The organism is Fictibacillus aquaticus (genome assembly GCF_002245695.1).
In the GTDB taxonomy this organism is placed as follows: Bacteria; Bacillota; Bacilli; order Bacillales; family Fictibacillaceae; genus Fictibacillus; species Fictibacillus aquaticus.
Genome location: NZ_NOII01000002.1, coordinates 55293 through 167835, shown reverse-complemented (window position 1 = coordinate 167835; position 112543 = coordinate 55293). Strand labels below are relative to the sequence as shown.

General features: G+C 44.1%; 132 protein-coding genes and 7 tRNA genes (2 of these 139 only partly in view). 118 read left to right on the top strand and 21 right to left on the bottom strand.

Annotated elements, in window-relative coordinates:
* Positions 1–54, bottom strand: partial view of a 30S ribosomal protein S20 gene (rpsT, locus tag CGZ90_RS08760; RefSeq protein ID WP_094252003.1) — the 5' end (the start) only. The gene continues 213 nt to the left of window position 1, outside the view; 54 of the gene's 267 nt are visible here — the first part of the coding sequence; its start codon is at positions 52–54; its stop codon lies beyond the left edge, outside the window.
* Positions 55–201: 147 nt separating this feature from the next.
* On the opposite strand from rpsT, the gene gpr reads away from it, so the two are divergent.
* The 34 genes from gpr (at position 202) to CGZ90_RS08590 (ending at position 34014) form a co-directional block, all read left to right on the top strand.
* Positions 202–1311 carry a GPR endopeptidase gene (gpr, locus tag CGZ90_RS08755; RefSeq protein ID WP_094252002.1) on the top strand — a complete coding sequence of 370 codons (1110 nt, stop codon included), beginning with the start codon at positions 202–204 and terminating at the stop codon, positions 1309–1311.
* Positions 1312–1371: 60 nt separating this feature from the next.
* The gene (locus CGZ90_RS08750) at positions 1372–1719 is read left to right on the top strand and encodes a DUF3679 domain-containing protein (protein ID WP_094252001.1); all 348 of its coding nucleotides are present in this window, start codon (positions 1372–1374) and stop codon (positions 1717–1719) included.
* Between the two features lie 139 nt (positions 1720–1858).
* The gene (lepA, locus tag CGZ90_RS08745) at positions 1859–3682 is read left to right on the top strand and encodes a translation elongation factor 4 (RefSeq protein WP_094252000.1); all 1824 of its coding nucleotides are present in this window, start codon (positions 1859–1861) and stop codon (positions 3680–3682) included.
* A gap of 80 nt (positions 3683–3762) precedes the next feature.
* Entirely contained in the window at positions 3763–4902 is a 1140-nt protein-coding gene (gene hemW, locus CGZ90_RS08740) for a radical SAM family heme chaperone HemW (RefSeq protein ID WP_094251999.1), read from the top strand.
* Positions 4903–5014: 112 nt separating this feature from the next.
* On the top strand, positions 5015–6046 hold the full coding sequence (hrcA, locus tag CGZ90_RS08735; protein ID WP_094251998.1) for a heat-inducible transcriptional repressor HrcA: 1032 nt from the start codon (positions 5015–5017) through the stop codon (positions 6044–6046).
* A 33-nt stretch (positions 6047–6079) separates the two neighbouring features.
* Positions 6080–6655: a nucleotide exchange factor GrpE gene (grpE, locus tag CGZ90_RS08730; protein WP_094251997.1), complete on the top strand. Its 576-nt coding sequence runs from the start codon at positions 6080–6082 to the stop codon at positions 6653–6655.
* Between the two features lie 38 nt (positions 6656–6693).
* Positions 6694–8523, top strand: a complete 1830-nt coding sequence (gene dnaK, locus CGZ90_RS08725; protein WP_094251996.1) for a molecular chaperone DnaK — start codon at positions 6694–6696, stop codon at positions 8521–8523.
* Between the two features lie 139 nt (positions 8524–8662).
* Positions 8663–9769, top strand: a complete 1107-nt coding sequence (dnaJ, locus tag CGZ90_RS08720; RefSeq protein WP_094251995.1) for a molecular chaperone DnaJ — start codon at positions 8663–8665, stop codon at positions 9767–9769.
* A 35-nt stretch (positions 9770–9804) separates the two neighbouring features.
* Positions 9805–10746: a 50S ribosomal protein L11 methyltransferase gene (prmA, locus tag CGZ90_RS08715; protein ID WP_094251994.1), complete on the top strand. Its 942-nt coding sequence runs from the start codon at positions 9805–9807 to the stop codon at positions 10744–10746.
* A gap of 16 nt (positions 10747–10762) precedes the next feature.
* On the top strand, positions 10763–11515 hold the full coding sequence (locus tag CGZ90_RS08710) for a 16S rRNA (uracil(1498)-N(3))-methyltransferase (RefSeq protein ID WP_094252451.1): 753 nt from the start codon (positions 10763–10765) through the stop codon (positions 11513–11515).
* A gap of 5 nt (positions 11516–11520) precedes the next feature.
* Entirely contained in the window at positions 11521–12867 is a 1347-nt protein-coding gene (gene mtaB, locus CGZ90_RS08705) for a tRNA (N(6)-L-threonylcarbamoyladenosine(37)-C(2))-methylthiotransferase MtaB (RefSeq protein WP_094251993.1), read from the top strand.
* Between the two features lie 126 nt (positions 12868–12993).
* On the top strand, positions 12994–13668 hold the full coding sequence (gene deoC / locus CGZ90_RS08700; RefSeq protein WP_094251992.1) for a deoxyribose-phosphate aldolase: 675 nt from the start codon (positions 12994–12996) through the stop codon (positions 13666–13668).
* Positions 13669–14065: 397 nt separating this feature from the next.
* On the top strand, positions 14066–14239 hold the full coding sequence (rpsU, locus tag CGZ90_RS08695; RefSeq protein WP_094251991.1) for a 30S ribosomal protein S21: 174 nt from the start codon (positions 14066–14068) through the stop codon (positions 14237–14239).
* Between the two features lie 18 nt (positions 14240–14257).
* On the top strand, positions 14258–14701 hold the full coding sequence (locus CGZ90_RS08690; protein WP_094251990.1) for a GatB/YqeY domain-containing protein: 444 nt from the start codon (positions 14258–14260) through the stop codon (positions 14699–14701).
* A gap of 130 nt (positions 14702–14831) precedes the next feature.
* Positions 14832–15146 carry a sporulation protein YqfC gene (gene yqfC, locus CGZ90_RS08685; protein WP_094251989.1) on the top strand — a complete coding sequence of 105 codons (315 nt, stop codon included), beginning with the start codon at positions 14832–14834 and terminating at the stop codon, positions 15144–15146.
* Positions 15143–16336 (top strand): sporulation protein YqfD, encoded by a 1194-nt coding sequence (yqfD, locus tag CGZ90_RS08680; RefSeq protein ID WP_094251988.1) that lies wholly within the window; start codon positions 15143–15145, stop codon positions 16334–16336. The genes yqfC and yqfD overlap by 4 nt, the downstream gene beginning before the upstream one ends.
* A gap of 5 nt (positions 16337–16341) precedes the next feature.
* Entirely contained in the window at positions 16342–17313 is a 972-nt protein-coding gene (locus CGZ90_RS08675; protein ID WP_240515395.1) for a PhoH family protein, read from the top strand.
* 218 nt (positions 17314–17531) lie between these two features.
* Positions 17532–19571 carry an HD family phosphohydrolase gene (locus CGZ90_RS08670; protein ID WP_240515394.1) on the top strand — a complete coding sequence of 680 codons (2040 nt, stop codon included), beginning with the start codon at positions 17532–17534 and terminating at the stop codon, positions 19569–19571.
* Complete coding sequence (gene ybeY / locus CGZ90_RS08665) at positions 19568–20032, top strand: rRNA maturation RNase YbeY (protein WP_094251986.1); 465 nt, start codon at positions 19568–19570, stop codon at positions 20030–20032. The genes CGZ90_RS08670 and ybeY overlap by 4 nt, the downstream gene beginning before the upstream one ends.
* A 1-nt stretch (position 20033) precedes the next feature.
* Positions 20034–20423, top strand: coding sequence for a diacylglycerol kinase family protein (locus CGZ90_RS08660; RefSeq protein WP_094251985.1), 390 nt, complete (start codon positions 20034–20036; stop codon positions 20421–20423).
* Between the two features lie 4 nt (positions 20424–20427).
* Complete coding sequence (locus CGZ90_RS08655) at positions 20428–20826, top strand: cytidine deaminase (protein ID WP_094251984.1); 399 nt, start codon at positions 20428–20430, stop codon at positions 20824–20826.
* Positions 20819–21727 (top strand): GTPase Era, encoded by a 909-nt coding sequence (gene era / locus CGZ90_RS08650; protein ID WP_094251983.1) that lies wholly within the window; start codon positions 20819–20821, stop codon positions 21725–21727. Before CGZ90_RS08655 ends, era begins: the two co-directional genes overlap by 8 nt.
* Positions 21728–21826: 99 nt before the next feature.
* Positions 21827–21964, top strand: coding sequence for a YqzL family protein (locus tag CGZ90_RS08645; protein ID WP_094251982.1), 138 nt, complete (start codon positions 21827–21829; stop codon positions 21962–21964).
* Between the two features lie 36 nt (positions 21965–22000).
* A complete protein-coding gene (recO, locus tag CGZ90_RS08640) occupies positions 22001–22747 on the top strand; it encodes a DNA repair protein RecO (protein WP_094251981.1) in 747 nt (248 codons plus the stop codon).
* 94 nt (positions 22748–22841) lie between these two features.
* Complete coding sequence (ccpN, locus tag CGZ90_RS08635; RefSeq protein ID WP_094251980.1) at positions 22842–23489, top strand: transcriptional regulator CcpN; 648 nt, start codon at positions 22842–22844, stop codon at positions 23487–23489.
* A 17-nt stretch (positions 23490–23506) separates the two neighbouring features.
* Positions 23507–24325 (top strand): pyruvate, water dikinase regulatory protein, encoded by an 819-nt coding sequence (locus CGZ90_RS08630; protein ID WP_094251979.1) that lies wholly within the window; start codon positions 23507–23509, stop codon positions 24323–24325.
* Between the two features lie 602 nt (positions 24326–24927).
* Positions 24928–25404, top strand: coding sequence for a YaiI/YqxD family protein (locus CGZ90_RS08625; RefSeq protein WP_094251978.1), 477 nt, complete (start codon positions 24928–24930; stop codon positions 25402–25404).
* A gap of 58 nt (positions 25405–25462) precedes the next feature.
* Complete coding sequence (gene dnaG / locus CGZ90_RS08620; RefSeq protein WP_240515393.1) at positions 25463–27265, top strand: DNA primase; 1803 nt, start codon at positions 25463–25465, stop codon at positions 27263–27265.
* A 42-nt stretch (positions 27266–27307) separates the two neighbouring features.
* Positions 27308–28441: an RNA polymerase sigma factor RpoD gene (gene rpoD, locus CGZ90_RS08615; protein WP_094251976.1), complete on the top strand. Its 1134-nt coding sequence runs from the start codon at positions 27308–27310 to the stop codon at positions 28439–28441.
* 287 nt (positions 28442–28728) lie between these two features.
* Positions 28729–29868, top strand: coding sequence for an acyl-CoA dehydrogenase family protein (locus CGZ90_RS08610; RefSeq protein WP_094251975.1), 1140 nt, complete (start codon positions 28729–28731; stop codon positions 29866–29868).
* A gap of 35 nt (positions 29869–29903) precedes the next feature.
* Positions 29904–31511, top strand: a complete 1608-nt coding sequence (locus CGZ90_RS08605) for an AMP-binding protein (protein WP_094252449.1) — start codon at positions 29904–29906, stop codon at positions 31509–31511.
* A 246-nt stretch (positions 31512–31757) separates the two neighbouring features.
* Positions 31758–32102, top strand: coding sequence for a cytochrome c550 (gene cccA, locus CGZ90_RS08600; protein ID WP_094251974.1), 345 nt, complete (start codon positions 31758–31760; stop codon positions 32100–32102).
* An 89-nt stretch (positions 32103–32191) separates the two neighbouring features.
* Positions 32192–32896: a tRNA (adenine(22)-N(1))-methyltransferase gene (locus tag CGZ90_RS08595; RefSeq protein ID WP_094251973.1), complete on the top strand. Its 705-nt coding sequence runs from the start codon at positions 32192–32194 to the stop codon at positions 32894–32896.
* The gene (locus tag CGZ90_RS08590; protein WP_094251972.1) at positions 32893–34014 is read left to right on the top strand and encodes a Nif3-like dinuclear metal center hexameric protein; all 1122 of its coding nucleotides are present in this window, start codon (positions 32893–32895) and stop codon (positions 34012–34014) included. Before CGZ90_RS08595 ends, CGZ90_RS08590 begins: the two co-directional genes overlap by 4 nt.
* Positions 34015–34076: 62 nt before the next feature.
* Here CGZ90_RS08590 and CGZ90_RS08585 read toward each other — a convergent pair whose 3' ends face one another.
* Together CGZ90_RS08585 and vrrA are read right to left on the bottom strand one after the other, a co-directional pair.
* On the bottom strand, positions 34077–35021 hold the full coding sequence (locus tag CGZ90_RS08585; protein WP_094251971.1) for a 4-hydroxy-3-methylbut-2-enyl diphosphate reductase: 945 nt from the start codon (positions 35019–35021) through the stop codon (positions 34077–34079).
* Between the two features lie 114 nt (positions 35022–35135).
* The gene (gene vrrA / locus CGZ90_RS08580) at positions 35136–35936 is read right to left on the bottom strand and encodes a VrrA/YqfQ family protein (RefSeq protein ID WP_094251970.1); all 801 of its coding nucleotides are present in this window, start codon (positions 35934–35936) and stop codon (positions 35136–35138) included.
* Positions 35937–36131: 195 nt separating this feature from the next.
* On the opposite strand from vrrA, the gene CGZ90_RS08575 reads away from it, so the two are divergent.
* Together CGZ90_RS08575 and CGZ90_RS08570 are read left to right on the top strand one after the other, a co-directional pair.
* Positions 36132–37418 (top strand): DEAD/DEAH box helicase, encoded by a 1287-nt coding sequence (locus CGZ90_RS08575; protein WP_094251969.1) that lies wholly within the window; start codon positions 36132–36134, stop codon positions 37416–37418.
* Between the two features lie 26 nt (positions 37419–37444).
* Complete coding sequence (locus CGZ90_RS08570; protein WP_094251968.1) at positions 37445–38350, top strand: deoxyribonuclease IV; 906 nt, start codon at positions 37445–37447, stop codon at positions 38348–38350.
* A 61-nt stretch (positions 38351–38411) separates the two neighbouring features.
* Here the strand turns inward: CGZ90_RS08570 and CGZ90_RS08565 are convergent, their stop codons facing one another.
* The 3 genes from CGZ90_RS08565 to CGZ90_RS08555 form a co-directional block, all read right to left on the bottom strand.
* Complete coding sequence (locus CGZ90_RS08565; RefSeq protein WP_094251967.1) at positions 38412–39203, bottom strand: TIGR00266 family protein; 792 nt, start codon at positions 39201–39203, stop codon at positions 38412–38414.
* Between the two features lie 144 nt (positions 39204–39347).
* Positions 39348–39611: a DUF2624 family protein gene (locus CGZ90_RS08560; protein ID WP_165766819.1), complete on the bottom strand. Its 264-nt coding sequence runs from the start codon at positions 39609–39611 to the stop codon at positions 39348–39350.
* Between the two features lie 236 nt (positions 39612–39847).
* Entirely contained in the window at positions 39848–41116 is a 1269-nt protein-coding gene (locus CGZ90_RS08555; protein WP_094251965.1) for an NCS2 family permease, read from the bottom strand.
* Between the two features lie 280 nt (positions 41117–41396).
* On the opposite strand from CGZ90_RS08555, the gene CGZ90_RS08550 reads away from it, so the two are divergent.
* The 10 genes from CGZ90_RS08550 to CGZ90_RS08505 all read left to right on the top strand — a co-directional run bounded on the left by CGZ90_RS08550 (position 41397) and on the right by CGZ90_RS08505 (position 48595).
* Positions 41397–42146, top strand: a complete 750-nt coding sequence (locus CGZ90_RS08550) for a metal ABC transporter ATP-binding protein (protein ID WP_094251964.1) — start codon at positions 41397–41399, stop codon at positions 42144–42146.
* Between the two features lie 5 nt (positions 42147–42151).
* Complete coding sequence (locus CGZ90_RS08545; protein WP_379675178.1) at positions 42152–43009, top strand: metal ABC transporter permease; 858 nt, start codon at positions 42152–42154, stop codon at positions 43007–43009.
* A 38-nt stretch (positions 43010–43047) separates the two neighbouring features.
* Positions 43048–43965 carry a metal ABC transporter substrate-binding protein gene (locus CGZ90_RS08540; RefSeq protein WP_094251962.1) on the top strand — a complete coding sequence of 306 codons (918 nt, stop codon included), beginning with the start codon at positions 43048–43050 and terminating at the stop codon, positions 43963–43965.
* 136 nt (positions 43966–44101) lie between these two features.
* Positions 44102–44767 (top strand): HAD family hydrolase, encoded by a 666-nt coding sequence (locus CGZ90_RS08535; RefSeq protein WP_094251961.1) that lies wholly within the window; start codon positions 44102–44104, stop codon positions 44765–44767.
* On the top strand, positions 44764–45627 hold the full coding sequence (locus tag CGZ90_RS08530; RefSeq protein WP_094251960.1) for a YitT family protein: 864 nt from the start codon (positions 44764–44766) through the stop codon (positions 45625–45627). Before CGZ90_RS08535 ends, CGZ90_RS08530 begins: the two co-directional genes overlap by 4 nt.
* 137 nt (positions 45628–45764) lie before the next feature.
* Entirely contained in the window at positions 45765–46535 is a 771-nt protein-coding gene (locus CGZ90_RS08525) for a metal ABC transporter ATP-binding protein (protein ID WP_094251959.1), read from the top strand.
* A 17-nt stretch (positions 46536–46552) separates the two neighbouring features.
* Positions 46553–47419, top strand: coding sequence for a metal ABC transporter permease (locus tag CGZ90_RS08520; RefSeq protein ID WP_205727385.1), 867 nt, complete (start codon positions 46553–46555; stop codon positions 47417–47419).
* Entirely contained in the window at positions 47409–47825 is a 417-nt protein-coding gene (locus CGZ90_RS08515) for a Fur family transcriptional regulator (RefSeq protein WP_094252448.1), read from the top strand. Before CGZ90_RS08520 ends, CGZ90_RS08515 begins: the two co-directional genes overlap by 11 nt.
* Before the next feature lie 58 nt (positions 47826–47883).
* A complete protein-coding gene (locus tag CGZ90_RS08510; protein WP_094251957.1) occupies positions 47884–48096 on the top strand; it encodes a DUF1540 domain-containing protein in 213 nt (70 codons plus the stop codon).
* A 136-nt stretch (positions 48097–48232) separates the two neighbouring features.
* Positions 48233–48595 (top strand): hypothetical protein, encoded by a 363-nt coding sequence (locus tag CGZ90_RS08505; protein ID WP_094251956.1) that lies wholly within the window; start codon positions 48233–48235, stop codon positions 48593–48595.
* Positions 48596–48771: 176 nt separating this feature from the next.
* On the opposite strand, the gene ispG is transcribed toward CGZ90_RS08505, so the two are convergent.
* Positions 48772–49884, bottom strand: coding sequence for a flavodoxin-dependent (E)-4-hydroxy-3-methylbut-2-enyl-diphosphate synthase (gene ispG, locus CGZ90_RS08500; RefSeq protein WP_094251955.1), 1113 nt, complete (start codon positions 49882–49884; stop codon positions 48772–48774).
* An 88-nt stretch (positions 49885–49972) separates the two neighbouring features.
* Positions 49973–50290, bottom strand: coding sequence for a LysM peptidoglycan-binding domain-containing protein (locus CGZ90_RS08495; RefSeq protein ID WP_094251954.1), 318 nt, complete (start codon positions 50288–50290; stop codon positions 49973–49975).
* Between the two features lie 170 nt (positions 50291–50460).
* On the opposite strand from CGZ90_RS08495, the gene CGZ90_RS08490 reads away from it, so the two are divergent.
* The gene (locus CGZ90_RS08490; RefSeq protein WP_379675179.1) at positions 50461–51327 is read left to right on the top strand and encodes a DUF1002 domain-containing protein; all 867 of its coding nucleotides are present in this window, start codon (positions 50461–50463) and stop codon (positions 51325–51327) included.
* 113 nt (positions 51328–51440) lie between these two features.
* Here the strand turns inward: CGZ90_RS08490 and CGZ90_RS08485 are convergent, their stop codons facing one another.
* Positions 51441–52205 (bottom strand): DUF1189 domain-containing protein, encoded by a 765-nt coding sequence (locus CGZ90_RS08485; RefSeq protein WP_165766818.1) that lies wholly within the window; start codon positions 52203–52205, stop codon positions 51441–51443.
* Positions 52206–52381: 176 nt separating this feature from the next.
* Here CGZ90_RS08485 and CGZ90_RS08480 point away from each other — a divergent pair, with 176 nt between their 5' ends.
* The 10 genes from CGZ90_RS08480 to CGZ90_RS08435 all read left to right on the top strand — a co-directional run bounded on the left by CGZ90_RS08480 (position 52382) and on the right by CGZ90_RS08435 (position 57046).
* Positions 52382–53986: a Na/Pi cotransporter family protein gene (locus tag CGZ90_RS08480; protein WP_094252446.1), complete on the top strand. Its 1605-nt coding sequence runs from the start codon at positions 52382–52384 to the stop codon at positions 53984–53986.
* Positions 53987–54055: 69 nt separating this feature from the next.
* The gene (locus tag CGZ90_RS08475) at positions 54056–54544 is read left to right on the top strand and encodes a DUF456 domain-containing protein (protein WP_094251952.1); all 489 of its coding nucleotides are present in this window, start codon (positions 54056–54058) and stop codon (positions 54542–54544) included.
* A 143-nt stretch (positions 54545–54687) separates the two neighbouring features.
* Positions 54688–54762, top strand: a tRNA-Asn gene (locus tag CGZ90_RS08470).
* Between the two features lie 4 nt (positions 54763–54766).
* Positions 54767–54843, top strand: a tRNA-Met gene (locus CGZ90_RS08465).
* A gap of 43 nt (positions 54844–54886) precedes the next feature.
* Positions 54887–54962: transfer RNA gene (locus CGZ90_RS08460), tRNA-His, on the top strand.
* Between the two features lie 24 nt (positions 54963–54986).
* A tRNA-Ile gene (locus CGZ90_RS08455) sits at positions 54987–55063 on the top strand.
* 10 nt (positions 55064–55073) lie between these two features.
* A tRNA-Ser gene (locus tag CGZ90_RS08450) sits at positions 55074–55166 on the top strand.
* 163 nt (positions 55167–55329) lie between these two features.
* Positions 55330–55406 (top strand) — tRNA-Met (locus CGZ90_RS08445).
* Between the two features lie 73 nt (positions 55407–55479).
* Positions 55480–55555, top strand: a tRNA-Phe gene (locus CGZ90_RS08440).
* Between the two features lie 879 nt (positions 55556–56434).
* Positions 56435–57046 (top strand): superoxide dismutase, encoded by a 612-nt coding sequence (locus CGZ90_RS08435; protein WP_094251951.1) that lies wholly within the window; start codon positions 56435–56437, stop codon positions 57044–57046.
* A 48-nt stretch (positions 57047–57094) separates the two neighbouring features.
* On the opposite strand, the gene CGZ90_RS20715 is transcribed toward CGZ90_RS08435, so the two are convergent.
* Complete coding sequence (locus tag CGZ90_RS20715) at positions 57095–57268, bottom strand: hypothetical protein (RefSeq protein ID WP_165766817.1); 174 nt, start codon at positions 57266–57268, stop codon at positions 57095–57097.
* 199 nt (positions 57269–57467) lie between these two features.
* Here CGZ90_RS20715 and CGZ90_RS08425 point away from each other — a divergent pair, with 199 nt between their 5' ends.
* The 7 genes from CGZ90_RS08425 (at position 57468) to phoU (ending at position 65571) form a co-directional block, all read left to right on the top strand.
* Positions 57468–58742: an MFS transporter gene (locus tag CGZ90_RS08425; protein ID WP_094251949.1), complete on the top strand. Its 1275-nt coding sequence runs from the start codon at positions 57468–57470 to the stop codon at positions 58740–58742.
* 100 nt (positions 58743–58842) lie between these two features.
* On the top strand, positions 58843–60882 hold the full coding sequence (locus CGZ90_RS08420) for a peptidoglycan D,D-transpeptidase FtsI family protein (protein ID WP_094251948.1): 2040 nt from the start codon (positions 58843–58845) through the stop codon (positions 60880–60882).
* Between the two features lie 270 nt (positions 60883–61152).
* Complete coding sequence (locus tag CGZ90_RS08415; RefSeq protein ID WP_094251947.1) at positions 61153–62112, top strand: PstS family phosphate ABC transporter substrate-binding protein; 960 nt, start codon at positions 61153–61155, stop codon at positions 62110–62112.
* A 99-nt stretch (positions 62113–62211) separates the two neighbouring features.
* Complete coding sequence (gene pstC / locus CGZ90_RS08410; protein WP_094251946.1) at positions 62212–63162, top strand: phosphate ABC transporter permease subunit PstC; 951 nt, start codon at positions 62212–62214, stop codon at positions 63160–63162.
* Positions 63162–64040: a phosphate ABC transporter permease PstA gene (gene pstA / locus CGZ90_RS08405; RefSeq protein ID WP_094251945.1), complete on the top strand. Its 879-nt coding sequence runs from the start codon at positions 63162–63164 to the stop codon at positions 64038–64040. The genes pstC and pstA overlap by 1 nt, the downstream gene beginning before the upstream one ends.
* A gap of 21 nt (positions 64041–64061) precedes the next feature.
* Positions 64062–64889, top strand: coding sequence for a phosphate ABC transporter ATP-binding protein PstB (gene pstB / locus CGZ90_RS08400; RefSeq protein ID WP_379675148.1), 828 nt, complete (start codon positions 64062–64064; stop codon positions 64887–64889).
* 22 nt (positions 64890–64911) lie between these two features.
* Positions 64912–65571 carry a phosphate signaling complex protein PhoU gene (gene phoU / locus CGZ90_RS08395; protein WP_094251943.1) on the top strand — a complete coding sequence of 220 codons (660 nt, stop codon included), beginning with the start codon at positions 64912–64914 and terminating at the stop codon, positions 65569–65571.
* A gap of 52 nt (positions 65572–65623) precedes the next feature.
* Here the strand turns inward: phoU and CGZ90_RS08390 are convergent, their stop codons facing one another.
* Positions 65624–66097 (bottom strand): MltG/YceG/YrrL family protein, encoded by a 474-nt coding sequence (locus tag CGZ90_RS08390; RefSeq protein ID WP_094251942.1) that lies wholly within the window; start codon positions 66095–66097, stop codon positions 65624–65626.
* Positions 66098–66121: 24 nt separating this feature from the next.
* Positions 66122–66313 (bottom strand): hypothetical protein, encoded by a 192-nt coding sequence (locus CGZ90_RS08385; protein ID WP_094251941.1) that lies wholly within the window; start codon positions 66311–66313, stop codon positions 66122–66124.
* 356 nt (positions 66314–66669) lie between these two features.
* On the opposite strand from CGZ90_RS08385, the gene CGZ90_RS08380 reads away from it, so the two are divergent.
* The 5 genes from CGZ90_RS08380 to rpmG all read left to right on the top strand — a co-directional run bounded on the left by CGZ90_RS08380 (position 66670) and on the right by rpmG (position 74743).
* Complete coding sequence (locus CGZ90_RS08380; protein ID WP_094251940.1) at positions 66670–67314, top strand: DUF4912 domain-containing protein; 645 nt, start codon at positions 66670–66672, stop codon at positions 67312–67314.
* A gap of 11 nt (positions 67315–67325) precedes the next feature.
* Positions 67326–70112 carry a 1,4-alpha-glucan branching protein domain-containing protein gene (locus CGZ90_RS08375; RefSeq protein WP_094251939.1) on the top strand — a complete coding sequence of 929 codons (2787 nt, stop codon included), beginning with the start codon at positions 67326–67328 and terminating at the stop codon, positions 70110–70112.
* Positions 70109–72520: a sugar phosphate nucleotidyltransferase gene (locus CGZ90_RS08370; protein WP_094251938.1), complete on the top strand. Its 2412-nt coding sequence runs from the start codon at positions 70109–70111 to the stop codon at positions 72518–72520. Before CGZ90_RS08375 ends, CGZ90_RS08370 begins: the two co-directional genes overlap by 4 nt.
* Positions 72521–72522: 2 nt before the next feature.
* The gene (locus tag CGZ90_RS08365; protein WP_094251937.1) at positions 72523–74487 is read left to right on the top strand and encodes a glycoside hydrolase family 15 protein; all 1965 of its coding nucleotides are present in this window, start codon (positions 72523–72525) and stop codon (positions 74485–74487) included.
* Between the two features lie 106 nt (positions 74488–74593).
* Entirely contained in the window at positions 74594–74743 is a 150-nt protein-coding gene (rpmG, locus tag CGZ90_RS08360) for a 50S ribosomal protein L33 (RefSeq protein WP_094251936.1), read from the top strand.
* Between the two features lie 100 nt (positions 74744–74843).
* Here rpmG and CGZ90_RS08355 read toward each other — a convergent pair whose 3' ends face one another.
* From CGZ90_RS08355 to CGZ90_RS08335, 5 genes are all read right to left on the bottom strand, one after another.
* A complete protein-coding gene (locus CGZ90_RS08355) occupies positions 74844–75989 on the bottom strand; it encodes a site-specific integrase (protein ID WP_165766816.1) in 1146 nt (381 codons plus the stop codon).
* A gap of 98 nt (positions 75990–76087) precedes the next feature.
* The gene (locus tag CGZ90_RS08350; protein ID WP_094251934.1) at positions 76088–76960 is read right to left on the bottom strand and encodes a TIR domain-containing protein; all 873 of its coding nucleotides are present in this window, start codon (positions 76958–76960) and stop codon (positions 76088–76090) included.
* A 21-nt stretch (positions 76961–76981) separates the two neighbouring features.
* Complete coding sequence (locus CGZ90_RS08345; protein WP_094251933.1) at positions 76982–77560, bottom strand: ImmA/IrrE family metallo-endopeptidase; 579 nt, start codon at positions 77558–77560, stop codon at positions 76982–76984.
* Between the two features lie 21 nt (positions 77561–77581).
* Positions 77582–78190: a hypothetical protein gene (locus CGZ90_RS08340; RefSeq protein ID WP_094251932.1), complete on the bottom strand. Its 609-nt coding sequence runs from the start codon at positions 78188–78190 to the stop codon at positions 77582–77584.
* An 87-nt stretch (positions 78191–78277) separates the two neighbouring features.
* The gene (locus tag CGZ90_RS08335) at positions 78278–78700 is read right to left on the bottom strand and encodes a helix-turn-helix domain-containing protein (RefSeq protein WP_094251931.1); all 423 of its coding nucleotides are present in this window, start codon (positions 78698–78700) and stop codon (positions 78278–78280) included.
* Between the two features lie 168 nt (positions 78701–78868).
* Between CGZ90_RS08335 and CGZ90_RS08330 the strand changes: the two genes are divergently transcribed.
* Positions 78869–79105 (top strand): helix-turn-helix transcriptional regulator, encoded by a 237-nt coding sequence (locus CGZ90_RS08330; RefSeq protein ID WP_094251930.1) that lies wholly within the window; start codon positions 78869–78871, stop codon positions 79103–79105.
* A 52-nt stretch (positions 79106–79157) separates the two neighbouring features.
* Positions 79158–79382 (top strand): hypothetical protein, encoded by a 225-nt coding sequence (locus CGZ90_RS20475; protein WP_133063569.1) that lies wholly within the window; start codon positions 79158–79160, stop codon positions 79380–79382.
* Here CGZ90_RS20475 and CGZ90_RS08325 read toward each other — a convergent pair.
* Complete coding sequence (locus CGZ90_RS08325; RefSeq protein WP_094251929.1) at positions 79336–79584, bottom strand: hypothetical protein; 249 nt, start codon at positions 79582–79584, stop codon at positions 79336–79338. The two genes, CGZ90_RS20475 and CGZ90_RS08325, sit on opposite strands and share 47 nt — an antisense overlap.
* A 302-nt stretch (positions 79585–79886) precedes the next feature.
* Here CGZ90_RS08325 and CGZ90_RS08320 point away from each other — a divergent pair, with 302 nt between their 5' ends.
* From CGZ90_RS08320 to CGZ90_RS08265, 15 genes are all read left to right on the top strand, one after another.
* Entirely contained in the window at positions 79887–80084 is a 198-nt protein-coding gene (locus CGZ90_RS08320) for a helix-turn-helix domain-containing protein (protein ID WP_338032230.1), read from the top strand.
* 95 nt (positions 80085–80179) lie between these two features.
* Complete coding sequence (locus CGZ90_RS08315; RefSeq protein ID WP_094251927.1) at positions 80180–80704, top strand: hypothetical protein; 525 nt, start codon at positions 80180–80182, stop codon at positions 80702–80704.
* Positions 80701–80991, top strand: coding sequence for a hypothetical protein (locus CGZ90_RS08310; RefSeq protein ID WP_094251926.1), 291 nt, complete (start codon positions 80701–80703; stop codon positions 80989–80991). The genes CGZ90_RS08315 and CGZ90_RS08310 overlap by 4 nt, the downstream gene beginning before the upstream one ends.
* Complete coding sequence (locus CGZ90_RS08305) at positions 80988–81332, top strand: hypothetical protein (protein WP_094251925.1); 345 nt, start codon at positions 80988–80990, stop codon at positions 81330–81332. The genes CGZ90_RS08310 and CGZ90_RS08305 overlap by 4 nt, the downstream gene beginning before the upstream one ends.
* A 165-nt stretch (positions 81333–81497) precedes the next feature.
* Entirely contained in the window at positions 81498–81833 is a 336-nt protein-coding gene (locus CGZ90_RS08300) for a hypothetical protein (RefSeq protein WP_094251924.1), read from the top strand.
* 17 nt (positions 81834–81850) lie between these two features.
* Positions 81851–82099, top strand: coding sequence for a hypothetical protein (locus CGZ90_RS20710; protein WP_165766815.1), 249 nt, complete (start codon positions 81851–81853; stop codon positions 82097–82099).
* Positions 82029–82184, top strand: coding sequence for a DUF6906 family protein (locus tag CGZ90_RS21295; protein ID WP_420841352.1), 156 nt, complete (start codon positions 82029–82031; stop codon positions 82182–82184). Before CGZ90_RS20710 ends, CGZ90_RS21295 begins: the two co-directional genes overlap by 71 nt.
* Before the next feature lie 38 nt (positions 82185–82222).
* The gene (locus CGZ90_RS08295; protein ID WP_094251923.1) at positions 82223–83095 is read left to right on the top strand and encodes a DUF4373 domain-containing protein; all 873 of its coding nucleotides are present in this window, start codon (positions 82223–82225) and stop codon (positions 83093–83095) included.
* The gene (locus CGZ90_RS08290) at positions 83095–84387 is read left to right on the top strand and encodes a replicative DNA helicase (RefSeq protein WP_094251922.1); all 1293 of its coding nucleotides are present in this window, start codon (positions 83095–83097) and stop codon (positions 84385–84387) included. Before CGZ90_RS08295 ends, CGZ90_RS08290 begins: the two co-directional genes overlap by 1 nt.
* Before the next feature lie 14 nt (positions 84388–84401).
* Positions 84402–84752 (top strand): hypothetical protein, encoded by a 351-nt coding sequence (locus tag CGZ90_RS08285; RefSeq protein WP_094251921.1) that lies wholly within the window; start codon positions 84402–84404, stop codon positions 84750–84752.
* A complete protein-coding gene (locus CGZ90_RS08280; RefSeq protein ID WP_094251920.1) occupies positions 84749–84940 on the top strand; it encodes a Fur-regulated basic protein FbpA in 192 nt (63 codons plus the stop codon). Before CGZ90_RS08285 ends, CGZ90_RS08280 begins: the two co-directional genes overlap by 4 nt.
* Positions 84940–85386, top strand: coding sequence for a single-stranded DNA-binding protein (gene ssb / locus CGZ90_RS08275; RefSeq protein WP_094251919.1), 447 nt, complete (start codon positions 84940–84942; stop codon positions 85384–85386). Before CGZ90_RS08280 ends, ssb begins: the two co-directional genes overlap by 1 nt.
* An 18-nt stretch (positions 85387–85404) precedes the next feature.
* Positions 85405–85962, top strand: coding sequence for a dUTP diphosphatase (locus CGZ90_RS08270; RefSeq protein ID WP_094251918.1), 558 nt, complete (start codon positions 85405–85407; stop codon positions 85960–85962).
* The gene (locus CGZ90_RS20705; protein ID WP_165766814.1) at positions 85962–86099 is read left to right on the top strand and encodes a hypothetical protein; all 138 of its coding nucleotides are present in this window, start codon (positions 85962–85964) and stop codon (positions 86097–86099) included. Before CGZ90_RS08270 ends, CGZ90_RS20705 begins: the two co-directional genes overlap by 1 nt.
* 12 nt (positions 86100–86111) lie before the next feature.
* On the top strand, positions 86112–86846 hold the full coding sequence (locus CGZ90_RS08265) for an NUMOD4 domain-containing protein (protein ID WP_094251917.1): 735 nt from the start codon (positions 86112–86114) through the stop codon (positions 86844–86846).
* A gap of 47 nt (positions 86847–86893) precedes the next feature.
* On the opposite strand, the gene CGZ90_RS08260 is transcribed toward CGZ90_RS08265, so the two are convergent.
* On the bottom strand, positions 86894–87130 hold the full coding sequence (locus tag CGZ90_RS08260) for a hypothetical protein (protein ID WP_094251916.1): 237 nt from the start codon (positions 87128–87130) through the stop codon (positions 86894–86896).
* Between the two features lie 147 nt (positions 87131–87277).
* Between CGZ90_RS08260 and CGZ90_RS08255 the strand changes: the two genes are divergently transcribed.
* The 30 genes from CGZ90_RS08255 to CGZ90_RS08130 all read left to right on the top strand — a co-directional run bounded on the left by CGZ90_RS08255 (position 87278) and on the right by CGZ90_RS08130 (position 110237).
* The gene (locus tag CGZ90_RS08255; protein WP_094251915.1) at positions 87278–87472 is read left to right on the top strand and encodes an XtrA/YqaO family protein; all 195 of its coding nucleotides are present in this window, start codon (positions 87278–87280) and stop codon (positions 87470–87472) included.
* Positions 87473–87614: 142 nt separating this feature from the next.
* On the top strand, positions 87615–87776 hold the full coding sequence (locus CGZ90_RS20700; protein ID WP_165766813.1) for a hypothetical protein: 162 nt from the start codon (positions 87615–87617) through the stop codon (positions 87774–87776).
* Positions 87777–87793: 17 nt separating this feature from the next.
* Positions 87794–88252, top strand: coding sequence for an ArpU family phage packaging/lysis transcriptional regulator (locus CGZ90_RS08250; RefSeq protein ID WP_240515392.1), 459 nt, complete (start codon positions 87794–87796; stop codon positions 88250–88252).
* Positions 88249–88791, top strand: coding sequence for a site-specific integrase (locus CGZ90_RS08245; protein WP_094251914.1), 543 nt, complete (start codon positions 88249–88251; stop codon positions 88789–88791). The genes CGZ90_RS08250 and CGZ90_RS08245 overlap by 4 nt, the downstream gene beginning before the upstream one ends.
* Before the next feature lie 779 nt (positions 88792–89570).
* On the top strand, positions 89571–89933 hold the full coding sequence (locus CGZ90_RS08240) for an HNH endonuclease (protein WP_094251913.1): 363 nt from the start codon (positions 89571–89573) through the stop codon (positions 89931–89933).
* 168 nt (positions 89934–90101) lie between these two features.
* A complete protein-coding gene (locus CGZ90_RS08235) occupies positions 90102–90491 on the top strand; it encodes a phage terminase small subunit P27 family (protein ID WP_094251912.1) in 390 nt (129 codons plus the stop codon).
* Positions 90472–92166, top strand: coding sequence for a terminase large subunit (locus CGZ90_RS08230; protein WP_094251911.1), 1695 nt, complete (start codon positions 90472–90474; stop codon positions 92164–92166). Before CGZ90_RS08235 ends, CGZ90_RS08230 begins: the two co-directional genes overlap by 20 nt.
* Positions 92167–92175: 9 nt before the next feature.
* Positions 92176–92343, top strand: coding sequence for a hypothetical protein (locus CGZ90_RS20695; RefSeq protein ID WP_165766812.1), 168 nt, complete (start codon positions 92176–92178; stop codon positions 92341–92343).
* A 6-nt stretch (positions 92344–92349) separates the two neighbouring features.
* Positions 92350–93561 (top strand): phage portal protein, encoded by a 1212-nt coding sequence (locus CGZ90_RS08225; protein WP_240515391.1) that lies wholly within the window; start codon positions 92350–92352, stop codon positions 93559–93561.
* Positions 93551–94282 (top strand): head maturation protease, ClpP-related, encoded by a 732-nt coding sequence (locus CGZ90_RS08220; RefSeq protein WP_094251910.1) that lies wholly within the window; start codon positions 93551–93553, stop codon positions 94280–94282. Before CGZ90_RS08225 ends, CGZ90_RS08220 begins: the two co-directional genes overlap by 11 nt.
* A 33-nt stretch (positions 94283–94315) precedes the next feature.
* Positions 94316–95416, top strand: a complete 1101-nt coding sequence (locus CGZ90_RS08215) for a phage major capsid protein (RefSeq protein WP_165766811.1) — start codon at positions 94316–94318, stop codon at positions 95414–95416.
* Between the two features lie 16 nt (positions 95417–95432).
* Positions 95433–95717, top strand: coding sequence for a head-tail connector protein (locus tag CGZ90_RS08210; RefSeq protein WP_338032228.1), 285 nt, complete (start codon positions 95433–95435; stop codon positions 95715–95717).
* A gap of 15 nt (positions 95718–95732) precedes the next feature.
* Positions 95733–96080, top strand: coding sequence for a hypothetical protein (locus CGZ90_RS08205; protein WP_094251907.1), 348 nt, complete (start codon positions 95733–95735; stop codon positions 96078–96080).
* Complete coding sequence (locus CGZ90_RS08200; RefSeq protein ID WP_094251906.1) at positions 96067–96441, top strand: phage head closure protein; 375 nt, start codon at positions 96067–96069, stop codon at positions 96439–96441. Before CGZ90_RS08205 ends, CGZ90_RS08200 begins: the two co-directional genes overlap by 14 nt.
* Positions 96434–96820 (top strand): HK97-gp10 family putative phage morphogenesis protein, encoded by a 387-nt coding sequence (locus tag CGZ90_RS08195; RefSeq protein ID WP_094251905.1) that lies wholly within the window; start codon positions 96434–96436, stop codon positions 96818–96820. Before CGZ90_RS08200 ends, CGZ90_RS08195 begins: the two co-directional genes overlap by 8 nt.
* Positions 96817–97197, top strand: coding sequence for a tail completion protein gp17 (gene gp17, locus CGZ90_RS08190; RefSeq protein ID WP_094251904.1), 381 nt, complete (start codon positions 96817–96819; stop codon positions 97195–97197). Before CGZ90_RS08195 ends, gp17 begins: the two co-directional genes overlap by 4 nt.
* A 3-nt stretch (positions 97198–97200) precedes the next feature.
* Positions 97201–97776, top strand: a complete 576-nt coding sequence (locus tag CGZ90_RS08185) for a major tail protein (RefSeq protein ID WP_094251903.1) — start codon at positions 97201–97203, stop codon at positions 97774–97776.
* Positions 97777–97843: 67 nt separating this feature from the next.
* Entirely contained in the window at positions 97844–98176 is a 333-nt protein-coding gene (gpG, locus tag CGZ90_RS08180) for a phage tail assembly chaperone G (protein WP_094251902.1), read from the top strand.
* A gap of 2 nt (positions 98177–98178) precedes the next feature.
* Complete coding sequence (locus CGZ90_RS20690) at positions 98179–98352, top strand: hypothetical protein (RefSeq protein WP_165766804.1); 174 nt, start codon at positions 98179–98181, stop codon at positions 98350–98352.
* Positions 98353–98363: 11 nt separating this feature from the next.
* Positions 98364–101954 (top strand): phage tail tape measure protein, encoded by a 3591-nt coding sequence (locus CGZ90_RS08175; RefSeq protein ID WP_094251901.1) that lies wholly within the window; start codon positions 98364–98366, stop codon positions 101952–101954.
* Positions 101951–102760 carry a phage tail family protein gene (locus tag CGZ90_RS08170; RefSeq protein WP_094251900.1) on the top strand — a complete coding sequence of 270 codons (810 nt, stop codon included), beginning with the start codon at positions 101951–101953 and terminating at the stop codon, positions 102758–102760. Before CGZ90_RS08175 ends, CGZ90_RS08170 begins: the two co-directional genes overlap by 4 nt.
* A gap of 12 nt (positions 102761–102772) precedes the next feature.
* Positions 102773–104482, top strand: a complete 1710-nt coding sequence (locus tag CGZ90_RS08165) for a hypothetical protein (RefSeq protein ID WP_094251899.1) — start codon at positions 102773–102775, stop codon at positions 104480–104482.
* A gap of 67 nt (positions 104483–104549) precedes the next feature.
* Positions 104550–106853, top strand: coding sequence for a phage tail protein (locus CGZ90_RS08160; RefSeq protein WP_094251898.1), 2304 nt, complete (start codon positions 104550–104552; stop codon positions 106851–106853).
* 2 nt (positions 106854–106855) lie between these two features.
* On the top strand, positions 106856–107026 hold the full coding sequence (locus tag CGZ90_RS20685; RefSeq protein ID WP_165766809.1) for a hypothetical protein: 171 nt from the start codon (positions 106856–106858) through the stop codon (positions 107024–107026).
* A gap of 51 nt (positions 107027–107077) precedes the next feature.
* Complete coding sequence (locus CGZ90_RS08155) at positions 107078–107521, top strand: phage holin family protein (RefSeq protein ID WP_094251897.1); 444 nt, start codon at positions 107078–107080, stop codon at positions 107519–107521.
* Entirely contained in the window at positions 107522–108529 is a 1008-nt protein-coding gene (locus CGZ90_RS08150; RefSeq protein WP_094251896.1) for a peptidoglycan-binding protein, read from the top strand. It abuts the gene before it with no gap.
* A gap of 184 nt (positions 108530–108713) precedes the next feature.
* Positions 108714–108965 (top strand): type II toxin-antitoxin system HicA family toxin, encoded by a 252-nt coding sequence (locus CGZ90_RS08145; protein ID WP_094251895.1) that lies wholly within the window; start codon positions 108714–108716, stop codon positions 108963–108965.
* Between the two features lie 2 nt (positions 108966–108967).
* Positions 108968–109516 (top strand): type II toxin-antitoxin system HicB family antitoxin, encoded by a 549-nt coding sequence (locus tag CGZ90_RS08140; protein ID WP_205727384.1) that lies wholly within the window; start codon positions 108968–108970, stop codon positions 109514–109516.
* A gap of 3 nt (positions 109517–109519) precedes the next feature.
* Complete coding sequence (locus tag CGZ90_RS08135) at positions 109520–109936, top strand: hypothetical protein (RefSeq protein ID WP_094251893.1); 417 nt, start codon at positions 109520–109522, stop codon at positions 109934–109936.
* A gap of 16 nt (positions 109937–109952) precedes the next feature.
* Positions 109953–110237 (top strand): hypothetical protein, encoded by a 285-nt coding sequence (locus CGZ90_RS08130; RefSeq protein WP_094251892.1) that lies wholly within the window; start codon positions 109953–109955, stop codon positions 110235–110237.
* Between the two features lie 27 nt (positions 110238–110264).
* Here the strand turns inward: CGZ90_RS08130 and CGZ90_RS08125 are convergent, their stop codons facing one another.
* Entirely contained in the window at positions 110265–110480 is a 216-nt protein-coding gene (locus tag CGZ90_RS08125) for a hypothetical protein (RefSeq protein ID WP_094251891.1), read from the bottom strand.
* Entirely contained in the window at positions 110462–110662 is a 201-nt protein-coding gene (locus CGZ90_RS08120; protein WP_240515390.1) for a helix-turn-helix transcriptional regulator, read from the bottom strand. The genes CGZ90_RS08125 and CGZ90_RS08120 overlap by 19 nt, the downstream gene beginning before the upstream one ends.
* A 167-nt stretch (positions 110663–110829) precedes the next feature.
* On the opposite strand from CGZ90_RS08120, the gene CGZ90_RS08115 reads away from it, so the two are divergent.
* Positions 110830–112239 (top strand): FtsK/SpoIIIE domain-containing protein, encoded by a 1410-nt coding sequence (locus CGZ90_RS08115; protein WP_094251889.1) that lies wholly within the window; start codon positions 110830–110832, stop codon positions 112237–112239.
* A protein-coding gene (locus CGZ90_RS08110; RefSeq protein ID WP_094251888.1) for a replication-relaxation family protein crosses the window boundary here: on the top strand, positions 112181–112543 show its 5' portion. The gene runs 219 nt beyond the window's last position; the window shows 363 of its 582 coding nt (coding positions 1–363); its start codon is at positions 112181–112183; its stop codon lies beyond the right edge, outside the window. The genes CGZ90_RS08115 and CGZ90_RS08110 overlap by 59 nt, the downstream gene beginning before the upstream one ends.

Genomic DNA, 112543 nt, shown 5'->3' with positions numbered 1-112543 from the left:
ACGACGCTTATCGTTTGTTTTTACGCGCTTAATCGCTGATTTAATGTTTGCCAATCCGTTCACCTCCCTATGTAATATCGCAACCGTTCGTTGCAAAAAATAGGACACAAGGTATTTTATCAAAGTAAATTATTAATTGCAATACAAGAATGAAAAGCGGTGCAGAAGGAAAAAATAATACGCAGAAAGAGGTGGGTTTTTATGGGAAAAGATATCGATCTGAGCCGTTTTTCTGTAAGGACGGATCTGGCAGTTGAAGCGACTGATATGCTGCTGAAAGAGCAGGAAATCGTCAATAAAAGCAGCATAGAAGGAGTAATTATTAAGGAAAAAGATGATGACGGCATAAAACTCGTCCGCGTCGAGATAGATGAAAAAGGAGCCGAATCAACGGGAAAAAAAGCAGGAATCTATTTGACTTTTGAGGTGCAGGGCATCCGTGAGAAAGACTCTAAGCTGCAGGAAAGAGTACAAGAAGTGTTCGCGAGGGATTTTCACAGTTTTTTAGAAGAACAAGGCATACAAAAAGACGATACGTGCCTGGTAGTCGGACTTGGCAACTGGAATGTAACGCCGGATTCCCTAGGACCGCTAGTACTCGAAAATCTCCTTATCACGAAACACTTGTTTGAGCTGTCGCCAGAAAATGTTCAGGAAGGGTTCCGGCCAGTATGTGCGATATCGCCTGGTGTAATGGGCATTACAGGGATTGAGACAAGCGATATCATTGACGGGATCGTCAAGCGTGTGAAGCCTGATTTTATCATCGCGATAGACGCTCTTGCCTCTCGCTCACTCGAACGGATCAATACGACGATACAAGTTTCCAATACAGGAATTCATCCCGGTTCAGGGGTCGGCAATAAAAGAAAGGAATTAAGCATAGAAACGCTTGGCATTCCGGTGATCTCGATCGGCATTCCGACTGTTGTAGATGCGGCGACGATCACAAGCGATACGATCGATTTTATTCTGAAGCATTTCGGCCGGGAGATGAACGAAGGAGATAAGCCTTCTAAGGCGCTGACTCCTGCAGGTATGAGTTTCGGGACGGTAAAAAAGCTTACGGATGATGACTTGCCCGAAGATGAGCACAGAAAAAACTTTCTTGGCATTATCGGAACGCTCGAGGAGGATGAGAAACTGCGGCTAATACGTGAAGTGTTATCTCCGATCGGACATAACCTTATGGTTACTCCTAAGGAAGTCGATGTGTTTATTGAAGACATGGCGAATGTTCTTGCCAACGGGTTAAATACGGCCTTGCATAAACAAGTAGATAAAAATAATGCATCTTCATATACTCATTAAGAATAAAGTTATAGGACAAGCATAAAATTATAAAAATAGCCTTTGCGGGAGGCGCTTCACATGGCGAAATTTATGCTGAAAAGTTTGCTGCTCGGAGTTCTGCTGTTCCTAGGAATTCTCTTTGGCATGCAAAAAGCGCATGATGAGATGAGAGAGATGAAAGGAACAGACGGGAAGCAGACCATCGAAGCGCCATTATTCGAAAAACACACAGAGGTGGAGGCTTCATCGCCGTCAGGTGAACCTCAATTTGAGACTGAGAAAAAACAGCTGCAGCAAGAAAAGTCATTTAATTTCTTTTCTTTTCTCGGGCAAAAAGCGACAGCTCTTGTTACAGTGTTCTTTCAGGCAATCATTTCAGCGGTATCTTTTGTGATAGAAGAACTGATCGGATTACTATCACTGTAAGCCTTTCCTAAGGAAGGGCTTTTTCACATTCTGCTGCAAAAGCAGGGGGCCATCGCAGGATAGTGATTGAATAACATTTTCTGTATTGATATAATTGAACTTAGTGACTTTTCCTAAATGTGCAGGAGTGAACGAAAACATGAACCGAGAAGAAAAATTACAACGCCAGTCAAGAATCCGCAACTTTTCAATTATCGCCCATATCGATCATGGGAAATCAACGCTTGCGGACCGAATATTAGAAAAAACGAGCGCGCTGTCACAGCGTGAGATGAAAGAGCAGCTCTTAGATTCAATGGATCTTGAGCGTGAGCGCGGAATTACCATTAAGTTAAACGCAGTGCAGCTTCAGTATAAAGCGAGGGACGGGGAGACATACATCTTCCACCTTATTGACACACCGGGGCACGTCGACTTTACATACGAAGTTTCCCGAAGCCTTGCTGCATGTGAAGGGGCACTGCTTATCGTGGATGCAGCGCAAGGAATCGAGGCGCAGACACTTGCCAACGTATATCTGGCACTTGAGAACGATCTCGAGATTCTGCCTGTCATTAATAAGATCGATCTTCCGAGTGCGGAGCCTGAACGAGTCCGCCAGGAAGTTGAAGATGTGATCGGACTTGATGCCTCTGAAGCAGTTCTTGCATCCGCAAAAGCTGGCATCGGAATTGAAGAAATTCTTGAGCAGGTAGTTGAAAAGGTACCTGCTCCTGCAGGAGATCCGGATAATCCGCTTCAAGCTCTGATTTTCGATTCCCTATACGATCCATACCGCGGAGTTGTGACATATATCCGTATCGCAGAAGGTACTGTAAAAGTTGGCGATAAAATCAAGATGATGGCTACAGGTGCAGAATTTGAGGTGCTTGAGCTGGGAGTCTTCACGCCTAAATCCGTAAAGAAGGATTTTCTTACAGTAGGTGATGTAGGTTTCCTTGCAGCTTCTATTAAAAATGTAGGAGACACTCAGGTTGGTGACACGATTACAAGCGCGGTCAAGCCGGCTGCAGCACCTCTTCCTGGTTACCGCAAGATGAATCCAATGGTATATTGCGGATTGTATCCGGTTGATACTGCGAAATACAACGACCTGCGTGAAGCGCTCGAGCGCCTTGTGCTGAATGATTCTGCGCTTCAGTACGAGCCGGAAACTTCACAGGCACTCGGATTCGGCTTCCGCTGCGGCTTCCTCGGCCTGCTTCACATGGAGATCATCCAGGAGCGGATCGAGCGTGAATTCAATATTGATCTGATCGCTACAGCACCAAGCGTTATTTACAATGTAACGATGACAAACGGAGAAAGCATCGTAGTCGATAATCCGGCTAACATGCCTGAAGCGCAGTCGATCAGCACGGTTGAAGAGCCGTATGTGAAAGCATCGATCATGACACCGAACGATTACGTGGGTGTGATCATGGAAATCTGCCAGAAAAAGCGCGGGGTGTTCCAGACGATGGACTATTTGGAAAACAACCGTGTTAATGTACTGTATGAGATCCCGCTTTCAGAAATCGTTTATGATTTCTTTGATCAGCTGAAATCAAGTACGAAAGGATACGCCTCCCTTGATTACGAGCTGATTGGCTATAAACCATCCAAGCTTGTGAAGATGGAAATTCTATTGAATAACGAAAAAATCGACGCACTTTCTGTTATCGTTCATAAAGACTTTGCTTATGAACGAGGAAAAGCGGTCGTTGAAAAATTAAAAGAACTTATACCGCGCCAGCAGTTTGAAGTGCCGATTCAAGCGGCGATTGGGCAAAAAATCATCGCCCGTTCCAATATTAAAGCCCTGCGCAAGAACGTTTTGGCTAAATGCTATGGCGGTGACATCTCGCGTAAAAGGAAATTGCTTGAGAAGCAAAAAGAAGGTAAGAAGCGCATGAAAACAATCGGACGAGTGGATGTGCCTCAGGAAGCATTTATGGCCGTTCTCCGCATGGACGATAACTAAACCAAAAAACGAACAAAGACCGCTGGTGAAACTCAGGCGGTCTTTGCATCGTTAAGAGAACAGAAAGGAAGGTGATTTCTTTGCCTAAAGCTGCTTATTTTCATATACCGTTCTGTGTGAATATCTGTCATTATTGCGACTTTAATAAAGTTTTTTTAAAAGGCCAGCCGGTGATGGAGTATCTGGCTTGCATGGATACAGAAATGGAGCGCACGATTCAAAAGTTTCCTTATGAAAAAATGGATACTCTTTTTATTGGCGGAGGAACACCGACTGCTCTCAGTGCAGAGCAGCTGGATATATTTCTTGCGGCGGTGGCCAGACACTTTCCTGTTTCTGATGTGAAGGAATATACGGTAGAAGCCAATCCAGAGCAAACGACGAAGGAAAAGCTAGAAGTGCTTAAAAAACATGGAGTGAACCGCTTGAGCATCGGCGCGCAGGCGTTCCAGCCATCACTGCTCAAAGAACTGGGACGGACTCATCACGCAGGCCATGTGGAACAGACTGTTTCTGAAGCGAAGGCAATCGGCATCGATAACCTGTCAATCGATCTGATGTTTGGGCTTCCAGGTCAGACAATGGATATGTTTAAAGAAACCATCGCTGCTGCATTGGCATTAAATGTTCCTCATATTTCTTCTTATTCTTTACAGGTAGAGCCGAAAACCATCTTTTATATCCGTTCGCAAAAAGGCGATTTGAAGCTTCCTCCTCAGGAACTTGAAGCGGAAATGTTTGAATACCTTATGACAGAGCTCGAACGCAATGGTTATCATCAATATGAAATCAGTAATTTTGCAAAACCAGGTTATGAAAGCCTTCATAATCTGCAATACTGGGACAATAACGAATACTATGGAATCGGAGCCGGGGCGCACAGCTACATGAACGGTGTGAGAAGAGTAAATGCCGGCCCCCTTAAGAAATATATGAATCTTGTTCAGGAGAACGGCTTTCCTTATACAGAAGAAAACAAGCTGACTGAAGCAGAAAGAATGGAAGAAGAACTGTTCATGGGGCTCCGTAAACGTAAGGGGATCTCATCCAGGACATTTGAAGCGCGTTACGGCAAGCCGCTGTGCGATGTTTTCGGACGCCAAATAGAGATGCTTATCGACAGAGGACTGTTAGAGAAAGACGGGGATTGGATCCGCCTTACACACTCTGGAATACTTCTTGGCAATGAAGTTTTCAGTGAATTTATTAGTGCGGTATAAATGATTGACAATAGCACTTTACTTTTGGTAATTTATATTTAGAATTTAGCACTCGCTTCAAATGAGTGCTAATAAAAAGTTAAAAGCAAATATTTGCAGAGAGGTGAGGGCAATGCTGACAGACCGTCAATTGTTTATTTTGCAGGTTTTAATCGATGATTATATCCTTCATGTTGAACCGGTCGGCTCCCGTACCATCTCAAAAAGAGAAGATGTATCTTTTAGTCCCGCTACGATCCGCAATGAACTCGCAGATCTTGAAGAACTAGGTTTTATTGAAAAAACACACACTTCATCCGGACGTATTCCTTCAGAAAAGGGATACCGCTTCTATGTTGACAATCTGCTTCCTAAAACTCCGCTCCTTCGGGAAGATCTTGAACGGCTGCAAAGCATGTTCACGGATAAAGTGGAAGAAACTGAAAAGCTTTTCGATGAATCAGCCCGTATTTTGTCAGAACTGACAAACTATACGGCTGTAATCCTTGGTCCTCAGGCTTACGATATGACGTTGAAGCATCTGCAGATCGTTCCGATCACAGGGAACATGGCTGTAGCCATATTCATTACTAATACTGGCCATGTGGAGAACAGGCATATTATGCTTCCTGATGCTGTTGAACCAGGGGATCTTGAAAAGCTTGTCAACATACTGAACGAAAGATTATCCGGTGTCCCTCTCGTTGAACTGGACAGCCGATTGAAAAGTGAAATCAGCAGTGTCTTGCATTCTCATGTCAGAAGCTTTGAAAATATGCAGGATGCACTTTCTAAAATGCTGCGATGGTCGAAGAAAGATAAACTGTTTTTCGGCGGAAAGACTAATATTCTTTCTCAACCCGAATTCAAAGACGTAGAGAAAGTTCGCGCCGTGCTGGAAATGCTCGAAACAAAAGACCTGATCCGTCACCTTGTGGCAGAGCCATCTGACGGTATTACGGTTAAAATTGGACGAGAAAACCAGCTTGAAGCTGCGCATAACTGCAGCATCATCAATGCTTCATATTCGGTGCACGGCAAGCATCTGGGGTCTATCTCATTGATCGGCCCGACACGCATGGATTACAAACGCGTCATCATGATGCTCGATATGCTGTCGAGTGAAATCTCAGCCAGGCTGACAAACCGTTTTAGCCAGTGGTAGAACGCGCTTATCTTTTTGGGGAGGTGACAAAGCATGAAACACGAAGATCAAATCAACCAGCAGACAGAAGAAGAAGTATCTAATTTAGACACAGAATCTGATGATAGCGTGGAATTTGAGGCAGAAAACTCTGGATTTGAACCAGAAGTCACTGCAGAAGAGGCACGTATCGCGGAACTTGAAAAGCAGCTTGAAGAAAGCAGCCAGCGTCTCCTCCGCGTGCAGGCGGACTATGATAATTTCCGCCGCCGAACGAGAGAAGAACAAGCGGCAAGCTTGAAATATAAGTCGATGAGTCTGATCGAGCAGCTATTGCCTGCTCTGGATAACTTTGAACGTGCGCTGCAGTTTGAATCTGATAATGAGCAGACCGCAAACCTTCTTTCAGGAATGAGTATGGTCTACCGCCAGATTCAAGAAGCATGCAAGAATGAAGGTCTTGAACAGATCGACACCATCGGACAGACATTCGACCCTAATCTTCACCAAGCTGTAATGCAGGTAGAAGATGAATCGTTCGAAAAGAACACCGTAGTTGAAGAACTGCAAAAAGGCTACCGCCTGAAAGACCGAGTCGTAAGGCCGGCAATGGTAAAAGTCAACGCATAAAAAGGCGGGGGCTACATAATGAATTGGAGGGTATTTCAATGAGCAAAATTATTGGTATTGACCTTGGAACAACAAACTCCTGTATCGCTGTAATGGAAGGCGGAGAAGCTGTCGTTATCCCGAACCCTGAAGGAAACAGAACAACTCCATCTGTTGTTGCGTTTAAAGACGGAGAACGTTCAGTGGGGGAAGTGGCTAAGCGCCAGGCAGTAACGAACCCTAACACGATCATGTCTATCAAGCGTCACATGGGGACGGATTATAAAGTAGAAGCAGAAGGAAAAGAGTATACTCCGCAGGAAGTTTCTGCAATCATCCTTCAAAAATTGAAGTCATACGCTGAAGACTATCTTGGTGAGAAAGTTGAGCGTGCGGTTATTACAGTTCCCGCATACTTTAATGATGCACAGCGCCAGGCTACAAAAGATGCCGGCCAGATCGCAGGTCTTACTGTTGAACGTATCGTTAACGAGCCGACAGCAGCAGCTCTTGCTTATGGACTTGAAAAAGACGAAGATCAGACGATTCTTGTATTCGACCTTGGGGGCGGAACGTTTGACGTATCCATCCTTGAGCTTGGAGACGGGTTCTTCGAAGTTAAAGCAACTCACGGAGATAACAAGCTAGGCGGAGATGATTTTGACCAAGTTATTATCGATTACCTTGTAGCTGAATTCAAGAAAGAAAACGGCATTGACCTTTCAAAAGACAAAATGGCTCTTCAGCGTTTGAAAGATGCTGCTGAAAAAGCGAAGAAAGATCTCTCTGGTGTAACAACGACACAGATTTCTCTTCCTTTCATCACAGCTGATGCTTCAGGACCTAAGCACTTGGAAGTGTCATTATCGCGTGCAAAGTTTGAAGACCTTTCTGCAGAATTGGTAGAGCGTACAATGGGGCCGACACGCCAAGCGCTTAACGATGCCGGCATGTCTCCATCTGATATTGATAAGGTAATCCTTGTCGGCGGTTCTACTCGTATTCCTGCTGTACAGGAAGCGATCAAGAAATTTACAGGCAAAGATCCTCATAAAGGCGTTAACCCGGATGAAGTGGTAGCACTTGGTGCTGCTATTCAAGGCGGAGTCCTTGCTGGTGATGTGAAAGACGTCGTTCTATTAGATGTAACACCGCTATCACTTGGAATCGAAACAATGGGAGGCGTGTTTACTCGTCTGATCGACCGCAACACTACGATTCCTACGTCCAAATCACAAGTGTTCTCAACAGCAGCAGACAACCAGACTTCTGTAGACATTCATGTCCTCCAGGGTGAGCGCGAGATGGCAGCACACAATAAAACGCTTGGACGTTTCCAATTGTCAGACATTCCTCCTGCTCCGCGGGGAATTCCGCAGATCGAAGTCAGCTTTGACATCGATGCGAATGGTATCGTAAACGTTCGTGCGAAAGACATGGGGACAAATAAAGAACAATCGATCACAATTAAATCTTCATCAGGTCTATCTGATGACGAGATCGAACGCATGGTAAAAGACGCGGAAGAGAACGCTGAAGCAGATAAGAAAAAGCGTGAAGAAGTTGAAACACGCAACGAAGCGGATCAGCTGATCTTTACTGTAGAGAAGACGCTGAAAGACCTTGAAGGAAAAGTGGACGAAGCTGAAGTTGCTAAAGCTCAGGAAGCGAAAGAAACATTGAAGAAAGAACTTGAAGGCGGAGATATCGAAGCTATCAAGACTGCGAAAGACGCACTTAACGAAATCGTTCAGCAGCTTTCTGTTAAGCTTTATGAAGATGCAGCAAAGCAGGCGCAAGCTGCTCAAGGTGAAGAAGGCCAAGCGAAAAAAGATGACAACGTAGTCGATGCTGAGTTTGAAGAAGTAGACGACAGCGAAAAGAAGTAATTAAAGTGATGAAAAGTCAAAGTCAGGCATATCTTGGCTTTGGCTTTTTTTACTGACAAGAGAGCTTTATAGTCCTTGAGTCTCTTGGTTTATGATGGTAAGATAATTTTTATGTGAAATGAGCGGGAGTTGATTTCTTTTGAGTAAACGAGATTATTATGAAGTTCTTGGTTTAGGAAAAGATGCATCAAGTGATGAGATCAAGAAAGCTTATCGTAAACTGGCACGACAGTATCATCCCGATGTTAATAAAGAGGCGGATGCTGAGGAAAAGTTTAAAGAGGTAAAAGAAGCATACGAAACGCTGAGCGACAGCCAGAAAAAGGCGCATTACGACCAGTTTGGCCATACTGACCCGAATCAGGGCTTTGGCGGAGGCGGGGATTTTGGCGGCTTTGGCGACATTTTTGATATGTTCTTTGGCGGCGGCGGAGGACGCAGCCGCAACCCGAACGCACCTCGTCAAGGGAATGACCTTCAATATTCCATGAGGCTGTCGTTTGAAGAAGCGGTTTTTGGTAAGGAAACAGAAATTCAGATACCAAAAGAAGAAGACTGCGGCACTTGCCACGGTTCAGGAGCAAAGCCTGGCACAAAGCCGGACACATGCTCTCATTGCGGTGGCTCAGGACAGCTTAACGTGGAGCAAAACACGCCGTTCGGCCGCATCGTAAACCGCAGAGTGTGTCAATACTGCTCTGGTAAAGGGAAGATTATTAAAGAAAAGTGCGGCACTTGTCATGGAGCCGGAAAAGTCCGCAAAACGAAAAAAATATCAGTCAAGGTCCCTGCAGGTGTCGACAACGGCCAGCAGATCAGGATGTCAGGCCATGGCGAGCCAGGAGTCAATGGAGGTCCTTCAGGAGATCTTTATGTTGTGTTCCAAGTTGCTCAACATGAATTTTTCGAGCGTGATGGAGATGATATCTATTGCGATATGCCGATCACGTTTGCTCAGGCAGCACTCGGCGATGAAATCGAAGTGCCTACTTTATATGGAAAAGTGAAACTGAAAGTACCTGCGGGCACACAGTCGGGTACTCACTTCAGGCTTCGAGGAAAAGGCGTGAAAAATGTTCACGGCCGAGGTCAGGGTGATCAGCATATTCAGATCAAGGTCATCACACCAACTAAGCTGACGGAAAAACAAAAACAGCTTCTCCGCGACTTTGCTGAGATCAGCGGATCGACGCCGGATGAACACAATGACAGTTTTTTCGATAAAGTTAAGCGTGCTTTCAAGTGAGAATAACCTGCTAATTCAAGGGATGGAGTGATTGGATGAAATGGTCTGAAATCAGTATTCACACAACACAAGAAGCTGTCGAGCCTGTGTCTAATATATTGCACGAGGCAGGAGCGAGCGGAGTCGTGATCGAGGACGTCGCTGACTTAATGAAAGAAAGAAATTCTGTTTTCGGTGAGATCTATCATCTCAATCCAAACGACTATCCGGCAGAAGGTGTTATCTTGAAAGCTTATTTGCCGGTAAACAGCTTTTTGGGAGAAACAGTGGAAGAGATCAAGCAGGCTGTCAACAACCTTATTACTTTTGATATCGACCTTGGGGCAAACATGGTGTCTATTTCAGAAGTGAATGAAGAAGAATGGGCGACTGCTTGGAAAAAATACTATAAGCCAGTTAAAGTTTCTGAGAAAATCACTATTACCCCGACTTGGGAAGACTATAGCCCTGTAAGTTCAGACGAACTGATCATTGAACTTGATCCGGGAATGGCGTTTGGCACAGGTACTCATCCAACAACAGTGATGAGTCTTCAAGCACTCGAGAAATACTTGAAAACTGAAGATAAAGTAGCCGATGTTGGGACAGGTTCCGGAGTTTTAAGCATCGCAGCTGCTTTGCTCGGTGCCTCCTCTGTTGATGCCTTTGACCTTGACGAAGTGGCTGTAAACAGCGCCAGACTGAACATTAAATTAAACAAAGTTCAGCAGACTGCACATGCTAAACAGAATGATCTGCTAAAAGGAGTAGAAGGACCATACGATGTAGTGGTCGCAAACATCCTTGCAGAGATTATCCTTCGTTTCACTGACGATGCTGCCAATGTTTTAAAGCCTGGGGGATACTTCATCACCTCGGGCATTATTCAAGGGAAAAAGCAGGATGTAAAAGATGATATGGCAAGAGCAGGGTTTACTATCGTAGAAGTGCTCGAGATGGAAGACTGGGTTGCTATCATCTCACGAAAAAACAGTTAAGAAAGTTGGTACAGTCATGCAGCGCTATTTTATAAAACCGGAGCAGAAAACAGGGGTGCACATCACGATCACTGGGGATGATGCGTCACATATAGCTAGAGTGATGAGGATGGCACCAGGAGATAAGGTCGTTTGCAGCGACAATTCAGGGATGTCCATGGTGTGCGAACTTATTGATGTCACTCCTCAACAAGCGGAATGCAAGGTTCTCGAAACTTATGAGGACCGTTCCAGTCTGCCGGTAAGCGTCTGCATCGCGCAAGGTCTTCCTAAGGGAGACAAGCTCGATATGATTGTCCAAAAAGGCACTGAGCTTGGGGCTTCATCATTTTTTCCTTTTTCATCTTCCCGGGCTATCGTTAAATGGGATGAAAAAAAGGGCGCAAAAAAAATAGAACGTCTTGGAAAAATTGCTAAGGAAGCAGCGGAACAAGCACACCGCTCGGTCGTCCCGGCCGTGCATTCCCCAGGTTCTTTTCAAGATTTGCTAAATATGGCGGAACAGTATACTATTAAAATCGCTGCATATGAGGAAAGCGCCAAAAGCAGTGAACATTCATTGTTTGCTGCTGCTCTCAGCAATGCCAGCCCAGGAGACTCTATTTTATGTGCAGTCGGTCCTGAAGGCGGCTTGTCAGAAAGAGAGGCTGCTGCTCTCGAGTCGCACGGTTTTCTGCTGTGCGGTCTCGGTCCAAGGATTTTAAGGACCGAAACAGCATCTTTGTATATGCTTTCTGCTATTTCTTATCATTTTGAATTAATGGGGTGAGGTTTATGCCATCCGTTGCATTTCATACATTAGGGTGTAAAGTTAATCATTACGAAACTGAAGCCATCTGGCAGCTTTTTAAGGCAGAAGGCTATGAAAGAGCAGAGTTTGAACACTCTGCCGATGTTTATGTAATCAACACGTGTACTGTAACCAATACTGGAGATAAAAAGAGCCGTCAGGTTATCCGCAGAGCGATCCGTTCTAATCCGGATGCTGTTATCTGTGTGACAGGATGTTATGCCCAGACTTCTCCTGCGGAAATCATGGCCATTCCTGGCGTTGACGTGGTTGTAGGAACACAGGACCGGTCGAAGATGCTCTCTTATATCGAGCAATATAAAGAAGAACGGATGCCGATCAACGGCGTCAGCAACATCATGAAGGCACGCCTTTATGAAGAACTCGATGTTCCTGCTTTCACGGACAGGACGAGAGCGTCCTTGAAAATACAGGAAGGCTGTAACAACTTCTGTACCTTCTGCATAATCCCATGGGCTCGCGGTCTTCTTCGTTCACGCAAGCCCGAAGAAGTTCTTGCTCAGGCTCAGCAGCTGGTTGATGCCGGCTATAAAGAAATTGTCCTGACAGGAATTCACACTGCCGGCTACGGCGAAGATATGAAGGATTACAATTTTGCGATGCTGCTTTCAGATCTGGATGAAAAAGTTCATGGACTTAAGCGAATCCGTATCTCGTCCATCGAAGCTAGCCAGATCTCAGACGAAGTGATCGATGTTATCAGGCGTTCAGATAAGGTTGTGCCTCATCTTCATATTCCGCTTCAGTCTGGCTCCAATACTGTTCTTCAGCGTATGAGAAGAAAATACAGTATGGAAATGTTCGGAGAGCGTCTGGACCGCTTGAAGGAGGCTTTGCCTGGATTAGCCGTCACATCAGATGTGATTGTAGGGTTCCCAGGCGAAACAGAAGAAGAATTTATGGAAACATATGATTTTATCCGTGATCATCAGTTTATGGAGCTTCATGTTTTCCCTTATTCAAAGCGTACAGGGACTCCTGCTGCCAAAATGGATGATCAGGTTCCTGAGGATGTTAAAAATGAACGCGTGCATCGATTGATCGCTCTTTCAGATCAGCTTGCCAAGGAATATGCCTCTGCATACGAAGATCAAGTTGTTGAGGTAATTCCTGAAGAAGAGTCGAAAGAGATGCCCGGTTATTTTGTCGGCTATACACCGAACTATCTTAAAGTCGTGTTCCGCGGCAGTGAAGACATGATCGGCAAATTGGCAAAAGTAAAAATCACAAAAGCTGGATACCCTTATAGTGAGGGTCAATTTGTGAAAATTGAAGACGAGTTATTCCTTCAGCAAGCCTCCCAGGCTTAATTTCAGTTCAATCCCGGCCCAATGCCGGGTTTGTTTTATGTGGCATCCATTATTTTCTCGATTTTTGTCGAAAGTTTTGTTATGATACGAAAGTAAAAATTTTATTTGAAAGAAAGGATGGTTTGCATGACTAATGTAAACATCGCAAAAATGATCGACCACACAGCTTTAAAAGCTGAAACAACTAAAGAACAAATCCTCACTCTTTGCCAAGAAGCAAAAGAGTATAACTTTTTTTCTGTCTGCGTAAATCCTACTTGGGTATATACTGCATTTGAAGAATTAAAAGGTTCCGATGTAGCTGTTTGTACAGTTATCGGGTTCCCTCTTGGAGCGAACACTCCTGAAGTAAAAGCATTCGAAACAAAGAATGCGATTGAAAACGGAGCAACAGAAGTGGATATGGTCATCAACATCGGCGCACTCAAAGACGGCAACTATGAGCTTGTTGAAAAAGACGTGCTTGCTGTAGTTGAAGCAGCGAAAGGAAAAGCATTAACTAAAGCAATCATCGAAACTTCACTTCTTACGGATGAAGAAAAAGTTAAAGCGTGTGAGATTGCCGTTAAAGCAGGAATCGATTATGTTAAAACATCTACTGGCTTCTCTACTGGCGGAGCAACAGTTGAAGACATTCGCTTGATGCGCAAGACAGTAGGTCCTGACATCGGTGTTAAAGCTTCTGGAGGCGTGCGTGACCGTGCAGGCGTTGAAGCAATGATCGAAGCAGGTGCTACACGTATTGGAGCAAGTGCAGGCGTTTCTATCGTAAAAGGCGAAACAGCAAAAACAGATTACTAAAAAAGATCGAAATCAGGAGAAATTATTCTTTCTCCTGATTTTTTTGTTTTCTTACAAATGAGTTTTGGTACCATCTAGTCGATATATAATGACTGCTTAGAATGCTTTAAAGCATGATCTCAAAATTTTTCACAAAAAAAATTTATGCAAACCTTGCTCCAGATCAATGATTACATAATATTTTTATTAAGACATTAGACGGGTTACAGTGCCTGCATTTTATATCCTGCAAACTCAGCTGCACACGTAAAACGAGATCAGCATAAAGGATGAAAACAACATCTTGTCATCTCAAAAAAGGAAGTTGACCGTCTGGGCAGGATATATTATAATATCCTAAGATATGTGACGCATTCTTACTTATTCTGTAAGGGTGGTCTGGAGGGAGGGATATACAATGTCAGAAACTCGTGTTCGCAAGAACGAATCCATTGAAGATGCTCTTCGTCGTTTTAAAAGATCCGTTTCCAAAGATGGAACTTTGGCTGAAGTTAAAAAGCGCAAACATTACGAAAAGCCTAGCGTAAAGCGTAAGAAGAAGGCTGAGGCAGCTCGAAAGCGCAAGTTCTAAGAGAGGGTGTTACAGCCTATGAGTCTTCTTGATCAACTCAATCAAGATATGAAGCAAGCGATGAAAGACAAGAATAAGCAAAAGCTTTCTGTAATCCGTATGGTGAAAGCATCCATTCAAAACGAAGCCATAAAGACTGGCCGCGATTTGAACGAGGAGGAAGAGCTTAATGTCTTGACTCGCGAAATGAAACAAAGAAAAGACTCCCTCCAGGAATTTGAAAAAGCAGGCCGCGACGATTTAGCGTCCAGCTTAAAAGAAGAGATTGTTGTTCTGACTGATTATATGCCGGCACAGCTTTCCGAAGATGAGCTAAACGAGATTGTAACATCAACCATTGCGGAAGTTGGGGCATCCTCCAAAGCTGACATGGGAAAAGTGATGGGCGCCCTTATGCCGAAGGTAAAAGGGAAAGCAGACGGCGGACTTGTCAATCGTCTCGTCCAGCAGCATTTATCTTAATAACAACGAAACAGCGCCTTGCGGATAATCCGCAGGGCGTTTTTATATGTTCTTTTCTCTTTGTTTTCACTTCTAAATGTGATAGTTTACCCCCTTCGCTCATAAAAATGAATGAGAAGGGGGTTTTTTTATGTCAAAGTGGCGGCAGCAGGTCAGTAAATGGATGATGCAGAAAATGGACCTCCCGGCTGATGTAGTCATGGACTTGCCGAGAATTACGATGATTGGCCAGCTGCATATATACATTGAAAATCATAGAGGTGTGCTCGCTTTTTCCAACGAAGAGCTGAAGCTGAAACTAAAGCAGGGCGTACTGGTAATAGAAGGGGAGGGCTTCTTGATAAAGACAGTAATGCCGGAAGAGATATTGCTTGAAGGCAAAATATCTGGTGTGCGCTTTTCGGATCAGCAAGTGCAGGAAAGAGGAAAGGGGGCGAGCAGATGAAAGCAGGGTGGAATGAGAAGCTTGGCGGTTATGTGAAGATTGCGGTAGTCGGTCCTGGAGGGAACCAGTTTTTGAATGACTGCATGGAAAAGCGGCTCCCTGTCTGGGACATAAGAAGGGTATCAGAATCTTCCTTCACCTGCAGTCTTCCGTTATCACGGGTAAAAGAGGCTAGGGCAATACTTAAAGGCACGAAAACGAAAATAAGGTTCATTGAAAAGAAAGGAACACCATTTCTTGTTAAAAAGCTTTGGAAAAGGAACGGCATCATTATAGGACTAACTTCATTTTTGGCTATCTTGCTTCTTTTATCAAATATGGTCTGGAATATTAATGTGACAGGAGCAAATGCTAAGACGGAATACGAGCTTCGTAAAGCAGCAGCAGCTATAGGGGTGAAAAAAGGAAAGCTGATTTTTTTCCTTCCGGATGCAAGGCAGCTGCAAAAAAAGCTGACCGATCAGATGGATAACGTTACGTGGATTGGTGTTACCCAAAAGGGGACAGCCTATCATTTTCAGGTAGTTGAAAAAGAACTGCCGTACAAGCCTCCTGTCCACGGTCCGCAGCACCTTGTCGCTGCAAAGGATGCTGTCATACACGATCTGTTCGTTGAGAAGGGACAGCCTCTTATCAGGGTAAATGATTCTGTTAAAAAAGGATCGCTGCTCGTATCAGGATACATCGGAAAAGACAAGCATGCGAAGCTTGTCAGTGCAAAAGGCAAAGTGATGGGAGAAGTATGGTATCAGTCTCAGGTGGAGATCCCTCTTTCCACAACATTCAGCACTTATACAGGCAAGAAAACGGATCATCATTTTATTTCTTTCGGAAAATTGCCTGTTCCAGTTTGGGGGTTTTCTAAGGATGATTATAAACATTCCACAAAAAGCAGGGATGAAAAAAATGTGCGTTTTCTGAAATGGGAGATACCTGTTTCTTACGTAAAAGAGCAGGTCAGGGAAACGGATGGAGTAAAAAGAGAATACTCTGCTGAGGAAGCGGAAAAAGTGGCAAGGCACATGGCTTCGCAGGATCTTCTTAAAAAGCTGCCTGAAGGAGCAGAGATATTGGAAGAAAAGGTTTGGCGCAAATCCCTTTCAGATGGTAAAGTTAAACTAACGATGCTGTATCTGGTAATTGAAAACATTGCATCTGTACAACCTATACCTATCCAACAAGGAGAATGAGTAGTTTGTCAGAAACGAAAAAGCTAAATCGTTTACATCTGGAAAATCCAAGTGAAGCACTTGCCCTTTTCGGACCGAACGATGCCTACTTAAAAGTGATTGAAGAAAAACTTGGTGTGGCTATTTTCACTAGAGGAGAAGCTGTTTCCATCTCTTCTGCCGATGAAAGAAAGATGGCGCAGATTGAAGATGTTCTTCTCGTCCTTTTAGGGCTGATCCGTAAAGGAATACATATTTCTGAACGGGATATCGTGTATGCCATCCAGCTGTCTGAAAAGGACCTGCTCGAGGAACTTACAGAGCTATATGAAGAGGAAATCACACAGACTGCAAAAGGAAAATCCATTCGTGCCAAGACGCTCGGACAGAGGCATTATGTGTCTGCATTGAAAAAAAGAGACATGGTGTTCGGGATTGGACCGGCAGGAACAGGGAAAACCTATCTTGCTGTCGTGATGGCAGTATCGGCTCTAAAGGAAGGCAGGATAAAGAAGATCGTCCTCACCCGGCCGGCAGTAGAAGCCGGTGAAAGCTTGGGCTTCCTTCCTGGTGACCTTAAAGAAAAGGTCGATCCATACTTGCGTCCTCTCTATGATGCCCTGCATGACCTTCTAGGAGCTGAACATACGGAGAGACTCATCGAACGCGGGATTATTGAAATAGCGCCATTAGCCTATATGAGGGGCCGTACGCTTGATGAATGCTTCGTCATCCTCGATGAAGCCCAAAATACGACGCCTGAACAGATGAAAATGTTCCTGACCCGTCTCGGCTTCGGCTCGAAAATGGTGGTGACGGGGGACACGACACAAATTGATCTGCCAAAAGGAAAGCAGTCCGGCTTAAAAGTAGCAGAAAAAACTCTTTCTCTTGTTCCTGGCATCGCTTTCATTCAACTGAGGCAGCTGGACGTAGTAAGACACCCGCTCGTGCAAAAAATTATTTCTGCTTATGAACAAGAAGAGTCTTCGGTTTAAACATTGCGGAAAAATTATTTAAGGCTGTCCTGCGTTATCGCCAGGGCAGCCTTTCTTTTGCATAAAGGTGAATTAGATACCAAGAATGTCCACTTTTTGTTAAAATGTTCAAAAGAAGGTTTTTGTAGGGGGAACCGTAATTGAAACAATGGCGTCAATACCTTAATTCAGTCAGAATAAATATGTTACTCGCATGGTTTTTTATAGTAGGAGCTGTTATGTTTACAGTCATGTTCAGCAATGTTACCCCAGAAAAAGTGGATGTTACTTTGCTTGAGCCTTCACCTGCGGATATACGTTCTCCTAAGGCGGTTATTCTTGAAAACGAGACAGAAGAAAGAAAACGCAAAGCAGAAACAGCTGTTGAAGACATTTATTATTATGATAAAGGCGCTGGGTTGGAACAGGCGCGGAAGCTTACAGAGTTATTGGATGCAATCCAAAAAATAAACGAAGTAGAAGCAAAAAAGAAAAAAGATGAAGCGAAGCTGACCATGGATGAAAAGATTTCACAGATCAATGATGTGAAAGGAGATGCTCAGGTCTCTCCTGCATCCCTCGGTGTTTTGTTCAATGCTTCAAGTGACAGGCTGGAATCGGTTAAGACTCTTTCAACGTCGGTCATCAGCTCTTTGATGAACGAGGAAATTGAGCTGAGCAAGGTGCAGACTGCAAGAGAAAACGCTGAACAGATTATCAGCCAGAACGCCTCATACCCAGATGATCTGAAGGATGCAGCAGTAGAGCTGACCCAGTCTTTCATTATCCACAACAAAGTGCTTGATTATGAAAAAACGAGGGTAAAACGAAAAGAAGCGAGAGACAGTGTTCAGCAGGCAGAGATTAAGGAAGGTGAGGTCATTGTATCTGAAGGAGACCTTGTAACTGCTGAAGTGTACAAGCGGCTCGAACTAGCAGGATTGACAAGCAAGAAAATCAGCTACAAACCTTTTATCGGCCTTCTCCTTTTTATCATCCTTTTACTAGCTGGCTTATATTATTTTGTGAAAGACAGCTTTAATAAAGATAACAATAAGAAGCATGCTGTCATATACGTGATTTTGTTCCTTTTTTCTCTTATCATGATGAAGGTCGTCAGCCTTGCGGGGATTTCCGGCCACATGTATCTTTATTTTATCGTTCCGATCGCAGCAGGGACCATGATGCTGAAGATGCTTTTCAGCGAACAGCTGGCGCTTGTGACGAATATCGTTCTATCTCTTTGTGCAGCTCTGATCTTTAATGAAAATTCGGCAAGCAGCTTTAATTTTGTGATGGCACTTTATATATTAATAAGCGGCATTGCCGGAGTGGTTTACCTAGGAAAGAAGCATATTAAGAATAAAATTATCAGAGCAGGTTTTTTTGTATCATTCGTAAACATCTGCAGTGTTCTTTTTATCCTTCTTGTTCAGGATGGCACGTACTCTGCTGCAGAAACAGGGGCTGAACTTGGTGCCGCTTTTATATCCGGCTTTTTGTCATCAGTTCTTACACTCGGGCTGCTTCCAGTGATCGAATCATGGTTTGGGATTCTCTCGACAGCAAAATTAATTGAGCTATCCAACCCGAACCACCCACTCCTGAGAAAAGTGCTGATGGAAGCACCAGGCACTTACCACCACAGCATCATGGTGGCCAACTTGTCTGAGGCGGCCTGTGAATCAGTCGGAGCGAACGGTCTCCTGGCCAGAGTTGGATCGTATTATCACGATGTCGGCAAGGCTAAACGGCCTCATTTTTTTATCGAGAATCAGATGAACATGGAGAATCCTCATGACAAGATCGCACCTCATTTGAGCAAGACGATCATCACTGCTCATCCTTATGATGGTGCCGACATGATACGAGAGTTTAAACTGCCCAAAGAGATCGTTGATATTGCTGAACAGCATCATGGCACGACATTGCTTAAATATTTCTACCATAAAGCGTGCCAGCAGTCTGACAAAGAAATCAGCGAGAGCGAATTCAGATATCCCGGTCCGAAAGCACAGACGAAAGAGACGGCTATCATTGGTGTTTCTGATGCAGTCGAAGCGGCTGTCCGGTCTCTGAGCAGGCCAACGCCTGTGAAAATCGAACAGATCATCAAAAAAATCATCGCTGAACGGCTAGAAGACGGGCAGTTCGATGAATGTGACATCACACTGAAAGAACTGGATACAGTTGCAACGACGCTGAGTAATACGCTAAAAGGGATCTTTCATTCCCGAATCGAATATCCTGAAGAAATGAAGAAGGTGGAACCGAAATGATTTTGCATATCGATTTTTTAGATGAGACAGATAAACTGACAGACAAAGATAAGGAATTCATATCAACTGTTTTAGAGAAAGCGGCTGTTATAGAAAATACAGGAGCTGCAGAGGTATCTGTCACGTTTGTTACCCGTGAACGAATTCAGGAAATTAATTCTGAATATCGAGGGAAAGATAAGCCGACAGATGTTATTTCCTTCGCGATGGAAGAAGGAGATGAAGAACTTCATATCAAGGGTGCTGATCTGCAAAGAATGCTGGGCGACATTATAATCTGCCATGACGTTGCGAAGGATCAGGCTGAAGACTATGGGCATTCAATCGACCGCGAGCTAGGTTTTCTGGCAGTACACGGATTCCTTCACCTGCTTGGTTATGACCATATGACAGATGAGGAGGAAAAAATCATGTTTTCAAGGCAAGAGGAGATTCTTTCCTCTCTGAAACTGGAGCGGTAAAATGAGGTTTTCTGTTGGGAAACTGTTTAAAAGCTTCGCGTATGCAGCGTCAGGAATACGATATGCCTTCAGTTCAGAGCAAAATTTCAGGATTCACTGCATTGTCAGCATCGCGGTCATTACAGCAGCCGCGGTGCTTGATTTTTCGTTATGGAAATTTTGTCTGCTGTTATTCATAATTGGTGCTGTACTGGCGTTAGAGCTTGTCAATACGGCGATAGAAAAGGCTGTAGACCTTGTCACGAAGGAGCTTCACCCAACAGCCAAAATAGCAAAGGATGCTGCAGCAGGCGCAGTTTTGGTTTTTTCGCTTTTTGCTGTTATAATCGGTTTACTGCTATTTTTTCCGCCGGCAGTAGAAATCATAAAGCAATGGAACGCTGGAAGGTGATATCATGGATAAAAAACAATTGATGGAAGAAGCGAAGCGCGCACGCGAACTTGCTTATGTCCCGTATTCAAAGTTTAAAGTAGGGGCAGCCCTTTTAACTGCAGATGATAAAGTGTATATTGGCTCTAATATTGAAAACGCTGCCTACAGCCTGTGCAACTGTGCTGAACGCACCGCTTTATTTAAAGCGTATTCAGAAGGCGACAAAAATTATAAAGCGATGGCAGTTGTCGCAGATACAAAGCGCCCAGTTCCGCCGTGCGGAGCGTGCAGGCAAGTTATATCTGAGCTTTGTCCTCCTGAGATGATAGTTTATTTGACTAACCTGAACGGAGATGTGCAGGAAATTACTGTAAAAGAACTGCTGCCAGGAGCTTTTTCCGCGGAGGATTTAAATGATTAAAGAGAATTACAAATCCGGTTTTGTCACGATAATCGGCAGGCCGAATGTCGGTAAATCGACATTGCTCAATAAGGTGATAGGCCAGAAAATCGCCATTATGAGCGACAAGCCTCAGACAACAAGAAATAAAATCCAGGCGGTGTATACGAGAGAAGACGCGCAAGTGGTTTTTATCGATACACCGGGTATTCACAAGCCGAAGCACAAGCTAGGTGACTTCATGACGAAGATCGCCCAGCAGACTTTGAACGAAGTGGATCTGATTCTATTTGTCATCAATGCGGATGAAGGATACGGGCGCGGTGACCAGTTCATCATCGATCGTCTTGAAAATGTTCAAAGTCCCATATTCCTAGTAGTGAACAAGATTGATCTTGTTCACCCTGACAAGCTTCTTCCGCTCATAGATGATTACCGGAAAAAGCTAAATGTTGCCGAGGTCATCCCTATTTCTGCTCTTCAAGGAAACAACGTTAGCACATTGATGGATCAGATTCTTTCGTATATGGAAGAAGGACCGCAATATTATCCGGAAGACCAAGTGACAGATCATCCTGAAAGGTTCATCACTGCTGAGCTGATCAGAGAAAAAGCATTGCACTTGACTCGCGAGGAGGTTCCTCATTCTATCGCCGTTGTGATCGAACAGATGAAAGAACGAGAGGGAGGACGCGCCGTTTTTGTCCAGGCTGCCATCATTGTCGAACGCGATTCACAAAAAGGCATCGTCATCGGCAAGGGTGGGAAGATGCTCAAGGAAATCGGGCAGAGAGCAAGGAAGGACATTGAGACCTTGCTTGGCACAAAAGTATTTCTTGAACTGTTCGTTAAAGTGCAGACCGACTGGCGCAATAAGCAAAAACAGCTGAGAGAGTTCGGTTTCAGCCAAGACGAATATTAAAGAAAAATTGGGAAATTTTCCATCACATGTTAAACGGCAATAACGGCAACCTATATATAACAGAGTGAACAAAACAATGCAGAAGGGTGTGGCTTGTCCATGAAGGATTTTACCTGGAAAGTGTTTTGCGAAACAGGTAACATTGATACCTATTTATTGTTTAAAGAGCTCGAAGGCGAAGGCGATTTTTCTTTTACATTCAAAGCTGAAGAAAGTGAAGATCTGCCTTTGCAGTAATAGGATGCCTCATCCCTATGGGTGGGAGTGATTGATTTGATTATCAAGGCGGAAGGAATCGTGATTAAAACGGTTCCATACGGCGAATCAAATGTCATCGTTACATTATTTACAAGAGAAGCTGGGAAAATAGGCGTAATGGCGAGAGGGGCTAAAAAAACAAAAAGCCGCCTCTCTTCTGTTGTGCAGCTTTTTACATATGGAATGTACGTTTTTCAAAAGGGATCAGGCCTTGGCACATTGAATCAGGGAGAAGTGCTTGAAAGTTTTCGATCGATTCGGGAAGATCTTATTAAAACTTCTTATAGTGCTTATATTTCGGAACTGCTCGATAAAGTGGCTGAAGGAAATAAGAAAAACCCCTATTTGTTTGAACATTTTTATCAATCTCTTCGATTCATTGATGAAGGAACGGACCCTGAAATCATTACCCTGCTCTTTGAAATGAAGATGCTGATGATAGGCGGGGTCAAACCGCAAGTTTCACAATGCGTACAGTGCGGAACGCAGGAAGGGGACTTTGTCTTCTCAGTAAGGGAAGGCGGTTTCCTTTGCAGCCGGTGCATGCATCAGGATCCTTACCATCTGAAGCTGTCAGCTGGGGCTGTCAAAATTTTATACCTGTTCTCTAACCTCGATATCAGCAGACTTGGAAATGTATCTGTAAAAAAGGAAACAAAAAAAGAGCTTCGTGCCGTAATGGATGCGTATATGGAAGAGTACCTTGGCGTTTTTTTGAAGTCAAAAAAGTTTTTAAACCAGCTGAATCAGTTTGAACTTTGACCTGCACATGATTGCAGGTTTATTTTTTTCCCATTTTGACAGGTAAATAGGTTATAATATTTCGTAAGAGTATAACACATTTGAAGAAGCCAGGGTGGTGTTAACGATCGAACTCAATAAAAGGCAGGAAAAGATACTAAGCATTGTAAAAGACCGCGGCCCTATCACAGGCGAGCAGATTGCCGAAAAGCTAGAGCTCACACGCGCGACTTTAAGACCGGATCTAGCAATTTTAACGATGGCTGGATATCTTGACGCGCGGCCGAGAGTCGGCTATTTTTATACAGGAAAGACAGGTTCTCAGCTTCTGACCGAAAAAGTGAAAAAGATTAAAGTTGGCGAGTATTCCTCTATGCCAGTCGTCATACAAGAATCAGCCACCGTGTATGAAGCGATAGTGACGATGTTCCTTGAAGATGTTGGAACGCTGTACATCAGCAATAAAAGCGGACAGCTTGCCGGAGTCGTATCACGGAAGGATTTGCTTCGCGCGAGTATGGGAAAGCAGGACATGAACACGATCCCCATCAATATTATCATGACAAGAATGCCTAACATCACGTACTGTTTCAAAGAAGATTATTTGCTTGAAGTCGCGCATAAGCTGATTGACAAGCAGATCGACGGCCTTCCTGTAGTTAAGCAAGCTGAAGATGGAAAAGGTCTAGAGGTAGTTGGAAGGGTAACGAAAACAAACATCACAAAAGCGTTTGTTGAGCTTGCCAGAGATGAAATTATATAAAGCAAAAGGAGGCAGTTATGGTTTCTGATCGCCCCATTGTATACGTCGTTTCCGATTCTGTAGGCGAAACGGCTGAATTAGTTGTTAAAGCGGCAGCAAGCCAATTCAATTCCGGCGGGATTGAAATTAAGCGTGTGCCCTATGTAGAAGATACTCAAACAATCGAGGAAGTGATCTCGCTAGCTTCGGAATGCAGCGGAATCATCGCTTATACACTCGTTGTTCCTGCGATGAAGCAGCATCTTGAAAGAAGGGCGGCAGAAGCTGGCGTATCGGCTGTTGACATCATGGGCCCAATGATGAATCAGCTTCAAATCAGGCTGAAGCAGACGCCCAGGTACGAGCCAGGTGTAGTCCATAAGCTTGACGATGATTATTTTAGAAAAGTAGAAGCGATTGAGTTTGCAGTTAAATACGATGATGGCCGCGATCCGCGGGGAATCCTCAAAGCGGATGTCATACTTATCGGAGTTTCCCGTACATCTAAAACTCCGCTGTCTCAATATTTGGCTCATAAGAGATTGAAAGTAGCCAACGTGCCGATCGTCCCAGAAGTGGAACCTCCTGAAGAACTCTTTACGGTCCCTTCTCATCGCTGCTTTGGTCTTAGAATCACACCGGAAAAGCTGAACGATATTCGAATAGAAAGACTGAAGGCGCTTGGACTGAATGCAGAGGCAAACTACGCCAACATTAGCAGGATTAAGCAAGAACTGGACTATTTTAATAAAACCATTGACAAGATCGGATGCCGAGTTGTTGATGTTTCAAACAAAGCGGTGGAAGAATCAGCGAATCTCATATACAATCTATATCAGGGAAAAACGTATAAATAAACGCGGAAAGCAGTCCGCGTTTTTTTATTTGGCTGTTTTCGCAAGTTATATTGAAATGAAAGAATTCAGAGAAGTAGTTGATCTCCGTTTCAGGTGCACGCTTTCCGCGGGGCGGGCGGTGAGCCCCTTTGCCGCTACGCGCCCTAAAGGGTCTCACCTGTCCCACTAGTCCCGCTGGAGTCGGCACCTTACACTCCGATCAACTTTATCGATGATGTATTCGAGAGGATCAAGCGAATATGCCAGCCACAGCGATTAATCCTCAAATTGAAAAAGCCATGAATTAGGTGTTGAAGATACACTTCAGTGGCAACTCCGCTGAACTTTCTACGAATAAACCGTTTAATAGCAACACTCTTTTTGAAAAGAGTCTTTTTTTATGATTTCCTTGGCTGCGCTTCAGCGAGAAATCTTTAAATTTTTTTCGGTAGTTTTTGCTGGTATTTAGCCTGATGGTTGCTTATAATATAATATTGTGATTAAAAGTGCGAATTTTGTCCTAAAATAAAGATTAATAGCATTATCAGGACAGCAAAATGTGTTTTTCTTCGACAAAATAGAATGAATGAAGGATTCTGGAGAAGTTTGTAGAACTTAACACTATGAAAAATTCAAACAAAAAGCGAATGATAATAGATGCCGATGCATGTCCGGTTTCTGTAAAAAAAGCCGTATTGGACATATGCCGCCAATCTCATGCTGATCTCATCTTTGTTGCTTCACTCGCTCATGCTGGTTCTGAGCGGTTAGGCGGGAAATGGGTTTTTGTCGATGCAGTTAAAGAAGAGGCAGATATGTACATTATCAACCATTCTGCAAAGCATGATATTGTTGTCACGCAGGATTATGGACTTGCCAGTCTGCTTCTTCCGAAGGGTGTGCATGTGCTTTCACCAAGAGGAAGAATTTATACTGAATTTAATATCGGCAATCTCCTTCAAGACCGCTACCTGTCAGCGAAAGCGAGAAAGGCGGGAAGCAGGACGAAGGGACCTCCAAGATTTACCGAAGAGGATTTAATGAGTTTTACTTCTTCACTGAAAAAAATATTGTCGAATGACGAAGGAATTGACAGCTGAAGCACGAATTCTTATAAGCTGTCAGAAAAGAAGAAGAAGCGAGTTAGCGGTGAAAACATTGGAACGAATACCTGAAGAAACGATTGAACAAATTAGGACTTCGAATGACATTGTTGATGTCGTGAGCGAATATGTCTCTTTAAAGAAGCAGGGCCGGAATTACTTTGGCCTTTGCCCCTTTCATGGTGAAAAATCGCCATCTTTTTCAGTCTCGCCCGACAAACAGATTTATCATTGCTTTGGATGCGGATCTGGAGGAAACGTTTATTCGTTTCTAATGAACATAGAAGGGTATACATTTATCGAGGCTGTTTCACAGCTTGCCCAGAAAACGGGGATAGAACTCCCGAACGCAGCAAGCCGCACCGAGAGAAATGGACAGAAAGATGAGAAGAAAGAGATGGCTGGCATTCACGAACTGCTGTCTAAGCTCTACCACCATCTGCTCACGAAAACGGCTCATGGGAAACAGGCACTCGAATATTTGGTCAAGCGCGGCTTTACAGAGGACGTGATTACCAGATTTCAGATCGGGTATGCTCCTCCTGCGTGGGATACTGCGGTATCTTTTCTGCAAAAACGGGAGCAATCTCTGCTGCTTGCTGAACAGGCTGGATTGCTGGCAAAAAGACAGTTTGACGGAAAGCATTTTGACAGGTTCCGAGACAGAATCATGTTTCCGATCCATGACCGTAACGGCACAGTTATCGCGTTTGGCGGAAGGGTTCTTGGCGATGATGAGCCGAAATATTTAAACAGCCCGGAAACAAAAATCTTTCAAAAGGGCAAAAACCTTTATAACCTGCATGCCGCCCGGCCGGAAATCAGAAAGACTCAGCATGCTGTTGTTTTTGAAGGCTATGTTGATACGATCGCTGCATATCGGGCGGGAGTGCTGAACGGAGTGGCCACACTCGGTACATCATTGACCGAAGAACAGGCAGCAGTTTTAAAACGGAATGCTCAAACAGTCACAATATGCTATGATTCTGATCGCGCTGGTGTAGAAGCCGCTTTTCGTGCTTCTCAAATCCTCGAAAAAGCAGACTGTGCGGTGAAGATCGCACAAATGCCCGATGGGATGGATCCTGATGACTATATCCAGAAATATGGCTCTGACAAATTTGTCACGGATATAATAGGGGCGAGCATGACGGTTATGGGATTTAAGATTCGATATTATCGAAGGGGCAAAAATCTCCGGGATGAAGGAGAACGGATGCTCTATATCGAAGAAATCATTAAGGAGATATCCGCGCTGCCTAAGGCGGTTGAACGGGACCATTATCTCCGTCAGATAGCATCTGAATTTAACCTTTCTCTCGACGCGCTTAAGCAGCAGCAAGGTCAAATGCAGCGGCAGTTTAAAAAGCAGCAGGATAGCAGCCCTAAAAACAGGGATAATAAATTTAAAGTACAGACCCTTATGCAGAAGCCGCTGCTGCCAAAACACCATAACGCTGAACGTATGCTCTTGGCATACATGCTTAAAAGCGCGGAATATGCCCAAAGGATTCAAGAGGAGCTTGAAGAGGGGTTCAACCTTGAAGAGCATCAGGCACTGGCTGCCTATCTGTATGCTTTTTACGAGGAAGGCCATGCTCCTGACATCGGGCTGTTCGTGCAGAGAGTGCATGATGAGAAACTCAGAAAAATCGTGACAGAATTGGCCATGCTGACCATCAGCGATGAAATGAGTGATCAAGCATTTTATGATTATATTAAAAGAGTTTCTTCCTATCCTTTACATGTAAAGGTTCAGGAAATGGAAAGCCGGAGAAAAGAAGCGGAACGGCAGCAGGATTGGGCCGGTGCCGCCAGGATTGCAGTAGAAATTCTTGAACTCAAAAAATTATTATAGAGCGTTTCAGCTTTTTGCGATGCAGTGGAAGGAGGGGATCGAATGGCTGAAAAACCAAACCGTCAGGCGGCGGAAGGCGAATTAACCATCGATCAAGTTAAAGAACAGTTAGTTGAAGCAGGTAAAAAAAGAGGCGGCTTAACATTTAAGGAAATCACGAATAAACTTGCCCCGTTTGATCAGGATTCTGAACAGATGGATGAGTTTTTCCATTACCTTGAAGAGCAAGGTGTAGAAGTTAATGATGAGACCGATTCTGATGATGACGAAGATGAAGATCCTAAATTTGTCATCGGAAAAGAAGAAGAGGAATTCGATCTGAACGACCTCAGCGTTCCTCCAGGGGTAAAGATTAACGACCCTGTACGGATGTATCTTAAGGAAATCGGGCGAGTAGACCTGCTATCTGCTGAGGAAGAAATTGAGCTTGCTAACCGGATTGAAGATGGTGACGAAGAAGCGAAAAGAAGGCTCGCTGAAGCAAACTTACGTCTCGTAGTAAGTATTGCAAAGCGCTATGTCGGACGTGGAATGCTGTTTCTTGATCTGATTCAAGAAGGTAACATGGGTCTCATTAAAGCGGTAGAAAAATTTGATTACCGCAAAGGATTCAAGTTCAGCACATATGCAACATGGTGGATCCGCCAGGCTATCACTCGTGCGATTGCCGATCAGGCTCGTACGATTCGTATACCGGTTCACATGGTAGAGACGATCAACAAGCTGATTCGTGTTCAGCGCCAGCTTCTGCAAGACTTAGGAAGAGAGCCTTCTCCAGAAGAGATCGGTGCAGAGATGGAGCTCACGCCGGATAAAGTCAGGGAAATCCTGAAGATTGCACAAGAGCCAGTTTCTTTGGAAACTCCAATTGGGGAAGAAGACGATTCTCATCTTGGTGATTTTATTGAAGACCAGGACGCTCTTGCCCCTTCTGAAGCTGCTGCTTATGAACTGCTTAAAGAACAGCTGGAAGATGTACTTGATACACTGACAGACCGTGAGGAAAATGTTCTCCGTCTGCGTTTCGGACTTGATGACGGGCGGACGCGTACACTGGAGGAAGTCGGGAAAGTCTTCGGCGTCACCCGCGAGCGTATCCGTCAGATAGAAGCAAAAGCCCTCAGAAAACTGCGCCATCCAAGCCGCAGCAAACGTTTAAAAGACTTTTTAGAATAAAAATATTTGCTATGCAGAGGCCTGCCGGTTCCGGCAGGCTTTTTTATTTTGTTTTTTATAGCAAAAACTCGATTTGCCGTCATTTACTTTATTTTACTTATTATCCAGTTTTAATGCAAACAGCGTTTTTTTATTTTGTATTAAAAGTAATATATCACAGAGGGTGGCTGGATAAGAAGTCAGAAAGGAATAAATAGTTTTAATCTTGTAAAAATTAGTCTCGTGTATCTATAATTATATATGAAAGCGGATACAAAAATGAAGCAGACAAAGGTGGGTTAACAGCGATGAACTTTACATTGACAGAAGAACAAACGATGATTCAAAAAATGATCAGAGAATTTGCAGAGGAAGAAGTGGCTCCAGGTGCGGAGCAGAGGGATAAAGAGAAGCGCTTTCCTAAAGAGATTTTCGAAAAGCTCTCAAAGCTGGGGATGATGGGGCTGCCGTTTCCGGAAGAGTATGGGGGAGCCGGAGCAGATACGATGAGTTTTGCGATAGCTGTAGAAGAACTCAGCCGTGCATGCGGTTCAACAGGAATCACTTATTCAGCGCACGTCTCGCTTGGCGGTGCGCCGATTAATTTATTCGGCACAAAAGAACAGAAAGAAAAGTATCTTGTTCCGATTTGTACTGGTGAGTCTATGGGGGCGTTCGGTCTAACTGAGCCTGGAGCAGGTTCTGATGCAGGAGGAACTGAAACAACAGCAGCAGAGCGTGACGGAGAATGGCTAATCAATGGAAGCAAGTGCTACATCACGAATGCCAGTTATGCTAAGCATCTTGCCCTTACAGCCGTTACGGGCAGGAGCGGGCAGGATAAAGAAATTTCTGCGATCATTGTTCCGACGGATGCATCTGGCTTTAAAGTCATCGATAACTATGAAAAAATGGGACTTCATTCTTCCAACACGACTGAGCTAGTTTTAGAGGATGTAGCGGTTCCATATGAAAACCTTTTAGGCAAAAAAGGAGAAGGATTCAAGCAATTCCTCGTAACTCTTGACGGAGGCCGTATCGGTATCGGCGCGATGGCTGTAGGAATAGCACAGGCTGCCTACGAGAAGGCGCTTTCTTATGCTCATGAGAGAAAGCAGTTCGGGCGATCCATCTCTAAATTCCAGGCTATCCAGTTTAAGCTTGCTGACATGGCGATGAAAATTGAGCTGGCAAGGCTGATGGTCTATAAAGCAGCGTGGCTGAAGGATCAAGGGAAAAAGTTCTCTAAAGAAGCTTCGATGGCTAAATTATATGCTTCTGAAGCATGTATGCAAATTTGTTCAGAGTCTGTACAGATTCACGGCGGTAACGGTTATATGAGAGATTATCATGTTGAACGTTATTTCCGTGATGCAAAGCTTCTTGAAATCGGAGAAGGCACATCTGAAGTGCAGCGCATCGTCATCGCGCGTGAGATTGGCTGTTAAATTCAAAAAATGATGGGGGTGTCGTTTTGGCGGATTTGATGGAAGTGACGGTGGGAGAATGCTTGAGACAGCAGGCCATGACTTTTAAGGACCAGGAAGCGGCCGTGTACAGCTCGCTTGGCATCCGCTGGACATATGAGGAGTTCTGGGATTTGACGGCAAAGGCAGCTAAAGGGCTGATCGCTATGGGGATAGAAAAGGGAGATCATATTGCGGTATGGGCGACCAATGTGCCAGAATGGCTTATCCTTCAATTTGCTTCGGCGAGGGCTGGCGCAGTTCTCGTAACAGTCAATACCAACTATCAGAGCGCAGAACTGGAATACTTGCTCAAACAGTCTGATTCAAAGGCAATCTTTTTCATTGAATCATTTCGTGATACATCGTATAAGACCATCATTGACGGCATAAGAAAAGATTTGAAGAGGTTTCCTAAACTGAAGCATTTTGTCGCCTTGGATTTCCATAACTCTGTATACAGCAGCTGGGAAGAAATGCTCGAATCCGGGAATAGAATCGAAGACAGCGAACTTGAACAAATAGAGATGTCACTCTCGTGTGATGAAGTCATCAACATGCAGTATACTTCGGGAACGACAGGGTTTCCGAAGGGTGTTATGCTGACACATCGAAATATCGTGAATAATGCCAGACAGATCGCGGCCGCTATGAACCTTACAAATGAAGACACCCTCTGTATTCCTGTGCCATTTTTTCATTGTTTCGGATGTGTGCTTGGCGTTCTGGCAGCAGTCTCTGTCGGGGCAAAGATGGTGCCGCTCGTCCAGTTCGATCCGCTTGAAGTGCTAGAAACAGTCGAAGTGGAAAAATGCACAGCGCTCCACGGTGTTCCTACCATGTTCATCGCGGAACTCAACCACCCGCGTTTTGCAGACTTTGATTTATCGTCACTTCGAACAGGTATTATGGCGGGTTCGCCATGTCCGGTCGAGGTGATGAAGAAAGTCATCAGCGATATGGGAATGAATGAAGTGACAATCGCCTACGGTCAGACTGAAGCATCTCCCGTTATCACCCAGACTACTACAACAGATACACTTGAGCGTAAAGTGGAAACTGTCGGGAAGAAACACCCTCAGGTTGAAGTGAAAATTGTTGACCCATCAACCGGAAATGAAGTACCGCCTAATTCCCAAGGAGAACTATGCACGAGAGGCTATCATGTGATGAAGGGCTACTACAATATGCCTGAAGCTACTGCTGAAGCCATAGATGATGGCGGATGGCTGCATACGGGCGATCTTGCGACAATGGATGAAGAGGGTTATATCAGAATCACAGGCCGTTTGAAAGATATGATTATCAGAGGCGGAGAAAATGTTTATCCAAGAGAGATCGAAGAGTTCCTGTATTCACATCCAGCTGTAATGGATGTGCAAGTTATCGGTGTGCCAGATGAAAAATTCGGCGAAAGAGTAGCAGCATGCATCAAACTTAAAGAAAACATGAAACTGACAAAAGAGGAACTGGTCAGCTATTGCAGAGGCAAAATTTCCCGCCATAAAATTCCTGAACATATCCTTTTTGTAGAGAATTATCCGATGACAGCATCGGGTAAAATTCAAAAATATAAACTCAGAGAACAGGCAGTGCACAGCTTTTCGGAGGGACAGAAGGTCTAAATAAAACCGCGCTTCATGCGCGGTTTTATTCGTGCTGTAAGACAGATACACCTGAAGAATAATGACGGAGCATATATTCTGGCAGAATAAAACCGCACGATGATTATGAATAAATGATGAAAAGTTTACTTCCCCCTTTTCTTCCAACTTTTTTTAAAGTAAAATAAGAAATGGATTGTTAGCACTTACATAATGTTTGCTATTAAGACAACAAATGCGGGAACAGAAGAAGGAGGAAGTCATTTCATGAAACGTAATCCACTTTTGCCATTTTCAATTATCGGTGTGATTGGAATTATTTTGATTATTACTTTGTCATCCATCGGTATCCATAATGCAGATCAGGCGAAAAAGGATAAAGAACAGGCTGCAATGGACCCAGAAGCGATCTTCAAACAAAACTGCTCGTCATGCCACGGACAAAACCTAGAAGGCGGAGCTGGGCCTGCTCTTGACAAGATCGGCGGAAAGTATGACAAGGCGCAAATCGCTGATATCATCCGCAACGGTAAAGGTTCAGGAATGCCTGCTGGTGTAGTAAAAGGTGAAGAGGCAAAAATCATCACTGAATGGCTTGCTGAGAAAAAATAATCGACAAAAGCTTCTTGTGAGTCTGCAAGAGGCTTTTTTCATTTATAATGGTTAAAATAAATTGGAATGAAGACGATGGAGGATGCAACTTGAACGAACAAAATTTATCAATTAGGCTGACGGCTGTGGCCAACCATGTAGAACAAGGGATGAAAGTAGCGGATATCGGTTCTGATCATGCTTATCTGCCATGCTATCTGGCCATTCATAAAAAGATTCCGTTTGCTGTCGCTGGGGAAATAACGGACGGACCGCTTATGTCGGCGAAAGAACAGGTAAAGAGTCTTGGCTTCGATAATATGATAGATGTAAGAAAGGGAGACGGCTTAGAGGTCATCGAACCTGGAGAAGTACATGCGGTGACCATATGCGGAATGGGAGGTATCCTCATCGCATCCATTTTAGAAAACGGAAAAGAAAAGCTTGAAGGCGTTTCTAAACTAATCCTGCAGCCGAACGTTGCTGCTCGATGGGTGCGGGCATGGCTGGATAAGGAAGGATGGGTTCTTTCGGCCGAAGAAATCTTGAAAGAGGATGGCAAGATTTATGAAGTGCTTGTTGCAGAAAGATCAGGTAACAGCCCATACTCACAGGATGAAAAAGAGAAAGAATTGCTGTTCGGTCCATATTTATTAAAAGAAAGAAGCGGCGTTTTCAAGGAAAAGTGGACGGGTGAACTGAATCAGTGGAAAAAGATTTTAAGCCAGATGAACAATAGCGGTTCACCTGAAACAGAACAAAGGAAAAAAGAACTTCAAGATAAAATTAAGATGGCTGAGGAGCTTTTATCATGACAAAATGGGCGAGTGTACAGCATTGCATCTCAATACTCGAGTCGTTCGCCCCAAAGCGCTATGCTTATGAGGGCGATCCAATTGGGCTGCAGGTTGGCACGTTACAGAAAAAGACAACAAAAGTTATGATTGCGCTGGACGTTTTAGAAGAAGTAGTAGATGAAGCGATTGAAAAAAAGGCAGATCTGATCATCGCGCATCATCCTCTTATGTATATTCCTCTAAAAAGAATAGATACGTCTACAGCTAAAGGAAGAACCATTCAAAAGCTGCTGCAGCATGATATTACGGTATATGCTGCTCACACTAACCTGGATGTGGCAGAAGGAGGGGTTAACGACTGGCTAGCGGATGCTTTAAAGCTGCAAAATCGTGCCGTCCTGCAGTCATCATACGAAGAAGAACTTCTAAAACTCGCTGTATTTGTGCCTGCTTCTCACGCTGAACGTGTACGTGAAGCGTTAGGAAATGCGGGTGCTGGACATATCGGACAATATAGCCACTGTTCGTTTACAACAAACGGCACAGGAAATTTCATGCCCCTTGAAGGATCTTCGCCGTTTATTGGCAAACAAGGAATTATGGAATCGGTGGAAGAGGTCAAAATTGAAACCATTTTGCCTGCAAGTATCCTTAATAAAGCAGTAAGCGCGATGCTTAATGCACATCCATACGAAGAAGCGGCTTATGACATTTATCCTGTTAACAACCCAGGTCAAAAGCTCGGTATTGGCCAGATAGGCACCTTGCCATCGCCTATGAACCTGGAAGAACTGGCTGCTCACGTAAAAAACGCCTTCAGCCTTAAAGCTGTCCGCGCCGTCAAAGGCCATGACCGCCCTATTCAAAAAATAGCGGTCGTTGGAGGAGATGGGAACAAGTTTATTAAAGGTGCCATCAGCAAAGGGGCAGATGCTCTGATTACTGGCGATATTTATTACCACAACGCGCATGATGCAATGGAAGAAGGACTTACTGTTATTGACGCAGGTCACAATATTGAAAAGATCATGAAACACGGTCTTCAGCGAGTGATCGATGAAGGGCTGAAAAAAGATCATTATTCCACAGAGGTCATCGTATCAGAAATTCATACAGATCCGTTTACATTTGTATAAAGAGAAAAAACGCCTGACAGACTGAAACCTGTCAGGCGTTCTCATTTAATACGAGCAATAGATTAAGGCTTAGTTTTTACTTTTGGAAGAATTTTTTCAAGAGCCACTTTTCTCTCGCGAAGCCACGTTTCTGGCTGCTCATGGTCAAACTTCTGCAAGAAGTCGATTACTTCCTTCGTAATCGGAGTAGGAGTGGATGCACCAGAAGTTACGCCTACTTTTTTTACGTTCTGAAGCCATTCGAGCTGTATTTCAGATACGTCAGCGATCCGATAGGCTGGAGTACCGGCGATTTCTTCTGAAACTTGGGCAAGACGGTTAGAGTTATTGCTTCGTGGATCTCCGACGACCAGCACTAGATCGCATTCCTTAGCCTGCTCGGCCACCGCTTCCTGTCTGACTTGAGTTGCAAGACAGATTTCTTTGTGCACTTCAGCATGCGGGTATTTTACGAGCAGCTGCTTGATGATCTCTGCTACATCCCACTGGCTCATTGTCGTCTGGTTGGTGATGAGAATTTTATCAGATGCCAAGTTCAGTGATTGAATGTCATCGGGAGATTCAATCAGGTGAACAATGTGCGGAGCGATCCCGATGGCACCTTCAGGTTCGGGGTGTCCTTTTTTTCCAATGTAAATAACCTCATATCCTTGCTGTTCTTTTTCCCGGATCAGGTCGTGTGTCTTGGTCACATCTGGACAGGTTGCATCAATCTCGTGCAGCCCTTTTTCATGAGCGATTCTGCGGACTTCCGGAGAAACGCCGTGAGCAGTATATATGACAGTTCCTGTTTCGATCTCACGTATAATATCGAGGCGGCTCGTGCCGTCCAAGGTGATGATGCCTTCTTCTTCAAACGCGTCGGTGACATGTTTATTGTGGACGATCATTCCTAAAATATATATTGGTCTTGGCAAGTCAGGATTCTTGGCAGCCTGCCGGGCTAGAACCATCGCATCCACTACACCGTAACAATAGCCTCTAGGGGATATCTTTAACACTTCCATTGTTTTTTCTCTCCTTTGAATAAAATGTAAAGACAGCAGAATCTGCTGCCTTAGGAGAATGTTTATCCATTTATATTATAAAGGAGAGAGAGCATTTACTCAAATAAGCGATTTTTAAATATAAAGCTTGGGCTTTGAGGAAAGAGTTCCTTTGTTAGGATTCTTTTTTGGACGGGGTCGTAAAGGCTTTACTTCTCCTATTGTAAAGTCTTCATTTTTGGGTTTTTCGGTAATGTCTTTGTTTGATTCAGCTGTGATTTCTGGGGCTGATATAGGTTTTTCTTCTTTTGCTGTTTTTACGGCAGCCTCTAGTTCTTCTTTGAATTTTTGCTTCTTAAATAGGGACCGCGATTTTCCGGAAGCAGCCAGTTTATTTTTCTTAAAAGATGGCCGAGTATCTTCTTCCTCTGCTTGTTCAATGGATTCAGCTGCAGCAGTCTTTATAGATTTCTTGTTTTTATGCGCGGCTGCCGGTCCGGCAATCACGGTTTTTTCAGCAGCTTTTTCCTGTCCTGGTTCTTCATTATTATCAGCAGGTTCGGCGGAAGTTTCGGAATCGGGTTCTTGAACTGCTTCTGTTTCAGCTGCCTCTTCTTTGCCCGCGGTACCGTTTTGATAATCTTTTAGCATCGTCATGAGTGAAGGCAGATTTCTCATCATCGGTCCGTACTGCTTTACCATCGGGCCCATCGTTTCGGCAACCTTTAGGACTTTCTGCACATTGTCAAGCATGGAAAAAACGCTGGTTCGTGCAGGAATCCCCCCTGTGCCGATTGCGCCGAACATCCGGTTTAACGGATCATGGTGTGTTTGCATGCCTGGAATTGGCGTCCTGAAGGGGGCATGCATGCCGTGTGGCGGCTGAAAAGAGGAAAACGGGCTGCGGGAAGGGGGATATGGCGGAAACGGGTGCATAATTCACCCTCCTTTCAAAAATATTAAGCTCATAATAGCATATGATGAAAACGCCCGCGGGTGAGTCATTAACAATGGGCACTGAAAAATAACCGTCTATGTATAGGATTTATTTGAACTTAAATGGCGGAAATGCAAAAGTTACTCTATAATACTAAAAGTGGGTTTAAGAAAAAAAGAAGTCAGGTGAATAATATGAAATCAGCCTTCGAACGGCTAAAAATAAACAGTGATTTACAGAATTCGCTAGAGAAGATCGGCTTTAAAAGTCCAACAGACATCCAGGAGCGTGTGGTTCCGGCTATTATCAACGGGTTTGACATTATCGGCCAATCACAGACGGGCTCTGGTAAGACGATGGCCTTTCTGCTTCCGATACTCGAAAAAATCAATATCGATAAAGAAGAAGTGCAGGCGGTCATTACAGCACCGACAAGAGAGCTCGCCCAGCAGATCTACAATGAACTGGACAAGGTGATCGCGTTTCTTCCTGAAGAAAAACAGCCGGATGCCCGGCTTCTAGTAGGCGGTACAGACCGCAAACGAATGGCGGACAAGCTGAAGAACGTCCCCCATCTTGTTGTCGGAACTCCCGGTAGAATCAAAGATCTCATTTCTAACCAGCAGCTGAACGTTTTTACTGCCAACATCCTTGTTGTGGATGAAGCGGATCAGATGCTCGACATGGGCTTTATCGAGGATGTAGACCAGCTCGCTTCACGTATGGCGGCAGACCTGCAGATGCTTGTTTTCTCAGCAACGATTCCTGAGAAACTGCAGCCTTTCTTGAAAAAATATATGGAAAATCCTCGCCACGTGCATGTTGATCCGGCACAGACTACAGCGAGTGATATCAAGCATGTACTGCTGCCGGTAAAACATAAGGAAAAGCTTTCGTATCTGATTAAGGCAGCGAAAGACTTTAATCCTTATTTTGCGATCGTGTTTGTGAACACGAAGAAGATGGCCGATGAGGTGGCCGATGCGATGCTAGCAGCTGGATTGAACGCAGAAAGGCTTCACGGCGATGTTCAGGCCAGAACGCGAAAGAATATCATGAAGCGGGTTCAGAACGTTGAGTTTCAGTTTCTAGTGGCGACAGATCTTGCGGCACGCGGTATCGACATTAAAGGTGTCAGTCATGTTATTAACTACGAGCTTCCGAAGGATCTGGACTTTTATATCCACCGTTCAGGAAGGACTGGACGAGCAGGTATGTCAGGTATCAGTGCAACGCTAGTTGAGCCTTCTGATCAGTTTGCTATCCAGAAGCTTGAAGCGCGCAACATCTCTTTCTCTCAAGAAGAGTACAAAAACGGCGAGTGGGTAGAAGTGAAGCGCAAATCCTCTAAGAAGCCGGCTGCAAAAGCAGAAGACGGAGTATTCGTACCAAGGCCGAAGAAAGTAAAGCCTGGATATAAAAAGAAAATGGAAGCAGAAAAGAAACGAATCGTGAAGAAAATTAACCGCAAAAAGAAATAAAAGCTTTAAAAACAGGGGGAATGATCATGCTTCGACTAGGATCACATGTTTCAATGAGCGGGAAGAAGATGATGCTTGCAGCAAGTGAAGAGGCACTTTCGTATGGCGCCAATACATTCATGGTCTATACAGGCGCTCCTCAAAATACGAGAAGAAAACCGATTGAAGAGCTTAACATCGAGTCAGGACTTCGTCATATGCAGGAAAACGGCATTGCGGATATCGTCGTTCATGCTCCGTATATCATCAATATCGGAAATGCCGTAAAGCCTGAAACATTTGAACTTGGGGTTGATTTCCTGCGCCGCGAGATTGAAAGAACCGATGCGATCGGCTCTAAGCAGATTGTTCTTCATCCAGGAGCTCATGTGGGAGAGGGTACGGAAACTGGCATAAAGAAAATTATCGAAGGTCTTAACGAGGTTCTCACTAACGAGCAGTCAGTTCAAATCGCTTTAGAGACGATGGCAGGAAAAGGTTCGGAGTGCGGCCGGTCATTTGAAGAGATCGCGGCCATTATCTCAGGCGTTACTCATAATGAGAAACTTTCCGTCTGCTTTGACACTTGCCACGTTCATGACAGCGGCTATGACGTTGTTAACGACTTTGACGGAGTGCTGGATCAGTTTGATAAGATCGTTGGGATCGACCGACTGAAGGTCCTTCATATCAACGATTCTAAGAACGAAAAAGGCGCAGCAAAAGACCGGCACGAAAACATCGGTTTCGGCCATATCGGCTTTGATGCGCTGAGTTATATCGTCCATCATCCTCAGCTGCAGAGCGTGCCGAAAATACTGGAGACACCTTACGTGGGTACGGATAAAAATAATAAAAAGCCGCCTTATAAGCTTGAGATCGAGATGCTGAAGGCGAAGACCTTTGATCCGGAACTGCAGCAGAAGCTGCTTGGCGATACGGTCAGCTTATAATAAACAGAGGCAGACTCCAAATAAACGGGGGCCTGCCTCTTTATTATTTTTCCTTTATCAATCAGTCGCCGCTGAAAACGTCAAAAATGCCTTTTGCCAGACTGCCTTCATCTTTTGCGCCAAGCCTGCTCGGTGCAGCTGCGAACACACGGCTCGCCAGACGGCTGAACGGAAGGGATTGTATCCATACAGTTCCTGGTCCGCGAAGGGTTGCGAAGAATAAGCCTTCTCCGCCGAACAGTGCTGTTTTAACGCCTTTCACCATTTCAATGTCATACGATATTTCGCTCGTCATCGCGACAAGACATCCAGTATCGACACGCAGTACTTCTCCGTGTGAAAGCTCTTTTTTATGGATAGTCCCGCCCGCATGGACGAAGCTCATTCCATCGCCTTCAAGCTTCTGCATAATAAATCCTTCGCCCCCGAAGAATCCTGCGCCAATTTTTCTTTGCAGTTCGATTCCGACGGATACTCCTTTCGCTGCTGCAAGGAAGGAGTCTTTCTGGCAGATAATTTTACCGTTATACTCGCTCAAATCCATAGGAATAATCTTGCCTGGATAAGGAGAAGCGAATGAAACATGCTTCTTTTCATGGGAAGTATTCGTGAACGTAGTCATAAACAGACTCTCTCCAGTTAGTACACGTTTCCCGGCACTAAAGAGCTTACCCATAAGGCCGCCGCCTGCTGCAGCTGATCCATCGCCGAATATCGTTTCCATATGAATGCCGTCTTCCATCATCATCAAGCTGCCGGCTTCCGCTACTACGGTCTCGTCCGGATCTAGCTCAACTTCAACAAACTGCATGTCATCGCCGTAAATTTTGTAATCAATTTCATGATTGTTCATTACTAAAGCCCCCCATTGTAATTACATCTCATAGTATATATTAAAATATAGATGTTTTTTTAGCGAATATTAGCGGATGAAAAGTGAATGAGGGAGTTTCGTTAATTGCAGCAAAAAAAATGCAGCAAGCTGCATTTTAAGGGGCTATTTCCTATCTAAGTATGAGTTGATCAAGTATTGAATATAGTTAGCTTTTTCCTGGCTGACTTCTCTGGCGATGGTGGCGATGATCTGCTGCCGCTGGGCGGCATTTGAAATATCGATCCGCTGTCTTCTAAGTATTAATACGACTTGCTCAGCTTCTGCTCTGGATAATGGAAACTGGTAATCAGAAGCAAGAGTCATCAGTTCCTGCGGAGTTATGCTGTTTAATTTCTGGTTGATAAAATGAAGCATGATTGGATTCATTTTTCTCCCTCCCGTCATTTTCTAGCGTATGAAGCGGACAGCGAGAAAGTGCCTAGTAATTTATTTCACTTTTAAAAAGTCCAGATTTTAAACTAAGAGGAGATACGACGGCAGCAAAAGTTTTGGTGAATAGTATAGGGGCAGCTAATTGACTTCGCGAGTCATTTAAGTTTTATTTAGTTCGATTTATGAAAAAAACGCCCTTTGATGACATCATCAAAAGGGCGTTTCGTTTTTCAAACCATGCTGTGAAACACAAAATTGATAAAGAACAAGACTGCGATCACAACTAAAGGAATCGGAACTTGTTTATGCTTTCCTGCAGCAAGTTTCAGGAGAGGATAAGCGATGAACCCAAATGCCAGCCCGTCAACAATGCTGTAAGTGAGCGGAATAAGCGCTATGATCAGAAAAGCAGGGAACCCTTCCGAAAAGTCGGAAAGCGGGATGTGCTGTATCTGCTGGACCATAAGTCCTCCGATTATAATAAGAACTGGCGCGATCGCTCCATCTGGAATATATGCCAAGTATGGAGCAGTAAAGATTGCAAGCAAGAACATCAGACCAGCGACAAGACTTGTTACGCCGGTTCTGCCGCCTTCTGCGATGCCGGCAGCACTTTCTACAGTGGAAATGGTCGGACTTGTTCCAAACACACCGGATACAACTGTAGAAGCAGCATTTGCCTGAAATGCTTTTGGAAACTTCTCTTTATCAGGCAGCAGCCCATGAAGAAGACCCATGTTCTCGAACGTGATGATCATCGTAAGCGAAAACGTCGCAATCCAGAATGGCAGCTGCAGGATACCGCTAAAATCTGCCGCCATGAACAGTTCTCCGAACGGCTTCAGTGATAATGAACCGGAAGACTGCCCAGATGGGCCAGCAATTCCGAACAAATATCCGATCGCTGTAGTAGCTGCGATGCCAATAATAAATCCGCCTTTAATATTTCTTAGAAACAGAAACATCATCAGCACAAGACCAATCACCGTCAGGATGGCGTCAGGTTCGTTTAAATGACCCAGCTTAACGAACGTGGAATCACTTTTTTCAATGATGCCGCCTTTTTGCAGTCCGATGAACGCCAAGAATAATCCGATTCCGACTGTGATGCTGTGCTTCAGAGATTCTGGTATGCTTTTTGATAATATGTCTTTGATTCTAGTTCCTGCTGCAATCATGAAGAAAACACCAGACAAGACTACGGCTGCAAGCGCCTCCTGCCAAGAAAGATTCATTCCCTGCACGATTGTATAGGTGAAAAACGCATTAACTCCCATCCCTGGGGTCAGTATAATCGGGGCGTTCGCATAAAAAGCCATCATAAGACATCCGGCAACTGAAGTGAAGATGGTCGCTAGCAGGACACCTTCATACGGAATGCCGGCATCCGCCAATATCATCGGATTAACGATGATAATGTATGCAATCGTAAAAAATGATGTAAATCCTGCAAGTATCTCCTGCTTCAAAGAATGCCCGTCTAAACGTATGCCTTTCATAATTTCCCTTCTTTTTTTCTTATCCCTCACCCACCCAGCGGAATTTAAGCCGCCAATAACAGATTATAAAACACAATAAGAAATTTGGCTATAAAAAATCATTTACAAATTTGACTCTGGCTTATATACTTTGATTAACAAAAAAAAGTTGCGCGAAGGAAACATTTGTTGTCACGTTCATGCTCTAAGGAGCATACATTAGACCATCTGTTTTATTTTTTAGGAAAATGTTGCCCTTGCGCAATAATCGTGGACACGGAAAAGAGAGGGGCTATTTAAAATGAGTGACGCACTTCAAGTCGACCAGATGTATGTCTCTTATCAGGGAAATCAGGTTGTCAAAGATGTTACCTTTTCAGTTGGAAACGGCACGATCGTAGGTATTATTGGGCCGAACGGAGCCGGGAAATCTACATTAATGAAAGCGGCACTTGGATTGATCCCGAAAGACAAGGGAGAAGTACTGGTGAACGGAAAGCCGCTGAAGCAGTCACAGAAAAAGATCGCGTATGTTCCACAGCGCAGTGATATCGACTGGGATTTTCCGATCACGGTCATAGATGTTGTTCTGCTCGGAACATATCCTACCCTAGGGCTATTCAAGCGCCCAGGGAAATCGGAGCGTGCATGGGCAGCAGAATGTCTCAAAAAAGTGGGCATGCAGAATTTTGCCACAAGACAGATCGGGGAATTATCAGGAGGACAACAGCAAAGGGTGTTCCTTGCAAGAGCTCTAGCTCAGAAAGCGGAACTGTTTCTTCTAGATGAACCGTTTGTTGGAATCGATGTGGCGAGTGAGGAAACCATCATTCAAATATTAAGGGAGCTTAAACGGGAAGGAAAAACGATTATCGTCGTTCACCACGACCTAAGTAAGGCGGAATCGTATTTTGATCATCTCCTTCTGCTTAACCAGGAACTTATTCATTTCGGCACCTCTAGTGACGTGTTGAAGCCGGAAGTGATCACTAAAGCATACAGCAATCAGTTTTCATTCTTAAATAAAAGCGGGCAGGTGAATTGCACATGAGTTTTATGGCATTTTTAGAAGCGCTGTTTCAATATGAGTTCCTTCAGAAGGCATTGTGGACGTCTGTCATGGTGGGCATTATCTGCGGTGTTCTCGGATGTTTCATCATCTTAAGGGGAATGGCTCTGATGGGGGATGCCATCTCTCATGCTGTTCTGCCTGGTGTTGCCATCAGTTACATGTTCGGCGTGAACTTCTTTTTTGGAGCCGTGCTTACTGGGGTTCTGACGGCTATCGGGATTGGATTCGTAAGCCAGAACAGCAGGATCAAGCATGATATGGCGATCGGAATCATGTTTACTTCCGTTTTTGCCGTAGGAATTATCATTATTACGCTGATGAAGAGCAGTGCAGATCTTTATCATATCCTGTTTGGAAACGTGCTTGCTGTCAGAACGAGTGATATGTGGATGACGCTCAGTATCGGGCTGCTTGTCATAACGCTTGTTACCTTGTTTTATAAAGAACTTCTCGTTTCAACGTTTGATCCGACAATGGCACAGAGTTACGGGCTTCCGAACAAGTGGATCCATTATATTTTAATGGTCGTCCTTACGATGGTAACGGTAGCTTCACTTCAGACGGTCGGGATCGTTCTGGTCGTTGCCATGCTCATCACGCCGGCTGCTACAGCATATCTGCTCACAAACCGTTTGTGGGTAATGATATACATGGCTGCAGGATTTGGAGTCATTTCATCTGTACTCGGACTGTATTTCAGTTTTACTTATAACCTTGCATCTGGGGCGACGATCGTTTTAGTTTCAGCATTCTTCTTTGCTGCCGCTTTTTTCTTTTCACCGTCACAGGGGCTTTTGTGGAAATCATTTAAAGCGAGAAAAAACCGCGCTTCATTGTCATAGGAAAATTATGTTCATAAAAATTCTAAGGGGGATACTTCATGATTAAAAAACTTGGAAGCACTATTCTGCTGGCAGCAGCACTGTTACTATCAGCATGCAGCAGTGAAAAGAGTGACAACGACAAAGTTGAGGTTGTCGCTACTTACTCAATTATCTATGATCTTGTAAAAAATGTCGGCGGGGATAAAGTAGAGATTCACAGCCTTGTTCCTATTGGATCTAACCCGCATGAATACGATCCCCTGCCTGAAGACGTTATGAAGGCAACAGATGCAGACGCGGTCTTCTATAATGGGCTTAATCTAGAAGAAGGTAACTCCTGGTTCGAAAAACTGATGAAGAGTGCAGATAAATCAGGTGAAGATGCACCTGTTTTCCGCGTAAGCGAAGGAGTTGAACCGATCCATCTTGAATCAAAAGGGCTTGAAAAGCAGATGGACCCGCACGCGTGGCTGGATATTAAGAATGGCATTAAATATGTAGAGAACATTAGAGACGCATTATCAGAGGTTGATCCCGAAAACAAGGAGTATTATAAAAAGAACGCAGACGCTTATATAAAAGAGCTGAACGCACTGCATGAAAAAACAATAACAGAGCTTGAAAAGATACCGAAAGAAAAGCGTATCTTGATTACGAGCGAAGGTGCCTTTAAATATTTCGGGAATGCTTACAACATGGATACCGGCTATATCTGGGAAATCAATTCAGACAGCCAGGGTTCCCCGCAGCAAATAAAGAATGTTGTAGATTACATCGGTCAGACAAAAGTTCCAGGATTATTTGTTGAAACAAGTGTCGATCCAAGAAGCATGGAGACTGTTTCTAAAGAAACCGGAATCCCGATTAAAGGAAAAGTGTTCACTGACTCTCTAGGCAAAAAAGGAGAAGACGGCGACACGTATATCGAGATGATGAAATGGAACACAGAAACCATCATCAAAGGTCTTCAATAATAGCATTACGTTGGAAAAACGCGCACAAAGGTGCGCGTTTTTTCTTTGCTATTTTACAGCCAAACCCATCCCCGATCATCTCGGGTTGTACGAGAAAACCTTTCTTGATTGCTATATAATAAAGTGGGATGGAGTGATGGATGAAATGAAGATTAAAGCAGTTTGTTTTGATATGGATGGAGTCATCGTGGACACTATGCCTTATCATGTAGAAGCATGGCAGCATGCTTTTCATGCAGAAGGGCATACTCTACACGGGCATCTGTTTTATGAAAGAGAAGGAATGCCGGGTATGAAAACGATAGGTGATATTGACAGTCTGCGTTCATTGTCTCTAACGAAAAGCCAGATGGAGAGAATCTATCATGAAAAAAGAAAATACTTTAAACAAAATGCACGCTATGAGTTTATATCTGCGGCGGTTAGCGCTGCGTCTTTCTTGAAGAAGGCTGGGATATCGATTGCGCTTGCCACTGGAAGCAGGCGTGAATTTGTGGAAGAGATTATTGAACAGCTTCCCTTTTCATTTGATGCCATCATCACAGGGGACGATGTAACGGAAGGAAAACCCGCACCTGAGCCCTACTTGAAAATTTCAGAAAAATTCACTTATAAGCCAGATGAATGGCTCGTTATTGAGAACGCACCGCTTGGCATCCTGTCAGCTAAACGCGCAGGTATGAAAGTCTGGGCGATTGAAACGACATTAGACCGTGAGTATCTGGCTGAAGCGGATGAAATATTATCGCCAGATAAACTGATGACTGCCATCGAAAGGGTAATTGAGGAGGATCGAGCTTGAAAAAACAGCATAAAAAAGAAAGTGTGTCCCATTTCATCTACCGGATTATTTTTATCCTGATTGGAGCGGGGCTCGCAGCGACAGCGATCGAACTATTTCTGATTCCAAACAAGATTATTGATGGGGGAATCATCGGTGTATCTCTTATTTTGGACTATCTAACACCCGCTAACTTTGCTGTTCTCGTGTTCCTTTTAAACCTTCCTTTCATGTATTCAGGCTACAAACAGATCGGGAAAACGTTTGTCATCTCTTCACTTATCGGCATAGCAGGATTGGGTATCATTGAGACAATGCTTCATGGTGCGGAGCCATTCACTGACCAGCCGATACTTGCGACTGTATTTGGTGGAGTGATATTGGGCGCGGGAGTCGGGCTTGTAATCCGCCATGGGGGATCTCTTGATGGAGCGGAAATATTAGGAATTCTTTTGAGTAAAAAGCTGCCGTTTTCTATCGGAGAGATCGTCATGTTTCTTAATATCTTTGTTTTTTCATGGGCTGGTTTTGTGTTTGGCTGGGAACAAGCTATGTATTCGGCCATGACGTACTATATTGCCTTTAAGACGATTGATACGGTCATACAGGGGCTTGAAGAAACAAAAGCGGTCATTATTGTTTCTGATCAGTATGAGGAAGTGTCCGATGCGATCCTTGACAGGCTTGGCCGCGGAACGACGAAACTGAAAGGCAAAGGCGGCTATACGGATGAAGAGAAAGAAGTCATCTATGCCGTCATTACCCGGCTAGAAGTTACAAAGCTGAAAAATATAGTGTATGAAATAGACAATAACGCTTTTATCACCATTATGAATACGCAGGAAACAAAAGGCGGCAAGTTTAAGTCTCCAATTCATTAAAGGCGGCATGTTCCGTCTTTTTTTATTGAATAATGCCCGCATAGGACAAAACATAATTGTTTAAATTCTATTCTCTGGCGTGTATACTAAAATACAGCTTAAATCGTACTCATTACTAAAACTAAGGGTGTTTAATGATGGAACAATCAAGGCTGAAAGAGCCCATTATTTCGATAAAAAATTTATATTACCATTACGGTCAGGCGAATGTACTGGAAAACATCAATCTTGATGTAAAAAAAGGGGATTTTCTCGGACTGGTCGGCCCAAACGGATCTGGAAAGTCCACGCTTATTAAATGCATTCTAGGTCTCCAGCAGGCTCAAAAAGGGGAAGTACTTCTCTTTGGGGAGCAGGCGGCAAAGTTCCGCCGCTGGGACAAGATCGGTTATGTGTCTCAAAAAGCGAGCAGTTTTAACACATCTTTTCCAGCTACTGTGTTTGAGGTCGTATCGATGGGTCTTTTCGGCAAAGTCGGATTATTCCGATTCTTAAAACGAGAACACCGCATTAAAGTGAAAGAAGCGTTGGAAGCGGTTGGGATGGATGCCTACAGCAGCAGGAATATTGGAGAACTTTCGGGAGGACAGCAGCAAAGAGTCTTTATTGCCCGAGCCCTTGTAAGCGAACCAGAACTCCTGATTCTTGATGAACCGACTGTTGGTGTGGACGCTCTTTCTGCGGATACATTCTATCAGATGCTTAAGGATCTGCACCGTGAAAGGAACATGACACTCTTGCTTGTCACTCATGATGTAGGTGTAATGTCTGATTATGTGACAAACGTTGCATGCCTGAACAAAACGCTGCATTTTCATGGAAAAACGGACGAGTTCGAAAAGGTCTCCAAAGAAAAACTATCCTCTTTCTACGGGCATAAGGTGCATGTTCTTGATCACACTCATTAATGGAAGGAACGTTAAAGATGGCTTTTTTTCAGTTTGAATTTTTGCAGAACGCGTTAATGACCGGCCTGATGATCGGGCTAATCGCACCTGTGCTCGGCGTTTTTATTGTAGTGAGGAAACAGGCGTTAATTGCCGATGCATTGTCACATATCACATTAGCTGGCATTGCGGCCAACCTGCTGCTCGGCAAGTGGTCAACCGTGTTCGCTGGGGTAAATCCTGTTTATATGGGAATGGTGTTCTCTGTTTCCGGCGCCTTGCTGATTGAACGTCTTCGGAAAGTGTACAAGCACTATGAAGAACTGGCTATACCGATCATTATGTCAGCAGGAATCGGGCTCAGTGTTATATTCATTTCGTTGGCTGACGGCTTTAACACGGATTTGTTCAACTATCTTTTCGGCAGCATCATCTCAGTTACACGGTCAGATGTCTGGACAATATTTGTTGTGATGGTCGTGGTCCTGGCTGTGATCTGGGCATTGTATAAAGAACTTTTCGTCCTTTCCTTTGATGAAGAACAGGCAAAGCTGAGCGGGATTAAAGGCAGCGGGATTTTGCTTGTTTTCATGGCGATGACGGCGTTAGTCATCGCAGCATCAATGAAAATTGTCGGCATCCTGCTCGTCTCGAGTTTGATGACACTTCCGGTTGCTGCAAGCATCAGGGTCGCCAGAGGCTTTAAGCAGGCCTTTATCTTATCGGTGATATTTGGCGAAACAGCCGTTATATCAGGACTTATTTTATCTTATTATCTTGACCTTGCATCTGGTGGAACAATCGTTATTTGTTCCGTCATCATCCTGCTGTTAGCGATAAGTTACAAAAAGTGGAAAATGACAGGGGAGGAGAAGATTTATGGGCCAAAATCCTATGACCGTTAATCAGGCTATCGCGAAATTAAAGGAAAAAGGGTATAAAAATACAGACAAACGAAGAGATTTGCTTGAAGTGTTTGCAGATGAAAAACGCTATCTGTCTGCAAAAGATGTTCAAGAAGCGTTGAAAAATAAATATCCCGGTCTTTCGTTTGATACGATATATCGTAATTTATCTGTTTTTGCAGAGCATGGACTTCTAGAAGAAACAGAATGGGAAGGCGAGAAGAAGTTTCGTTTTACCTGTTCTGCAGGACACCATCATCATCACATCATCTGCCTCACATGCGGAGTTACAAGGTCAGTGGATGCATGCCCGATGGATTCCGTTTCAACGAACATGGAAGGATTTGAAATTACAGGCCATAAATTCGAAATATACGGCTATTGCACTTCTTGCAAAAAAGCATGATCAGAAGTATGAAACTCCTTTAAGTCAGAAAAGCTAAAGATAAAGGAGGAGTATGATTATGCCAGATGTGAAATGTAATGTTGCAAACTGCACGTATTGGGCTGAAGGAAACAACTGCGCTGCCGATGCCATTTTGGTGGAGATCGACAGGCATGCAAACAGTTCATTCGATATGAGTGCAGACGGAGAACTGTCTGGACAAGCAGCCCATAAAGATTCCGCACACAATGCAGAAGAGACGTGCTGCCATACATTCCGTCCTAAGCACTAGTGACGCTGCAAAAACCCGCTGTTTAATGAGCGGGTTTTTTGCATTTCTACGCTCGCCAATTGTTTACATCAATAACGTATAGACCGTAGTGCATACTAATAGCGCTCCGACTTCTAAACAAAGCGAGGGATGCATCATGGATGAAAGAAGAAACAGGATGGATGATGCGCGGTTTGATGAAGAAATAGCAGCCGAGGTGCTGCCGCTTAACCGCGATTTGACACTTCCTGAAAACGAAAAGCCGAGAACAGGCCGTGAGGAAGAAGCTCATATTCATGAACGAAAACAGGATTATGCTGGCATAGGAAAAGTTACAGGGATAGCTGCCGTTATCTTAGCCGCATTGTCATTGTTTATCCTGCCAGTCTTTTTCGGCGGGGCTGCTGTAGTCCTTGGATTTATCGCACGAAGGCTCGGAGCACGATCGCTTGGAAACTGGGCAATTGGTCTAGGCGCTGTTTCCATCATTATCTCGCTCATCTTTGCCCCTTTCTTTTAGTCGCGGAAAGATGATGAGATAGCCCAGCGGGGGTACGGTACTTTAATAAAAAAACGAGCAAACACGGCTTGAATTGCAAAAAAGTACCGTACCCCCACACTTTAAATAACAAAAGTAAAGCCCTCCACTGAAGGCGGAGGGCTTTTTCTGGTCCAGCTGATATCAGCTGGATCGATTTATGCGTTCTGGGCTTCGGCTTCTTCAGCCAGCTTTTTTTTATGGGCTTCTGCGAGGATGTCGATTTCCTTCTTCAGTTCATCGAGAAGCTGATCTTCTGGAATCTTGCGGACGATCTCGCCATGGCGGAACAACAGTCCTTCACCGCGAGCGCCGGCGATGCCGATATCAGCTTCGCGTGCTTCTCCAGGACCGTTAACGGCGCAGCCTAAAACCGCCACTTTAATCGGCGCTTTCACTTTTGAAATATATTCTTCTACTTCGTTTGCGATTGAAATCAAATCGATCTCGATTCTCCCGCAAGTAGGACATGAAATCAAGGTGGCTGCATCAGACAGCAGGCCAAATGACTTTAGCAGCTCGCGGGCGACTTTCACTTCTTCCACAGGATCTGCACTTAAAGATACCCTTAACGTGTTCCCGATTCCTTTGCTCAGGATAACACCAAGCCCTGCAGCACTTTTTACCGTACCAGCAAATAGTGTGCCTGATTCAGTAATCCCAAGATGGAGCGGATAATTAAAAGCTTTAGAAGCTTTTTCATATGCCTCAATTGCTAAGTTAATATCCGAAGCTTTCATAGAAACGATAATATCGTGGAAATCGAGGTCTTCCAGGATCTTAATATGATCCAGTGCGCTTTCTACCATTCCATCTGCAGTTGGATATCCATATTTCTCTAGATATTTCTTCTCGAGAGACCCGGCATTGACACCGATACGGATAGGAATTCCTTTTTCTTTTGCGGCTTTTACTACGGCTTCTACCTTCTCGCGTCGGCCGATGTTGCCAGGGTTGATCCGGATTTTATCCGCACCGCCCTCGATCGCCTTCAAAGCCAGTTTATAATCAAAATGAATATCTACAACAAGAGGTATGTTAATTTGTTTTTTTATATCAGCTATCGCTTCTGCAGCTCTCATATCCGGACAGGCAACTCGGACAACCTGACAGCCTGCTTCTTCCAGCCGTTTGATTTCCGCAACTGTAGCTTCTACGTCATGAGTTTTCGTTGTCGTCATACTTTGTACGATGACCTGGTTGTTGCCTCCGATCGTAAGAGGTCCCACTTTAACAGGCCGTGTGCGCGAACGATGATTGATTTCACTCATTGGTGAATCGCTCCTTTATGATAAGTTGACAGGTAATGCATGTCATCTGTTCATTTTAGCAAGTATTAATTTACTTTGGCAAGGAATCTTAACGTTTATCTTTGGCGTATAGCGGGAACTTATACGTTTTTCCAGGAATAATGCGGTCTGGATTGACGGAAGGATTGAGTCGTTTGAAATCTTTCACCATCGTGACCATGTTGAACTTTTTGCTGCCGCTGCTTTTTTCCATAATTGAAAGGACGGTGTCTCCGGGCTTTATAGTTATTAAGGAATATCTCTCATTGTTCTTCTCACTCTTTACCTGCTGAGGAAGAGCAGCCGCAGGCAATGTTCCGATTTTCAGGTCATATACAATGACATATAACACAAGCAAGATCAGCATACCGGATATAAATTTTTTCATGGCGACTCCCCCTTTAAGGAAACCATATGCTTGTCCATTTTTTTTATTCCAAATTTTTACCGAAATTGTGTTATGGTGTAAAATGGCAGTATATACGACGTGCAGGAAATCGTGTACAGCCGCGTATGGTATAACTTAATCCTTATTTTGAGGTGATATTTGTGAAAGCAATAAAAGCAATCTGCCTTTTCGCATTAATGGCAGGCATGTTTATGGCTGCGCCGTTTAAAGCATCTGCGGATGCAGCTCCTGGTGATGTGATCGTTACACTTGGCGAGAACCTTACAGAAGAGCAAAAAACAGCGGTGCTTGAAGAAATGGGTGTTGATGCGAACGTCCAGACGGTTACAGTGTCTAATAAAGAAGAACATGAATATCTGGGAGATTATATGTCTAAAGCCCAGATCGGTACAAAAGCTATCTCATCAGCTAAGATTACGATAGCGGAGGAAGGAAAAGGGTTAAGTGTCAAAACAAACAACATTAACCATGTAACAGAGGAAATGTACATGAACGCTCTGACAACTGCTGGAGTAAAAGACGCTGAAATTTTCGTCACCGCTCCATTTGCGGTTTCGGGCACAGCCGCACTTACGGGGATTTTAAAAGCATATGAAACAACGGCGCAGATCGAGATACCTGAGGAGCAGAAGCAGGTTGCCAATGAAGAAATGGTAAAAACTTCAGAGCTTGGTCAGCGGATCGGAGCTGAAAAAGCGTCCGAGCTGGTAACGAAGGTGAAAGAAGAAGTCTCTCAAAACCCATCCATGTCTGAAGAAGAGCTTAAAACGCTCATCCAGAAAACTGCGAAGGATCTAGGCATTGAACTGACGGATGAAGAGCTTAACGGTCTGACATCTCTTTTCAACCGAATGAAAGATTTAAACATTGACTGGGATCAAGTACAAACGCAGCTTAAAGACATAAAAGATAACGTTGGCGAGATCTTGAACAGCGAAGAAACAAAGTCGTTCCTTCAAAAGCTTTTGGATTTCTTTATCGCGATTATTGAAGCTATCAAAAATTTATTTAAATAATATGATCGCATAAACTGCTCTGTAGACGCTGATCGCCGGTTTTCGGCTTAAGATTAAAAAACTGCATGAAAGATTAACAGAGCAAAAGTAAAAGGGCCTCTTCGGAGGCCCTTTTACTTTTGCTGTGGAACTTCTTTTATAGAAAGATAAAGCATGATCATCGATACCCCTGTAAATATAAAGAACGAAAACGGCACGCTCGTTTTCAGCAGTGACATGACGGTGAAAAATGCGACAGGCAATGTGATGCTGTAGATCGACATAACCCAAAGCTGTTTGTATTGAAGACGGCGTCGGAGGGAGTTCTTCATTCCTAAACCGATTACCGCAAGAAGTGATACACCAGTGAAAGCCGCGCCTGCAATCAAAATGTAAGAAATGACATATAACACTGGGAGCAGGATCGGGAGCATTCCATCGAAAGACTGAAGAGCAGATAAAAGATCTTCTTTCGTCAGGTTATCAGCTCCAAGCGATGTATACGTGACAGCATCCTCGCTGCCGTTAGAACGAACAACAGCACGGTCGCTGTCAAATGAGATAACATCATCGTACTCGCGGGTTTTATCCTGGCTGATTTGATCATGCGGATCAAAAATAAAATAAAACCCATCTCCTTCAGTCACGACCGGTTTTTTTTCGGGAGATTGAAGAACACCATTTTCCAGCTTGAAGGACGGAAGGTTATCTTTCATGGACTCTTCAAATCCGCTGACAGCGCTGGAAAAGGACTGGCCGAGCATAATAGCGGACGGCAGAGTGGAAAGAAGCATCAATAGAAAGACATAAAGAATAGCGCTGCCCACTCCTGTGAACCGCAGCTTTGCGATGGATTCAGGGGAGTAAAGGCTGTGAAGCAATCGTTTAAACAAGTTCAAGTTGCAGTTCTCCTTTAGGTTATTAACGGTTATATTGTATCTTAATAGTATCTGTTCAGACAATGAACGTTTTAACAAACCTTTACAAAAAAACAACAAATAGAGATAATGTTTTTTAGCTAAGGAATCTACCAGGCAAACATATTCAAGGAGCTGTTCGTTTGGGAATACAGGAAATGATATTTCATTTTGCCGGAGGACTCGGCATTTTTTTATTCGGTATAAAATATATGGGAGAAGGTCTGCAGAACACGGCAGGTGACCGGCTGCGCGATATACTTGATAAGTTCACTGCCAATCCGTTCATGGGCGTTCTGGCTGGTATATTTGTCACGATTTTGATCCAGTCAAGCTCAGGCACAACGGTACTTACTGTTGGTCTTGTAAATGCTGGCTTCATGACGCTCAGGCAGTCAATAGGCGTTATCATGGGGGCTAATATTGGAACAACGATCACTTCCTTTATCATAGGGGTGGATATCGGAGAATACGCCCTTCCGATTATGGCCGCTGGAGCAATACTTGTTTTCTTCTTTACAAAAGCGCTTTGGACGCATATCGGTCAGATATTATTTGGCTTTGGAAGCCTGTTCTTAGGCCTCGAACTTATGGGTAAAGGTGTAGAACCGCTGCAATATTCACAAGCTTTTAAGGAAATGACCTTATCGATGGGCAGCAATCCTGTACTGGGAATTCTAGCCGGTACGATCATCACGTTAGTGGTACAGTCTTCTTCAGCGACAATCGGCATCCTGCAGGAATTATACTCGCAGGATCTCTTAGACCTTAAAACGGCGGTTCCTATTTTGTTCGGTGACAACATCGGAACAACCGCTACAGCAGTACTGGCTTCTATCGGTGCCAGTGTAGCTGCAAGGCGGGCAGCTATGACACATGTGCTGTTCAACGTTGCCGGGACGGTCCTTTTTATGCTGCTATTAAGTCCATACATAGCATTTGTTCAGTACATTACTGAACTCTGGGGGCTAATGCCTGCCATGCAGATTGCAGTGGCACACGGCACGTTTAATGTGACAAACGTCCTCATCCAGTTTCCATTAATCGGCCTGCTCGCTTATACGGTGACAAAGCTCATTAAAGGGGAAGACCATACAATTGAGTATAAGGCAAAGCATCTTGACATGATGGTACTTGAAACAGCGCCTGTACTTGCGCTCCGTCAAGCGAGGCTGGAGATACTCCGCATGGCCGAATTCTCAAAAAGCGGTTTATTAGAAACTGCTGAATATTTAAACAGCAAAAAATTAAAAAATGCCGACAGAGCGCTTAATTATGAAGAAGCAATCAACCACCTGGACAAGCAGGTCACCGGCTATCTCGTAAAACTCTCGACTCATCCTCTCACAAAGTCAGAGTCTGGCGAGCATACGATGCTCCTCGAGGCTGCCCGAGACATTGAACGCATCGGAGATCATATGGAAAATATCGTCGAGCTTGTAGAATATCAGATGCGCAATAACATAACTCTTACCAGCCAGGCGATGGACGATCTTAACACGATGATTACATTAACCGTTAATACGCTTGAAAAAGCGATTCTCTCAATAAAGGATCAAGACAGAAAAACAGCTGAAGAAGTTCTCGCACTGGAAGAAAAAATAGACCAGATGGAACGCGACCTCAGAAAACAGCATATTATCAGGGTGAACGAGGGGATTTGCGAAGTATCTGCAGGGATTGTCTTCGTTGATATTGTAAGTAACCTGGAGAGAATCGGCGACCATTCAGTCAATTTGGCAGAAGCTGTTCTTTCCCATTAAAAGAAGACGGAACTTTATCCGTCTTCTTTTCGTATGTTTACCAACACGTAAAATCAGGAGAGTGAATACATGGATACATTTTATTGGATCTTGATCGGCCTCAGTTTCTTGCTGGCATTTGCCGCATTAGTGTTCCCTATATTGCCTGGAGCCCTATTTCTTGCCCTTGGATTCGTGATCTACGGCCTTGCTTTTTCGTTTGAACCCTTCAGTATCCTTTTCTGGATTGTACAGGGTATTCTCTTCGCCTCGCTGTTCGCAGCCGATTATGCGGGTAACGCGTATGGAGTGAAAAGGCAGGGAGGATCAAAAGCTGCGATTTGGGGCAGCACTATTGGGCTGATCGCAGGTCCCTTTGTCATACCTATCCCGTTTATCGGTATCCTGATCGGACCGTTTCTCGGTGCTGCACTCGCTGAGATGATCATCCATAAGAAAGGTTTTAAAACATCAGCGAAAGTGGGAATCGGGTCTCTCGTAGGCTTTATCGGAAGTTCACTAATAAAAGGCATTGCCCAGGCAATGATGATCGCTTACTTCCTTTGGACAGTTCTTTAGCTATGATTGATATTTACAAACCATCGTGCTATAGTTATCTTGTTTCCCAAAAAAGTGAAAACATTGGCAAGAAAAAAGTGTTTGACACTTAGCAAGCAAACATGATATAGTAATTCTTGTCCTTAACAGGAGAAACAAGATATTCCACAGTAGCTCAGTGGTAGAGCTATCGGCTGTTAACCGATCGGTCGCAGGTTCGAGTCCTGCCTGTGGAGCCATTATGGCGGTGTAGCTCAGCTGGCTAGAGCGTACGGTTCATACCCGTGAGGTCGTGGGTTCGACTCCCTCCGCCGCTACCATAATGTTTTTAGATCCAACACTAAAACAAAAAATAGAATTATGGCGGTCGTGGCGAAGTGGTTAACGCATCGGATTGTGGTTCCGACATTCGGGGGTTCGATTCCCCTCGATCGCCCCATAAAAATTACATAACGTTTTGCATGGACCCTTAGCTCAGTTGGTCAGAGCGGTCGGCTCATAACCGATTGGTCGTAGGTTCGAGTCCTACAGGGTCCACCATTCATAAGTTGGAGGTATACCCAAGTCCGGCTGAAGGGATCGGTCTTGAAAACCGACAGGGGCTTAACGGCTCGCGGGGGTTCGAATCCCTCTACCTCCTCCATTTTCACTTAACCCACACCTCATAGCAGGGGTGGAGCAACGAGCGTTACGTCATGAGTAAGCTGCGAGTTGTTTCGACGCATAAGCCTCTAAGATTAATCTTGTAGAGGAAGAAACAGTCAAAGCTACGGAGGAATAACATCATCCGTAAGCTATATAATCATCGCGGGGTGGAGCAGTCTGGTAGCTCGTCGGGCTCATAACCCGAAGGTCGCAGGTTCAAATCCTGTCCCCGCAACCAATTTTATTTCATGAATTGCGTCGATTAACCATCTCGCTCATGAAATATCAGTAGTGCCTGTATGCAACCAAATGGCTCGGTAGCTCAGTCGGTAGAGCAGAGGACTGAAAATCCTCGTGTCGGCGGTTCGATTCCGTCCCGAGCCACCATAATATTAATCAAGTAAACCTCTCAGAGAAAATGAGAAGGTTTTTTTAATTTGCTTTGAACTCCTTTGCAGGGTGGAGCAACGAGCGTTACATCATGAGTAATCTACGAGTTGTTTCGACGCATCCGCTTCTTAGATTAATCATGTAGAGGAAGAAACAGAGGACATCGAAGCCTGGGTAGCTCGTCGGGCTCATAACCCGAAGGTCGCAGGTTCAAATCCTGTCCCCGCAACCAATTTCGTTTCATGAACTGCGTCGATTAACCATCTTGCTCATGAAAAATCAGTAGTGCCTGTAGGTGCAAATCAAATGGCTCGGTAGCAACTAGCAAAACAGCATGAATGAACGGCGAGCTGTCTCGACGCATACACAACTTAGATGTACTTGCAGAGGAAGAGACACAGTCAATGAGGACTGAAAATCCTCGTGTCGGCGGTTCGATTCCGTCCCGAGCCACCATAATATTAATCAAGTAAACCTCTCAGAGAAAATGAGAAGGTTTTTTAATTTGTTTTGAACTCCTTTGCAGGGTGGAGCAACGAGCGTTACATCATGAATGATCAGCGAGTTGTTTCGACGCACCCGCTTCTTAGATTAATCATGTAGAGGAAGAAACAGAGAACCTCGAAGCTAAGGTAGCTCGTCGGGCTCATAACCCGAAGGTTTCTGTAATTTAAAAAATAATAATTAATTTTAATCAAATTAATTTGTGAAACGCTTCTTCCCGAGGGGTATTATTTATATGTCTTTAAGGTTTATTCATTGAAAATTGAGGATATATTTGATACGGTATGATTGTAATCCAAACAAACATTTTCAGTTTTTGGGAAACCGAAAATGAAAATAAAAAAACTTACATATTAAAGGGAGGAAATGAACATGGCAACATTTGAACTGCCTGCATTACCTTACGCTGCGGACGCACTAGAGCCGCACATTGACAAAGCGACAATGGAGATCCACCACGGGCGCCACCACAAGACTTACGTTGACAACTTGAACGCTGCTCTTGAAGGGCAAGCGGAGTTTGCTTCTAAAAGTCTTGAAGACCTATTAACAAACCTTGACTCTCTTCCTGAAAACATCCGTACAGCTGTACGCAACAACGGCGGCGGACATGCTAACCACAGCTTGTTCTGGGAGCTTCTTAAGCCAGGCGGAGCAAACGCTCCATCAGGAGAGCTTGCTGAAAAAATCAACAGCAAATTTGGCAGCCTTGATTCTTTCAAAGAAGAATTCGCGAACGCGGCTAAAGGCCGTTTCGGATCTGGCTGGGCATGGCTTGTTGTGAACAACGGTGAGCTTGAACTAACAAGCACTCCTAACCAGGACACTCCTGTTATGGAAGGCAAGACACCTGTTCTTGGTCTTGATGTTTGGGAGCATGCTTATTACTTGAACTATCAAAACAAGCGTCCTGATTACATCAATGCGTTCTGGAACGTAGTAAACTGGGATGAAGTTGAAAAGCGCTATAACGAAGCAAAATAACATCTTAATATCTAAAGAGGCTCTGTTCAAATTGGACGGAGCTTTTTATTATTGATTTACCCATTTTTCCATTATGACAAATTTTTGCTGAAGCTCCTCCAATAGAGAATCCAGTTTTTCATTGCCTTCCAAATAAACTTCTGTAGAACAAATAATGATAAAATCACTATTTTCAAGCATGGTTACAATACTGCCGTCAAACTTATAAATCGTTTGTGTCAATTCTCCGAATGTCTCACTTACACTCAAGCTGCAGATTTGAGTTTGCTTACTTGCTGTAAACTTCTTGCCTGCTTTATAGCACCAATACTCAAGTATGATACCTCACCCCTTTACAATATCATCCATTTATTCCGTTTCTGAATATCCCCCTATGAGATGAATTAAACTACATTTGTCAGATTTAAAGGGGCGGTTCAGCATGAGATACAAGCAGCTTAAGCAAGAAGGGCACATTACCAGATCATTAATACTGTTACTCGTTATCGGCGGATTATTTGCCATGAGCACAGCGCTGTCCAATACGTTTGTGAATATATATCTATGGCGCCAGTCAGGGGAGATCATGGATATTGCTTTTTATAATCTGTCCATTGTGGTGGCACAGCCGGTCGCTTTTGTATTATCAGGAAAACTTGCCAAAATAGTGGATAGGGTAGTGATCATCCGGATCGGTATTGTTATTTTCTCAATGTTTTATGTCTCTGTGCTTGCACTTGGCACTCATTCCGCAGACTTCTTGCTTCTGCTTGGCTTTTTGCTAGGTACAGGACTCGGGTTTTATTGGCTCGCGTTTAATGTATTGACGTTTGAGGTGACTGAACCGGAGAACCGTGATTTTTTTAATGGATTTCTTGGCATATTGACCAGTTTAAGCGGCATGCTTGGCCCCTTTTCTGCTGGATGGATTATTACAAGAATGGACAAAAGCCACGGATATCAAACCATCTTCAGCATCTCTCTGCTGCTGTTTCTGTGCGGTGTGGTTATCAGCTTTTTTCTTACTCGGAGAAAGGCGGAAGGACGATATGATCTGGCGGCTGCTTTTTCTGTAAGAAAGGAAAACAAAGATTGGAAAAGGCTGCTTTCCGCTCATTTCTTTCAGGGTCTCAGGGAAGGAACTTTTGTTTTTATCATTGTTATCTGGGTGTTTCTATCAGGAGATGGTGAGCTCGGACTAGGATTTTTCGGCTTCGCTCAATCTGCCGTTTCATTCGCTGGCTATTACATCGTATCCAGATTTTTGCGGAGAGAATGGAGGATGAAAGGCATATTTTATGGAGGAATGATCCTCTTTCTGTCCCCCTTTTTACTGCTCACGCCGTTATCTTTTCCTGTACTGCTTGGATATGGAATGCTTGTGTCTATAGCGTATCCGCTGCTGCTCGTCCCTTACGTTTCAGTAACGTATGATATTATCGGCCGGTGCCGTGATGCAGGTGAAAAGCGGGTTGAATATATTGTTGTGCGGGAGTTTTTTCTGAACGGGGGAAGGATTACTTCCATTGTAATTTTTCTTCTTTTTTTAAGTGTAATGCCGGAGGGGAGGCTCCCGCTATTGCTCCCGTTATTAGGGTCTGGACATTTCCTTATCTATTTTTGCCTGAAAAAAATATCGCTGAATCATTTCGGGAAGTGTAATGCAGCTGAAGGGCCAGTGCTGGAACTGGATGAGAATGCTGATAATAACAAGTAAGCCCTTTTTTGACAGCAAGTGAACTTCACGTTAAAATCGTTATACGCAAATAATGTTGAATGTGCTGTGTTTTTAACGATGAAAAGGTGAGATTGTCCAAATGAAAAGTAAAAAGAAAAAGAATCATGTTCCATTAAGACTTAATGCACTATTTTTATCTGTGTTTTTCCTTTTTTCGATACTTATACTCCGTCTTGGTTACGTACAGATCGTAAAAGGTGAGGAATATAAGCGGACAGCTTATATGACGGAAAACGTGACAACTAAGCTCGATTCTCCTCGGGGGAAAATGTATGACAGCAAATTTCGTGTGGCTGTAGACAATGAGCCTGTGTTCTCGATCACATATACAAGAACGAGAGGGAGCAGTGCAGAGGACAGGCTGGAATCTGCAAGAAAGCTGGCACTATACATCGAAAAAGAAGCTGGAGAAATTACAGAACGGGATCGAAAGGATTTTTACATACTTTTGCACCCAAAAAAAGCAGCAGCAAAAATAACAGACAGCGAAAAGAAAAAGCTGTCCGATGAAGAGTATTATCAGCTGATGCTCAGCCGCATCACAGAGGAAGAAATCTCACTCTTTTCAGACCAAGATCTTGAAGCGCTGGCTATAAAGCGGGAAATGGACAGGGGTTATGCGCTAACTCCGCAAAGAATTAAGGTTGGAGCTACGCTTGAGGAAGTGGCGAAAGTCAGTGAACACCTGCCTGAGCTTGAGGGGGTTGATATCAAATCAGATGCTCAGCGCTCTTATCCGTTCGGCGACTCGTTCCGCGATATTTTTGGGCAGGTAAAACAAATTCCGAAAACACGTATGGATTATTACACTTCTAGAGGTAATGAACGCAATGACCTTGTAGGCACAAGTTTCCTTGAAGAACAGTATGAATCACTGCTGCGCGGACAGAAAACAAAAATTAAATACGTGACGGACAAGTCAGGCAATCCGGTAGGAGAGCCGACTGAAAAGGATGGATCAAGAGGTAACGACCTTGTTCTCACTGTCGATATGCAATTACAGAAACAAGTAGAAAAGGTCATCGAGAATGAGTTGAAAGAATCGATTACAGGCAAAGATGCTTATGACAACAGGCAGCTTAAATCGGCATACGTGGTTATGATGAATCCGAAGACAGGCGAGGTGCTCTCGCTTGCAGGGAAAGAATATGACCGAAAAACAAAGAAATTTAAAAATGCTCCTTTCGGAAACATTTATAATTCTTATGCAATGGGGTCGACGGTAAAAGGTGCTACTGTTCTTACTGGACTTCAGCAAGGAGTAATTGATTCATCAACGATCTTCAATGATGCCCCTCTGACGTTTGGTGACGGACGCCAGATGAAATCTCATGAGTACATGGGTCCGATCGGTCCAGTGACCGCTCTTGAGCGTTCATCAAACGTATATATGTGGCATATTGCGATGAAGCTTTCTGGATATGAGTATTCCCAGAAACGATTTACAGATCATAATGTTGAACAGGCATTTCAAATTTTAAGGAACTCATACAGCCAGTTCGGTCTCGGTATCCAGACGGGAATTGATTTGCCTTCAGAAGCGACAGGCTATCATACTGGAATGAGCAGCGAACTGGCGCAGGCGATGTTCTTCTCAATAGGCCAGTTTGATACGTATACGCCGCTTCAGATGGCTCAATATGTTTCGACCATCGCTAATGACGGTTATCGCATGAAGCCGCATTTATTAAAAGAAGTGCGCCAGCCAGCCGATCACCCTGGACAGCTAGGAAAGCTCCTTTATCGAAACGAGCCTGAGGTAATGAACCGTCTTGAAATGAAGCAAGAATATCTTGATGTCGTTCAGCAAGGATTCCGCCAGGTCATGGCAGGAAGCAATGGTACTGCAGCTTGGATCTTTAAAAACAAGGATTATCAGCCAGCAGGGAAAACAGGTACCGCTGAAATCGATAAAAAGACAGGTCTTTACAATAAGACGCTGGTCGGATACGCACCATATAATAACCCGGAGGTTGCATTTGCTGTAGTGGTTCCGGAAATAAGAGAAGATTTCACAAATAACGAAATAGGTGAAGGGATACTAGATGCCTATTTTGATCTAAAGAAAGAGTCAATTTCGAAGAAGCCGCTTAAGGCTGAAGATGCAGTTGAAGAATAAATCGGAAAACCTTGCTGGTGCAAATGCACTGGCAAGGTTTTTTGTATCCCCTGTATTTTTCCTTTCATTTGGCAAAAGATAAGGAATAAAGAAGTATTCCATTCCTACGCTCTTAACAATTTCTTTACATTGGATTAAAACCGCATTAATAATCAGGTTTTATGATAGAGCATGTAAGATACTTAAGAGCTTTAAGGGATGCTGAGGCAGCAAGCTGTAATGGCAGCTGCAGCGGCGGTACTTAAACAAAAATTAGGGGGACCTAGACAAATGAAGAACATGAAGTCGGTTTATCTTTTGGCAGTAATGGCAATGCTCCTTGTGTTCAGCGCAGCTTGCGGGAACAAAAGTGAGAACGGTGCTGGAGGCGGAAAAGAAGTAAGCGGAAGCATCAAGATCGACGGCTCATCCACAGTATTCCCGATCATGGAAGCTGTATCTGAAGAATTTCAAGCACAAAACCCTGATGTTAAAGCTCCTGTAGGTGTTTCTGGAACAGGCGGTGGATTTGAAAAGTTTGTACGAGGCGAACTTGATCTTGCGAATGCATCTCGTCCGATCAAAGACGAAGAAAAAGCAGAAGCAAAAAAGGGCAAAGTCGACTATACAGAATTCCAGCTTGCATATGACGGTCTTTCTGTTGTAGTAAGCAAAGAAAATGACTTTATCGACCACTTGACTGTTGATGAATTAAAGAAAATTTTCCTTGAAGACGGCGCGGCAAAAACATGGGCTGATGTTCGTGAAGGCTGGCCAAAAGAAAAAATTGATGTGTTTGCTCCAGGAACAGATTCTGGAACTTACGATTACTTTGATGAAGTAATTCTTGAAGAAAAGCCTATGCGCCGTGATGCGCAGCTTTCTGAAGACGATAACGTACTAGTCCAAGGTGTAACGGGATCTGACAAAGCGATCGGATTCTTTGGATATGCTTATTACCAGGCAAATAAAGACAAGCTAAAAGCTGTACCGATCGATGGCGGTAAAGGCCCTGTAGAGCCTACTGCTAAAACAATTGAATCAGGCGAATATGCACCTCTATCTCGTCCGCTGTTCACTTATGCAAGCAACAAGGCTGTGAAAGAGAACGAAGCGGTTTACGAATACATGAAGTTTACTCTTGAAAACGCTGGAGAGCTTGCGGCTTCTGACACGATCGGATATGTTGCTCTTCCAGAAGAAGAGTACAAGAAGCAGCTTGACAAGCTGGATGAAATTGCTGGAAAGTAAACTGTCAGAAGAGTTATACTATTCTTAAAATAATGAGGTGAGGGGCATCCCCCTCACCTTTCACCTGTTATATGTGTTTAAAATAGGGAGGTACTGACAATGGATGGGAACAGAAATAACTCATCTTCGATACGCCAGATGATCAAGGATAATAAATCAAAGAGAAGCCGCAGTGCGCTTACTGAAAAAACGATGCCAAAGCTATTCCTCGCTTGTGCTATCATTTCAATTCTTACAACAGTCGGTATTGTTTTTACGCTGCTTGCGGAAACGTTCACGTTTTTTGAACGAGTATCAATCGTTGAATTTGTGACCAATAAACACTGGTTCCCGTTTACTGGTGAAGAACATGCAGACTATGGAATCATTGCACTTGTTGCCGGAACGCTTACCGTTACGGCTATCGCAATGGCTGTAGCCATCCCGGTAGGACTTGCTGCCGCTATCTACCTTAGTGAGTATGCATCGGCAAAAACGAGAAAGATCATCAAGCCGATTCTTGAGGTTCTAGCAGGGGTCCCGACTATCGTTTACGGATTTTTTGCACTGACATTTGTTACACCGCTTTTAAAAGAGTTTATTCCAACATTGAAAATATTCAATGCCTTGAGCCCAGGAATCGTAGTTGGAATTATGATAATTCCGATGATTGCTTCCTTATCAGAAGATGCGATGAATGCTGTCCCGAACTCAATGAGAGAAGGAGCACTGGCCCTTGGTGCAACCAAGTTTGAAGTTGCCATAAAAGTAGTTCTTCCTGCCGCGCTGTCAGGTGTAATTGCCTCGTTTGTACTCGGCATTTCCAGGGCTATTGGAGAGACGATGATCGTAACGATCGCTGGGGGCTCTCGGCCGACTTCAGATATCAATGTTACAGAATCGATCCAGACAATGACAGCTTATATCGTACAAGTCAGCCAGGGAGACGCTGGTTTCGGTACGACGATCTACTACAGCATTTATGCAGTCGGTATGACACTATTCCTGTTTACGCTGATTATGAACCTGCTTGCGCAATTTATTTCCCGCAGGTTTAGGGAGGAATACTAATGGCTTTAATAAAAAAAGAAACTGTCCGTAAAAGAATGGGTCGCCGTATTGCGGCAAACAGTACTGCAAAAGGTATTTTTATCGCAGCAACGATGTTTGCACTTGTTGTCCTGGCTGTTCTTCTTTACAGAATCGGATCAGAAGGCATGGAATATTTAAGCCTGGAATTCATCACGAACTTTGCTTCCCGCATGCCAGAAAGAGCGGGAATCTGGGCTGCGCTTATCGGAACATTATGGGTGATGGCCGTTACCGCACCTGTATCGTTCATTCTAGGTGTCGGAACAGCCATATATTTGGAAGAATATGCAAAGAAAAATGCATTTACCCGATTTATACAAATCAATATCTCAAACTTGGCAGGAGTTCCATCCATCGTTTTTGGACTGCTCGGATTAACCATATTTGTGCGATTGCTCGAATTGCAGCGAAGCGTGCTTGCAGGCGGATTGACCATGGCATTATTAATCCTGCCAGTAATTGTTGTGGCTTCTCAGGAAGCTCTTAGAACTGTGCCGAGAGATTTACGTGAAGCATCTTATGGCATGGGCGCAACGAAATGGCAGACGATCAGAAGAATTGTTTTTCCGGCGGCTCTGCCGGGAATATTGACTGGAACGATCCTTGCACTTTCCCGTGCGATTGGTGAAACTGCACCTCTTCTCGTTGTAGGGGCACTAGCCTACGTGGCATTTGTACCGGAGAACTTGTTTTCACAGTTTACGGTGCTGCCGATACAGCTTTATAACTGGACTAGCAGGCCGCAGGAAGATTTCCATATGCTCGCGGCATCGGGGATTATCGTGCTGCTGATCATCCTGCTGATCATGAACTCAATTGCTGTCTACATCCGCAACAAGTTTCATAAACGTTTCTAAACTGGTGTACTGAAGGAGGATATGATGATGGAAGTAACAATCAATCATAAAAATGTAAAGAAAGAAAATGTAAAGAAAGAAAATGTACAGGATGCTCCAGCGGCTTTTAAAGTAAACAATCTTAATCTTTGGTACGGACAGGATCATGCATTGAAGGATATCAAGTTCGATATTCCTGAAAAGCAAGTAACTGCGATCATTGGGCCGTCAGGATGCGGTAAATCAACGTTTATTAAAACATTAAACCGAATGGTCGAGATGGTACCGATCGTACGCATGTCTGGTGAGATCATCTATCGCGACCGTAACATTTTTGATTCTAAGTACAGTGTTGAAGAACTGCGTACTCAAGTAGGGATGGTTTTCCAGAAACCGAATCCTTTCCCGAAATCTATTTATGAGAATATTGCTTATGGTCCGAAAATCCATGGCATTAAAAATAAAAAGGTCCTTGACGAAGTGGTGGAGAAGAGCTTAAGAGGAGCAGCAATCTGGGATGAAGTAAAAGACCGTCTGCACGAAAACGCCTTTGGTCTTTCCGGCGGTCAGCAGCAGCGTATCTGTATCGCCCGCTGTCTTGCAATCGAACCTGACGTTATCCTCATGGATGAGCCGACATCTGCCCTTGATCCGATTTCTACGTTAAAAGTAGAGGAGCTCGTTCAAGAATTAAAGAAGGAATACAGTATCGTTATCGTAACGCACAACATGCAGCAAGCAGCTCGTATTTCTGACCGGACAGCCTTTTTCCTTAATGGAGAAGTTGTAGAGTATACGGATACAAGCACATTATTCTCCAATCCTTCCGATAAGCGAACGGAAGATTATATTACAGGACGTTTCGGATAAAAATTAGAACGGAGTGGGATCAATGGTTGTTCGCGAAAATTTTCAGCATCAGCTGGATGAACTGAAGGAATCAATCGTTAAGCTTGCAAAAATGACGGAACATGCGTTAATGGAGTCTGTAATAGCTTTGAAAAATCAGGATTTAGAAAAAGCTCTTGAGATTATTGAGAATGACCAAAGGATCAACATACTAGAAGATGAAATCAATGATGCTGCGATCCTTCTCATCGCTAAGCAGGCACCGGTTGCCACTGATTTAAGAAGAATTATTGCGGCGATTAAAATTTCTTCTGATGTAGAGCGCATGGCGGACTTTGCAGTAAACATAGCAAAGTCAACAATCCGTATAGGGTCAACGCCGCTTATTAAGCCAATGGAAGAAATCCCTAAAATGGCAGGCATCGCGATTGATATGCTGTCAAAATCAATTACTGCTTATGTAGACGAAGATGTTGTGCTGGCTAAAGAACTGGCAGATATTGATGACCAGGTTGACGAACTTTACGGGAAAATCATACAAGAGCTCCTAGGAATGATGGCGCAGAACCCGGATTATCTGGCTCAGATTACGCAGCTTTCATTCGTGTGCCGCTATATAGAGCGTACTGCAGACCATGCTACGAATATTGCAGAAAGCATTATTTTTCTCGTGAAGGGTAAACGATACGGTTTAAACGAATAGACTTGAAAAATGAACAAACAAAAAAGCAGCGGATTTCCGCTGCTTTTTTTATTTAAGGAGAAGTAATGATGTTCGCCACAACTTCTGCGCTCATTTTGCTGTTTACATTATATGAACCGAAACGGACCGCTCCTTCACGATTGGTTGAACGAAGATATTTCAAAAACTCACTGCTGCTCTTAATGATCTTTCCTCGTTCAAGTTCATCGCATACTTCACCGGTACTCATCCCTTGAGTAACAGACAATGTCATACGGTAGATTTCTTCAGATGGTTTATCGTCTTTTACAGGCTGCTTGACAGCTGATTTTTTCTCTGTGCCAGGCTTGATGGAAGCCGTTTTCAGGCTCGCGTATTCCTCGTTGGAAATGGCAGTCTTCTCCTGCTCTGCAAGATAAGAGTCTATTTGTTCCTGTGTTACAGCAGGTTCGCTGGATTCAGGAGATATGTAATAGTAGGAGACGGCAAAAATGCCGGTTGAAAGGATCAACCCCGCTGAAAAGGCACGGAGGCTTTTGTTTGACATGTTTTAATACCTCTCATTTGTATATTAATTTTTATCGTTAATCATGATTTCATCTTCCAGTACTTTCAGCTTTTTCTTGATCTGATAAATTTCTTTCATCAGCTGAATAGAAAAATTCTCTAACTGTGTCTCAACATTTGCACCGCGTTCCTTCTTGTAAGAAAGAAGTAAAAGGACAAGGCCGGCTGCAAGCATCCCAAAAATAATAAATTCCATGTTAACCTCCTGTTCAAATACAGTTGCACATTACTTTTATAACATAGTATTACGTTCGGGGATAGCTTTTTTGACGTCGATTCGCCACGATTCGCATTTATCCTGAATAAAAAAACCATATAAATCCAGCAGAATAAAGAATTTGTCGAAATTTATTACATTTTTTGCAATAGTTTGTAAAGCAAACGTTTTCAGAAAATTTACAATCTGGAAATTTCCAGTGGTGGTGCGGAACCGCAAAATTAGTCAATTTTCGCTGGTTGTTAGGGGTTTATTACAATGTTACGATTACCTAAATTCTACTTTTTCGGGATATTTTTGGCTGTTCTAACCCATTTATACAAAGAGGTGAAATCATGATTGAAGAGATCGTCAAATGGAAAAATGAAGGGCTGACGCTGTATGAAATTGCAGAAAAAATGAACATGTCAGTCGGCAAAGTTCAATACAGGTGGAGGCAGTACAGAAAACAGTCATCGGTGACGGAAACAGCACACGAAGCTGAATACGTGGAAAACAATGAGGTGACATGGGTCATGCCATCGGAATATGAGGAAGATATCTTATACATGATGCCGCAAGGACCACAGACCATGTTTGTTTACTGGAGTCTTTCTGAGGGGACCCGAAAGATGGCTGAGCATCATTTCCGTACGGCATGGAGCGACCTGCCCAAAGTCATTAAAATGTATGACGTTACAGATATTGTTTTTCATGGTCATAACGCTCATAAAGCATTCGAGATGGATGTGCCGGAAATGACGAATAACTGGTTTTTGCATAATCTTGAGCCTGGAAGGACGTACATTGCTGATATAGGGACAAGAACCTTTGACGGAAGCTTTTTCACGCTGCTGCGCGGGAATGCGGCTGAAACGAGCTTTTTGAAAGAAGACGAAAGAATGTCAGAGAAGGTCCGGCGATGGAAAACTGAAAATCAATCGGAGCCGGAGTGGCTTGAGAATTATTCAGTCTACTCATATTATCAAAAAATCAGATAGGGGACAGAAGTATGGCACATGGATATATCGCATTTGTATTGCACGCTCACCTTCCTTATGTCAGACACAGAGAAGCAAACAGACTTGAGGAAAGATGGCTGTTCGAGGCAATCACAGAAACTTACATTCCTCTTTTATGGATTCTTGAAGAGAAGAAAGCTGCAAATTTCAGTATTTCGTTCTCGCCTCCACTATTAGAGATGCTTGCTGATCCTGTGCTTCAGCGGCGCTACGCTGAACATCTGGATTCACTAAGGAATCTTGCCAAAAAAGAAGAAAGAAGGCAGGAGCCTGATGATGCACAGCTTGTCAGGCATTATAAAGACCGGTTCGACAGGGTGTACGATACATTCTTAAAGTATGATTCAAGTATTCTGAAGGCATTCAAGCATTACGATAAAGAGGGTGTTATTGAATGCTTCACATCGGCAGCGACGCATGCCTTCTTGCCGTATATTCAAACTGAGCAAGCGCTCAGGTGCCAGATTTCCTCTGGTATATCCGCTTTTGAGAAGCATTTTGGAAGGAAGCCAGAAGGATTTTGGCTCCCGGAATGCGCATTCACTCCTGGTGTGGATAAAATTCTTGCAGAAGAGGGTATCCGTTATACGTTCGTAGATGAACATACCATCCGTTCATCTAGCCCGGGACCGCGCTATGATATCGGCGCCCCTTGCTATTCACCTCATGGTGTGGCGCTTTTTCCGCGCAATCAGGAAATGTCTTCAAAAATCTGGAGCTCATCCACTGGTTATCCTGGAGACTTTGAATACCGGGAATTTTATCGGGATATTGCTTATGAGCGGGAATGGAACTACATAAAACCGCATATGCATCCTGAGGGGTTTCGGATCGATTCGGGATTTAAGCATAAACGGATAACCGGTCACGCAGAAGAGAAAGAGGCGTATGTTCCGCTGGCTGCACAGCAGAAAGCAAAAATGCATGCCGCACATTTTGCTGCATCAGCTGATGAAATCAGTGCTGAAAATGATGCGCAATGCTATCCTCCTCATCTCATCACAGCGCCGTTCGATGCTGAACTTTTTGGCCATTGGTGGTATGAAGGACCTGATTTTCTCTCAGCGCTTTTTAGAGAACAAATGACTAAAACGGAATGGACGACTCCTCAAGAATACCTTCAAAGACATTATAGAGACCTCGATACCGTTCACGCTTCCTTTTCTACATGGGGAAGGGACGGATATGGGGATGTTTGGCTGAACCACAAAAATGCGTGGATGTACCGGCATCTTCATAAATGTGAAAGAGAATTGATTAAATGCGCTGCCGGACTGCAGCACGCTTATAAACCTCTTAAACAGCGATGTTTTGATCAGATGGTGAGAGAGTGGATGCTCGCTGCCTCCTCTGACTGGGCGTTTATCATCGATGGAGGAACTGCTGCACAATACGCAGGAGAAAGGTTTAACCAGCATGTTGCACACTTCAATGAACTCTTGATTCATTTTTATTCACAGCATCTCTCAAACTCCACGATCCAGCATTATGAAAAAGAATTTCCTTTCCTAACAGAAATAAATTTTAAAGAGTTTTACAGTCTTCATGATGAATATGTAGAGCAGCACTACTCAGAACCTAAGACAGATGGGAAAAACATATTGATGCTTTCCTGGGAATACCCGCCGATGGTCGTTGGCGGCCTTTCTCGCCATGTGTATGATTTATCCCGCAAACTGGCAGAACAAGGACACAATGTTTATGTGATTACTTCCTTTGTTGACGGATACCCTGAACACGAAATCAACGAGAAAGTCCACGTTTACCGTGTAAGAGGAGCTCAGCCGCATTTTAATGATTTCTTCCATTGGACGGGAAGCCTGAACGCAGCGATAGCAGCCCAGGGAACCGAGCTCGGAAAAAAGATTACATTCGATTGCATCCATGCTCATGACTGGCTTGTCAGTGTAGCCGCCGCACGTTTGAAACAGGACTTAAACATTCCGCTTATCGCAACGATCCATGCGACTGAGAGCGGGAGGAACAAAGGGATCTTCTCTCCTATGCAGCATGAAATCCACCAGAAAGAAGCCGACCTCGCCTTTCATGCGGATAAGGTGATTGTATGCAGCGAGTATATGCGAAAAGAGGTACAGAGTCTTTTTGGACTGCAAGATGAGAAACTCTCAGTGCTGCCGAACGGGATTGACCCCAACTTAGTTAAAAAGCCTGAACACGGCCACATTCCTGCTGCGAGCCATCATGAAGCTACCATTTTTTCGGTTGGCAGAGCCGTCCGGGAAAAAGGGTTTCAGACAATCATCGATGCTTCAGCAATCTTCCGGGCAAAGGGCAGAAGCATCCGATTTGTGATAGCTGGGAAAGGACCGATGCTCGAGGAACTTAGGCAGGCTGCTAAAGATCGAGGTGTGGAAGAAGATGTGTGGTTTACAGGGTTCGTATCAGATGAAGAAAGGAACCAATGGCTTTTCTCCTGTGACGCAGCTTTGTTTCCAAGCCATTATGAACCATTCGGCATCGTAGCGCTTGAGGGAATGGCAGCAGGAAAACTGACCATCGTTTCTGATACGGGCGGTTTGAGCGAGATTATCGATCATGAACAGAACGGATTGAAGATCATTCCTCAGGATCCAGCCTCGATAGTATGGGCAATAGAATACATGCTGTCAGACAGAGACAGAGCGAAACAAATCGCTGCTGCGGGACATGAAGCGGCACTGACCGTTTTTAACTGGGAGAAAATTGCGGATGCAACCGTAGACGTTTATGAAAGCTGCTTGAAAAAACTGATTTATACAGGAGGTCTTGCTAAATGAAGGGCGTCATCATGGCTGGAGGAAAAGGAACACGATTAAGACCTTTAACATGCAATCTGCCAAAACCGATGGTACCGATGCTTCATAAGCCGGTAATGGAATACGGGATAGAGCTGCTGAAAAAGCATGGTATTACAGACATTGCTGTAACGGTTCATTATCTGCCGGACGCCATTCGCAACTATTTCGGCGACGGAAGCGAGTTTGGCGTAAACCTTCACTATTTCGAGGAGACTGTTCCGCTCGGTACAGCTGGAGCGATCAAAGCTGCTGAAGACTTTCTCGATGAAACGTTCGTAGTGGTGAGCGGTGATGCGCTCACTGACTTCGACCTTGAGCAAGGCATCTCTTATCATGAAGAAAAAGGGGCAGCCGTCACCATCTTTATGAAACAGGTGGAATCACCTCTTGAATATGGCGTCATCATGACGAATGAAGACGGCAAGATCATCCGGTTTCTCGAAAAGCCAAGCTGGAACGAGGTGTTCAGCGACACGGTAAACACGGGCATATATGTGGTCGATCCGATTGTTTTCTCTTACATGGAAAAAAACGTTCCTTTTGATTTCAGTAAAGATCTTTTCCCGCTTCTCATGAAAGAAGAAAGACACTTGTACGGATACAGCGCAGAAGGCTATTGGTCAGATATTGGAAACCTTCAGCAATATAGGCAGTCTCACTATGATATGCTGAGCGGGCTTGTGGAGCTTCCTATGTACGGACAAGAAATCAAGCCAGGCATTTGGGCAGGCGAGAACTGTTTCATTGAAGACGGTGCAATAATCGAAGGTCCGGCCAGCATCGGAGAAGGAACGGTTATCCGCAAAGGGGCAAGAGTGGAGAGGCTGAGTGTAATCGGCAAGAACAGCGTGCTCTCTTCAAAAAGCTCTGTAAAGAAAAGTGTGCTCTGGAACGATGTTTATATCGGCACAGAAGCTGAGCTTCGCGGAGCCACCGTCGCGAACGGTACAAAAGTCGAGAACGGAGCATCGATCTATGAACATGCAGTAGTAGGCAACCATTGCGTGATCGGACGGAAGGCAACATTAAAGCCTGAAGTGAAAATATGGCCAGAAAAAGAAATATATGAAGAAGCACTTGTGCATACTTCCCTTATTTGGGGGAGAAAAGCAAGTAAATCATTATTTGGTGCAAGAGGTATCAATGGGATCGCGAATGTGGAAATCACACCTGATTATGTTGCAAGGCTTGCAGCGGCCTACGGTGCTGTGCTGCCGCACGGGTCCAAGATAGGCGTTGCTTCCGATTCAAACCACTTTTCAATCATGATCAAACAAGCGTTCATGCAGGGGCTTCACTCATCCGGAGTTAACACCTATGATATCAGTCCAACTGTTTCACCGGTCGTGCGCTTTACGATCAAAAATGAAAAGCTGCAGGGAGGCATTTATTTCCGCTTTTCGAACCGCAATGACGAGAAACAGCTCACGATTGAATTTTATGACGAAAAAGGACTTCCGATCCATCCTGATATTGAACGTAAGATCGAAAATGCCTATTGGCAGGAAGATTACCGCCGTGCAGCATTTGACCGGATCGGAAAAGGTACAGCGAACTCCGCCAAAAGCGAGGATTATATTGAAGCTCTAATGAAGACGGTCGATGTTAAATTAATTAAGAACGTGAAATTCAGAGTAGTGGTCAACTATCGTCATCAGCCTTATTTAAGTTTTATTCCAGAGCTTTACAATCGCTTGAATTGCGAGATCCTGACGGTTCCATACCAGACAAGCGCCGAAGAACTTACCTCCTTTGTAAGAGCGACAAACGCCCATGTAGGGATCCTTGTTGGTGAAGAAGGTGAGACAATGCGTCTCGTCACGGAAACCGGGCAGGTGCTAGACGATGAAACAATGCTTGCGCTGTATGTATTCACAGCCTTTTACGATCAAAAAATAAAAGAGATGGCAATACCGGTTTATGGTTCATCAGGACTTGAAGCGATTGCCGCAGCACTTGATGGTAAGCTCATACGTACAAAAGCAAATCCTCGTTCTTTGCTAGAAGTAGGGGAAGGTGAAATGAATTACCTGTTTGATGCACAGTACGCTTTTATTCAGATTCTCGAGCTGCTCGCCAAAAAGAATGCTACAATCAGCGGACTGCTGGAAATGCTTCCAGATGTTCAGCTGCTCAGAGAGCTCGTGCCGTGTCCGAAAGATAAAAAAGGGCAGGTGATGAGGAAGCTGATGGAAGATATCAAAGGAAGCAACGTGGAGCTTCTTGACGGAATCAAAGTGTTTCATCCGGACGGGGGCTGGACTCTCATACTCCCTGATTCTGAACACCCTGTGTTCACGGTATATTCTCAAGGCATGGATGAGAAGAAAGCCAAAGAGTTCGCAAGTAATTACATTAATAAAATCCGTCAATATCAGCAGGTGTAGGAATGCCTAGGCATCTGGCAGTCGGTAACGGAAATCTGCTTGTTAATATCGATGATTTTATGCAGATAAGAGATATTTATTATCCGTACGTTGGTCAACAGAACCACGTCCAAGGCCATGCGAACAAAGTCGGTATATGGGTGAACGGTGTATTTTCTTGGCTTACTTCGCCCGAATGGGAGATCAAACCTGGTTACCACACGGATTCACTCGTCACTAAAAGCGAAGTGCGGCAGAAAAACGGCTGCATTTCGCTTACTTTTGAAGATGGTGTGCATCAGCGGGAGAACATGTTTGTAAGGCGTATCACAGTAAAGAACAATGGTGAAGAACAAGCGGAAGTCCGCTTGTTTTTTCATCAGGATTTAAACATCTATGAAACTGAAGTCGGGGATACGGCTTATTTCGATCCGGAGTCGCGTACTGTGATCCATTATAAAAAGAACAGATATTTTCTTTTTAACGGAATGATGAACAATCGGGGCATCCAACAATATACAACAGGCATCAAACGGTTTCAAAGTGCAGAAGGTACTTGGCGAGACGCAGAAGACGGTATATTAAACATCAACCCGATTGCGCAGGGATCGGTCGACAGCACGTTCTCATTGAGCGGAACGATTTCCCCTGGGGAGGATTGCACAGCATTTTATTGGATGACAGCAGGGCGAAACCGTGAAGATGTTCTGGGACTGAACGATTATATGATCGAGATCGGTCCTTCATTGACCGTGGATAAGATTGATGTCTATTGGCGGCGCTGGGTGAACAAAGCTCCAATCGGACATGGCGGGCTAGAACAGGAACTGATCGATCTTTATAAAAGGAGTCTCCTTATCATAAGAACCCAGACAAATGAGAATGGATACATCATGGCTGCGAATGATTCAGACATTCAGCAGTATAATCGTGACCACTACAGCTATATGTGGCCGCGTGACGGGGCTCTCGTGGCTGCGGCAGTAACAAAGGCGGGGTACCATGGCATGGTGAAAAATTTTTACCGCCGCTGTTCAGATCTTCTGACCAAAGATGGATATTTGCATCACAAGTATAATCCTGACGGTTCTATCGGTTCGAGCTGGCATCCATTCGTAGACAGTCAAGGAAACAGTCAGCTTGCCATTCAGGAAGATGAAACCGCACTCGTCCTGTGGGCATTCTGGCAGCATTACGAGGAGACTGGGGATATTGAATTCGCACAGTCACTGTACCGCTCGCTTGTCCGCCCGAGCGCGCGTTTCCTGCTCTCGTTCATGAACGAACAGCTCGATTTGCCTCAGCCATCATACGACCTTTGGGAAGAACGCCGCGGCATCTTTTCGTTTACCGCAGCCGCTGTATATGGTGGTCTTATGGCAGCCTGTTCTTTCGCCTCTCTTTTTGGTGAAGACGACCGTGCGTTAAGGTACAGAAAAGGCGCCGAGCGGGTCAAAAAAGGGATTGAGACGCACTTGTATGATAATGCGCAGAACCGCTTTATAAGAGGAATCTATCCGAATGCTGATGGCACCTATATCAAGGACATTACGATGGAATCCAGTATGTACGCTCTGTTTGCATTCGGAGTGTTTGAGGCTTCAGATGAACGAATAAGAAGCACTATGGAAGCGATCGAAACGGAACTGACTGTCAAGACAGAAACAGGCGGTGTCGCACGTTATTTTAATGATTATTATTTTCAGCAAACCCATGATTTAAGGCGTGTGCCTGGCAACCCATGGATAATCTGCTCTCTATGGCTTGCCAAGTGGAAGATTGCAGCAGCACCGTCATTAGAAGAACTGCATGAAGCGAAAAAGTGGCTGCACTGGACGCTGTCGCATAGCTTTTCTACAGGTGTACTGCCTGAACAGATGAATCCACTGAACGGAGAACCGTTAAGTGTGGCACCACTAACTTGGTCTCATGCAACTTTCATTGATGTGGTTCAGGATTATCTGCTTAAGGAGCGCAAACTTTTTTAAAACCGCTTGATAGAAGTTTTTTGTTCTGTTATTATGTTAAAGTATGGTTTTATAACTATCTGAAACGTTAGTTAACGATTTTTGTATGGTTTGGAGGGAAACAACAATGCGTGTAAACATTACTCTAGCTTGCACTGAAACTGGTGACCGTAACTACATCACAACTAAGAACAAGCGTACGAACCCTGAGCGTCTTGAGCTTAAAAAGTACAGCCCGCGTCTTAAGAAATACACAGTTCACCGTGAAACGAAATAAGTAAAAATGAGAACGCCCGAACCCCTTGTATATCAAGGGTTTCGGGCGTTTTTGTGGTCGTGAAAAGCGACCACTGACCACGAATTGACCACATTGCTCATTAAAGTACGGTTTGAATCTTGGAAATAGCCGTCTCTAGGTTCGTCACCATTTCCTCTTGCATAGCCGGCAATACATGAGAGTAGGTATCCAATGTAATGACGATGCTGGTATGGCCTAATCGTTCTGAGACGATTTTAGGGTTAACTCCTAACGATAGCAGCATGGTCGCATGAGTATGCCGTAGATCGTGAAAGCGAATAGGGGAGAGTTCCAATTCCTTGCACAACTTAACCAGGGCTTTGTTCAGCACTTGAGGATAGATGAAGTTACCTTTGCTCGTAGTGAACACATATTTTTCAGCCAAAGCGTTATCGTATCCTGTACCGAGTTTCAACTTAATCTCTTTTTGTCGCAATCGGTGCTTCTTCAGTTCTTGCAAAACATGAACGGGTGTTAAGATCGCGCGCTTGGATGACTTTGTTTTGGGTTCGCTGATCCGCAGCTCTTTTAACGAGTACGTCAAACTCTGGTTTACATAGATAGTCTTTGCTTCAAAGTCAATATCGTCCCATCTCAAACCTAATATCTCACCTTTACGCATACCGGTGTATAGTGCAACAAGAAAAATTAAATAATAAGAGCTGACTCCTTTTGCATGCTGCAAAAACATCTCCGACTCTTCATGACTCCAAACGGAAATAGTGTGTTGCTGCTGTTTAGGCGGCTTAGCACGGCGAGCCGGGTTGTTCGGCAAGAGTTCCCAGGTGACCGCCATCTCCATTGCTGTTACTAGAAACGTGTGCATTCCTTTAATCGTACCTGGAGAAAGACCGGCCTCGGACTTTTCCGCATAGAACCTTTGGAAATGTAGCGGCTTTAGGTTCTTCATCATGGCATGACCGAAAGCAGGGGTAATGTGGTTCTTTAACATGTGTTCTGCGCGTTCCAATGTGCCAGGGCGAACAGAAGAGCGGTAATGCACGCTCATATAATCCCCAAGAAATTCATTAACCGTAACTTTGGAAGGCTCGACATACTGTCCTTGCTCGAATTTGGCGATTAGATCTGCGGCAGCTGCCTGTGCTTCCTTCTTTGTAGAAAATCCTGATACTGTTTTTTGCTTTCGCTTACCTGTCTTTTCGTCACGACCAATATCTAATGTAAACGACCACCTGGCACCACGTTTTCTAAAATATCCTTTCATCCAAACATCCCCTTCCATAATTCGAACACTTGTTCTAAGTTTTGTTACAAAAAAAGACTGAAACCTCAGCCTTTATAGATTGTAAAAAAATTAAAAAATTAATTTTTATAAGTAATTATTGGATCTGGTAATGCTTCAGCAATTAAATTTGCTATTTCTTCAACAGAGTGCTTATCAGTTGATAGTGAAAATTTATCCAGCAGAGTTGGATTAAACTGACTAACTTCTTCTTTTGTTATGTCGTGCCAAATTGGCAAAATTACTTTCTTATTCTCGCTCATTTCTCTCATTAAAAATCCAGTGAACTCATAAGTTGCCCAAGCACTTTTAATAAAAGATGGTGATAACACAACAACACCAAATTTTGAATGAATGATACCATCATTAATCTTACGAGATATGCTATCTCCAATTTTGAAGACTTTAACATCTTCAAATACTGTATATCCTTTGGACTCTAGCAGATTAGATAATTCACTCACAATGCTTTCTTTATCATTAGTGGAATGAGAAATGAAAACATCGTATTGAATTTTTTCTGTTTCTTGATCAATAATTTTTTGAGTTTTTTGTCTTAAAATAGAAAGCTCTTGACTTATTTGATCTTGTATTGCGTCAGATTGTTTGATTCGACTATCAATCACTCGTGATAATTTCTTTGTCTCTTTTTCTTGTGCTTTATAAAAATCTTCCTCATACTTTGTAAGAAGCTTTTCTTCAGTAAGCAGTTTTTTGTTTAAGGAACTTTGTTCTTTTAATGATTTTTCCAGTTCAACATTTAATTTGTCGCTTTTGGATAATTTGTTTTTCAACATTGTTACAGAAGTATTTTTAGTTATACTTTTTTTGATTTTAATAAGTTCCTTACGAGCTTTAGATTCGTTTTCTTGCTCTTTTGATAATTTCTTTTTTAAATCACTTATTTTTAATCGTGTTCTTTTAATTTGAGTTTGTAATGTTGAAGTTGACATTAAGAAACCTCCGAACAAATTTTATTTAATCCACTCAACCGCCCCTATCTTACCTCCAACACTAGTCAGCACATCTACCTTCCGGCCAAATGCCAACTGCAGGCGGTATTGTGCAAACTCTTCGGTGACGAGGAAGTGATCCGCGATGTCTGAGATGCAAACAGCTTGATCTTCAGCAACAAGGTAGACTTCATTTAGAAAGTTGCCTGGCATGAGCAGGTATGCAGCCATTCGCTTTGCCTGGGCTTCGAGCTTACCGATATAGGACTTGTCCATTGTGAGCTGATTTGTGTGATGTGCGTAGATATGGCAGAATTCCTCAGCGAGGATCAGTTTCTTCTCGACCGGATCCAGCCCTGGCTGTATGTATATAATGCCGCGTCGGCCGGAGGAGGGGAGGGAGAATGCTTTTAAACCGTCTTCCACGTCCCCTTCATAAAAATGAACATCCAGCGGCAGCAGTTTAATACCGTAGCGCTTGCAGATCATGGCCATATCGATTTCATCCGCAAAGCTGAATGAGAAGTGGGAGAGCACCTTTTCAGCGCGTTCTTCCCAATAGTCTGAATGTGTATTTATGATTAGTTGACTTAGCTGCATGTTGTCACACCTTATTGAATGTCATTCTTGAATACGAGTATTTTTTTCCCAAACGTTTATTGCAAACATTCCCATGTCTGCTAATTTTGTTAATTTGACTTTGTATTTACCGTTTTTTATTACTTTGGTGGCAGAAGTACTCATAAGAAAATCGTCAATTCCAGATTCCTGTATATCTAATGCATTTAAGAGAATTACTGAAGACATAATGCCCTTTTCAGAGAATTCCATTTGGTTAGAATCAAGGCCAATTGACAGTAAATAGACTCCAACCAAAATTTTATCTTCATTGAAAACAGCTTTGAGTTCAAATTTATGACTTCCGTCATCTTCAGTTTCATTTTGTATGCTTTGAGTAAAAAAGTTCGGATTGTCTTCGAATTCTGCAGGTTCTAATGGAGGCAGGCTTTCATATTCAATATGAGAAATCCCTGGGTTATTTCCATTTTGATTTAAGTGATCAACTATTTTGTTATAATCATGAATTATTAATCCAAGTGGCTTGGGGAAGTCCTTGTAGTAGTCACCCTTTTTTTCAGCTTTAGCTTTATTTGTTTTAGGTTCAATGTTACTTTGGCACCCAGTAACAACAAGTGAAAGGGTTAAAGCTAATAAGGCTTTTTTTAACATGTTATAATACCCCTTTAATGGTCAATAAAACCAATTGATGTTAAAAGAAAACACGCAGAAGCGTGTATATTATGTAAAGGCATTCATTTAATCTTCAATAATGTCCTCGTCTTCATCTTCTTCAAGATCCTTTTTTATGAACTCCCACATTTTGATTAGCTGCTTAATCTTCTTCTCAGGCGCATTTGCGAGATCATGAAATAGCACAGGATGTTTTTTGATTTCTTCTAATAATCTTATTTCAACATCAGTAAAATTGATGACATCGTCGGTAACTACAGGTGATAGTTTTTTTGAAGGAAGCTTAGGATTTTTAACAATATCAGAACCAATTAAAAGATAATCAGTGGAAACTCCAAATAAATTTGCCATCTTTTGAAGGGTTTCATGATCTGGTTCACTTCTTCCAGTTTCATAATGCGAGTACCTCGGTCTAGATATACCGATCATTTGCGCAATATCTTCTTGAGTACGTTTACCTCTTAATTTCTTCAAACGCTGCCCTAACATCCCTTTCCTCCCCTCGCTATTTATATTTAATTTACTTATATTATAGATACACTTTGTATCGGAAATAAATAGATGATAAGAAATGTATCAAAAATGATTGACGATACAAAATGTATCATTTATAATCGGATTATCGAGATACATATCGTATCAAAGTGAGGTGGGATTATGAGAAAAAAACTGGTTAATCTTCGTACTTCTAAAGATTTAACTCAAAAACAGGTAGCAGAAATTTTAGAAATCTCTGAAGTATATGTAAGGAAAATAGAAAAGGGTGAAAGAAACCCCGGAAGAGAAACAATGCTAAAGTTTGAACAACTTTACGGAATAAGGGATCGCGAACTCTTTCCAGACCTTTTTCAGGTTGATTTTGATACAAAATGTATCGATGTTAATTCTGCTTAAATGAAACTTTCCTCCACTACTCACACAGCAACGATTGAAAGGTGGTGAAAACATGTATCTAAAAAGCGAAGAAGATGTAAAAAACCTAATTCAGAAGCAACCAGCCACCGCGGCAACGGCAGCTGGACAAGAGAATAAACTTGTTGCAGGCATACGAGTGAATCCAATAGCTTTTGAAAAAATATTGAATGATGCACCAGTTGTTAATCAAGTTGGTGAGCCAGAAGAGCTTAAGCCTGTTTCCGCTTCCAAGGTAGACGGCGATGATCAATCCTAGAAAGAAACTTAACTATATCTTTTCTACCATGGTATGTTGGGACACCACGTAAATCTTGAGCCATCAATATGATAGGGACGCCAGGGAAATAAGGTCTGTAACTAGCTCTGACTTCCTCAACGTCATCACTTTTAAGCACATAGGATTTAACAACAACAACAGCAAATGTGACACCTTGTTCCTTAACTAATGCATAATCCATAGAACTACACCTCCTTCCTGTATTTACCATAATTCGACAGGAGAAGAAATTTTCCTCCACAACTGCATAGAGCACCGATCTACTTGGTCGATGCTGTGTGCAGTTGTTGGAAATCAATCAAGAGACTCTATTTTTTTGAACTTTTTTACTGGTAATATTTCACTCTATTTCATGGTTTTACATTTTAAGTGTGAGTAATCACCTAGTGGCAGCCTCTATTGAAGTCTTTCGCACTACTTAATAACGAAAGGAGATGAAGAAGCATGAAAAAAAACAAATTCCCCCAGGTGGAGGATTACCCATTGATCCTAGACAGCAGGCATGTTGCCGAGATTTTAAAAATCTCACGCCGCGTGGCTTACGAGGTGATGGAGTATAAAGACTTCCCACTCGTCCGCGTCGGCCGCCAGAAACGTGTGTCCCGCGAAGCGTTCTTTAACTGGCTGAACCGTTCCGATCTTAGTCCGATAAGCGCAGGTGATCGTTATGCAGCGATGTGATGCAAAAAGATGTGTAAAGTCAAGAGGACAAGCTATCTATCTACTACATTACACGGTTATACATGAACAGTTGGTAAAAGGAGGAACAACCGAATATGGGAGTTGGTAAGTACATTAAGGAGAATCGGGGGAAGCAATCGCAGCTGAGGCTGTCGATGGACCTGAACGTCTCGAGGGAAAGTGTTTCGGCTTATGAGACCGAACGAGCAAGGGTTCCGATGGATATCTCTCAAACACTCATGGATAAGTGGGATGACCCGTTCTATGCGATGGAAGTGGCGCATGATTATACGGCAGGCGGCTGGGTGAAGCGACTTGACGGGAACGCAGTGGATCTGCACAGAGCAAGTGTTGCGGCGAAAGCAAGGGAAGAGCTACAGGAAGCACTCGAAGCGATCAGCGCGGTATGCCTCGCCAATCAACCGGTTAGCATGAACGAACACGACCGGCATCAGCTGAAAGAAACGGTAGACCAGGCGATCGATGGGATCTACGCACTCAGCCATTACGTCGCCGTAATCTGCACAGAATACGGAGTGAGCTGGAACGACAGCTGGAAACATCATACGCAAAAGCTTATTGCAAACGGATACATGCAGAGAGGAAGCAGTAGGATATGAGCATGGAAGGCAAGGTTTTCAATCGGGATTTATGGTGGGCAAACAGGCTTCATAAGTTCATTCAGGTTTGCTCCAGAAGACAGAACCTTTACATGGAATCCGGTGACATGAAGAAAGCACTGTGGTGGCTGGAAGAACAGAAAAGAGCGCTCGTAGAACTCGATCAGCTAATTCAAGCAAAAGATGAACAGGATAACATCATCAAGATGGTTCGCGGGATGCAGCATAAAGGATTGGATATTCACAAGCTCATCATAACTTTAGAGATTGAGAGGGAAGCACAATGAAGGAAAAGATCGCACTGATTCGCACTGACTTGGCCATGATTAAGAACGCTATGTCTCGCTATCGTAAAGGACTGGAGGGCTTTAACCGCAAGCTGTTTGATATCTCTTTCAACAAAGTCCTTGCTGCTAAGCATTCCGTTGAGATGGACGGCATGGAGATGATCATGATGCACCGGTCGCTGAACATGTATGCACACGCCTTGAGCAAAGCAGGCAAACGCATTGAAGCTGAGCATTACTACAGGCTCTCCAAATGGATTGACCAAACACGCGCACGCTTCCAGCAAACATACGGCCCGAAAATAGAAAAAGCAGCAAGCGCTGCAACGCTTACTGCTTAAATGAGTCACATATAAAAGGTTTGATAACGTCATTTTAGCATGGCCACTTGCCAAGAGCAAGTTGGTCCCTGCTGACAGGGTCCGGACCCGAGGCGCCTCCCTTCGCCATCCCCCTTCTCCGGACTCTGCCAGTGCGGATCAGCACTAGGAAGAGAGGTGTACACAATGAACAGAATGGAGAAAAAGGCAGCTCGCATGAAGCTTCTTCGGCTGCTGGATAGGAAAGAAGATTACAGCAAGGAAACGGAGCAGAAGATCAAAGAACTTGGTTTCGCTCTTGCTCCTGATGAAGTACAGAAGAAAGGGAACCGGCTGACGGCAGAAGAGGTGTTTTATCTTAAACACCACGTACCCGTCATCGGTGTGGATGAGACAGCTGACCGTCTTTCTCGGCCCCCAGGAATGATCTTAAAAGCGTATGAAGAACAAAAAGTGCTCGCCCCGGCAGGACGAGCACATGAAAAACAACTCAAGCGTAGTGTAGCACACTGCAAAGTCTGATTCAAACAGGAGGCCGCATGAGCGACCCGATTCGGTATTTTGTGCAGCTGCCACTCTTTTATTGGACAGTGTTGGCCAAGAACGAAAAACGCTTTATGGGTTACGTCCATGGCTACTTGGCTAAGGCCTATCCTGAGTTTTCAGCAGTAAAAGTGATCAGGAATAAACATGTCATTTGTATGAGGAGAAACGATTATGAAAAATGGAAAACGGCCAACGCGAGCGCAGCGGATACTGATGGCGGAAAAGGGACTCAACCCGAATAATTGGCTGATTACAAAGAACGTCAGCGGGCAGGTACATCTGGTGAACCGAACATCAGGTAAGCAGCGTATCGTCACAGCAGGGTAAGAATCAAGCAGGCACTAAAGGGAAGGGGATACAGGGGTATGAAAGAAGCGTTCTATTTTTCGCATGACAGCAACGCCAGGCACGATCCGAAGATATCAGCCATGAGAAGCGTGTATGGCACGGAAGGATACGGCATGTACTGGATGCTCATCGAGATTCTCAGAGAGCAGGAAGACTTCAAATTGAAGAAGGGTAAACATTTGTTTAATGCACTTGCAATGCAAATGCAATGCAAATCTGATTTTGCACAAAAGTTTGTAGAAGATTGCATTCATGAGTTTGATCTCCTCGTTGAAGATGACGAAAATATTTGGTCACTTTCGCTCATAAAACGGATGGAATTGAAAGAAACCATCAGCGAAAAGCGAAGAAAGGCTGCCAAGAAGCGTTGGGAGAAATCCAGTAATGACGCGGATTCTGAGAATTTGGGCATGCAAGAGGAATGTAAAAGCAATGCAAATGCAATGCAAATGCAAACCAAAAGCAATGCAATAAAAGAAAAGAAAGTAAAAGAAAGTAAAGATTTAAAAGATATACGTCGCAAACACGTTTACGACCCTGCGTCTATCCCTTTCCAGCTTGCCAAACGCTTGTACGAACGAATTCTGGCTAACAACCCTGCACACAAAGAACCTGATCTGCAGAAATGGGCAGACGATATGCGGAAGCTGATCGATATCGATGGCAAGGATCCTAGAGTCATAGCGAAGATGATTGACTGGGTGCAGCAAAACACTTTCTGGCACAAAAACATCCTCTCTGGAGCCAAGCTGCGTGATCAATACGATCGCTTGCATCTTGAAATCCAAGAAAAGCAAAACAAAGTAAAACCGTTTAAGCCCAGGGAAGAACCTGTTGTAAAACCCTTGGAACATATTAACGCAAACAATTTATTCGGCGGTGAAGGTTGATGGATCAGAAGATTAATAGGCTGGTGAAAAACGAGCAGAAGGTCTTAGGAATCATTTTGAATGACCCTACATACCTCGAGGAAACCAAGCTGAATACCAAGCATTTTTACAGCGTGGAGCACAGAGCACTTTTCAAAGCATTGCTTGATTTAAGCAGTAAAGGCACAGAGATTGATATCCTCTCGCTCGAAGATCTTGGACACACGGCAATTATCAGTTTCGGCGGTCCTGAATACTTGCGGAACTTGTTCGCATACGCGCCAGATGGAGAAACATTCAAGCGGCATCAGAACCTAATCTTGGAGTATTGGACGATCGAGACAGCTGAAAGGTTAGCACACTCGTTCTTGGATGGCGTGAGAGAACAGAACGACATGACGAAGCTGACCCTGTTCATCGACCAGATGACAAAGCTAGAGGGAAACACGGTTGAGGACAAGCAGTCATTTAAGGATATGCTTCTGAACCGTGCAAGAGAACACGCAGATACACCAGAAAAAGGATTGAGTGGTGTGAATACCGGTTACATGAGTCTGAACTTGCTGACCGATGGATGGCAGGACGGAGACTTGATCGTTATAGGTGCCAGACCATCGATGGGAAAGACAGCGCTTGTTCTTAATTGCGCGCTAGAAGGGTCAAAGAAAGACAAGATCATGCCTACCATCTTCAGCATCGAGATGAGCGAAGGTGCGGTAATCGACCGACTGATCGCAACAGAAGGCCGGATCAACCTCATGAAGATGCGCAACCCGAACAAATACTTCGAGGCATCTGACTGGAACAAATATCATAACGCCATGTCGGTGCTGGAGAAGCTGAAATTCAGCATCCGCCGCGAGAATACAGTGAACGAAATGCGAGCAGTGGTGAGGCGGAACATGAAAGAAAACCCTGACTTCAAGCATGTGGTGATGATTGACTTCTTAACGCTCATGAAAACAATCGAGAACAAAGCCAGCCGACATCATGAGATCGAGGACATCATTCTTGCGCTCAAGCATATGGCTGCTGAATTCAACATACCGGTGATCATCCTGTCTCAGCTGAGCCGTGGTCTTGAGCAGAGGCAAGATAAACGACCGATGATGTCAGACTTAAGGGAATCAGGTGCGATCGAACAAACGGCAGACTTGATCCTGTTTCTTTACAGGGATGATTACTACTATGCCGATTCGCAAACACCAGGCATAACAGAAATCTTATTCTCCAAGAACCGCCAGGGAAGGACGGGTATGGTGAACATGAAATTTGTGAAAGAGACCAATACGTTTCACGATATTACGCCGTAAAGGGGTGCCACCGCATGATGACGGTGAAAGAAGTATACGCTGCAGCTGTGAAGGACAAGCAGCCTTTGCTCATCACAGCGATAGAGTATCTGGTTAAAGACCGGAGAGCCATCACATTCCAAGACACCTCAGAAAAGCTCAAACAGCTACTCGATGCTCAGAAAAACGAAGAAATGATCATGCATACCAGATTTACCTCGTACAGGAGGAATGTAAACATGCAACAGCAGATAGCACTGGCCATAGATAAGGCAGCCGGAAACGTCACATTACAGTCGTTAAAGCAGCAGTTTCCGTCAGCAACTAAAGAGCAGTTGTCCCGAGCCATTTACAACTGGCTGGCAGATCAGGAGATAAAACAATGATCGCGGCAGCGCCTAACAGACTGCGTACCGCACTTGATTTATACCGTAAGCAACTGATCAGCGAGCTCATCAAGTGCGGCATCTTCAAAGACCAGCACGGCCGGCAGCTGTTCGAGCTCACACTAACAGAACTTGAAGACGAAATGCGCTGGGTAAACCTGCAGCGTGAAGGAGATGTGATTTATTAATGCTTAATCGAGTCGTTTTAGTCGGGCGTCTGACAAAGGATCCTGAACTCAAATACACACCAAATGGAGTAGCAGTGGCAAACTTTACTCTTGCAGTGAACCGGCCTTTCAGCAATCAACAAGGAGAACGAGAAGCTGATTTCATCAACTGCGTTGTATGGAGAAAGCCAGCGGAAAACGTCGCCAACTTCTTGAGCAAAGGATCTTTAGCCGGAGTGGATGGCCGCATGCAAACACGCAGCTACGACAACAACCAAGGACAGCGCGTTTACGTCACTGAAGTTATGGGCGAGAGCGTGCAGTTCCTGGAGCCGAAGAAAAACGGTAGTCAGCAGCAGGCGCCGCAAAACAACTACCAGCACCAAGAACTGCCGCCAAGCTACGGACAAGATCCATTCGCAGGCGGGCAGCCATTAGATATCTCGGATGATGATTTGCCATTTTAAACCCATGGAGGAATAACCATGAACACAAAGATGTTAATCGAGATACAAAACACTTTCCGCGAGCGCATCAACTACCAAGGTGAAGACCGAGCCGAAAAGTCGTTCCTCGCTCTCAACGTGGAAATTGGAGAGTGCGCGAACGAATGGCGAGGGTTTAAGTTTTGGAGTAAGGATCAGGAGCCAAGGACAAGCGTTTATCATCCGCCACCATTTAATATCGGTGATGGGCAATTTAAAAACCCACTCCTAGAAGAATACGTCGATGGCTTACACTGCGTTCTGGATGTCGGCATTGAATTAGGATACCAGCACTTGCTACCGAACATCAAAAGCATGCATCCTTCCATCACGAAGCAGTTCAACCATCTGTTTTACCTTGTCGGGGAGATGCAGGAGATCTACGACGATCGGGAGGATGACGAGGAACGGTATCACGAGCTGGAATCTTATTATGATGATCTGTTTAGTTGTTATCTGGGTCTAGGTGACATGCTCGGTTTTACCACAAAACAGATCGAGCAGGCGTATCTGGAAAAGAACTTGGTCAACCATCAGAGGCAGGAGAGTAATTACTGATGCAGGACTACACGAAAATGCCTCTTCTTAAATTGATTCACCTGATTAAAAGGAATAATGATCAGCAGGCACTGCGGGAATGGAGACGGCGGTGGGAAGATGATTACCCGCGAATCCGCACAGTGAAAAAAGTGTGAAGGGGTTTTAAGATGACTCTGTATCTATATGATCCAAGAATCAACACCCTTACTGAAACCACTTATGACTATTTGGAAGAACTGACTGGAAAATCGCAAACGGTGTTGAGGACGAATAAATCAATAAAGCGCAAAGTGACTAGTATTAATTGCTACATTACCGATCAAAAAGTAACGCTGCGGCAAAGGAAAGCATGGTACGAAAAAGAGAAGTTCTTTAACGAAACGTGGAAACCCATCGAGGGATCGGACGGCAAGTTCCTCATTTCAAACTATGGACGCTTCAAACGGATTTATCAAAATCACGAAGGTTTATTGCTGCCTTTTATTCACAAGCGGACTGGCAATCTTCATATCAAAGTGAAGTTTAGAGGGAAGTATGCAGCTTATAAGGTTGCCAACCTGGTCGCACATCATTTCGTTGGAAAGCCTAAACCTGGAGAAGTCCTCCATCATAAGAATTTCATAAAGACGGACAACTTTCATGGCAATCTGGAATACATCACTTCAAAGAAACTTGGAGAAAAAACCGGATCCAGAGCAAAAAGTAAACCAGTCGTGCAGCTAAACTCCATAACGAATGAAGTGATTGATGAGTACCGATCAGCAAGGGATGCTGGCCGAAAATGCCACATTTCCTATCAATCGGTCATAGATAATTGCAACCATAAGACAAAAAGCAGCTGTGGACTACACTTCATGTGGGCGGAAGAGTATGAGGTTTTGGAAGAAGCATTATTGACTTAAATAGTACTGCGAAAAAAAGAGACCCCAAAAGAGATCTCTAACATCTACTATTCAATTTCAATATTGTGAGGGTTAATTTCTAAACAAGCCGCAATATCATTCTTTAAATCTTCTGCTGTTTGGTAATCAAAATTAAAAAAACCGGACCATTTAGCATCATCAAAATCAATTTTTTTACCTTTTTCATCAAAGTATTCTAATGAATCAATTCTAAATAAGCCATCAAAATAATCCGGATCATCACCATCATGTTCAAGTAAGTACACTTTTACAGTGGAAAGCATAATAGAATCCTCCTTCAACAATTCATATTGCTATCTTATAGTAATAGTCAATTAGCAACAACACCAAATAAAAAAACAGCCCAGGTGCTGTTTCCCGGACTGAAGGTGGTCACCTTTAATTATACAGGAAACAGGGGGCGTGGGGCTTTGAAAACGGCAGTGATTCCAGTAAATGTTTCGACAATGACAGCTGAAATTAATGCAGCAGAGTCAGGCAAGGTGTACATCGTTTCGAATGGTAAAGTGACGGCCCTCGAGCTGCCGAAGTTCGGGGAAACAAGTTTCATTACACACGACGGAAAAATCGATCGTGTGGAAACGAATGAGAAATTTAAAATTTAGTCCGACCGAAAACCGGAGGACACCCATTACGACATGCAGTGGCTGCTGCGTTGTCTTGGGTGTCCTCTTTTGTTTTCTGTATGGTACTCAGGGGGCAATCATATGATTCGGAAACCATTCGACATTCGTGGGAGGTACTCTCATGAATAATTTCAAACAGCAGCTAAAGAACTGGAAGCATAAGCATCAGCCGGCAAAGAAAAAGGTTGAAAACGAACTGACCGAGCGCGATCTGAAAGAACTGATGGGAATGAACCGACCTACTTACACCCGTGGCCGCGGCGGCGCCATGAAACAAAAATAAAAAGGAGGCAGTTGAATATGAGTCAGATGAATTTTAATATGCCAAAAGTGAACACGAAAGCCACTAGAAAAGCTGTGGAGCAAGCGCTTGAAACGTACCGGGACTATCTCGTCACACTGCCAGTCACCTCAATGCCGACCATCACGACATCATATTCAATTATCCCTCCAACCAACACGAACACGTTCTCCAGCAAAACAGAAGATGCCGCGATTGAGCGTGCCGACTACGAAATGGCTCGAAATCAATACATGGAACAGATTCACCAGGCCGTCAACTCACTTAAACACGACGAACGATACATCATCTTCCATAAATACATGCAGGACATCAAAGGGTATGATCCAGACATCTGGCTGGAGCTCGGTATCAGCAAGACCAAATACTACGAACTCACATTTAAAGCGATGTTGCGGCTCGCCTTCTCGTTGAAAATCGAAGTCTATATGAAAAGGAATGAGGTGAGGAGCGCGTGAATATCGTCCAACCGATTAGGGATGCAGAGGTAATAAAAGAAATTAAAGCCTATTTGAAGGAAACGAATGAGCGTAACTACATTCTTTTCCTTCTGGGCATCAACACCGGGTTGCGTATTAAAGACATTCTGAAACTTCGGGTACGAGATGTAGAAGGGTGGAGCATTCACTTAAGAGAAGGAAAAACGAAAAAAATAAAAGAGGTGTGGATGCCAAGCGAGCTCAAGAAAGAAATCCGCGCCTACTGCAAAGACAAGCATAAAAACGAGTTTCTTTTCAAAAGCAGGCAAGGGAAGAATAAAGCGATATCGGTAAGTATGGCTTATTACATCTTAAGAGACATTGGAGAAGAATTCGGACAAGAAAGAATCGGCTGCCATTCTCTTCGAAAGACTTACGGCTATCATTTTTACAAGCAGCATGGAGACGTGGTAGCTCTCCAGGAGATGTTAAATCACTCCGATCAAAAGATTACATTGCGCTATATCGGCATAAGACAAGACGACCTCAACAAGCTGCAGAAGAAGTTCAAAATCTAGCTTTCTTTTTTTATTATATTTTTCAGTTCGCTACAAAAAGAAACGTTCAAACTCATTTGGTGAACAAGGCAAGAATTCAGATGGCTGTAAGAGAAGTAGTTAGGTAATGAGTTGGCTTCCCTATAGTTTGTAGTGAACTCATGCTAATAAATATTCGGTGCTTATTCACTTAAAACTCTTCCGTTTGAAATCAAAAACGCGAACTATTTGCGAACTTTTCGCGGAGGATTTGCGAACGATTTACGGACGAAATGAATTTGAGGGCATGGTAAATTGATAGTATAGAAAAAACGGCGGCCAACTCGGCTGCCGTTTTTATATATGTAAAAAGGATATTTTTTAGCATATTTTACTTTTATGTGTTGTGCCCAAAGGCACCACACTCCTTGAAGTCAGCTAGATTAAAGACCTAAATGACTTAATATTTTCAATATAATCTCCACGATCAGCGCAATTAATATTTGATCAATGAAGGTCACTTAATCACCTCCTTCGAGGTTCCTTGAAAGTATATGACTCTTTCGCCTATTTATTCTTAAGGAGATGATCTGAATGAAGCGGTTCTGCATTGAGTGCAGCGAGATCATCATCAAGAGACCACACTCACATTATTGTTTGGCCTGCTTTCTAAATGCATTGAAGGAGAAAGTAAATGAGGATGCTTAAATGGTTGTCTAAGCCACGCTATAAATGCGTCACGCATACAGACCACATCTTCACTAACGGACTGAACAACTGCTGCCGGTGTGGGTACTGGATGAGGAAGGGCGACAAGCAGCATGGTCGTTAAGTCCAAGAAGCCATGCTCACAGCCAGGCTGCATCTCACTCACAAGAGAACGCTTCTGCGATCAGCACAAGCAAGATGCAGCGAAGCAATACGATCTATACCAGCGAGACAGTGTGACCACACGCTTCTACAAGAGCATGCCATGGAGAAAGCTGCGTGCCTCTGCCTTGAACCGTGACAACTACCTGTGCCAGGACTGCATGAAGAAGAAGCGTCTCACACCTGCTGAGATGGTTCACCATGAGGTTGAAGTGAAGGAAGACTGGAGCAGAAGGCTAGACATCACTAACCTAACCAGTCTCTGCAACAGCTGCCACAACAAGCGGCACACCGAGAAGGGCGGCAGCCATTAGAGGAGCATCCCCCCTATTCGCTTTACTGCGCTAAAGTTTTGGAGACCGGTGCCCCCCTTCGTGCACACCGCGATCAATTTTCCTAAGGGGGGAAATCCCGAAAAAAGGGTCCTTTTTGAACAAAAGAGGCTCTTTTTTTATGCGTTTTTTTAAGTGAGGTGAACGAACGTGCTTAACGAGAAGGAACTGAAGAAAAAATACAAGCCGCCGGTGAAGCTCGACAAGATCGGAAAGAAGGAATGGTTCCGTGTTTGGGCCGTGTTGGAGAAGGAGAACAAGGCTGAGGTGAACGATCCTTTTGTCGTCGAGCTAATCGCTCACTCCTACCAGGTGTACACACAGCTGGATAAGCTCGCATCAGAGGATGGTTTTATCGTCGAATATACCAACAAGGCGGGCGCGACCAATCCGACCAAGCATCCTGCCATATCAGAACTGCCAAAATACGCTGCAGTAATGATGAAAGGACTGAGCGAACTCGGGCTGACTGGAGCCAGCCGTAAGAAACTGCAGGAACAGATGGGTAAGGGACCGGACGATGGTTTCGATGACTTCTAAAACGATCGACACAGCTGATTATGCTGCTGAGTATGCAGAGAAGATCCTGAGCGGTGAAATTGTTGCCAGCAAGAAAGTGAAGCTTCTCTGTCAACGGCATCTAAACGATTTAGAGAAATCAAAGGACCCTGATTACCCTTACGAATACAGCATTGAAAAAGCAAACCGGCCGATCATGTTTATCGAACGGTTCTGTAAGCATTCCATTGGTAAATTTGCCGGCTTGCCACTGATTCTCGCACTCTGGCAGAAGTTTATCATCTGCTGCATTTTCGGTTGGGTCCATAAAGAGACGGGCTACAGACGATTCCGAACCATCCTGGTCATGATTGCTCGTAAAAACGGAAAGAGTACGCTCGCCAGTGCCATTGCTCTCTATCTACTAATGAAGGATAAGGAGTATGGTGCGCGGGTGTATACGCTGGCCAACAAACGAGATCAAGCGAAACTGGTCTTTGAGGAATCAAAACGGATGGTACGGCAGTCGCCGGCACTGCGGAAGCGGACCCGAATCATTAGGGACAAGATCTACTTTGACCGGATGAACGCGGAACTGGAACCTCTGGCGAGTGATTCCAAGAAGCTGGACGGTCTGAACACACACGGAGCCATCTTTGATGAAATACACGAATACAAAGACAGCAAGCTTATGAACGTTATCGAGTCATCTATAGATGCGCGTGAGCAACCGATTATCTTTGACATCACGACAGCGGGCTTTGTGATGGACGGTCCGTTAATGAACCTTTACGAGACGGCTGATAAGCTGCTAAACAACACGATTGAATACGATGATTTCTTTCCTTACATCGCTGAAATCGATAAAGAGGATGATTGGGAGGAAGAGAGCTGCTGGATCAAAGCGAATCCGAACCTCGGCGAGTCCTTAAGCATTGAAAAACTGCGGACTTCCATCCACGGTATGAAGATGAAGAAGGAAATCAACGAGATCAAGACAAAGCGTTTCAACATCTTTGTTAATTCTGCAGAAAAATGGTTGGAATGGGACATCATCAAGCGGAACAATGGGACGTTTGACGAAAGCGAGCTGCAGGGGCAGATGTGCATCGGAGGCGCAGATTTGTCGAGCACAACGGACATCACGTCTGTCAATCTAGAGTTTCCGCAAGAAGATGGTAGCATCAAGGTCATTCATCACAGCTTTATTCCAGAAGCCAAGCTATTAAACAACGAAGATCGCGCCAATTATGAACGGTGGAGAGACATGGGTCTCCTGACCGTCCTAGATGGTGAGGTCATTGACTATGACTTTATCACGCAATGGTTCGTGAAACACGCAGCAACGTACCATATTCAAGAGATTTGCTATGACCCTTACAATGCCACTCAATGGTATACGCAAATGGCAGGGCTGGGGTTTGAAATGGTGAAGGTGCAGCAAGGATTTAAGAGCATGAACCAGTCGATGAAAGATTACGAGCGGCTGTTGATTCAAGGCAAAGTAAACTACAACTATGATTTGATGTTCCAGTGGTACTTGAGCAACACGAAAACGCTCAAAGATAGCACAGGAAACATTAAGCCTGAGAAGGCGAACCGTTATGCACGTATTGACGGTGTGGCAGCTGCGCTGACCGCACATTTCCGAGCCATGGTCTACATGAACCAAGCTGACTTGAATGAACGCATCCTGAACGACGAATTTACATTGTAGGTGATGAATATGAAACGTTTTTTGCATCTTCTAGGAGAGTTCCTTGAGGATTTTTTTATTTTTGCAGGCATTATTGTAGCGATTTTGACCACATATGCGCTGAGTCCGATCATCGGAAACTATCTTTTGGCCTCATGCTTAATCGTAACCGGAGGAGCACTTGCCAGAAGGAGGTGAGAATAATTGTTATTTCGTCGACTGTTTAACAGTTTGCAAGAATGGGAGCAGCCATTAGGCAGCCTTTTTCCGGGCCCGACGATGAGTGGCGAGCTGGTAACAAACGAGGGATCACTTACCGTAGGAGCCATTTATGCGTGCGTGAACATCAAAGCAAATGCCATCGCCAAGCTTCCACTGCAGGTTTTCAAGAAAACCAAGAGCGGAAGAGAGCGGGAGACGGCACACCAGGCGGCTAAGCTGTTGGAGAAGCGCCCGAATCCGTATATGACACCTTTTGTGTTCAAGCACACCGCATCTGTGTACCGCAACTTGTGGGGAAAGGCTTATATCGCCATGATCACGGACCGTACAGGTAACGTCACCGAGCTCAAGCTGTTGGATCCCGCGAAAGTGCAGCATGCGAAAGATTCTTCTGGAGACTTGTGGTTCGTGTTTTCAGAAAAGGGCACGCAGCAAAAGTACCACCATTCGGAAGTGATTTATCTACCTTATGGACCAGGCGGCAAGTCGCCGATCGAAATCGCACGAGAAACAGCCGGCACGATGAAGGCAGCACAGAAGTTCCTTGGATCATTCTATAAAAACGGAACGACCACTCGGGGGATTATTGAAACGCCAGGCTCATTAAATAAAGATGCGAAGACCGTTTTAAGAGATCATTGGGCTGAAGCTGCAGGCGGCTTGGACAACGCGCACAAGGTAGCGATCCTTGACGCAGGCATGAAATGGGTGAACATCTCGATGCCACTTCAGGACGCAGAGTTCATTGCTTCGCAGAAGTTCAATATTGCGGAGATCGCCCGTATCTTTAACGTGCCATTGCACATGCTGAACGAGCTCGATCGCAGCACCTTCTCGAACATTGAGCACCAGGCAATGGAATTCATCCAGAACACCATCCAACCGGAACTTGTCGCATGGGAAGAAGAATTCAATTACAAATTCTTCACAGATAACGAGCAGAAGCGGCTGTATGTGAAGTTTAACCTGACAAGCGCATTGCGTGGAGACAGCCAGAGTCGTGCTCAGTACTACAAAGAAATGCTTTCGTCGGGTGTATACAACATAAATGAAGTGCGAGCACTTGAAGAGGAGGATTCGATCGAACATGGTGATAAACACCGTGTGGACTTGAATCATATCTCCATTGATATAGCTGATGAGTACCAGATGACCAAAGCGAGGGCGAAAGGGGGTGAAAAGGATGAAAAATAAGTTCATGGAGATCAAAAATCAAACCTCTTCCTCAGCGGATTTATATTTTTATGGCGATATCGTCAGTTCTGAATGGGGCAAATGGGATAACTCAGACACTTGTCCAGAAGACATTCGCTCTTTTCTGAAAGATATCGAGGGTGTGAAGAACCTAAACATCTACGTGAACAGCGGCGGCGGATCGGTGTTTGCAGGATTGGCCATCTATAACATGCTGAAGCGCAATCAAGCCCACAAAACGGTTTACGTTGACGGTTTAGCAGGTTCCATTGCATCAGTTATTGCACTGGCCGGTGACCGCGTAATAATGCCATCCAATGCCTTCATGATGATTCATAAGCCTTGGAGCGGCATGTGGGGTAACTCGAACGATTTCCGCAAGGTGGCGGACGATCTGGATGCCATCGAAGGCGGAATCTTGAACGTATATGCAGAGAATCTGGCAGAAGGCGCGGACATCGAAGAGATCAAGCAGATGGTGAACGAAGAAACATGGCTGAACGGTAACGAAGCAGCCAAGTATTTCAATATAGAAGTTGCCGCAGAGAATCAGGCGGTAGCATGTGTGAGTGATTGCTTCAAGAATTACCGCAACACGCCGGAAGCATTCAAGGAAAAAGCAGTAGAACCGGAGCAGCCGAAAGCACAGGCAGCCGAACCAGCAATGCCAGATCAAGAAGAACTAAAAAATCAGTTACTGCTGGAGCTAGATCTTATCTAAGCTCTATTTTTATTTCCCTAAGGAGGAATTATCGTGAACAAAGAACTACGTGAATTGTTAGAGAAGATCAACAACAAAAAGACAGAAGCGCGCAACCTGCTTGCAGCAAACAAGTTGGATGAAGCGAAGAACCTTACCGATGAAGTGAAGAACCTGCAGAAAGAATTCGATGTGAAGTCAGCGCTTTATGAAGCAGAGAAGGATGCTGTGGCGGTAACGATTGAAAACAAAGGTAACGTGGACGAAGTAAAGACCTTCTTTAAAGCCCTTCGCGGTGAGCAGCTGACAGAAGCGGAGAACGCGCTTGTGACTGGTGGTGCAAACGGTGAGAACTTGATTGTTCCCCAAGACATCCAGACTCAAATTAAGGAGCTGCGTCGTCAATACAAATCTGCTAAGCCGTTGGTTGGTTACTATCCAACAACAACTTTGACAGGTTCGTTTGTATATGAGGATGCCTCAACAGCGACAGAACTCACCAATTTCACAGATGGTGATGATATTCCAGACTCCAATGAACCAAAGTTTGTGAATGTGCCATACACCGTAAAAGATTATGGGGGAACGCTTCCGGTTTCTAATCGACTTCTGCAAAATGAAGACGGTGGATTAGTTGCTTACCTTGGAAAATGGTTTAACCGTAAAGCGGTTCGAACGGAAAACAAAAAGATTTTTGAGAAATTGAAGGCAGGAAAGACTGTGAAAAGCCTTGCTGACTGGAAAGCATTAAAAAAATCTTTAAACATTGATTTGGATCCTGCGTTCGTTGATATTGTGATTATTACGAACCAAGATGGTTTTGACCATTTGGATGAAGCTGTTGATGAGCAAGGGCGCCCAATTCTCCAACCGAATCCAGCTGATGCAACGAAGAAAATGTTCAAAGGATATTCGATTGAGGTATTCTCGAACACTGAGCTACCAACTGTTGTTGACAAAGCACCAATTATTTATGGCAGCACACAGGACGGTGTTACATTCGTCGATCGAAATACACTTCAAATCGATTCTTCTGAACATGCAGCATTTAAGAAGAATCAAACAATGATGCGCGTGATTGAGCAATTTGACGTAATTGATGCTGACAAGGCAGCATATGTCTATGGCGAGATGACTGTAACGCCAACTGTTTAAATAAGAGGTGATTCCCGTGGTGGAACACGTAAAGCAATTTCTGCGAATTGACGGAAGTGAGGACGATATGCTCCTCACTTCTTTAATTGCAGCAGCAAAAGAATATGTAAAAAACGCAACAGGATTGACGGTGGACGAGGAAAATGAACTGCAGATACTTGCCGTTACGATGTTGGTTACCCACTGGTATGAAAATCGAGAACCATTAGGTCAAGCGAACATGCTGGAATTCAGCTTGAACAGCATCTTCTTGCAGTTGTCTTACTGCTACCCTCCACCACCAGACCCTGTTGACATATAAAACGAGGTGATTGTTTTGAAACAGTATCCAGTTCGAAATCATTTCCGTGATAAGAATACGGGTGAATACCATTCTGTTGGATCGTATTACGAAACGGCAGACGAAGAACGAGCGGTGGAACTTCAACAAGGCGGCTATCTAGCGCCAGCTGAGACAGAATTGCCTCCAAATCAAACGATTGTAACTTCCACACTCGGAGAGTTACTAAAACAGAACGTGGACAATGTGGTGGATTCCATCACTGACACATTCACTGCTGAAGAATTAACAGAACTAAAAGAGTTAGAAACAGCAGGCAAGAACCGCAAGACTGTGCTCGAGCATATTGACTCTCTCTTAGGTGCTGGAGATGGGCAACTATAATTATTATTCCGGCCAAAGGACTTGGAAGAAAAGCAAAGCTTCTGACTTTCGCAACCGCCTAAGCTTTCAGAAGAAAGGTACGCCAATTCGTGACACTGAGGGAAACAACGTCCCATCCTATACCACTGCTTTCACCGTCTGGGGCAGCATGGAAGGAATCAGAGGACGTGAAATGGTTGCGTCGGGCGCTTTATCTGGCGAGGTCACCTATCGCATCAGGATTCGGTATCGGAAAGACATTCAAACGGACATGCGCATCCAGCAAGGCGACCGTTTCTTTGAGATCGAATCGGCTATTGACATGAACGAGGAGCATAAGGAAATTGAAATTATGTGCAAGGAGTTGAACGTCAATGGCTAGGTTGGATTTCGAAGGATTCGATGAGTTGGAGAAGTTTTTTGATGAAGTGGGCAAGGACGTAGAGAAGACGGACAAGGTCGCGTTGAAAGCTGGCGGCGAAATCATAGCAGAGGCGCAGCGTGAGCTCGTTAACCGAAGCGGCAAGGATCAAGACCATATTCAAGATAACATCCGCGTTTCGGGTCCCACTGAGAGCTCAGACGGGGAGAAATTTGTTTCGATTGGGCCGAACAAGAAGGTTGCTTGGCGAGCGCATTTCCTGGAGTATGGGACAGTCAACATGCCGGCTTACCCTTTTATTGAAAAAGGCGCAGATGTGGCAGGCGACCGCGCCACAGAGAAGATGGCCGAGATTTACATGGAGGCGATCAAGGAATGAGTTTCGATGCCAAAGCTGAACTGCTGCAGGCGCTGGAATCAAATGAGCCACTCGTTGAGCTAGTAACGGGTGGCTTTCATAATATTATCGCGCCTAGTGCCGTGGCATTCCCAAGGGTCGTTTATACAGAGATACAGAACGCAGATGACGAGTACTCTGACAATAACACGATCTCTGCAGAAGTCGCCTTTCAATTGAGCATTTATACCAAAATAGATACTCAGAGCAAACAAACACCGATAGCCAAAGCATTAGATCAAGTCATGAAAGAAGCGGGATACACTCGTTACGATTCTACTGATCTATATGAAAAAGATACCCAGGTCTTTCACAAGCCGATGAGGTATCGCAAAAACACATTCACTGGAGGTGCCTAATCAATGGGCAAATTAATTCACGGGTTGGACATGTTTCATATTGCAGAACTGACGGCCGATACAATCGCTGCAGCCACTTATGAGACGCCGGAAAAGCTTGATGGAGCGGTTAACGTAAAAGTGGATCCTAAGACAGACTCCGAAACGCATTATGCGGATAATGGCGCATATGAAGTTCTTAACAGCATGGGTGACATTGATGTTGAGCTTGAAGCAACAGATCTGCCATTAGAATTGCAAAAGAAACTGTTTGGCCATACAGAAGAAAATGGTGTTCAGTTCGCAAGCATTGACGATGTTGCTATTGAACTCGCTCTCGGATTTCGCGCGAAAATCTCCACAGGCGGATATCGTTACTACTGGTTGTTAAAAGGAAAACCAGAATTGCTGCCAACGGAACACAAGACGGATGAAGCCAAAAAGAACGTTCAAACATCCAAGCTGAAAATGAAGTTCATGCCACTGAAGCATAACGGCCGTTGGAAAGGGCAGGTCGAGGATAGCGCAACATTCACACAAGGCGCAGACTGGTTTAAGCAAGTCGTATACAAAGGCGAAGCGTTACCGCCAACCGTTTAATCATTATTGATGATCATGAAAGAGAGGAGCGAATCCTCTCTTTTTTAATTTTGAGAGGAGCATGGACATGAATTCATTAACACTGACATTGGTTATTGATGGAGAAGAAAAGAAGTTTACCTCACCGGCATTTATTCCTGGGAAGATGTTTCGCCAGGCGTCAGAAATCGCACTTGAATTTGAGAAAGGCAGCGAGGAACCTGATTTGGATAAGCATATTGATTTCGTTTGCAGGGTGTTTGAAAACAAATTCTCTCATGAACAGTTTGAGGATGGAACGGATTCAAGAAACTTGATGAAGACGATTTATGGCGTTGTCCATTTTGTGGTCGGAAACGTCGCCCAGGCTAGCAAACTGCTAAACGACGGTAAAGAAGAAGACGGTGGCCAGGGAAACTAACGATGCAGGAAGCTGTGATGGACATGTACAACGCGCTCATGGACATCGGCTTCTCACAAAATCAGATTGATGAGATGGACATTGTCTATCACCTGCAGCTTCTTGCCAGAAGAAAAGCGGACAAGGTAAAGAAAGCGGATGAAGACGTGTTGTATATTGACCAGGTCATCGGATAGGAGGTGACGTTGTGGCAAAAGAAGTCAAAGTAAGACTGTATTCCAACTCAACTGAATTCAGGAACGAGATGAGCGCGGTTTCTCGGCAGATGCAGATCGTAAAGTCTGAGTTTGCAGCGAACAAAACGAGTGTGGAAAACTGGGGCGACGAGCTGAAGCAAGCTCAGACCAAAGCGGATTTTTTAAACAAACAGATCGAACTGCAGAAAAAGAAAGTAGAACAGCTGACGAAAGCACACAAAGATTCCGTGGATACCATGGGAGCCGAATCGAAGGAAGCAGAGAAGTATACGAAGAGTCTCAACTACGCCAACGCCGAACTAAACAAAATGCAGAACGAGCTGAACCAGACCACCGGTAAAATGGATCGAATGCGCGCTGAGACAGAAAAGCAAATCTCGTCTGTCGATCGCTTCGGTTCCAAGATGAACGCAGTCGGTGAAAGGATGGCCGGTTTAGGTGCCACAGTCGGCATCACATTGGGTGCAGGTGTTGCTGCAGGCACGCTCGCCATGAAAAATGCAGTAGAAGTTGGAATGGAATTCGGCCGGCAGGTTAGCCGCGTTGGAGCCATATCAGAAGCCACTGCAGATCAGATGAAGCAATTAAAGGATCAAGCGCTAGAACTTGGTGCTGCAACAAGCAAATCCGCAAGTGAGATCGCAGTCGGTCAAGAAAACTTAGCAGCTTCAGGTTTTAAAGTGAATGAAATCATATCTGCTATGCCAGGCGTTATATCTGCAGCTGAAGCATCTGGTGAGGACATGGCGATGGTCTCTGAAATAATGGCCTCGGCCATTAAAGGATTCGGGCTTGAAGCGGATAAGTCCACCCATGTTGCAGATGTGTTTGCCATGGCAGCTAACCGTTCAAATGCTTCAATCATGGACATGGGTTATTCGTTTAAGTATGCAGCACCTATCGCCAAGCTGTTAGGCTACTCCGTAGAAGACCTCGCTGCTGTAACGGGGATATTACGAGACCGGGGCATGGCAGCAGAGCAAGTCGGAACATCCATGCGCATGGGTCTCACTCGCTTAGTATCACCAACAAAAGCCGGGGAAAAAGTACTCGAGAAATACAATATACAATTAAAAGATTCTAAAGGTAATATGCTGCCGTTGGTCGATGTCATCGCTGAACTGCAAGATGAAACAAAGGACTTAACTCAAGAACAGAAGCTCTCAGCCTTCCAAACTCTTTTTGGCACGGAAGCTATGACTGGCTTTATCAATCTAGTTGAAGCCGGACCAGAAGAGTTGGAGAAACTAACCGAGTCTCTTGAAGATTCTACCGGTGCATCAAAGAAGACAGCAGATGTCATGAAAGACAACCTTGCTGGTGCAGTTGAAGAAATGAATGGAGCTATTGAAACGGCCAAGATCAAGTTTACAGAAGCACTCACTCCAGCCATTCGTGGTGCCGTTGATATTGCTAAAAGTTTGATAGAAAAATGGAATGACTTGGATGAAGGAACTCAAGACACAATAGCGTCAACGGGGGCTCTGGCATTGGCAATGGCGGGTGTCGTTACAGGCATCGCCGTACTCACAGGCGCAGTTGGGGCATTCATGGCATTTACAGGGCCGGTTGGACTGGCGGTAGTGGGAGTAACGGCGTTAATTGCCGGACTAACACTTGCAGTCTATGGAAGTGAAAAAGCACACGAAAACCTGCGGAAGAAGCAGGAGGAAGCAAGAGAAACTGCTCTTCTTTACGGGGAAGGTGTTTCAGAATCAACACAGAAAGCTGCAGGATCGTACGTGACCCTACGTGAAAAAGCGGAGAAGCAGCTGTTTGAGCTGAACCAATCAACAGGTAAGGCTGCAGAAGAAATGTCGAAAAAAGTAATTGAAACATATAGCAAAATGACAGAAGAAGTAATTACTGAACTCGAATCTTTCAAGAAAGAAATAGCTGTTGTTCTAGAACAAACTTTCGCAGATACTGGTGAGAAGTTTGTTGATCAGCAAAAGGATATTCAAGATCAAGCATTAAAGTCGGTAGATGAAGAAATAGCGACTGTGAAAAAATCTCTGGACGGGATGAAAGCTCTCAGAGAGAAATACAAAGGCGATCTTTCAAAAATGTCTTCTGAGGATCAAAAAACTTTCTCGGAATATGCCAATACTTTTGCGCAGATGACTTCTACTTTTGCCAAGAATCAAAAAGAGGCAATGGCTATTCAAGCGAGTGTTGCTTCACAAACGAACAAGCTCTCATATGCTCAAGCAAAAGAATATAACAATCGCATGAAAGAGATATATGAGGCTGGACAGAAGGCAGCAAAGAAAGATTACGAGCATCGCAAGGACATTATATCCAAGATGGATATTGACGAAAAATCACGGCAAGCTCTTATGGCTAAAAACACAGCAGACTATAATGAGGCTCTTGCGAAAAACAGCGAGAGCTATAGATCAAATATGGATGCTTTGTTCAACCAAATGTCTAAGGATGGAAAGTTATTAGACATCGAAACGGGGAAACAGTTTAAGCGGCACCAAAAAATGGACCATGAAAATAAAATAATGGTTTATGAAAGTGAAGCAGAATACCAAAAGCGCTGGGCAGCTTCACAGATGAAATTTTTAGAAGGTTTGGGTAAAAGCAAAGAAGAGGCAATGAAAAAGACCCAGCAGGCACTTGAGGAATTTTACAAGGGCATGGGGCTGACTGAAATAGAAGCCAAAGCTGAAGCAGCTAAGGTTGTAAACGGCGTGAAAGATGAATTGAAAAAAGGTGGTCCAGAAGCTGCGGAAGCCGGTAAGGATAAAGGTAAAAAGCATAGTGAAGGGCTTAATTCAACAGAACCAGTAAACAAAGCTGTGGCAGCAGCTTTGGGATTAACAGTTGAGAAAACATTGGGACAAACTACAGATGGTGGCGGAGGCAATAAAGCAGGGGCTCAATTCGCTCGTGATCTCGAAGCTAAAAAAGATGAAGCATTTAAAAGCGGAAGCACCATTGCTAATTACGGGATGAATGGTTTAAAAAGTGTAGACACGTCTGGAGCCGGATCAGGTTTTGTTTCTGGATTTATTAATTCCCTTTGGGCCGGTTCAAAAAGCGGGTCTCTTTTTAATGCAGCATGGGCGATTGGAAAATCAGCATTGAGCGCATTGAAAAAATCCATCAACTCCAACTCTCCCTCTAAGAAAACCGAAGAGGAAGGGAATAACTACACGGATGGTTTTGCGCTTGGAATTAGAAAGAAAACGGTGCTTGCTGCTAAAACGGCTACTCAAATGGCAAAGGAAACACATGGAGCTTTCCAAGCTGAAATGAATCGAAATGCATTTGTCATTGGTGCTGCGGCTCAGTCACTATCTAGTTCCCGTTCAGAACTGTTAGTCCGAAATGAAGTAGAGAGCCCAGGCATGAACAAACGGTTAGATCAGCTGTTGATCGCACTAAACCTTCTGCTAACACAAAACCATTCAAAACAGCAGCGTTCTTCAAGTCTAGAAAGCGGAGGCGTCATAGAAGTCCCTGTACATCTGGACAGCTATCAAATCGCCAAAGCCATCGCACCATTAATGGATATAATTCAAAGCAATCAGTTAGGCGCTGATCTCAGGGTGAAGGGGTTGAAACGATGAGCCTTCTGCTAATAAAAAATGGCGTCACATACGATCTAGAAGCGGAGGGCATCGAGACCCTGCGCTTTTTCTATGAGTCACTTAACCCGCAAAATGAAACAGATAACATCGAAAACGAAGATGGAAGCGAGGATCTCGGTACGACATATGGTCCTCGGATTCTTACCGCCTACTGTAAATTTGCCGCAGCAGATTATTACGACTACTCGTTAAAACGGAGCGAGGTATACAGGTTACTCACTAGCAAAGAACCGTATTATTTAATCCATTATTCGGAACCCTGGAAACGCTGGAAGGTAAAGCTGAACAAGTCATTTCTGCCGGAGAAGAAGAAGAATCACGGCATCTTCACCCTCGAATTCATCGCCCACAACCCTTACGCGGAATCGGCCGGCACGACGCTGGATCCGTTCACGTTTGATTCGGAACTGTGGGGGATGGGGCAGGGGCTGACGGAGGAGGATGCGGTTTACGCGCATAGCACGTCCGGCTTCACCATTTTTAACGCGGGCGATGTGGCCATTAACCCGCGGCGGCGGCCGTTGAAGATTACGTTCACGGGCGCCTCCACCAACCTCACCATCACGAACAACACCACCGGCGAAACATGGAGCTACACCGGAACGACAACAGCCGGTCAGACCCTGACCCTCGACGGCGTACGCTCGCTCAAGAACGGCGCATCTGTGTTCGGTGACACCAACAGAAAACTAATCACACTACAACCGGGACCAAACGACTTTACGGTAACAGGCGCCACAGGCACCTTCACCATAACGTTCGACTTCCGGTTTTATTATGTATAGGAGGGCGATCCCATGGGACGATACCGAAAACTAGGCACGCTCTTTAACCGCGTGTTCCGCAACGACTACAACGCCAACGTCGATGATATGGAGAGGGATATCGATAAATTTTTGGCGGATGCTGCGGAGGCGAAGACGACGGCTACAGCTTCTGACAGCAAAGCTGACAGTGCAGTAACAACTGCCAATAACGCAAAATCCAAAGCAGAAACGGTTCAAACACAATTTGATCAAGTAATCGCCCAAGCGGGGTCTAACAATCCAGAAGTTGTGCAAGCACGCGGAACAGCTGTGAATTTGAATGCCAGATTAAATGGTGTTGATGCACAGTTGGCGGAGAATTTGACATTTCAAAACCAAATTGATTTTGTAGAAACATTAAAAAAACTTAGCAGCTTGAAAAAAAATATGACCCTTGAAGTAGTATATGGAACACAAAGACAATTTCGAGTTCATACCAAACATAGCGAAACCCACGCTTCTACAAGAACATTTATAAAAGATGCTAATGACGATTTTATTATTGATTACGGCACTTACTATGGAGCCGTTACGAAACTAGATGCACAAACGAATGCGTTCAACTATTTATCTAGTACTGGAGCTTTTACTACTACATCTGCTCCCCATTATTGGACTGCGGAAATCGGTGCGACAATTTCGGGTACATTTACTGGCAAGAGGATTGATTTTACTTCGTGGGAGGAAAATCGAGGGGGCATTTGGGAATTTGTACTTGATGAGGGAAAACCGTCAGAACAAAGAAAAACTATAAGTGTTTGGGCAGCAACAGCGATTGTAAAACAGAAAACTTTATTTGATAATCTCCAAGAAACAACGCATACCATTAAAGGTATATTTAAAGGCGCAGATCCTTTAAATCCTCCATCCGTGGCTCCTGCAAGAGGTTGGGTTTACTTCGGCAACACACGACCACAAGATACTTTGCGAACTTTTTACGAATATAATGAGAGCTTCACTGTAAATAAGTTGCATGACGTTGAATATAGTGCGTCAAATAAAGAATTTGCCATAGAGCTAAAACCAGAAGGAAGCGCGGCTTTACACCAATTTGTTCCCGAACACAATGCCACAGGCACCGCATTTAAAGTGATGGAGCCAATTTTAATGGCGGACGGTAAAGTCGTTGAATGGCTAAGTAATTCTTTCTTTCGCAATGTTGAAGTAATTCAGTTGATACAAAAAGTAAGAGGATATCACACATCCGATATGGTTAATGCGTTAGTGGAAATCACACAGTATCACACCATTAAAGAAGGTGTATGTGTTCACGATACCAAAATAGAGTTTTTGCGAAATACAGAAGTGAAATATGGTTACGGTGTTATGATTCCGTATTGGACAACGTTTGGCAAAAAAGTAGTGAGCAGTACTGACAAAGTATACACAGTTAAAACGGATAACAGTAAAGAATACTGGTCAGAGTCAAATACGAAATCGTTTGCAATTGTGAATGATGTAGATTCAGATGAAAGAAAAGATTTAGCCATAGCTGTGACAATAGAATATTTCTCAAAATCTATGAGAAAAGGTGAAGTCGGTATTGGAAACCCTTTTACCTGGATTGAACATAATCCAACTCGTGGCAAATTATATTTTGCAAGTATGCAGAACGTTATAGTTCCCGCAGGATATATTTGGCGCATAAAATCCAAACGACTTACTACCTATTTACCGGAAGTGAGTAAAAATATTATGTAATTTTCCGCAGTTGTACAAATAGAGACTATTGTTCAACAACCAATCAACAAAAAAACCGAGGTGACTCATGCAAATAACCTCCATAACCGGCAGCACGGAGCTGTTAACCGACTACAAAGGTTTAACCCGCAAAAGGAGAGTGAACGGTGATCGTTCGCTCTCTTTTTTGTTGTACGAAACAGAGCGCAACAAACACGCTTTTCCTTTGGTAGTCGAAGAATCCATTGTGGAACAAGACGGCGTAAAATACCGGATTAAGGCGATGGAAGAAAGACTTGCAGGCAAGACTCCTGTGAAATCTGTTCAGGCATCCCATGTCTTTTTCGATATCGTTGAAGACTTTCAGTACGCCACATTGGACAAAGGTGAGTATTCCATCAACCAAGCTCTTTCCATCGCTCTGAATAATACTGGTTACACCTTTTCAGTCATCGATTCATTCGGTACGGCTGACCTCGAGAATTTCGGCAACGATACGGCACTTTCGCTCTTTCAGAAAATACTAGAGTTGTACCAAGCGGAATTCGATCTTAACGGGAATGAAGTGGTTATCCGCAGCAAGATTGGCGGAAGCCCTGATTATCAGTTTCGATTTGGTCACAACATAAAAACACTCTCCAGGTCGGTAAACACAAACAACCTTTCAACTTACATCAAAGGGTACGGAAAAGAAGTGGAAGGGGTCACGGATAAATTGTCCGGAGTATCCATGAACTATGATTCTCGTACAGGCACTTGGCTGGATGTTGATGATCCTTACCATTACACCAAGCAAGTAGGTGCCACCTTCACGTTCAGCTTTACAGGAACGGGGTTTAAATTCCGTTTTTACGGCAGCGATGATGGCGGTGTGTGGGAGTTTGCGACAGGGGATAAAAAGGCGAAGGTAAGTACGTGGTCTGCAACATCCGGCACTAAGGGAGCAGAGGTGTTTCGAGGGCTTGAATCAAAGACTCACGTAGTCACAGCGACTTTTAAAGGCGATGATCCGAAGCACACCCCTTCCACAGGGAAGAACACGGCGAAAGGCTGGGTAGCGCACGATACTGCCGGAAACGTAAAAACGGTGGATTTATACCGGGCGTTAGAAGGCGATGAGCTGTATACGTGCGTGGCCGAATACACTTCTCCTGAAGCGTCCAAATATAAAGACGAGAATGGAAACACGAAGCTGCGGCATGCACCGCCTGTGTATTCGGATTCCATCACTTCACAAACAAAGCTGCTGGCAGAGTTGAAGAAGTACTTGAAAGATAAGCCGGAAGTTTCCATCACACTTGAGTTCGTAGAGTTACTAAAAGGGGGATTTGCTGTAGCGAGTCCAGGGCTTGGCGACACGGTGCCGACGATCTATGAGCCTTTAAATATCGACTTAGACCTGCGGGTTCTTGAAATCGAGGATTATCCAGAAACCACTCAGTCACCAAAAGTTACACTTTCTAATTTAAAAAAGTCTTTTGCAGATGTGCAGTTTGACCGAGCAAAGGCAATCTTGGATAAAATTTGGGATGAAAACAGCGGGAAGATCCGGAATAATGTGTATACAGAAGCGGTAAAGAAGGCGACCGAGGCGCTAAACAATTCAATGACTGAGCTGGAGTATCCTGTCGGCATGGGAATCATTGCCCGAGACCCGAATGATGCTTCTCGCTTTACGATCTTCCGATCAGGTGGTATCGGAATTACTACGAATGGCGGAGAAACATATGACAATGCCATTACTCCAGACGGAATTGTGACCAACCTCCTCACAGCGGGACAAATAAAAACAAACAACATTCAGATCATCGGTGAAGATGATCTTTTTTATTGGGATGGCAATTATCTAATCGCGATTGATGCAGCTGATCCGAACAAGTGGGTGAGGTTGAACAGTGACGGGTTGTATGCAAAGAAAGGCACGTTGACTGTTGAAAGGAAAGATGGATACAAAGCAATCATCGATGGCACTCTCAACTATGACCTGGATATTCAGGGGGCAGAGCCGGCGTTCACGTCAGGTTCTGTGGATATTTATCGGCTGGGATACGGTCAATGGTGGGGAACCATGCTAACGACAAGTGCTGACTGCCAGTATTACTCATACGAGCATAAAGCACGATATTTAAAGCTGCAGGTGCGTGTTGCTTCAGAGGGAGGCAACACAGCTTATCTAACGGTCGAATCAGGAGGGTCCGATAACACAACCTTAGCTGTGGCCACGACAACGGAAACAAATATAAACGCGCCGGAAATTTACAATACTCGGATACTCACCATTGATCTTGGCGTACCGACTGGAGAGCGCCGCACCTTTTACGTCCGTATAAAGTCATCAGACCCAACGAAAAAAGCATACGGACATGTGATACGGAAATGGCTGGAGGGATAACCGTGATAATTTACGTGAACACAGACGGAACAGGACACATCATTGAAACCTTCGGTGGCAGCGAGAACGTCATTCCAGACCGCGAATATGAATATGAATTCGCGGTGAGCTTGGATGTGCTGTTGAACATTCATCTTTACAAAGTGGAAAATGAACTATTAACACTGAAATAAGGGCCATAACTGGCTCTTTTTTTTATATACAAAAAGAGAGGAGAAAAAAAAATGAAAACAGACACACTCTGGGCAAGTATTGTGGGGGGCAGCGGGTTGACCATTTCTTATTTAGTGGGGGGGTTGGACAAGGCGATTTCCTGTCTGGCAATTTTAATGGTGATTGATTTTGTGACGGGCTGGATCATCGGCTACAAAAAAAGCGAGGTCTCCAGCAAAAGAGCCTATGAAGGAATCAAGAAAAAGCTCGTGATGATCTGCATGGTCATCGCTGCCACGCAAGCGGATTACATGACCGGAAACAATGTGTTTCGCAACATGATCGTGTTTTACTTAATCGGGATTGAGTTTACATCGCTCATCGAAAATGCTTCTAAACTAGGCTTGCAGTTTCCTGATCAGTTTAAAGAGCGCTTTACACAGCTGCAGCCGCAGCATAAAGACGTCATTCCGATCGAACCAAAATTAGAAGAAAAGAAAGATGAGGTGCTGTAAATGGGGTACTCATTTGAAAAACTACCGCAGCTGGTCGATATGCGAGGCAAGCTGCCGAGTAATGGGAGCTACGTAAATGTTGGGGTCAACGCTAAAACGACCCGTGTCTGGCACCACTCTCTCACAAATTCGGATCTCGCCGGATCCACAGCGGAAGCTTTCGCCCGGTTTCACGTCACCGGAAACGGTTGGCCAGGAATCGGGTATCATTTTGTCGTCGAGCCGAAGAACCTGATTAAAGGACCTGACGGACGCATGAGAGCTCGCATCGTGTGGGCGCATGATCCGGGTGTGAAATCGTATCACGTCGGCAACAGCAACAAGCAGGCGGTCGGCATCTGCGTGGCTGGGGACTACCGATCAGAGAAACTGGCAGAAGCCACACTGCTCACGATCTCGGAGCTGCATGCAGCATTCATCCGTGACGGAATCGGGAAGGAAGACAAAGCGCATAATGAGATGCCAGGCTACTCCTGGAAACCGTGCTGTGTGTTCGACTACAGGGCGGCTTTTTACTTTAACCCGCCAGTAAAAGTTGTTCAGCCGGCACCTCTGCCTGGGGAGTATGTCATTCAAGAAGGAGATACATTCTTCTCCATCGCAGGCCAAGATGGTCCAGCCGGCATTACGACCGAGGATCTGATCGCGGCTAACCCTGACGTTGATCCAAGAAAACTAAAAGTTGGACAAGTTATCAAGCTCGGTAAAGCTAAGAACGCGCATACACCTGTGCCAGGAACTCCAAAGAAACCGCAGGAAACATACAAGTACCCGTTGCCAGCTGGTGTTCTAAAGTCAGGAGCAAAAGGTGAGGCGGTCAAACAGCTACAGCGAGCACTTGATGCGGTGTATTTCAAGTCAGGCGTGAACGACGGCAGCTATGGCCCTAAGACAGTAGATGCTGTGAAACGGTTCCAGATGGTCTACCTTCCATATGAGGTAGACGGTGTGTATGGCCCGAACACGAGGAAGAGATTGCAGGCTGTTTTGAAATCGAAAGGATATTAAGCGAAGGCCCTGATTCCAATATTGGAGTCAGGGCTTATTTGCGTTCTCCAAAAAAAATCACACTATTTTTAAGAAAAAAAAGGAAAATGTTTAATATTGGAGAAATTAGTGGTATTGTATATGGTGCAAGATGATTTCTGGTATCAAATGCGGTGCAAATGAATAGAATATGGGAGAGGGGTAAATGTCAAGAATACGAAAACGGTTTGAAAAAATAATGAATAATCCCAAAGATGTAAAGTGGGATTTATTTGTCACAGTCATTGAACATTATGGAATAACTGTTGACAACCCTTCAGGCGGTAGCCATTTCATCGTCTATAGTGATGACGATGATGAAATGATCCCAGTTCCTGTTCATAATAATCGTATTAAAACTGTGTACGCAAAGAAAATCATTGCGTTAATTGAAAAGTTAAATTCCGAGGAGGAATAACCTTGGCTAAAGAACTAAGTTATTATCAAGAGTTAGAGTATAAGATCGAAATTAATCCATTATCTGAAGAAGATGGTGGCGGATGGCTAGCTAGCCATCCTGATTTGAATGGGTGCATAGCAGATGGGGAGAGTCCTGAAGAAGCAATAAACAATCTTAAGGACGCCAAAACAATTTGGCTAATGACTGCGATCAAAAGAGGCATTGAAATTCCTGTGCCTAAGCATACTGTAGAAGAATACAGTGGGAAGTTTACTTTAAGACTTCCAAAGTCTCTGCACAGGGAATTAGCAGAAACTTCTCGTGAAGAAGGTATAAGCTTAAATCAATACTTATTGAGTGTGATTTCACAAAGATTCAGTCAGAAAAACCTTCTTAATGAGGTCCAAAAGATGATCTCTAATAACGTCAACAATTCAATTCATGTAATAGTTGATAGCTCGCATCACAAAGGAATGGATATCCCTGTAAGAATTGATAGTTATGATGATTGGGAACCATTCATTCAACAATCATATAAAAAAAATCAACCCCATTTCGGGAGGCAATAGCATATGAATGAAAAAATGAACGAAGGAAATTCTATAGACTTGAATGTAAAAGTCAATGATATCAATCTCCATTCATTAATGGTTAATTCTAATGATGATGACATTACTGGTGGTACTATTAGTCGTGAAAACAATGTTGAAATAATCTCGTTAACAAAATCCGAAATTGTATTAGAGACAGTTGAAAAAATTTATATTGATGACCTAAAAATAATTGAGTTAAAAATGCGTGCAGATCTTACAATTGAAACCAATTATAATGGATCAGAAGACGAACTTAAACTTCACTTTAAAGAGAATATAAATCAAATTTCATACCCATTATTAGCAGAAGCATCTTTAACAATATCTTTTATCACTGGAAAAAAATTCGGTACACCTTATATTGTTCCTCCAATAATAAAGAGTAGTAAAAAATAATAGGAGGCTTAAATGGATGGTGAATTTATTTCAAAAAGTCGGTATCATTATTATTGCATCTGGGATACTAGCAGGACTCTATATCGGTACTTCTCTAGAAGTAGTAACCCCAGGTCTTACTGCCGGTTATGAGAACAATGATCCACACCCTTTAAGATTGATTTATGCCTTTTTCTGCATGATTACATCATTGTTCTTCGGCTGTACATTAATAGCCGTAACCGAGATTCTGCATCGTTTAGAGCCTAAGGACGTAAAAAAGAGCAGAACATTACAAGAACAGCAGCATACGACTACATAAAAAAACGAGACCACTTGGCCTCGTTTTTTACTTTTTAAAAGGATAATCCACCGTATACCCATACTCCTGCACCCACGGAAGCTCCTTAATCTCAGCCTCCACGATCCGCAGGCATTGCGGGCAATAAAACCTTTCAACGTTTCGCCCCATGTGCACATCATACCCAACAATCAAACGCGCCAGATTCTTCCTTCGACCAGTGCGCAGGCAGTAATCACAATCAGCTAATTCTTCTTTATCCATATATCCTCAATCCTTAATTCAAGTACTTCAGCTATTTTAAAAGCAACAGGTAGTGATGGCAATTGTTTTCCTTGTACAAGAAGGCTCATCGTTGAAACACCAATATTTGCTTTTGCTGCAACAAAACCTTTCTTAAGCCCGCGGACACGCAAGATTTCCTCTAACCGACACGTTAGCTCCATATTATCACCCATAAATAAAATTCGATGAATAATTGCTCGTCCCTGCAAAGAATTTTTTTAAGGACAGACAAATGACAAGCCCGCCGCCCATATTCTTTACTATTCCCGAACAAAATTCCTGACGAATGCCCAATATGTCATAGCAAGCGGGAAGCTTGTCATCCTGCATGGCATCAGTAAATAACACAGGATGCAAAGCTTCCCGATTGCTGAAGGTATTCTCTCTGAGAATTATCAAAGACGGTGGCGCACAGGAGGATCCGTTCGAACTTGGTGAGAGGAGATGGTGGTTGATGATTTTCGAGGTTGCTTCTTCCCTGCTTTTCGGATCGATCGCGGTTTATGCTCATGCACAAAAAGATGGAGGGATGAGCGATGCCCAGAAACTGCAGAAGATTTTTGCAAACTGTGGATTGAATAAAAAAGAGGACGGAAGGGTTGTGACAAACAGGCTGCTACGTAAAAGACGGCACAGCTGGGGAACGGAATACATTTACCGGATCCCACTTGGCAATTCCCTCGAGGACTATGAGAAAAAAATAGGCGCAATTCAAGATGGTCTGAACAACAAAAGACGTCAGCTGGAGGTCAATCTCAAAGCGTTCCCTCATATGAAACAAATGCTGACGAAAAAGAAGATCCACCAAAAGCAAGTGGAACTGTCGTATGACGGAACGCTGCATGTGAAGGTTTACAACCACTCTATTCCATCAAGCTTCAATTATTCGGAGATTTCCGAGAACCTTCATGGGTGGACCGTGCCGATCGGAATGGACCGAGAGAACATGACGTTTCATAACTTCGATAAGATCTATCACATGCTGGTCGGCGGAGCGACTGGCGGCGGCAAATCTTCTTTCCTTGATATGATGATCAGCCACTTGATGCAGCAGCATCCAGAAGATGTGCGATTCACGCTGATTGACCTGAAAGGCGGCATCGAGTTTGACAGGTTCCGTGATTGCCGGCAAGTGGTCAATTATGCGGATGAGCCGGAGGATGCGCTGACAGTACTTCAGAACGTCGTGGAAGAGATGAAGAAAACCCTTGGTCGTTTAAAGGAGATGAAAGCCAGGGACGTGATTGCTGCCAACATAAAAGAACGACACTTCATCGTCATCGATGAGATCGGCGAGCTTGCCAGCCATAAAGAAGTGTCAAAAGAGCTGAGGGCGATTAAAGAGGAATGCGAGTATCTGCTTTCCAACATCGCTCGCCTCGGCCGGTCACAAGGTATACGCGTCGTGACAGCGACGCAGCATCCAACTGTTGACGTGGTTCCTGTGCAATTAAAGCGTAACTCCGATGCCAGGCTATGCTTTCGAGTAGATACCACAAGCGCGAGCATGGTGATCCTAGACGCACCAGGAGCCGATCAGCTGCCAGAGATCACCGGCAGAGCCATCTACAAAAGAGGGTCAGTCAGAACCGTTCTGCAGACACCTTGGATGACTGAGAAAGAAATGGATGAAGTAATTTTACAGAATTACATCGAGAAAACAGAGGAGGCTGCCGCCGATGAACCACCGTCAAGAAATGATTTTGCTCTCTTTGAAGAAACTTCATTATCTCACTAGAGATCAGCTGCAGGTCCTCCATCAATTGAAAAGCAAGAGGAATACGAACCGTGTATTAAAAGACATGAACATCTATCTCTCTTCCTTTCGAGAGGGCAGTGACACCGTTTATTATCTTAGCAAAGAAGGCCGCGAAATGATTGGGTATGAAAAAGTCCGTAAGAAAACACCTCAAGCCTTGCACTTCATCATGCGTAATCAATTCTACATTTTTGCTGGAAAGCCAGCTGACTGGAAGAACGAGATGAAGATCGGCGGCTCTGTGATCTGTGACGCGCTTTTCCGACAAGGCGGCAAGTGGCAC

What these genes read in the sequence shown, in the direction of transcription:
- CGZ90_RS08350 (WP_094251934.1), bottom strand. Translation starts at nt 76,960, where the DNA reads ATGTCAACTTCAACATTACAAACTCAAATTAAAAGAACACGATTAAAA.
- CGZ90_RS08295 (WP_094251923.1), top strand. Translation starts at nt 82,223, where the DNA reads ATGAAAGAAGCGTTCTATTTTTCGCATGACAGCAACGCCAGGCACGAT.
- CGZ90_RS08240 (WP_094251913.1), top strand. Translation starts at nt 89,571, where the DNA reads ATGGTCGTTAAGTCCAAGAAGCCATGCTCACAGCCAGGCTGCATCTCA.
- gp17 (WP_094251904.1), top strand. Translation starts at nt 96,817, where the DNA reads ATGAGTTTCGATGCCAAAGCTGAACTGCTGCAGGCGCTGGAATCAAAT.
- CGZ90_RS08475 (WP_094251952.1), top strand. Translation starts at nt 54,056, where the DNA reads ATGGATACATTTTATTGGATCTTGATCGGCCTCAGTTTCTTGCTGGCA.
- CGZ90_RS08565 (WP_094251967.1), bottom strand. Translation starts at nt 39,203, where the DNA reads ATGAACAATCATGAAATTGATTACAAAATTTACGGCGATGACATGCAG.
- CGZ90_RS08285 (WP_094251921.1), top strand. Translation starts at nt 84,402, where the DNA reads ATGATGACGGTGAAAGAAGTATACGCTGCAGCTGTGAAGGACAAGCAG.
- CGZ90_RS08200 (WP_094251906.1), top strand. Translation starts at nt 96,067, where the DNA reads ATGGGCAACTATAATTATTATTCCGGCCAAAGGACTTGGAAGAAAAGC.
- CGZ90_RS08170 (WP_094251900.1), top strand. Translation starts at nt 101,951, where the DNA reads ATGAGCCTTCTGCTAATAAAAAATGGCGTCACATACGATCTAGAAGCG.
- CGZ90_RS08610 (WP_094251975.1), top strand. Translation starts at nt 28,729, where the DNA reads ATGAACTTTACATTGACAGAAGAACAAACGATGATTCAAAAAATGATC.
- rpsU (WP_094251991.1), top strand. Translation starts at nt 14,066, where the DNA reads ATGTCAGAAACTCGTGTTCGCAAGAACGAATCCATTGAAGATGCTCTT.
- CGZ90_RS20705 (WP_165766814.1), top strand. Translation starts at nt 85,962, where the DNA reads ATGCAGGACTACACGAAAATGCCTCTTCTTAAATTGATTCACCTGATT.
- pstB (WP_379675148.1), top strand. Translation starts at nt 64,062, where the DNA reads ATGATGATGGAAGTAACAATCAATCATAAAAATGTAAAGAAAGAAAAT.
- CGZ90_RS08435 (WP_094251951.1), top strand. Translation starts at nt 56,435, where the DNA reads ATGGCAACATTTGAACTGCCTGCATTACCTTACGCTGCGGACGCACTA.
- CGZ90_RS08415 (WP_094251947.1), top strand. Translation starts at nt 61,153, where the DNA reads ATGAAGAACATGAAGTCGGTTTATCTTTTGGCAGTAATGGCAATGCTC.
- CGZ90_RS08535 (WP_094251961.1), top strand. Translation starts at nt 44,102, where the DNA reads ATGGATGAAATGAAGATTAAAGCAGTTTGTTTTGATATGGATGGAGTC.
- phoU (WP_094251943.1), top strand. Translation starts at nt 64,912, where the DNA reads ATGGTTGTTCGCGAAAATTTTCAGCATCAGCTGGATGAACTGAAGGAA.
- prmA (WP_094251994.1), top strand. Translation starts at nt 9,805, where the DNA reads ATGAAATGGTCTGAAATCAGTATTCACACAACACAAGAAGCTGTCGAG.
- CGZ90_RS08345 (WP_094251933.1), bottom strand. Translation starts at nt 77,560, where the DNA reads ATGCAGCTAAGTCAACTAATCATAAATACACATTCAGACTATTGGGAA.
- CGZ90_RS08220 (WP_094251910.1), top strand. Translation starts at nt 93,551, where the DNA reads ATGAAAAATAAGTTCATGGAGATCAAAAATCAAACCTCTTCCTCAGCG.
- rpoD (WP_094251976.1), top strand. Translation starts at nt 27,308, where the DNA reads ATGGCTGAAAAACCAAACCGTCAGGCGGCGGAAGGCGAATTAACCATC.
- hrcA (WP_094251998.1), top strand. Translation starts at nt 5,015, where the DNA reads ATGCTGACAGACCGTCAATTGTTTATTTTGCAGGTTTTAATCGATGAT.
- CGZ90_RS08305 (WP_094251925.1), top strand. Translation starts at nt 80,988, where the DNA reads ATGAAGGAAAAGATCGCACTGATTCGCACTGACTTGGCCATGATTAAG.
- mtaB (WP_094251993.1), top strand. Translation starts at nt 11,521, where the DNA reads ATGCCATCCGTTGCATTTCATACATTAGGGTGTAAAGTTAATCATTAC.
- CGZ90_RS08525 (WP_094251959.1), top strand. Translation starts at nt 45,765, where the DNA reads ATGGAACAATCAAGGCTGAAAGAGCCCATTATTTCGATAAAAAATTTA.
- CGZ90_RS20710 (WP_165766815.1), top strand. Translation starts at nt 81,851, where the DNA reads ATGAGCGACCCGATTCGGTATTTTGTGCAGCTGCCACTCTTTTATTGG.
- CGZ90_RS08115 (WP_094251889.1), top strand. Translation starts at nt 110,830, where the DNA reads ATGGCATCAGTAAATAACACAGGATGCAAAGCTTCCCGATTGCTGAAG.
- CGZ90_RS08335 (WP_094251931.1), bottom strand. Translation starts at nt 78,700, where the DNA reads ATGTTAGGGCAGCGTTTGAAGAAATTAAGAGGTAAACGTACTCAAGAA.
- yqfC (WP_094251989.1), top strand. Translation starts at nt 14,832, where the DNA reads ATGTCAAAGTGGCGGCAGCAGGTCAGTAAATGGATGATGCAGAAAATG.
- CGZ90_RS08550 (WP_094251964.1), top strand. Translation starts at nt 41,397, where the DNA reads ATGAGTGACGCACTTCAAGTCGACCAGATGTATGTCTCTTATCAGGGA.
- CGZ90_RS08510 (WP_094251957.1), top strand. Translation starts at nt 47,884, where the DNA reads ATGCCAGATGTGAAATGTAATGTTGCAAACTGCACGTATTGGGCTGAA.
- rpmG (WP_094251936.1), top strand. Translation starts at nt 74,594, where the DNA reads ATGCGTGTAAACATTACTCTAGCTTGCACTGAAACTGGTGACCGTAAC.
- CGZ90_RS08300 (WP_094251924.1), top strand. Translation starts at nt 81,498, where the DNA reads ATGAACAGAATGGAGAAAAAGGCAGCTCGCATGAAGCTTCTTCGGCTG.
- CGZ90_RS08385 (WP_094251941.1), bottom strand. Translation starts at nt 66,313, where the DNA reads ATGGAATTTATTATTTTTGGGATGCTTGCAGCCGGCCTTGTCCTTTTA.
- pstA (WP_094251945.1), top strand. Translation starts at nt 63,162, where the DNA reads ATGGCTTTAATAAAAAAAGAAACTGTCCGTAAAAGAATGGGTCGCCGT.
- ybeY (WP_094251986.1), top strand. Translation starts at nt 19,568, where the DNA reads ATGATTTTGCATATCGATTTTTTAGATGAGACAGATAAACTGACAGAC.
- CGZ90_RS08590 (WP_094251972.1), top strand. Translation starts at nt 32,893, where the DNA reads ATGACAAAATGGGCGAGTGTACAGCATTGCATCTCAATACTCGAGTCG.
- CGZ90_RS08520 (WP_205727385.1), top strand. Translation starts at nt 46,553, where the DNA reads ATGGCTTTTTTTCAGTTTGAATTTTTGCAGAACGCGTTAATGACCGGC.
- CGZ90_RS08710 (WP_094252451.1), top strand. Translation starts at nt 10,763, where the DNA reads ATGCAGCGCTATTTTATAAAACCGGAGCAGAAAACAGGGGTGCACATC.
- CGZ90_RS08270 (WP_094251918.1), top strand. Translation starts at nt 85,405, where the DNA reads ATGAACACAAAGATGTTAATCGAGATACAAAACACTTTCCGCGAGCGC.
- CGZ90_RS08375 (WP_094251939.1), top strand. Translation starts at nt 67,326, where the DNA reads ATGGCACATGGATATATCGCATTTGTATTGCACGCTCACCTTCCTTAT.
- dnaK (WP_094251996.1), top strand. Translation starts at nt 6,694, where the DNA reads ATGAGCAAAATTATTGGTATTGACCTTGGAACAACAAACTCCTGTATC.
- CGZ90_RS08575 (WP_094251969.1), top strand. Translation starts at nt 36,132, where the DNA reads ATGAAATCAGCCTTCGAACGGCTAAAAATAAACAGTGATTTACAGAAT.
- CGZ90_RS20695 (WP_165766812.1), top strand. Translation starts at nt 92,176, where the DNA reads ATGAAACGTTTTTTGCATCTTCTAGGAGAGTTCCTTGAGGATTTTTTT.
- ispG (WP_094251955.1), bottom strand. Translation starts at nt 49,884, where the DNA reads ATGAGTGAAATCAATCATCGTTCGCGCACACGGCCTGTTAAAGTGGGA.
- CGZ90_RS08515 (WP_094252448.1), top strand. Translation starts at nt 47,409, where the DNA reads ATGACCGTTAATCAGGCTATCGCGAAATTAAAGGAAAAAGGGTATAAA.
- grpE (WP_094251997.1), top strand. Translation starts at nt 6,080, where the DNA reads ATGAAACACGAAGATCAAATCAACCAGCAGACAGAAGAAGAAGTATCT.
- CGZ90_RS08250 (WP_240515392.1), top strand. Translation starts at nt 87,794, where the DNA reads ATGAGTCAGATGAATTTTAATATGCCAAAAGTGAACACGAAAGCCACT.
- CGZ90_RS08370 (WP_094251938.1), top strand. Translation starts at nt 70,109, where the DNA reads ATGAAGGGCGTCATCATGGCTGGAGGAAAAGGAACACGATTAAGACCT.
- CGZ90_RS08165 (WP_094251899.1), top strand. Translation starts at nt 102,773, where the DNA reads ATGGGACGATACCGAAAACTAGGCACGCTCTTTAACCGCGTGTTCCGC.
- CGZ90_RS08325 (WP_094251929.1), bottom strand. Translation starts at nt 79,584, where the DNA reads ATGGATTATGCATTAGTTAAGGAACAAGGTGTCACATTTGCTGTTGTT.
- CGZ90_RS08380 (WP_094251940.1), top strand. Translation starts at nt 66,670, where the DNA reads ATGATTGAAGAGATCGTCAAATGGAAAAATGAAGGGCTGACGCTGTAT.
- CGZ90_RS08120 (WP_240515390.1), bottom strand. Translation starts at nt 110,662, where the DNA reads ATGGAGCTAACGTGTCGGTTAGAGGAAATCTTGCGTGTCCGCGGGCTT.
- CGZ90_RS08505 (WP_094251956.1), top strand. Translation starts at nt 48,233, where the DNA reads ATGGATGAAAGAAGAAACAGGATGGATGATGCGCGGTTTGATGAAGAA.
- CGZ90_RS08690 (WP_094251990.1), top strand. Translation starts at nt 14,258, where the DNA reads ATGAGTCTTCTTGATCAACTCAATCAAGATATGAAGCAAGCGATGAAA.
- vrrA (WP_094251970.1), bottom strand. Translation starts at nt 35,936, where the DNA reads ATGCACCCGTTTCCGCCATATCCCCCTTCCCGCAGCCCGTTTTCCTCT.
- era (WP_094251983.1), top strand. Translation starts at nt 20,819, where the DNA reads ATGATTAAAGAGAATTACAAATCCGGTTTTGTCACGATAATCGGCAGG.
- CGZ90_RS08230 (WP_094251911.1), top strand. Translation starts at nt 90,472, where the DNA reads ATGGTTTCGATGACTTCTAAAACGATCGACACAGCTGATTATGCTGCT.
- CGZ90_RS08145 (WP_094251895.1), top strand. Translation starts at nt 108,714, where the DNA reads ATGTCAAGAATACGAAAACGGTTTGAAAAAATAATGAATAATCCCAAA.
- CGZ90_RS08555 (WP_094251965.1), bottom strand. Translation starts at nt 41,116, where the DNA reads ATGAAAGGCATACGTTTAGACGGGCATTCTTTGAAGCAGGAGATACTT.
- CGZ90_RS08160 (WP_094251898.1), top strand. Translation starts at nt 104,550, where the DNA reads ATGCAAATAACCTCCATAACCGGCAGCACGGAGCTGTTAACCGACTAC.
- CGZ90_RS08655 (WP_094251984.1), top strand. Translation starts at nt 20,428, where the DNA reads ATGGATAAAAAACAATTGATGGAAGAAGCGAAGCGCGCACGCGAACTT.
- cccA (WP_094251974.1), top strand. Translation starts at nt 31,758, where the DNA reads ATGAAACGTAATCCACTTTTGCCATTTTCAATTATCGGTGTGATTGGA.
- CGZ90_RS08355 (WP_165766816.1), bottom strand. Translation starts at nt 75,989, where the DNA reads ATGAAAGGATATTTTAGAAAACGTGGTGCCAGGTGGTCGTTTACATTA.
- gpr (WP_094252002.1), top strand. Translation starts at nt 202, where the DNA reads ATGGGAAAAGATATCGATCTGAGCCGTTTTTCTGTAAGGACGGATCTG.
- CGZ90_RS08545 (WP_379675178.1), top strand. Translation starts at nt 42,152, where the DNA reads ATGGCATTTTTAGAAGCGCTGTTTCAATATGAGTTCCTTCAGAAGGCA.
- CGZ90_RS08315 (WP_094251927.1), top strand. Translation starts at nt 80,180, where the DNA reads ATGGGAGTTGGTAAGTACATTAAGGAGAATCGGGGGAAGCAATCGCAG.
- CGZ90_RS08645 (WP_094251982.1), top strand. Translation starts at nt 21,827, where the DNA reads ATGAAGGATTTTACCTGGAAAGTGTTTTGCGAAACAGGTAACATTGAT.
- CGZ90_RS21295 (WP_420841352.1), top strand. Translation starts at nt 82,029, where the DNA reads ATGAAAAATGGAAAACGGCCAACGCGAGCGCAGCGGATACTGATGGCG.
- CGZ90_RS08155 (WP_094251897.1), top strand. Translation starts at nt 107,078, where the DNA reads ATGAAAACAGACACACTCTGGGCAAGTATTGTGGGGGGCAGCGGGTTG.
- CGZ90_RS08420 (WP_094251948.1), top strand. Translation starts at nt 58,843, where the DNA reads ATGAAAAGTAAAAAGAAAAAGAATCATGTTCCATTAAGACTTAATGCA.
- CGZ90_RS08185 (WP_094251903.1), top strand. Translation starts at nt 97,201, where the DNA reads ATGGGCAAATTAATTCACGGGTTGGACATGTTTCATATTGCAGAACTG.
- CGZ90_RS08125 (WP_094251891.1), bottom strand. Translation starts at nt 110,480, where the DNA reads ATGGATAAAGAAGAATTAGCTGATTGTGATTACTGCCTGCGCACTGGT.
- CGZ90_RS08330 (WP_094251930.1), top strand. Translation starts at nt 78,869, where the DNA reads ATGAGAAAAAAACTGGTTAATCTTCGTACTTCTAAAGATTTAACTCAA.
- CGZ90_RS08310 (WP_094251926.1), top strand. Translation starts at nt 80,701, where the DNA reads ATGAGCATGGAAGGCAAGGTTTTCAATCGGGATTTATGGTGGGCAAAC.
- CGZ90_RS08750 (WP_094252001.1), top strand. Translation starts at nt 1,372, where the DNA reads ATGGCGAAATTTATGCTGAAAAGTTTGCTGCTCGGAGTTCTGCTGTTC.
- CGZ90_RS08195 (WP_094251905.1), top strand. Translation starts at nt 96,434, where the DNA reads ATGGCTAGGTTGGATTTCGAAGGATTCGATGAGTTGGAGAAGTTTTTT.
- lepA (WP_094252000.1), top strand. Translation starts at nt 1,859, where the DNA reads ATGAACCGAGAAGAAAAATTACAACGCCAGTCAAGAATCCGCAACTTT.
- CGZ90_RS08150 (WP_094251896.1), top strand. Translation starts at nt 107,522, where the DNA reads ATGGGGTACTCATTTGAAAAACTACCGCAGCTGGTCGATATGCGAGGC.
- CGZ90_RS08670 (WP_240515394.1), top strand. Translation starts at nt 17,532, where the DNA reads ATGTTTACAGTCATGTTCAGCAATGTTACCCCAGAAAAAGTGGATGTT.
- CGZ90_RS08340 (WP_094251932.1), bottom strand. Translation starts at nt 78,190, where the DNA reads ATGTTAAAAAAAGCCTTATTAGCTTTAACCCTTTCACTTGTTGTTACT.
- CGZ90_RS08425 (WP_094251949.1), top strand. Translation starts at nt 57,468, where the DNA reads ATGAGATACAAGCAGCTTAAGCAAGAAGGGCACATTACCAGATCATTA.
- yqfD (WP_094251988.1), top strand. Translation starts at nt 15,143, where the DNA reads ATGAAAGCAGGGTGGAATGAGAAGCTTGGCGGTTATGTGAAGATTGCG.
- CGZ90_RS08260 (WP_094251916.1), bottom strand. Translation starts at nt 87,130, where the DNA reads ATGCTTTCCACTGTAAAAGTGTACTTACTTGAACATGATGGTGATGAT.
- CGZ90_RS08130 (WP_094251892.1), top strand. Translation starts at nt 109,953, where the DNA reads ATGGTGAATTTATTTCAAAAAGTCGGTATCATTATTATTGCATCTGGG.
- CGZ90_RS08495 (WP_094251954.1), bottom strand. Translation starts at nt 50,290, where the DNA reads ATGAAAAAATTTATATCCGGTATGCTGATCTTGCTTGTGTTATATGTC.
- CGZ90_RS08265 (WP_094251917.1), top strand. Translation starts at nt 86,112, where the DNA reads ATGACTCTGTATCTATATGATCCAAGAATCAACACCCTTACTGAAACC.
- CGZ90_RS08660 (WP_094251985.1), top strand. Translation starts at nt 20,034, where the DNA reads ATGAGGTTTTCTGTTGGGAAACTGTTTAAAAGCTTCGCGTATGCAGCG.
- CGZ90_RS20700 (WP_165766813.1), top strand. Translation starts at nt 87,615, where the DNA reads ATGAATAATTTCAAACAGCAGCTAAAGAACTGGAAGCATAAGCATCAG.
- CGZ90_RS08625 (WP_094251978.1), top strand. Translation starts at nt 24,928, where the DNA reads ATGAAAAATTCAAACAAAAAGCGAATGATAATAGATGCCGATGCATGT.
- ssb (WP_094251919.1), top strand. Translation starts at nt 84,940, where the DNA reads ATGCTTAATCGAGTCGTTTTAGTCGGGCGTCTGACAAAGGATCCTGAA.
- CGZ90_RS20475 (WP_133063569.1), top strand. Translation starts at nt 79,158, where the DNA reads ATGTATCTAAAAAGCGAAGAAGATGTAAAAAACCTAATTCAGAAGCAA.
- CGZ90_RS08290 (WP_094251922.1), top strand. Translation starts at nt 83,095, where the DNA reads ATGGATCAGAAGATTAATAGGCTGGTGAAAAACGAGCAGAAGGTCTTA.
- deoC (WP_094251992.1), top strand. Translation starts at nt 12,994, where the DNA reads ATGACTAATGTAAACATCGCAAAAATGATCGACCACACAGCTTTAAAA.
- CGZ90_RS20690 (WP_165766804.1), top strand. Translation starts at nt 98,179, where the DNA reads ATGCAGGAAGCTGTGATGGACATGTACAACGCGCTCATGGACATCGGC.
- CGZ90_RS08630 (WP_094251979.1), top strand. Translation starts at nt 23,507, where the DNA reads ATGGTTTCTGATCGCCCCATTGTATACGTCGTTTCCGATTCTGTAGGC.
- CGZ90_RS08280 (WP_094251920.1), top strand. Translation starts at nt 84,749, where the DNA reads ATGATCGCGGCAGCGCCTAACAGACTGCGTACCGCACTTGATTTATAC.
- CGZ90_RS08390 (WP_094251942.1), bottom strand. Translation starts at nt 66,097, where the DNA reads ATGTCAAACAAAAGCCTCCGTGCCTTTTCAGCGGGGTTGATCCTTTCA.
- CGZ90_RS08540 (WP_094251962.1), top strand. Translation starts at nt 43,048, where the DNA reads ATGATTAAAAAACTTGGAAGCACTATTCTGCTGGCAGCAGCACTGTTA.
- CGZ90_RS08585 (WP_094251971.1), bottom strand. Translation starts at nt 35,021, where the DNA reads ATGGAAGTGTTAAAGATATCCCCTAGAGGCTATTGTTACGGTGTAGTG.
- CGZ90_RS08560 (WP_165766819.1), bottom strand. Translation starts at nt 39,611, where the DNA reads ATGAATCCAATCATGCTTCATTTTATCAACCAGAAATTAAACAGCATA.
- CGZ90_RS08480 (WP_094252446.1), top strand. Translation starts at nt 52,382, where the DNA reads ATGATATTTCATTTTGCCGGAGGACTCGGCATTTTTTTATTCGGTATA.
- pstC (WP_094251946.1), top strand. Translation starts at nt 62,212, where the DNA reads ATGGATGGGAACAGAAATAACTCATCTTCGATACGCCAGATGATCAAG.
- CGZ90_RS08135 (WP_094251893.1), top strand. Translation starts at nt 109,520, where the DNA reads ATGAATGAAAAAATGAACGAAGGAAATTCTATAGACTTGAATGTAAAA.
- gpG (WP_094251902.1), top strand. Translation starts at nt 97,844, where the DNA reads ATGAATTCATTAACACTGACATTGGTTATTGATGGAGAAGAAAAGAAG.
- CGZ90_RS08570 (WP_094251968.1), top strand. Translation starts at nt 37,445, where the DNA reads ATGCTTCGACTAGGATCACATGTTTCAATGAGCGGGAAGAAGATGATG.
- CGZ90_RS08365 (WP_094251937.1), top strand. Translation starts at nt 72,523, where the DNA reads ATGCCTAGGCATCTGGCAGTCGGTAACGGAAATCTGCTTGTTAATATC.